Annotated in this window: 114 protein-coding genes, 1 tRNA gene and 2 pseudogenes; 63 read left to right on the top strand and 54 right to left on the bottom strand. The window is 63.0% G+C overall.

What is annotated here, in order from left to right; translation table 11 throughout:
* The coding region (locus E3374_RS08865; RefSeq protein WP_136688799.1) for an AAA family ATPase at nt 1-666 on the bottom strand (666 nt) is incomplete at its 3' end.
* Nucleotides 667-1,087: 421 nt separating this feature from the next.
* The gene (locus tag E3374_RS08855) at nt 1,088-1,837 is read right to left on the bottom strand and encodes a hypothetical protein (RefSeq protein ID WP_136688721.1); all 750 of its coding nucleotides are present in this window, start codon (nt 1,835-1,837) and stop codon (nt 1,088-1,090) included.
* A 179-nt stretch (nt 1,838-2,016) separates the two neighbouring features.
* On the opposite strand from E3374_RS08855, the gene E3374_RS08850 reads away from it, so the two are divergent.
* The 4 genes from E3374_RS08850 to E3374_RS08835 all read left to right on the top strand — a co-directional run bounded on the left by E3374_RS08850 (nt 2,017) and on the right by E3374_RS08835 (nt 5,631).
* Nucleotides 2,017-3,327: an RNB domain-containing ribonuclease gene (locus E3374_RS08850; RefSeq protein WP_136688720.1), complete on the top strand. Its 1,311-nt coding sequence runs from the start codon at nt 2,017-2,019 to the stop codon at nt 3,325-3,327.
* 391 nt (nt 3,328-3,718) lie between these two features.
* On the top strand, nt 3,719-3,958 hold the full coding sequence (locus tag E3374_RS08845) for a hypothetical protein (protein ID WP_136688719.1): 240 nt from the start codon (nt 3,719-3,721) through the stop codon (nt 3,956-3,958).
* 259 nt (nt 3,959-4,217) lie between these two features.
* On the top strand, nt 4,218-5,195 hold the full coding sequence (locus tag E3374_RS08840) for a phytoene/squalene synthase family protein (protein ID WP_136688718.1): 978 nt from the start codon (nt 4,218-4,220) through the stop codon (nt 5,193-5,195).
* Nucleotides 5,196-5,271: 76 nt separating this feature from the next.
* Complete coding sequence (locus tag E3374_RS08835) at nt 5,272-5,631, top strand: cell division protein SepF (protein ID WP_136688717.1); 360 nt, start codon at nt 5,272-5,274, stop codon at nt 5,629-5,631.
* A gap of 78 nt (nt 5,632-5,709) precedes the next feature.
* Here E3374_RS08835 and E3374_RS08830 read toward each other — a convergent pair whose 3' ends face one another.
* Nucleotides 5,710-6,105, bottom strand: coding sequence for a DUF5611 family protein (locus E3374_RS08830; protein ID WP_136688716.1), 396 nt, complete (start codon nt 6,103-6,105; stop codon nt 5,710-5,712).
* Between the two features lie 49 nt (nt 6,106-6,154).
* Complete coding sequence (locus E3374_RS08825; protein WP_136688715.1) at nt 6,155-7,057, bottom strand: DUF7093 family protein; 903 nt, start codon at nt 7,055-7,057, stop codon at nt 6,155-6,157.
* A gap of 100 nt (nt 7,058-7,157) precedes the next feature.
* Here E3374_RS08825 and E3374_RS08820 point away from each other — a divergent pair, with 100 nt between their 5' ends.
* Nucleotides 7,158-7,451 (top strand): DUF6432 family protein, encoded by a 294-nt coding sequence (locus E3374_RS08820; protein ID WP_136688714.1) that lies wholly within the window; start codon nt 7,158-7,160, stop codon nt 7,449-7,451.
* Here E3374_RS08820 and E3374_RS08815 read toward each other — a convergent pair whose 3' ends face one another.
* Both E3374_RS08815 and E3374_RS08810 read right to left on the bottom strand, forming a co-directional pair.
* A complete protein-coding gene (locus E3374_RS08815; protein ID WP_136688713.1) occupies nt 7,452-7,814 on the bottom strand; it encodes a hypothetical protein in 363 nt (120 codons plus the stop codon).
* A 99-nt stretch (nt 7,815-7,913) separates the two neighbouring features.
* On the bottom strand, nt 7,914-8,729 hold the full coding sequence (locus tag E3374_RS08810; RefSeq protein WP_136688712.1) for a HesA/MoeB/ThiF family protein: 816 nt from the start codon (nt 8,727-8,729) through the stop codon (nt 7,914-7,916).
* Nucleotides 8,730-8,815: 86 nt separating this feature from the next.
* Here E3374_RS08810 and E3374_RS08805 point away from each other — a divergent pair, with 86 nt between their 5' ends.
* Complete coding sequence (locus tag E3374_RS08805) at nt 8,816-9,418, top strand: YIP1 family protein (RefSeq protein ID WP_136688711.1); 603 nt, start codon at nt 8,816-8,818, stop codon at nt 9,416-9,418.
* Between the two features lie 134 nt (nt 9,419-9,552).
* Here E3374_RS08805 and E3374_RS08800 read toward each other — a convergent pair whose 3' ends face one another.
* From E3374_RS08800 to E3374_RS17595, 6 genes and pseudogenes are all read right to left on the bottom strand, one after another.
* Nucleotides 9,553-11,046, bottom strand: coding sequence for a carboxypeptidase M32 (locus tag E3374_RS08800; protein WP_136688710.1), 1,494 nt, complete (start codon nt 11,044-11,046; stop codon nt 9,553-9,555).
* Nucleotides 11,047-11,103: 57 nt separating this feature from the next.
* Complete coding sequence (locus tag E3374_RS08795; protein ID WP_136688709.1) at nt 11,104-12,207, bottom strand: M20 family metallopeptidase; 1,104 nt, start codon at nt 12,205-12,207, stop codon at nt 11,104-11,106.
* 38 nt (nt 12,208-12,245) lie between these two features.
* Nucleotides 12,246-13,052 (bottom strand): energy-coupling factor ABC transporter ATP-binding protein, encoded by an 807-nt coding sequence (locus E3374_RS08790; RefSeq protein ID WP_136688708.1) that lies wholly within the window; start codon nt 13,050-13,052, stop codon nt 12,246-12,248.
* Nucleotides 13,049-13,843 (bottom strand): cobalt ECF transporter T component CbiQ, encoded by a 795-nt coding sequence (gene cbiQ, locus E3374_RS08785; protein ID WP_136688707.1) that lies wholly within the window; start codon nt 13,841-13,843, stop codon nt 13,049-13,051. Before cbiQ ends, E3374_RS08790 begins: the two co-directional genes overlap by 4 nt.
* Complete coding sequence (locus E3374_RS17600; RefSeq protein ID WP_345890591.1) at nt 13,830-14,156, bottom strand: PDGLE domain-containing protein; 327 nt, start codon at nt 14,154-14,156, stop codon at nt 13,830-13,832. Before E3374_RS17600 ends, cbiQ begins: the two co-directional genes overlap by 14 nt.
* Nucleotides 14,154-14,762, bottom strand: a pseudogene (locus E3374_RS17595) (energy-coupling factor ABC transporter permease); the annotation flags it as partial. The gene E3374_RS17600 and the pseudogene E3374_RS17595, both read right to left, overlap by 3 nt.
* A gap of 106 nt (nt 14,763-14,868) precedes the next feature.
* On the opposite strand from E3374_RS17595, the gene nikR reads away from it, so the two are divergent.
* Complete coding sequence (gene nikR / locus E3374_RS08775) at nt 14,869-15,372, top strand: nickel-responsive transcriptional regulator NikR (protein ID WP_136688705.1); 504 nt, start codon at nt 14,869-14,871, stop codon at nt 15,370-15,372.
* 449 nt (nt 15,373-15,821) lie between these two features.
* Entirely contained in the window at nt 15,822-16,481 is a 660-nt protein-coding gene (locus E3374_RS08770) for a hypothetical protein (protein ID WP_136688704.1), read from the top strand.
* 6 nt (nt 16,482-16,487) lie between these two features.
* Here the strand turns inward: E3374_RS08770 and E3374_RS08765 are convergent, their stop codons facing one another.
* From E3374_RS08765 to nucS, 3 genes are all read right to left on the bottom strand, one after another.
* The gene (locus E3374_RS08765; protein WP_136688703.1) at nt 16,488-16,739 is read right to left on the bottom strand and encodes a hypothetical protein; all 252 of its coding nucleotides are present in this window, start codon (nt 16,737-16,739) and stop codon (nt 16,488-16,490) included.
* Nucleotides 16,740-16,782: 43 nt separating this feature from the next.
* On the bottom strand, nt 16,783-17,793 hold the full coding sequence (locus tag E3374_RS08760) for an NAD(P)/FAD-dependent oxidoreductase (protein ID WP_136688702.1): 1,011 nt from the start codon (nt 17,791-17,793) through the stop codon (nt 16,783-16,785).
* A 97-nt stretch (nt 17,794-17,890) separates the two neighbouring features.
* Nucleotides 17,891-18,601: an endonuclease NucS gene (gene nucS, locus E3374_RS08755; protein WP_136688798.1), complete on the bottom strand. Its 711-nt coding sequence runs from the start codon at nt 18,599-18,601 to the stop codon at nt 17,891-17,893.
* A gap of 462 nt (nt 18,602-19,063) precedes the next feature.
* On the opposite strand from nucS, the gene moaA reads away from it, so the two are divergent.
* Nucleotides 19,064-20,164 carry a GTP 3',8-cyclase MoaA gene (gene moaA, locus E3374_RS08750; protein WP_136688701.1) on the top strand — a complete coding sequence of 367 codons (1,101 nt, stop codon included), beginning with the start codon at nt 19,064-19,066 and terminating at the stop codon, nt 20,162-20,164.
* A 30-nt stretch (nt 20,165-20,194) separates the two neighbouring features.
* Here the strand turns inward: moaA and nasA are convergent, their stop codons facing one another.
* The 3 genes from nasA to E3374_RS08735 form a co-directional block, all read right to left on the bottom strand.
* On the bottom strand, nt 20,195-22,276 hold the full coding sequence (gene nasA, locus E3374_RS08745) for an assimilatory nitrate reductase NasA (RefSeq protein WP_136688700.1): 2,082 nt from the start codon (nt 22,274-22,276) through the stop codon (nt 20,195-20,197).
* A gap of 33 nt (nt 22,277-22,309) precedes the next feature.
* Entirely contained in the window at nt 22,310-24,124 is a 1,815-nt protein-coding gene (locus tag E3374_RS08740) for a nitrite/sulfite reductase (protein ID WP_136688699.1), read from the bottom strand.
* A 72-nt stretch (nt 24,125-24,196) separates the two neighbouring features.
* Nucleotides 24,197-25,501 (bottom strand): MFS transporter, encoded by a 1,305-nt coding sequence (locus E3374_RS08735; protein WP_345890590.1) that lies wholly within the window; start codon nt 25,499-25,501, stop codon nt 24,197-24,199.
* Between the two features lie 482 nt (nt 25,502-25,983).
* Here E3374_RS08735 and lysW point away from each other — a divergent pair, with 482 nt between their 5' ends.
* Nucleotides 25,984-26,148: a lysine biosynthesis protein LysW gene (lysW, locus tag E3374_RS08730; protein WP_135663665.1), complete on the top strand. Its 165-nt coding sequence runs from the start codon at nt 25,984-25,986 to the stop codon at nt 26,146-26,148.
* Nucleotides 26,149-26,185: 37 nt separating this feature from the next.
* On the opposite strand, the gene E3374_RS08725 is transcribed toward lysW, so the two are convergent.
* The 4 genes from E3374_RS08725 to E3374_RS08710 all read right to left on the bottom strand — a co-directional run bounded on the left by E3374_RS08725 (nt 26,186) and on the right by E3374_RS08710 (nt 28,749).
* Nucleotides 26,186-26,449: a DUF2249 domain-containing protein gene (locus E3374_RS08725; protein WP_136688697.1), complete on the bottom strand. Its 264-nt coding sequence runs from the start codon at nt 26,447-26,449 to the stop codon at nt 26,186-26,188.
* Nucleotides 26,446-26,958, bottom strand: a complete 513-nt coding sequence (locus E3374_RS08720; protein WP_136688696.1) for a hypothetical protein — start codon at nt 26,956-26,958, stop codon at nt 26,446-26,448. The genes E3374_RS08725 and E3374_RS08720 overlap by 4 nt, the downstream gene beginning before the upstream one ends.
* Nucleotides 26,959-27,020: 62 nt before the next feature.
* Nucleotides 27,021-28,358 (bottom strand): heme-copper oxidase family protein, encoded by a 1,338-nt coding sequence (locus E3374_RS08715; RefSeq protein WP_136688695.1) that lies wholly within the window; start codon nt 28,356-28,358, stop codon nt 27,021-27,023.
* A gap of 100 nt (nt 28,359-28,458) precedes the next feature.
* Nucleotides 28,459-28,749, bottom strand: coding sequence for a hypothetical protein (locus tag E3374_RS08710; protein WP_136688694.1), 291 nt, complete (start codon nt 28,747-28,749; stop codon nt 28,459-28,461).
* 202 nt (nt 28,750-28,951) lie between these two features.
* Between E3374_RS08710 and E3374_RS08705 the strand changes: the two genes are divergently transcribed.
* The 4 genes from E3374_RS08705 (at nt 28,952) to E3374_RS17155 (ending at nt 34,161) form a co-directional block, all read left to right on the top strand.
* Entirely contained in the window at nt 28,952-29,917 is a 966-nt protein-coding gene (locus E3374_RS08705; RefSeq protein WP_136688693.1) for a sensor histidine kinase, read from the top strand.
* Nucleotides 29,918-30,379: 462 nt separating this feature from the next.
* Complete coding sequence (locus tag E3374_RS08700; protein ID WP_136688692.1) at nt 30,380-32,752, top strand: rhodanese-like domain-containing protein; 2,373 nt, start codon at nt 30,380-30,382, stop codon at nt 32,750-32,752.
* On the top strand, nt 32,752-34,017 hold the full coding sequence (locus tag E3374_RS08695) for a Coenzyme F420 hydrogenase/dehydrogenase, beta subunit C-terminal domain (protein WP_136688691.1): 1,266 nt from the start codon (nt 32,752-32,754) through the stop codon (nt 34,015-34,017). Before E3374_RS08700 ends, E3374_RS08695 begins: the two co-directional genes overlap by 1 nt.
* On the top strand, nt 34,018-34,161 hold the full coding sequence (locus E3374_RS17155; protein ID WP_169051813.1) for a hypothetical protein: 144 nt from the start codon (nt 34,018-34,020) through the stop codon (nt 34,159-34,161).
* 36 nt (nt 34,162-34,197) lie between these two features.
* Here the strand turns inward: E3374_RS17155 and E3374_RS08690 are convergent, their stop codons facing one another.
* The 7 genes from E3374_RS08690 to E3374_RS08660 form a co-directional block, all read right to left on the bottom strand.
* A complete protein-coding gene (locus tag E3374_RS08690; RefSeq protein ID WP_248299428.1) occupies nt 34,198-34,494 on the bottom strand; it encodes a helix-turn-helix domain-containing protein in 297 nt (98 codons plus the stop codon).
* Nucleotides 34,491-36,680, bottom strand: a complete 2,190-nt coding sequence (gene purL, locus E3374_RS08685) for a phosphoribosylformylglycinamidine synthase subunit PurL (protein ID WP_136688690.1) — start codon at nt 36,678-36,680, stop codon at nt 34,491-34,493. Before purL ends, E3374_RS08690 begins: the two co-directional genes overlap by 4 nt.
* A gap of 67 nt (nt 36,681-36,747) precedes the next feature.
* Nucleotides 36,748-39,054: a methyl-accepting chemotaxis protein gene (locus E3374_RS08680; RefSeq protein ID WP_169051812.1), complete on the bottom strand. Its 2,307-nt coding sequence runs from the start codon at nt 39,052-39,054 to the stop codon at nt 36,748-36,750.
* Nucleotides 39,055-39,473: 419 nt separating this feature from the next.
* Complete coding sequence (locus E3374_RS08675) at nt 39,474-39,956, bottom strand: halocyanin domain-containing protein (protein ID WP_136688688.1); 483 nt, start codon at nt 39,954-39,956, stop codon at nt 39,474-39,476.
* Between the two features lie 96 nt (nt 39,957-40,052).
* Nucleotides 40,053-40,352 carry a DUF7521 family protein gene (locus E3374_RS08670; protein WP_136688687.1) on the bottom strand — a complete coding sequence of 100 codons (300 nt, stop codon included), beginning with the start codon at nt 40,350-40,352 and terminating at the stop codon, nt 40,053-40,055.
* Nucleotides 40,353-40,469: 117 nt separating this feature from the next.
* On the bottom strand, nt 40,470-40,751 hold the full coding sequence (locus E3374_RS08665; protein WP_136688686.1) for a DUF7521 family protein: 282 nt from the start codon (nt 40,749-40,751) through the stop codon (nt 40,470-40,472).
* Nucleotides 40,748-41,125 carry a winged helix-turn-helix domain-containing protein gene (locus E3374_RS08660; protein WP_136688685.1) on the bottom strand — a complete coding sequence of 126 codons (378 nt, stop codon included), beginning with the start codon at nt 41,123-41,125 and terminating at the stop codon, nt 40,748-40,750. The genes E3374_RS08665 and E3374_RS08660 overlap by 4 nt, the downstream gene beginning before the upstream one ends.
* A gap of 184 nt (nt 41,126-41,309) precedes the next feature.
* On the opposite strand from E3374_RS08660, the gene nirK reads away from it, so the two are divergent.
* The 9 genes from nirK to E3374_RS08615 all read left to right on the top strand — a co-directional run bounded on the left by nirK (nt 41,310) and on the right by E3374_RS08615 (nt 50,674).
* Nucleotides 41,310-42,425 (top strand): copper-containing nitrite reductase, encoded by a 1,116-nt coding sequence (gene nirK, locus E3374_RS08655; RefSeq protein WP_211194935.1) that lies wholly within the window; start codon nt 41,310-41,312, stop codon nt 42,423-42,425.
* A gap of 220 nt (nt 42,426-42,645) precedes the next feature.
* Nucleotides 42,646-42,900, top strand: a complete 255-nt coding sequence (locus E3374_RS08650) for an Htur_1727 family rSAM-partnered candidate RiPP (RefSeq protein ID WP_136688684.1) — start codon at nt 42,646-42,648, stop codon at nt 42,898-42,900.
* Nucleotides 42,897-44,054 (top strand): TIGR04347 family pseudo-SAM/SPASM protein, encoded by a 1,158-nt coding sequence (locus E3374_RS08645; protein ID WP_136688683.1) that lies wholly within the window; start codon nt 42,897-42,899, stop codon nt 44,052-44,054. The genes E3374_RS08650 and E3374_RS08645 overlap by 4 nt, the downstream gene beginning before the upstream one ends.
* A 112-nt stretch (nt 44,055-44,166) precedes the next feature.
* Entirely contained in the window at nt 44,167-44,853 is a 687-nt protein-coding gene (locus tag E3374_RS08640) for a PHP domain-containing protein (RefSeq protein WP_136688682.1), read from the top strand.
* A gap of 38 nt (nt 44,854-44,891) precedes the next feature.
* Nucleotides 44,892-45,965 carry an asparagine synthase C-terminal domain-containing protein gene (locus E3374_RS08635; protein WP_136688796.1) on the top strand — a complete coding sequence of 358 codons (1,074 nt, stop codon included), beginning with the start codon at nt 44,892-44,894 and terminating at the stop codon, nt 45,963-45,965.
* A gap of 116 nt (nt 45,966-46,081) precedes the next feature.
* On the top strand, nt 46,082-46,855 hold the full coding sequence (locus E3374_RS08630) for an SDR family NAD(P)-dependent oxidoreductase (RefSeq protein ID WP_136688681.1): 774 nt from the start codon (nt 46,082-46,084) through the stop codon (nt 46,853-46,855).
* A gap of 299 nt (nt 46,856-47,154) precedes the next feature.
* Entirely contained in the window at nt 47,155-48,936 is a 1,782-nt protein-coding gene (locus E3374_RS08625; protein WP_136688680.1) for a hybrid sensor histidine kinase/response regulator, read from the top strand.
* 136 nt (nt 48,937-49,072) lie between these two features.
* Entirely contained in the window at nt 49,073-50,302 is a 1,230-nt protein-coding gene (locus E3374_RS08620) for an MFS transporter (protein ID WP_136688679.1), read from the top strand.
* 99 nt (nt 50,303-50,401) lie between these two features.
* The gene (locus tag E3374_RS08615) at nt 50,402-50,674 is read left to right on the top strand and encodes a hypothetical protein (protein WP_136688678.1); all 273 of its coding nucleotides are present in this window, start codon (nt 50,402-50,404) and stop codon (nt 50,672-50,674) included.
* Between the two features lie 544 nt (nt 50,675-51,218).
* On the opposite strand, the gene E3374_RS08610 is transcribed toward E3374_RS08615, so the two are convergent.
* Nucleotides 51,219-52,226: a tyrosine-type recombinase/integrase gene (locus E3374_RS08610; RefSeq protein WP_136688795.1), complete on the bottom strand. Its 1,008-nt coding sequence runs from the start codon at nt 52,224-52,226 to the stop codon at nt 51,219-51,221.
* A 536-nt stretch (nt 52,227-52,762) separates the two neighbouring features.
* Between E3374_RS08610 and E3374_RS08600 the strand changes: the two are divergent.
* A pseudogene (locus tag E3374_RS08600) lies at nt 52,763-53,026 on the top strand (ArsR family transcriptional regulator); the annotation flags it as partial.
* A gap of 44 nt (nt 53,027-53,070) precedes the next feature.
* On the opposite strand, the gene E3374_RS08595 reads toward E3374_RS08600, so the two are convergent.
* Nucleotides 53,071-53,346, bottom strand: coding sequence for a hypothetical protein (locus E3374_RS08595; RefSeq protein ID WP_136688676.1), 276 nt, complete (start codon nt 53,344-53,346; stop codon nt 53,071-53,073).
* Nucleotides 53,347-53,619: 273 nt separating this feature from the next.
* On the opposite strand from E3374_RS08595, the gene E3374_RS08590 reads away from it, so the two are divergent.
* The 3 genes from E3374_RS08590 to E3374_RS08580 are packed head-to-tail and all read left to right on the top strand — an operon-like array spanning nt 53,620 to nt 54,759.
* On the top strand, nt 53,620-53,907 hold the full coding sequence (locus E3374_RS08590; protein ID WP_136688675.1) for a type II toxin-antitoxin system HicB family antitoxin: 288 nt from the start codon (nt 53,620-53,622) through the stop codon (nt 53,905-53,907).
* A 42-nt stretch (nt 53,908-53,949) separates the two neighbouring features.
* A complete protein-coding gene (locus E3374_RS08585; RefSeq protein WP_211194938.1) occupies nt 53,950-54,288 on the top strand; it encodes a toxin-antitoxin system TumE family protein in 339 nt (112 codons plus the stop codon).
* Nucleotides 54,289-54,309: 21 nt separating this feature from the next.
* Entirely contained in the window at nt 54,310-54,759 is a 450-nt protein-coding gene (locus tag E3374_RS08580) for an HVO_A0114 family putative DNA-binding protein (RefSeq protein ID WP_211194934.1), read from the top strand.
* Here the strand turns inward: E3374_RS08580 and E3374_RS08575 are convergent, their stop codons facing one another.
* Nucleotides 54,760-55,770 (bottom strand): Cdc6/Cdc18 family protein, encoded by a 1,011-nt coding sequence (locus E3374_RS08575; protein ID WP_136688673.1) that lies wholly within the window; start codon nt 55,768-55,770, stop codon nt 54,760-54,762.
* Nucleotides 55,771-55,979: 209 nt separating this feature from the next.
* On the opposite strand from E3374_RS08575, the gene E3374_RS18080 reads away from it, so the two are divergent.
* Both E3374_RS18080 and E3374_RS08565 read left to right on the top strand, forming a co-directional pair.
* Nucleotides 55,980-56,165, top strand: coding sequence for a DUF2188 domain-containing protein (locus tag E3374_RS18080; RefSeq protein ID WP_136688672.1), 186 nt, complete (start codon nt 55,980-55,982; stop codon nt 56,163-56,165).
* Nucleotides 56,166-56,168: 3 nt separating this feature from the next.
* Nucleotides 56,169-56,603, top strand: coding sequence for a hypothetical protein (locus E3374_RS08565; protein ID WP_136688671.1), 435 nt, complete (start codon nt 56,169-56,171; stop codon nt 56,601-56,603).
* Nucleotide 56,604: 1 nt separating this feature from the next.
* Here the strand turns inward: E3374_RS08565 and E3374_RS08560 are convergent, their stop codons facing one another.
* Both E3374_RS08560 and E3374_RS18075 read right to left on the bottom strand, forming a co-directional pair.
* Nucleotides 56,605-57,294: a hypothetical protein gene (locus E3374_RS08560; protein WP_136688670.1), complete on the bottom strand. Its 690-nt coding sequence runs from the start codon at nt 57,292-57,294 to the stop codon at nt 56,605-56,607.
* A complete protein-coding gene (locus E3374_RS18075; protein WP_169051810.1) occupies nt 57,291-57,455 on the bottom strand; it encodes an AbrB/MazE/SpoVT family DNA-binding domain-containing protein in 165 nt (54 codons plus the stop codon). The genes E3374_RS08560 and E3374_RS18075 overlap by 4 nt, the downstream gene beginning before the upstream one ends.
* A gap of 168 nt (nt 57,456-57,623) precedes the next feature.
* Between E3374_RS18075 and E3374_RS08550 the strand changes: the two genes are divergently transcribed.
* The 17 genes from E3374_RS08550 (at nt 57,624) to E3374_RS08475 (ending at nt 74,440) form a co-directional block, all read left to right on the top strand.
* Nucleotides 57,624-57,836: a hypothetical protein gene (locus E3374_RS08550; protein WP_211194932.1), complete on the top strand. Its 213-nt coding sequence runs from the start codon at nt 57,624-57,626 to the stop codon at nt 57,834-57,836.
* 142 nt (nt 57,837-57,978) lie between these two features.
* A complete protein-coding gene (locus tag E3374_RS08545) occupies nt 57,979-59,457 on the top strand; it encodes a hypothetical protein (RefSeq protein ID WP_136688667.1) in 1,479 nt (492 codons plus the stop codon).
* Nucleotides 59,458-59,463: 6 nt separating this feature from the next.
* Nucleotides 59,464-59,907, top strand: a complete 444-nt coding sequence (locus E3374_RS08540) for a hypothetical protein (protein ID WP_136688666.1) — start codon at nt 59,464-59,466, stop codon at nt 59,905-59,907.
* A 55-nt stretch (nt 59,908-59,962) separates the two neighbouring features.
* Nucleotides 59,963-60,349 carry a hypothetical protein gene (locus E3374_RS08535; protein WP_136688665.1) on the top strand — a complete coding sequence of 129 codons (387 nt, stop codon included), beginning with the start codon at nt 59,963-59,965 and terminating at the stop codon, nt 60,347-60,349.
* Between the two features lie 49 nt (nt 60,350-60,398).
* Nucleotides 60,399-60,992 (top strand): hypothetical protein, encoded by a 594-nt coding sequence (locus tag E3374_RS08530; RefSeq protein WP_136688664.1) that lies wholly within the window; start codon nt 60,399-60,401, stop codon nt 60,990-60,992.
* Nucleotides 60,989-61,282, top strand: a complete 294-nt coding sequence (locus E3374_RS08525; protein WP_136688663.1) for a hypothetical protein — start codon at nt 60,989-60,991, stop codon at nt 61,280-61,282. Before E3374_RS08530 ends, E3374_RS08525 begins: the two co-directional genes overlap by 4 nt.
* Before the next feature lie 69 nt (nt 61,283-61,351).
* Entirely contained in the window at nt 61,352-61,777 is a 426-nt protein-coding gene (locus E3374_RS08520) for a hypothetical protein (RefSeq protein WP_136688662.1), read from the top strand.
* A complete protein-coding gene (locus tag E3374_RS08515; RefSeq protein WP_136688661.1) occupies nt 61,770-62,252 on the top strand; it encodes a hypothetical protein in 483 nt (160 codons plus the stop codon). Before E3374_RS08520 ends, E3374_RS08515 begins: the two co-directional genes overlap by 8 nt.
* Before the next feature lies 1 nt (nt 62,253).
* The gene (locus E3374_RS17150) at nt 62,254-62,418 is read left to right on the top strand and encodes a hypothetical protein (protein ID WP_169051809.1); all 165 of its coding nucleotides are present in this window, start codon (nt 62,254-62,256) and stop codon (nt 62,416-62,418) included.
* Entirely contained in the window at nt 62,419-64,398 is a 1,980-nt protein-coding gene (locus tag E3374_RS08510; protein WP_136688660.1) for an MFS transporter, read from the top strand.
* Nucleotides 64,388-65,221, top strand: coding sequence for a hypothetical protein (locus E3374_RS08505; protein ID WP_136688659.1), 834 nt, complete (start codon nt 64,388-64,390; stop codon nt 65,219-65,221). Before E3374_RS08510 ends, E3374_RS08505 begins: the two co-directional genes overlap by 11 nt.
* Complete coding sequence (locus tag E3374_RS08500; protein ID WP_136688658.1) at nt 65,218-66,741, top strand: hypothetical protein; 1,524 nt, start codon at nt 65,218-65,220, stop codon at nt 66,739-66,741. Before E3374_RS08505 ends, E3374_RS08500 begins: the two co-directional genes overlap by 4 nt.
* Nucleotides 66,742-66,871: 130 nt before the next feature.
* On the top strand, nt 66,872-68,776 hold the full coding sequence (locus E3374_RS08495) for an ATP-binding protein (RefSeq protein WP_136688657.1): 1,905 nt from the start codon (nt 66,872-66,874) through the stop codon (nt 68,774-68,776).
* Nucleotides 68,773-69,084, top strand: a complete 312-nt coding sequence (locus E3374_RS08490; protein ID WP_136688656.1) for a hypothetical protein — start codon at nt 68,773-68,775, stop codon at nt 69,082-69,084. The genes E3374_RS08495 and E3374_RS08490 overlap by 4 nt, the downstream gene beginning before the upstream one ends.
* 2,479 nt (nt 69,085-71,563) lie before the next feature.
* The gene (locus E3374_RS08485; RefSeq protein ID WP_136688655.1) at nt 71,564-73,450 is read left to right on the top strand and encodes an FUSC family protein; all 1,887 of its coding nucleotides are present in this window, start codon (nt 71,564-71,566) and stop codon (nt 73,448-73,450) included.
* 2 nt (nt 73,451-73,452) lie between these two features.
* On the top strand, nt 73,453-73,725 hold the full coding sequence (locus tag E3374_RS08480; RefSeq protein ID WP_136688654.1) for a hypothetical protein: 273 nt from the start codon (nt 73,453-73,455) through the stop codon (nt 73,723-73,725).
* Between the two features lie 82 nt (nt 73,726-73,807).
* Nucleotides 73,808-74,440, top strand: a complete 633-nt coding sequence (locus E3374_RS08475) for a tyrosine-type recombinase/integrase (protein WP_136688653.1) — start codon at nt 73,808-73,810, stop codon at nt 74,438-74,440.
* A 569-nt stretch (nt 74,441-75,009) separates the two neighbouring features.
* Here the strand turns inward: E3374_RS08475 and E3374_RS08470 are convergent.
* The 9 genes from E3374_RS08470 to E3374_RS08430 form a co-directional block, all read right to left on the bottom strand.
* Nucleotides 75,010-76,770: a hypothetical protein gene (locus E3374_RS08470; protein ID WP_136688652.1), complete on the bottom strand. Its 1,761-nt coding sequence runs from the start codon at nt 76,768-76,770 to the stop codon at nt 75,010-75,012.
* Nucleotides 76,767-77,111 (bottom strand): hypothetical protein, encoded by a 345-nt coding sequence (locus E3374_RS08465; protein WP_136688651.1) that lies wholly within the window; start codon nt 77,109-77,111, stop codon nt 76,767-76,769. Before E3374_RS08465 ends, E3374_RS08470 begins: the two co-directional genes overlap by 4 nt.
* On the bottom strand, nt 77,108-77,407 hold the full coding sequence (locus E3374_RS08460; protein ID WP_136688650.1) for a hypothetical protein: 300 nt from the start codon (nt 77,405-77,407) through the stop codon (nt 77,108-77,110). The genes E3374_RS08465 and E3374_RS08460 overlap by 4 nt, the downstream gene beginning before the upstream one ends.
* The gene (locus tag E3374_RS08455; protein ID WP_136688649.1) at nt 77,404-77,904 is read right to left on the bottom strand and encodes a hypothetical protein; all 501 of its coding nucleotides are present in this window, start codon (nt 77,902-77,904) and stop codon (nt 77,404-77,406) included. The genes E3374_RS08460 and E3374_RS08455 overlap by 4 nt, the downstream gene beginning before the upstream one ends.
* Nucleotides 77,894-78,424 carry a hypothetical protein gene (locus E3374_RS08450; protein ID WP_136688648.1) on the bottom strand — a complete coding sequence of 177 codons (531 nt, stop codon included), beginning with the start codon at nt 78,422-78,424 and terminating at the stop codon, nt 77,894-77,896. Before E3374_RS08450 ends, E3374_RS08455 begins: the two co-directional genes overlap by 11 nt.
* Nucleotides 78,421-79,839, bottom strand: coding sequence for a DNA adenine methylase (locus E3374_RS08445; protein WP_136688647.1), 1,419 nt, complete (start codon nt 79,837-79,839; stop codon nt 78,421-78,423). Before E3374_RS08445 ends, E3374_RS08450 begins: the two co-directional genes overlap by 4 nt.
* Nucleotides 79,839-80,075, bottom strand: coding sequence for a hypothetical protein (locus E3374_RS08440; RefSeq protein WP_136688646.1), 237 nt, complete (start codon nt 80,073-80,075; stop codon nt 79,839-79,841). The genes E3374_RS08445 and E3374_RS08440 overlap by 1 nt, the downstream gene beginning before the upstream one ends.
* On the bottom strand, nt 80,075-80,416 hold the full coding sequence (locus tag E3374_RS08435; protein WP_136688645.1) for a hypothetical protein: 342 nt from the start codon (nt 80,414-80,416) through the stop codon (nt 80,075-80,077). The genes E3374_RS08440 and E3374_RS08435 overlap by 1 nt, the downstream gene beginning before the upstream one ends.
* Nucleotides 80,417-80,703: 287 nt before the next feature.
* Nucleotides 80,704-80,775: transfer RNA gene (locus tag E3374_RS08430), tRNA-Ala, on the bottom strand.
* A gap of 344 nt (nt 80,776-81,119) precedes the next feature.
* Here E3374_RS08430 and E3374_RS08425 point away from each other — a divergent pair.
* From E3374_RS08425 to E3374_RS08405, 6 genes are all read left to right on the top strand, one after another.
* Nucleotides 81,120-81,584, top strand: coding sequence for a 30S ribosomal protein S15 (locus E3374_RS08425; RefSeq protein ID WP_136688644.1), 465 nt, complete (start codon nt 81,120-81,122; stop codon nt 81,582-81,584).
* Nucleotides 81,585-82,703, top strand: coding sequence for a recombinase RecJ (locus tag E3374_RS08420; protein WP_136688643.1), 1,119 nt, complete (start codon nt 81,585-81,587; stop codon nt 82,701-82,703).
* Nucleotides 82,696-82,935, top strand: a complete 240-nt coding sequence (locus tag E3374_RS08415) for a KEOPS complex subunit Pcc1 (protein WP_136688642.1) — start codon at nt 82,696-82,698, stop codon at nt 82,933-82,935. The genes E3374_RS08420 and E3374_RS08415 overlap by 8 nt, the downstream gene beginning before the upstream one ends.
* Nucleotides 82,928-83,548 (top strand): 30S ribosomal protein S3ae, encoded by a 621-nt coding sequence (locus tag E3374_RS08410; RefSeq protein ID WP_136688641.1) that lies wholly within the window; start codon nt 82,928-82,930, stop codon nt 83,546-83,548. Before E3374_RS08415 ends, E3374_RS08410 begins: the two co-directional genes overlap by 8 nt.
* A 183-nt stretch (nt 83,549-83,731) precedes the next feature.
* Nucleotides 83,732-83,854: a hypothetical protein gene (locus tag E3374_RS17855; protein WP_282568459.1), complete on the top strand. Its 123-nt coding sequence runs from the start codon at nt 83,732-83,734 to the stop codon at nt 83,852-83,854.
* Between the two features lie 21 nt (nt 83,855-83,875).
* Nucleotides 83,876-84,280, top strand: coding sequence for an HVO_A0114 family putative DNA-binding protein (locus E3374_RS08405; RefSeq protein WP_136688640.1), 405 nt, complete (start codon nt 83,876-83,878; stop codon nt 84,278-84,280).
* A gap of 301 nt (nt 84,281-84,581) precedes the next feature.
* Here E3374_RS08405 and E3374_RS08400 read toward each other — a convergent pair whose 3' ends face one another.
* From E3374_RS08400 to E3374_RS08375, 6 genes are all read right to left on the bottom strand, one after another.
* Complete coding sequence (locus E3374_RS08400) at nt 84,582-85,595, bottom strand: hypothetical protein (protein WP_136688639.1); 1,014 nt, start codon at nt 85,593-85,595, stop codon at nt 84,582-84,584.
* 822 nt (nt 85,596-86,417) lie between these two features.
* Nucleotides 86,418-86,750 carry a hypothetical protein gene (locus tag E3374_RS08395; protein WP_136688638.1) on the bottom strand — a complete coding sequence of 111 codons (333 nt, stop codon included), beginning with the start codon at nt 86,748-86,750 and terminating at the stop codon, nt 86,418-86,420.
* Nucleotides 86,751-86,858: 108 nt separating this feature from the next.
* Nucleotides 86,859-87,524: a peptide-methionine (S)-S-oxide reductase MsrA gene (msrA, locus tag E3374_RS08390; RefSeq protein WP_136688637.1), complete on the bottom strand. Its 666-nt coding sequence runs from the start codon at nt 87,522-87,524 to the stop codon at nt 86,859-86,861.
* A 129-nt stretch (nt 87,525-87,653) separates the two neighbouring features.
* Nucleotides 87,654-87,950: a hypothetical protein gene (locus E3374_RS08385; protein ID WP_248299424.1), complete on the bottom strand. Its 297-nt coding sequence runs from the start codon at nt 87,948-87,950 to the stop codon at nt 87,654-87,656.
* Between the two features lie 81 nt (nt 87,951-88,031).
* Complete coding sequence (locus E3374_RS08380) at nt 88,032-88,649, bottom strand: class I SAM-dependent methyltransferase (protein ID WP_136688636.1); 618 nt, start codon at nt 88,647-88,649, stop codon at nt 88,032-88,034.
* Between the two features lie 162 nt (nt 88,650-88,811).
* On the bottom strand, nt 88,812-89,243 hold the full coding sequence (locus E3374_RS08375; RefSeq protein WP_136688635.1) for a plastocyanin/azurin family copper-binding protein: 432 nt from the start codon (nt 89,241-89,243) through the stop codon (nt 88,812-88,814).
* Nucleotides 89,244-89,373: 130 nt separating this feature from the next.
* On the opposite strand from E3374_RS08375, the gene E3374_RS08370 reads away from it, so the two are divergent.
* The 3 genes from E3374_RS08370 (at nt 89,374) to E3374_RS08360 (ending at nt 93,233) form a co-directional block, all read left to right on the top strand.
* Nucleotides 89,374-90,084 (top strand): protein sorting system archaetidylserine synthase, encoded by a 711-nt coding sequence (locus tag E3374_RS08370; RefSeq protein ID WP_136688634.1) that lies wholly within the window; start codon nt 89,374-89,376, stop codon nt 90,082-90,084.
* A gap of 103 nt (nt 90,085-90,187) precedes the next feature.
* Nucleotides 90,188-91,483 carry a HEAT repeat domain-containing protein gene (locus E3374_RS08365; RefSeq protein ID WP_136688633.1) on the top strand — a complete coding sequence of 432 codons (1,296 nt, stop codon included), beginning with the start codon at nt 90,188-90,190 and terminating at the stop codon, nt 91,481-91,483.
* Between the two features lie 97 nt (nt 91,484-91,580).
* Entirely contained in the window at nt 91,581-93,233 is a 1,653-nt protein-coding gene (locus tag E3374_RS08360) for a phospholipase D-like domain-containing protein (RefSeq protein WP_248299423.1), read from the top strand.
* Nucleotides 93,234-93,350: 117 nt separating this feature from the next.
* On the opposite strand, the gene E3374_RS08355 is transcribed toward E3374_RS08360, so the two are convergent.
* Nucleotides 93,351-95,270 carry a DHH family phosphoesterase gene (locus E3374_RS08355; protein WP_136688632.1) on the bottom strand — a complete coding sequence of 640 codons (1,920 nt, stop codon included), beginning with the start codon at nt 95,268-95,270 and terminating at the stop codon, nt 93,351-93,353.
* 124 nt (nt 95,271-95,394) lie between these two features.
* Between E3374_RS08355 and E3374_RS08350 the strand changes: the two genes are divergently transcribed.
* From E3374_RS08350 to E3374_RS08340, 3 genes are all read left to right on the top strand, one after another.
* Nucleotides 95,395-95,904 (top strand): Mov34/MPN/PAD-1 family protein, encoded by a 510-nt coding sequence (locus E3374_RS08350; RefSeq protein WP_136688631.1) that lies wholly within the window; start codon nt 95,395-95,397, stop codon nt 95,902-95,904.
* A gap of 137 nt (nt 95,905-96,041) precedes the next feature.
* Nucleotides 96,042-96,470, top strand: coding sequence for an adenylyltransferase/cytidyltransferase family protein (locus E3374_RS08345; protein WP_136688630.1), 429 nt, complete (start codon nt 96,042-96,044; stop codon nt 96,468-96,470).
* Between the two features lie 77 nt (nt 96,471-96,547).
* The gene (locus E3374_RS08340) at nt 96,548-97,003 is read left to right on the top strand and encodes a hypothetical protein (protein ID WP_136688629.1); all 456 of its coding nucleotides are present in this window, start codon (nt 96,548-96,550) and stop codon (nt 97,001-97,003) included.
* A 79-nt stretch (nt 97,004-97,082) separates the two neighbouring features.
* Here E3374_RS08340 and E3374_RS08335 read toward each other — a convergent pair whose 3' ends face one another.
* Genes E3374_RS08335 through E3374_RS08325 form a run of 3 tightly spaced genes read right to left on the bottom strand, consistent with a single transcriptional unit; the run spans nt 97,083 to nt 100,322 of the window.
* Nucleotides 97,083-98,399 (bottom strand): hypothetical protein, encoded by a 1,317-nt coding sequence (locus E3374_RS08335; protein WP_136688628.1) that lies wholly within the window; start codon nt 98,397-98,399, stop codon nt 97,083-97,085.
* On the bottom strand, nt 98,396-99,064 hold the full coding sequence (locus tag E3374_RS08330) for a hypothetical protein (RefSeq protein WP_136688627.1): 669 nt from the start codon (nt 99,062-99,064) through the stop codon (nt 98,396-98,398). The genes E3374_RS08335 and E3374_RS08330 overlap by 4 nt, the downstream gene beginning before the upstream one ends.
* A 58-nt stretch (nt 99,065-99,122) precedes the next feature.
* On the bottom strand, nt 99,123-100,322 hold the full coding sequence (locus tag E3374_RS08325) for a pyridoxal phosphate-dependent aminotransferase (protein WP_169051808.1): 1,200 nt from the start codon (nt 100,320-100,322) through the stop codon (nt 99,123-99,125).
* Between the two features lie 185 nt (nt 100,323-100,507).
* Between E3374_RS08325 and E3374_RS08320 the strand changes: the two genes are divergently transcribed.
* The 3 genes from E3374_RS08320 (at nt 100,508) to E3374_RS08310 (ending at nt 105,517) form a co-directional block, all read left to right on the top strand.
* Complete coding sequence (locus E3374_RS08320; protein WP_136688625.1) at nt 100,508-102,343, top strand: flippase activity-associated protein Agl23; 1,836 nt, start codon at nt 100,508-100,510, stop codon at nt 102,341-102,343.
* Between the two features lie 148 nt (nt 102,344-102,491).
* Nucleotides 102,492-103,682 carry a 5-(carboxyamino)imidazole ribonucleotide synthase gene (locus tag E3374_RS08315; protein WP_136688624.1) on the top strand — a complete coding sequence of 397 codons (1,191 nt, stop codon included), beginning with the start codon at nt 102,492-102,494 and terminating at the stop codon, nt 103,680-103,682.
* 713 nt (nt 103,683-104,395) lie between these two features.
* Entirely contained in the window at nt 104,396-105,517 is a 1,122-nt protein-coding gene (locus tag E3374_RS08310) for a PfkB family carbohydrate kinase (RefSeq protein WP_136688623.1), read from the top strand.
* Nucleotides 105,518-105,613: 96 nt separating this feature from the next.
* Here E3374_RS08310 and E3374_RS08305 read toward each other — a convergent pair whose 3' ends face one another.
* Nucleotides 105,614-106,384, bottom strand: coding sequence for an IclR family transcriptional regulator (locus E3374_RS08305; protein ID WP_136688622.1), 771 nt, complete (start codon nt 106,382-106,384; stop codon nt 105,614-105,616).
* Between the two features lie 1,902 nt (nt 106,385-108,286).
* Here E3374_RS08305 and E3374_RS08300 point away from each other — a divergent pair.
* Together E3374_RS08300 and E3374_RS08295 are read left to right on the top strand one after the other, a co-directional pair.
* Nucleotides 108,287-110,785: a glycoside hydrolase family 31 protein gene (locus E3374_RS08300; RefSeq protein WP_136688621.1), complete on the top strand. Its 2,499-nt coding sequence runs from the start codon at nt 108,287-108,289 to the stop codon at nt 110,783-110,785.
* A 152-nt stretch (nt 110,786-110,937) separates the two neighbouring features.
* Nucleotides 110,938-111,504 (top strand): hypothetical protein, encoded by a 567-nt coding sequence (locus E3374_RS08295; RefSeq protein WP_136688620.1) that lies wholly within the window; start codon nt 110,938-110,940, stop codon nt 111,502-111,504.
* Nucleotides 111,505-111,539: the final 35 nt, after the last annotated feature.

Here is a 111,539-nt window from a genome sequence, read left to right as displayed (position 1 = left end):
GACCAGCTCGGAGCCGGCCATCTTGATGAACGTCGCGTCGGTCTGGTTGGCGACCGCTTTGGCCAGCATCGTCTTGCCCGTCCCCGGCGGACCGTGCAGCAGGACCCCGCTCGGTGGGTCGATCCCGACCTCGCGGAACTGCTCGGCGTTGAGCAACGGTTCCTCGACAGCTTCACGCACTTCCCGGATCTGCTCTTTGAGGCCGCCGATATCGTCGTAGGTGACGTCCGGGCTCCCCTCGACCTGCATCGCCTGGGCGCGGGCGTCTGTCTCGGCTTCCAGAGTCGACTTCACGTTGAACGAGTCGTTGATCGCGACCCGCTCGCCGGGTTCGACTTCGTCGGCAAGCGATCCCGGCAAGTCCGTCAGGACCTCCTGGTTGTTGCCGTGTTGCTTGACGATGACGCCATCATCGGTCATTTCCTCGACGGTCCCGATGTACAGCGAGGAGGTCTTTAGCGCCTGGTTCTCGCGTTCGAGCGTGTCGACTTCCTCGGCGAGGGAACGTTTTCGTTCACGGACGGCCTCCAGCTGGGAGTGGAGTTCCTCGTTGACCCGAAGCACTTCCGCATAGTGTTCCTTGAGGGCTACGAGCCGTTCGGAAGGTGACATCTCGGGATCGAGGTCAAGCGTCGGGCGATCCGGCAACGAGGGACTGCGGGACATCTGACGGTCGGAACTACTCGGTCGGAGAAAAAGTGCCTTTGGGTCTGGTCGTGCCCGGGCCGGCAGGGACCGAACTGACGTTTCACTCCAAGATCACGACCGGGACGGCGTAGGACTATTCGCGACAGGTCGTCGTCGTCCTCAGCGTATTCGAGGCGGAGCCTCCGGCCGCAAGTCGAGCGGGACCGGCGGTCCCTCTGCCCATTCGAACGGGCGCGAAGCGCCGTGAGAAGAGCGAGGGATCGGGACCCTTCGGACCATGCGAACGGCGAAGCCGTGAGCAGATCGCGGGACGCTGAACGCGAACGGAGAGTATGAATCTCCTGCCGAAGATTCCGGCCAGAGCGGGAGTCCACGCGAAAGCCCCAGTGGAGGCTCACAGCCTCCACGTCGACAGGCCGAGCGAAGTAGGGTGGGTAGTTTATACCCGCTTCGAGACGGCCACCAGGTTGACGGCGAGCCCGATCAGTATCAGCGCTGCGCCGACGCCGAGATTCCCGGTCGAACTTGACAGCAGCGTCGCCGAACTCCCGGCAATCTCCGCGACAGCGTTGGCGGTACCGCCGACCAGCAGCGCGACACCGGCCAGCCCGAGTAACAGGTTCCCGGTCGTGCCAAGGTCAGACTCGTCGTCGTCCTCGTAGTGGACGATCGCCGACGAGACGGCTTCCTGGATCGTGTCACCGATCGTCTCCTCGATGTCGACGACCTGGTCACCGACGTAGTTCTGCAGGGTTCGCTCCCTGCGATCCAGTTCGTCTGCCCGTTCGGCGAGAGCCTCCTCCTGGTTGTCGATCCGTGCCTCGCGCTCGTCGAGTTCGTCCTCCCGCTCGGCGATGCGCTCCTCACGACCCTCCAGTTCGTCGCGGTACTCCTCAAGTTCCGTCGAGCGCTCCCTGAGTTTCTCCTCGCGCTCGTCGAGTTCCGTCGACCGTCGTTCCAGATCCTCGGCGCGCTTGTCCAGTCCGAGTTCCCGCTGATCGAGCCGTTCCTCGCGCCGCGTTAGTTCCGCGACTGGATCGGTCTCGGCGTCGGTCGCCTCCGTGTCGTCTTCGCCGTCGTCCGCGGTACTCCCCGCTGTCACTTCGGGTTCGGCGCGTTCGAATCCGTCGTCCCCGTCGTTCGCCCCGTCTCCCTCGGCCTCGTCGGATAGGTTCGTGTCATCACTCATATCACTTTGAGTGTCCAGTGGAATCGTTAAGAAACTTTCCAGAGGGTCGTTCGAGAGAGACCATACTGTATATGATAGATAGCGGGACGACAGCGACATTGGACGTGTCGACCGTCGGGTCCCACGGTTCGAACGGGGCTGTCGAAACGCCTACCTACCGGCTGACCCTACCGGTAGCCATGACCGCCCAAGAGGAGGAGCAGGCCGCCGCGGGGACGCCCGAGGGGCAAGGCCCCGTCGAGATCGACGAGGAACTGGCCCGCCACCTGGAGAACAAGCGCGAGGAACTCTTCGAGAAGTTCGAGATTCCCGATGCCTTTCCGCCCGAGGTACTGCAAGAGGCCGAGGAGCGGACCGAGGACGTGCGATCCGAAATCGAGGATGAAATCGACGAGCGACGGGATCTCAGGGACCTCACGACCTGGACGACCGACCCGATCGATGCCCAGGACTTCGACGACGCTATCTCAATCGAGCGTCGTGACGACGAGATCGTTCTCTGGGTGCATATCGCCGACGTGACTCACTACGTCACCCCTGACACCGCGATGTGGAATTCTGCGGTCGAACGGGCCAACACTGTCTATCTGCCGGGATACACCGTCCACATGTTGCCGCCGATCCTCGCCGAGACGGTCTGTTCGCTGGTCCCCAACGAGGATCGTCTCGCACACACCGTCGAGATGCACCTCGATCCCGAGAACCTCTCCTACGAGAACATCGAGATCTACAAGTCAGTCATCCGCAGCGACGCGCGGCTGACCTACACCGAAGCCGAGCGCCTGCTCGACGAACCCGAGACGGCCGCGGACGTCCTCGAAGACCAGTCGGTCGACCTCGCAGAGAAGACCCAGCAGGTGTGGGAACTGGCCGATCAGATGCACGACCAGCGCAAGGAGGATGGGAGCCTCGTCCTCAACCCGCGGCGCGATCGCGCCCATACGATCATCGAAGAGTGTATGCTCAAAGCCAACAAGGCCGTCACACACGTCCTCATGTGGGATCGCGGCCTCGAAGCGATGTATCGCGTCCATCCCCAGCCCAGTCCCGACGAGTGGAGCGAAGCCCTCCAGGAGATCCAGGACTTAGACGGCGTCTCGATCCCCGGCGAGGCCTGGGACGATCCCCGGATGGCCGTCAACGCCACCCTGGAGGACGCCCCCAAACGCCAGCTCGACAAGATCCAGTGGGCCGTGATGAAGGTGATGCCCCGTGCGAAATACATGAACGACCCCTTCGGCGGCCATCACGCGCTGAACTTCGAGATCTACGGCCACTTCACCTCGCCCATCCGCCGACTCTCCGATCTCATCAACCACTGGATCGTCCACACTAACGACGTGCCCGAGGACCTCGTGGCGCTGTGTGATCGGGCCAGCGACAAGCAACAGGACGCCGAACAGTGCGAGCGGGAATACAAGGGCTTTCTCGAAGAGGTCGGACTCGACCCCGCGGCGGTCAACAACCGCGGGATCGAAGTCGTCGACTGAGACGGTCCCGATCACAGTGGGAATTCTCTGCGGAGCAAGCGGCCACGGGGGGAACCGCGAGTCCGGACGTACTGGGCCGATTGCTCGGAAGTGCCCTGGTTACCCGGTGTATCGCCGAACGAAGTGAAGGGAGTCCCGTCAGAAACGACGTGACGGTGTCGACGTGGAACCGTCCCCCGTTGCTCCGCGAAACGCTCGAATGCGAAGATCCTGATGGACGGAAACTGGAACAGAGCCAAAGTCGATATCATACTCATATTATTTGTATATATTTGTGTGACATCGATGTGACCCTCATGGAACGTGGCAAAGCGTTTCGAGTATGTTTGTATAAAGTCTTACCGAATCTTTTAGTAGGTACAGAAAATAGCATTACGCGAGGTGAAAACAGATGGCTGTGAGAGACCGCTCCTGGCGAGGGATCGCCAGTCGAACGCCGCGTATTCGGCGCGTCTCCCGGTACGATTTATATCTCGTCACCCTCCCTCTCGTGTTCCTCACGGCCATCCTGATCGCGGTCGTCGCGCCAGTCTCCATCCAGGAGAGCGTCTTTGGGGCCTCGGTGGTCGGCGCGACGATCCTCGCCGACGGCCTATTTGTCAATCCGCCGGACGTCGGTGAGTCCAAGTGACGGCCGGCCGCTGCAGGCGCACGAGGGGGGCGGCGGTGTCCGAACGTTCGTCGATATCCGACCGACGAGTGATTCGTCCACCCGTCAGTCGTGTGGCCATGGGGTGATCCGTTCACTCGAGGTACCCAACTGATAGGGTATCTCGCTTATGAGGGGCGTTGCCCTAGCAGGATCAACAGCAGGACATGACGCGCATTGTGACTGTCGGTAGCCTTACAAACGACGAACGCTAATCTGATCACTGTCACGACCGATCTCGATGTCAGACGAACCCATCACCACGAGTAAAGCGATTCACCGACGTGCAGGGACAACGTTCTACGTCGCGACACGGGTTCTCCCCGAGCGGGTACGGGAGGCGACGTACGTCCTCTATGCGTTCTTCCGGATCGCCGACGAGGTCGTCGATCAACCGGACCCGCCGTCAGCGGCGATCCAACGGGAAAAGCTGGAAACGATCCGGAGCGCCGCCAAAGGAGGCGCGTACGACGAGGCGGTACTGTCGGCTGAGGATCGGGCAGTGCTGGATGGATTCCGGTCGTTGGCCGACCGGGAGTCGTTCGACCCGGCCGAGATCGACGTTTTCATCGACGCGATGGCACAGGACATCGAACAGACGCGCTACGAAACTCACGAAGAGTTGTCCGCGTACATGCGCGGATCGGCGGCCGCCGTCGGGAACATGATGCTGACCGTCATGGATCCCGCGGAACGCGAGGCGGCCGAACCGCACGCGCGGTCGCTGGCGGAAGCTTTCCAGCTCACCAACTTCATCCGTGACGTCAGAGAGGACATCCGTGACTACGATCGGGTTTACCTGCCCAAAGAGACTCTGGAACGGTTTGGTATCACCGAGCCCCAGCTACGACGCGGCGAAATGACCGATGATCTGCGGGCGGCGATCCGGACGGAGCTCCAGCGCACGGAGTCGCTTTACCGCCACGGCGTCGCAGGCATCAGATATCTCCCTGCAGACTGCCAGTTCGCCGTATTGTTATCGGCCGTCCTCTATGCGGAACATCACCGCCGGATCAGGGACCTCGGGTACGATGTCCTCGGGGAGGACACCTCACTGTCGACAACGCGTCGCCTGTGGCTGGTGCCCAAGACCTACTATCACTGGTGGCGCACGGGAGACCCGGAAACCGCCTTCTACGCCGCGAGTGCGATCTCCGAGGGCGACGGCGAAACGGACCGTCACGGGACCGTCGGCGCCACGCCGGAAGGTATCGTCTGACGGGGGGCCACCGAGGCGGGTCCAGGCGGTCGCGTCTGACGTAAAACCTATACCCGTCCCGGCCAGTCACACGCGTATGGGATTGATGAGCAAGATTCTGGGCGGAACGGGGTCCTCGCGGCGGACCGAGGACTACGTCGAACTCGACGCCGATGACGTGAATCTGGACGTCGAGGGCGCGGATACCCGGGTCCGTATCGCGCGGATCGGCGAGAAACAGGACGTCATCGAGATCAAGGACGCCGTCTACGACGGCGACATCGTCGTGGCCGACATCACGCGCCACACGACCCAGGATCGAGAGATGGAGCACATCAGCGACGAACTCAAACAGGTGGCCAACGAGGTCGGTGGGGACATCGTCCAGAAGGACGACGATCAACTCATTATCACTCCGTCCGACGTGGCTATCAGCCGAGAACGGCTCGGACAGTAATCCACTCCGTCGCCTGGGGGAGTTCCTATCGATCGTCGAGTGGGGTGGTTCTGGAGGCGATAATCGGACGCGGGAGCGTCAGGCGACGTCGTCGGGCGCGTCGGGATCGTCCTCGACCGACCGCTTCATCGAATCGCGGCGGGCTTTGGCGTCACGCCCGGTCGCTTCCTCGAGGAAGTCGTTCTTTATCGTGACGGCTTCCTCGGCGGCTTCGACGTGACCCTCTGCGATGACCTCTTCGGCGGGCCGTTCTTCGATGTCGAGCGCGAGTTTGTCCTTCTTGCCGTCGTAGGGCACGGTCCCGACGGTCACGTACTCGAAGACGGGATTGTCGGGGTCCTCGACGACGAACAACTCGGTGTCATTGTACGACTCGGTCCCGGAGATCGGGCCGAAGTAGTCCTCGACGGTGGCCTCCATGTCGGGGATCCGTTCTTCGAGATATTCGCCGCGACGCATCTTGTATTCACGCATGGGCGGCCGTTCGAGAAGGGGAGGTTTACCCTTTTCGCGTCGCCGTCGATCACCCCGATTCGTGGACGAGCGTGCCCTGGTGACACTCCGGACAGAAGTCGCCTTCCCGGAGTGACGACGAATCGACCGGCGTCGTGAACTCACACTCCGGACAGCGGAACTTCCCTTCGGGAACGGTCACCGTGGCCCCCGACCGGTCGGCGTCGAGGTCCGGGTCCGCTTTCGACCAGACCTCCGACTCGTCGGCGCGGTCGATCGGTCCCGCGTCGGACGCTTCGGCGTTGTCTCCCGCATCTGAGGGCACGTCTCCCGAGGGGTCGTCGGTCGAGGGCTGGCCCCGGCCGGTGGATTCCACCGCCTCGTCGCCGGACTTCGTCGAGGAGTCGTCGGTGAACCGTTCGATCCCGTCGGTCCTCGACGGCGTGTGCTCCCGATCGGACGCGTCGGCCTCCGTTTCCTCGGGCCACTCGCCTGGATCCCGGTCGGGTTCGTCGTCATCTTCGAGGATGACACCGTCGTCCTCGACAGGCGGCGGTGACTCGTCGCCGTTCCCCTCTCCGCTGGCCGGTGGCATCCTCTCGCTGGCGGGTCCGTCGGCTCCATCGGCGTCCGCGTCACTCGGTTCGTCAGTCGTGACTGCTTGTCCGTCTTCGGCGTCGACGATCTCGGCGCCGACGGACGTCTCCGTCGTCGGTGCACTCGGCCCCTCAGTGCTATCTTCGTCTCCCGGGGTCACAGCCGCTTCTTCGCTCCCTCCGGAGGGCGATACTTCCTCGGGAGTCTCGATGGTCGTCACTTCCTTGTTCTCGGAGACGACCCGCGTCTCCCCACAGCGCTGGCAGGTCTCAACCTCCCGGATCGTGATGATGACCTCACTCCCTTGCTCTTCGCGGTCGCGTTCGACGGCCGTCTCGCCGTAGGCGTGCCCGAACAGCGAACACTTGATACCCATTGCCATGAAGTCACCCCCTCCGAGTTATAAGCGTACTGCTTGGGAGAATCAGGTGGTTCCCGGGGACAAGCGTAAGACCCGGCCAGTCGAAAGTGACCGTATGGACGTCAAGCCGGAGTACCGCGATCGGGACGAGGCGGAGGTGGCAGTGCTCGACGCGCTCGCGGAACGGGCCGGGGAAGGAATGACTGTCTTCGAGATCCGTTCGCGGGCTGACGTCGACATCGACCGGCTGGAGACTGCACTGGCCGACCTCAAGGCCGACGACCTCATCGAAGTCACGGAGAGAGAAGAGCGGACGATCATCCGTCCCGACGAGGACGTCATCGGTCCGGAGACGGACGAGGACCCGGACTCGCTGGTCGACCGGATGCGCGAGAGATTTCCCTTCTGATCACAGCGTCGCGGCGACGACAGCGAGATTCTGGATGACCACGACCGTCCCCGCGGCGATCAGACTCAAGAACCAGAGCCGCCATCCGGGCACCGTCTCGACCACGTCCCGGCAGGCCACCAGCACGACGCCGACGTAAAGCGCCACAGCCCCCTTCAGAACGATCACCAGCAGCGGCTCGTGGGTCAACAGCGTCCGGATCCAGGGGTTGATCTCCGCGGCGGCCGACCCGGTGGCCGTCATCGCGACCACTGTCGAGAGCGTGTCGGCGAACCCCCAGACGATGACCAGCGAGAGGACCAACTCGACGTAGCCGGGCGTCTCGAGCCTGACGGGCCACTCGCGGGTCGCAAACCGGGGCATCTATACATTACATTCGATAGGGAATCGCAAAAGATCACGGTCCTGAGTATCGACGATGATAACAGCGGAGTGACGATTGCGGGTCGGAGGTGTCCTGCATCACTCCGGAAGGGTACAGTCGCCCCCGTAGTTCCCATCGGTGACGGTATCGATGGCCGGCTGGTCGCCACAGATCGGACAGTCGGGACGCGCCCGGAGCGGGACGGACTCGAAATCGACTGTCTGTGCGTCGTAGTGGAGGATCCGGCCAGCCAGTGGATCGCCGACATCGAGGAGGTGTTTGAGGACCTCGCTCGCCTGGATCGTTCCGATCGTCCCCGGCAGGACGCCCAGAACGCCAGCGGTCGCACAGTCCGGGATCGCCCCCTCCGGCGGGGCCTCGGGGAACAGACACCGGTAGCAGGGGCCCGATCCGTCGAAGGTGGCAACCTGTCCCTCGAAGCGGTAGACGGCGCCGTGGACGAACGGCGTCCCGGCGAGCGTACAGGCGTCGTTGACGAGAAAGCGCGCCGGGAAGTTGTCCGTCGCGTCGACGACAATGTCGTATTCGGCGATCAACGACTCGGCGCTCTCTGGCGTCAGATCGGTTTCGTGGGTCTCGACGGTGACGTCGGGGTTGAGATCGGTGACGAATTCGGCTGCGCTGGTGACTTTCGGTCGGCCGATGTCGTCGGTCCCGTGGATGACCTGCCGCTGGAGGTTCGAGCGTTCGACGCTGTCCCCGTCGGCGAGGCCGAGTCGGCCGACTCCGGCGGCCGCGAGGTACTGGACGATCGGCGAGCCGAGGCCGCCGATGCCGACGATCAGGACTGAACCGTCCAGCAGGGCACCCTGGCCGTCCGGGCCGATGTCCTCCATGACGATCTGGCGGGAGTACCGATCGAGTTGTTCCGGATCGAGCGCCGGCAGTGACATGGCGGACGTTTCGGATCAATCGGGATAAGCGGCGCGTTCGGCACACCGAAATGTTTATCGAGGTAGTACTGTCAGTTGAAAATACAATGCCGAAGACCCCCCTGGTGAATCCCCGCGAGTACTACGAGAGTTTCGAACGCCCTTCCCTTCCGTTCGCGGCCGGCATCGTCATCTTTGAGGCACTCGCCATGTCGGTCATCCTCTGGGTATTTCTGACCCGTCTTTTCGACCAGGTCGATATCTCACCGGCAGCACAGTCGGAAGCCGGTGGCATGATCGGCGGCGCTATCTTCGGGATCGCCGTCGGCGTCATCGTTGGGTGGCTCCTCCTCGCGGTCATCCTGCACGTGTTCGTGTGGTTCGCTGACGGCGAAGGCGGGTTCGGAACGACGCTTGCCGTCGTCGGCGAAGCCGAACTCGTCACCATCGCACTCCTCCCGATGACGGGGTTCGGTCTGTTCGCGGTGCTGGGAGACGTTCCTACCGATCCGGCAGCCGCCGCGGGGTTCATCGAAAACGCGACGACGACTGCATCGCCGATCACTCTCCTGACCAGCTTCGTCGGGTTCGTCTGGCAGGCGGTGATCCAGGGTATCGGCCTCGCTGTCGCCCACGATATCCCCGTGGGGAAGATGCTGACGCTCACGTTCGTCGTCGGGTTCCTCGGCTTTCTCTTCAGTCTGGTGTAGCTGACCGGCGACAGCATTCCCGGACTGATACTGTCGGCTATAACTTCGTAAAGATATTCGGCACCACGGAATGCCGAAATTCTTCAGGGGATTATAGCCGACAGTATGAGCGACGGCCGATGTGACCGTCCGTCTCAGAGATCGTACAGGTCGCCGTATTTCTCGGTTACGTACTCGATGAAGTACTCGGCGGTGTAGTCCTCGCCGGTCGCCTCGCGGACGAGGTCGTCGGTCGTGTAGCGCCGACCGTGGCTGTGGACGTTCTCGGTCATCCACGTCCGAAGATCATCGAATTCTCCCGCGCGGATGCCCTCCTCGATCGGGCCAATTTCCCCGTCGGCAGCGTCATAGAGTTGAGCCGCCAGGACACTCCCCAGCGAGTACGTCGGGAAGTACCCGAAGGTACCGTTCGTCCAGTGGATGTCCTGCAGACAGCCCTCGGCGTCGGTGTCGGGCCGGATCCCCAGATACTCCTCCATCCTGTCGTTCCAGACGGACGGCACCTCATCAACGTCGAGATCGCCCGCGATGAGGTCGCGCTCGATCTCGAAGCGGACGAGGATGTGCATGTGGTAGGTGAGCTCGTCCGCCTCGACCCGAATGAGATTGTCGTCGTAAACCCGATTGGCCGCGCCGTAGGCCGCCTCGGGTGTGGTCTCGACGCCGAAGTGTTCCTCGACAGTCGGCAGGAAGAACTCCCAGAACGCTCGCGAGCGACCGACGTGGTTCTCCCAGAGCCGGGACTGGGACTCGTGGACAGTCAGATCGCGGGCCTCACCCAGCGGCGTCCCGTATTCGTCGTCCGGCAGTCCCAGGGCGTAGGTCGCGTGGCCGAATTCGTGGATCGTCGAAGACAGCGAGTCCAGCGGTTTCTCCGGATCGAAACGCGTCGTGATCCGGGCATCGAACTGCGTCCCGGAGGTGAACGGATGGGCGGACGTGTCCAGTCGACCCCGATCCCAGTCGAACCCCAGTTCGTCCAGGGCTGCTCGGACCAGTTCTTCCTGATCGTCGACGTCGTAGGAACCATCGAACGGACGGGGCTGGGTCACGTCGCTTTCCGCGACGGCGTCGATCAGATCGGGCAGTTCCGCCCGGAGTTCTTCGAGGACGCGCTCGGCAGTGTCCAGCCCGAGATACGGCTCGAACTCCTCGAACAGCACTTCGTAGGGATCACGGTCAGGGTCGATCGCCTGTGCGTACTCCCGGCGGAGATCGACCAGTTCTTCGAGGACGGGAGCGTAGCTCTCGAAGTCGTCGTCCTCGCGGGCCTGTTCCCAGACCGGCAGCGCCTCGCTCGTCGCCTCGGAGATTCGCTCGACCAGATCGCGGGGCACCTTCCGGGCGCGTTCGTGTTCCCGTCGGACTTCCCGGACGACTGCCTGCTGTCCGGGATCGAGCGACGCCTCGTCGAGATCGTCGAGATAACCCGCCAACTCGTCGTCGGTCAGCAGGTCGTGATGGAGCGTCGAGAGTGCCGACTGCTGTTTCGACCGTGCCGGAGTGCCGCCCTCGGGCATCATCACCTGCTGGTCCCAGCGCAGCAGGCCGCCGGCGTCCTCGACGTAGGAGAGTTGCGTGACGTGTTCGAGCAGGTCGTCGTAAGCGCCTGACGTGGTACTCGACATATCTCCCGGTTCGGTCCCGGCTGGCAAAGGCCCGACGGTTCCGGACCTGGGTCGGCCTCAGGCAGACGTGACTGCTCCGAACTCGCCGACGAGGTCGCGATAGAGACGATCACAGCGTTCGACCACGGATAGCGAGACGCTCTCGGTGGCCGTGTGGGCCTCGCCCGGTTCGGCTGCGCCGACGACGACACACTCCGTCCCGGCCCGATCTGCGAGCCAGCCCGCGTCCGTGGCGTGGGGCTTGACGACGTGCTCGGGATCGCCGTCCTGGACACCCTCGGCGGCTCCTAATGCGACGTCGGCGAAGTCCTCGTCCCCACAGGCCATCGGCGGGAGGTCCTGCTCGACGGTCCAGGTGACGCCGTCGAGTTCCGCAACGCGCTCGATGGATGCACGTTCGCCAGGGACCGTCCGCTCGTCGACGATCACTGTACAGCGTTCGGGGATCACGTTCCAGGCCGACCCGCCTTCGATCTCCGTGACGGCGAGGCTTCCTTTGACGTCGTGATCCTGGACAGTCGTGGACGGGAACGTGATCTCGCGCAGGATATCGACGGCATCGGTCGCGCGGTAGATAGCGTTCTCGCCCGCGGCGACCTCGCTGGCGTGGGCTGACTCGCCCTCGGCGACGACCGTGCTCCCGCGTCGTCCCTTGTGAGCGATCGCAACGTCCGTGACGCCCGGCGCGGAGTATCCAGTCGATCCCTCGCCGACGACGGCGTACTCGGGAGCGAACCCGTCCGCGATCGCCGCCCGACATCCCTCTCCACCCTGTTCTTCCCCGGCGAAGGCTGCGAAGACGAGTTCGACATCGTCGGGCACGTCGGCGTCCCGGAAGGCACAGAGCATCGCGGCCAGCGACCCTTTCATGTCCGCCGTGCCGCGGCCGTAGAGTCGGCCGTCCTGCTCCTCTATGACGTACTCCCCGTCAGTGACCTGTTCGGCATCCGGCGGAACCACATCGTGGTGGCCGACCAGCGCGAACGTCGTCCCCTCGCCGCGGCGGGCGAATACGTTGCCGTGGTCGTCCCGCTCGACGGTCGCGTTCGTCCGTTCGTCGAGCCAGTCGGTGAGCCATTCGCCGGCTGCGGACTCGTCGCTCCCGGGGCCGCGGTGGCTCGGGATGGTGACGAGTTCGCGGGTCACTTCACTGGCATCCATGCCCGGGTCCAGGGGGCCAGGATTGACAGCCCTTTGGATCAGCAGTGGGAACCGTCCCGCAGTCGCTCGACCGCTTCCTCGACAGTGAGCGGCGGATCCTCGACGCCGGCCCGCTGGAAGGCTTCGACGAGTTGTGGTGGTGAAACACCCACCTCTCCCAGGAGCTCATCGTCAGTGAGCACCGCCCGGACCGGTCCGTCCCGGACGATCGAGCCCTCGTGGTCCAGCAGGACGACCCGATCAGCGACGTGGGCCACCAGATCGGCGTCGGGGGTCGAAACGACGATGGTCGTCCCGTCTTCGTTTCGTGCGTCAAGCGCGTCGAGAATCGTTTCGCGGTGGCCGGCGTCCACGTCGGCGACGGGTTCATCGAGCAGGAGGAGATCGGGTTCGACGGCGAGTGCGGCCGCCAGCGCGGCGCGGCGTTGCTCGCCCCCGCTCAGCCGGAAGGGGGGTTTCTCCAGCAGGGATTCGAGCTTGAACTCGGCGGCAAGTGCGTCGACCCGGTCCGCGGCCTCCCGGCGGTCGATCCCCAACTGTGCCGGGCCGTATTCGAGGTCTTCGCGGACGGTCGCGTTGAAGAGATAGTCCGCGGGCGCTTGCGGACAGTGGGCGATCCGGTCCCGGAGTTCGTCGGCCGGGTCGTCAGTCTCGAAGTACGACATCTCCCCGCCCGCTGGCTCGCGAAGGCCTGCCAGTAGCGACAGCAACGTGCTCTTGCCCGCGCCGTTGGGACCGAGGATCGCCACGCGCTCGCCCGCCTCGATCGTCAAGTCGAGTCCCTCGATCGCGGTCGTCCCGTCGGGATACGCGAAGCTGAGGTCGCGAGCAGCGAGGGCGTTCACGTCAGCAACACCCCTGCAGCGACAGCCGCGAAGACGACGGACGCAAACGCGGCGTCCGCGACGCCGATCGCCTGCCTGCGGACGTACGTCCGACCCGTCGTTCCGCCCCGCGAGCGGGCCGCGCGGCCGACGCGCTCGCCGCGATCCAGCGCCCGTAGCAGAAAGGTCCCCAGTAGCGCCCCGGCTTCCCGCCAGGACTCCCGAAGCGTCGCGGACCGGAGTCGCCGACTGCGGCGCGCGAGTACGAGCCGCGAGAGTTCCTCGAAGACGACCAGCAGGTACCGGTAGGTGATCGCGAGCATCGTGACGGCCGTTCGCGGCACGCGAAGCGATCGGAGTGCGCCGAGCAACGACGCGAACCGGGTCGTCGAGAGCAACAGTCCGAGCAACGAGACGCTCGCCCCGACCCGGAGGACGAACGTCGCCACATAGGACGCACCCGGTACGGTGATCGGTCCCGCCAGTGCCGACCCCGAGAAGACCACGGCCTGGGGCGCGACGATCACCAGCGAGACGGCCATGGGCACGCCCGTCCGGAGCGCGTGGGCCTTCGGTGGGAGACGGGAGAGACCGGCCAGTACGAGCGTCACCGCGAGCATGGCTGCCGGTGGCCCCGGGGCGTCGAAGGTGACAGTGACGACGATCAGCGCGAAGACACCGAGCAATTTCACTACCGGGTGGACGGCCTGGAGCCAACCCGGCCGTTCGGCGACGCGTTCGTCCCGGAGGAGTCCGCGCGCACGATCAGTCAGTGTGCCGGCCGACCGACTGACTGGATCAACGGGGCTCACGGTCTGGGTCCAGCGGACGTCCGGCGAGCCAGCCGATAGCGAGCACGAGCGCCGCCCCCACTACTCCGGAGACGAGCGTCCCGACGTAGGGATCGACCCCCGGGATCCCGTAGTCCGGCAGGATCCCCGGCAGCGTCGTCACGGCGTGGGCGGTCGCGCCGGTCGCCTCCGCGGCATGTTCCAGGGGTTCGGTATATCCGACCCGGCCGGCTGCCCAGGCGAACGCCGGTGAGAGGACGACCAGGCCACCGACGACAGCACTCCCACGACGGAAGAGCCGTCGGCGATCGATTGTCGACGTCCGGTCGGCCACCAGATCCGGACGCGTCTCGCGGACGAACTCGTAAGCGAGTAACGTGATCGCTCCCTCGGCGACGCCGAGCAGGCCGTGCCACCCGCCCATGATCGACAGCACAGTCCCCACGTCGTAGGCGAACGCTTGCGACACTCCCAGCATGACAGCACTCGTGAGGGCAGCGAGAGTAATACCTGTCCAGGCCGCCGCCACGACGGCGACGCGCTCGTGATACGGACGGAGTACCCGGAAGATGGCGTAGCCGACGTATACTTCGACGATAGCCATCGAGAGGACGTTCCCGCCGAGCACGACGATCCCGCCATCACCGAACACCAGCGCCTGGACCGCCACGACGGCGGTCATCGCCAGTGCTGCTAGATGCGGGCCGAGGAGAATGGCCGCGAACGCTCCACCGACGAAGTGAACGCTCGTTCCGCCCGGGATGGGGAGGTTCAACATCTGTGCGGCGAAGATCGCGGCCGCGGTCACGCCCAGAAGCGGCGCCCGCGGTCCGTCCAGTTCGCCCGCGGAGCGTCGGGCCGCGAACGCCAGGACCGCGATCGACGTCAGGGCGGCGACCGCGGCGACCCACAGATCGAGGTATCCGTCGAGGATGTGCATCGATGGACGTGGGTAAGCCGTCCCAGGTAATAATACGTTTCGGAGTTTGAGTAATACTGGGAACGGAAGCTGCAAGGCTGATATGGCCACCGGGCCAATCGGGCGTATGGCCGAGGATCTCGATCGCGTGAGTCTGACGTTGCCGCCCGACATGACCGACCAACTCGACGGGATCGTCGAGGACTGGGAGTACGCGAGTCGATCGGAGGCTGTCCGGGATGCCCTGCGGGACTTCTTCACGACCTACGAGTGGGAGCGCGGCGACGAGACCCGTCACTACGGGACGATCGTCATCGCTCACGAGCACGACCACGAGAGCGATGTCGCTGGTCGCCTCCAGACGATCCAACACGAGTACGCCGATGTCGTCACGTCCGTCCAGCACATCCACCTCTCTGAGGACCGCTGTATGGAGACGCTCGTGGTCGGCGGCACTGCCGGCGAGATCGACGAACTCGCCAACCGACTGCGGGCCATCGGCGGCGTCAAGCAGGTAAAAGTCGTCGTGGTTGGCGGGGCCGAGACCGAGCACAGTCACTCCCATGACCAAGAGCACGCCCACGAGCACGATCAGGATCACAGCCACGAGCGCACAGCCACTGGCGAGTAACGACACGACCGCGTCGACACCTGAAACGGACTGGTACCCGCATCGGTCCAGTGACCGCTATTCAAACCTCACACGGGGACGAAAGGCAGTTTCCCTGTTTCTCCTGTTCACCCTCCAGGTGTTTGCCACGAGTGACTGACGATGTTCGAAGCGGGGGAGTCCTGCGTCCGGCGTCTGCCGGACGAGATCGACGTCCGCTCTCTTTGACGTCATCCTCGAACCGTCGATCCACGGCGTTGGATCGCTTCACTGGCAGTTCCTCGGTCCCGTCGACGAGACCGCTTCGGACTGTGATCGGATCCGGTCGTAGCGTGTTCGAGGAAGACTTCCCGTTCATGTCCCTTGGACCACCACTTCGCCGGAAATACTCGTCAATGGGCATCGGAACGACGGGTATTGAGACGTCCAACCAATAGATTTAAAAATATATGGTGGTGATACGTACTGAAATGTCAAACAATGTTGATGACGACGGACGAGGGTACGAACGCCATCAAAAAGAGGTCTCGGAGGCGATCGATGGCGGCGGGTGTGCGGAGACGTGGGAGACACTTTCCGGGCAACGAGCGCGAAGGGACGACGCGGCTGACGATCGCCGTCCGGATATCGAGGGGACGCTGCTCGATATCGACTGTCTACAGTTCACCGGGGACGGCGAGGACTTCGAAGTGGTTCCGTCGTTTCGCAACGCCTGGCGGGCGGCGATCGACGAACTCGACGACGAGAACGTTGCGGCGGTACTCGCGGACGTCTTCGACGTCGACGGGACGGTTCGGATCGACAGCGACGAACGGGCTGTGTACGCCCGTCACGACGGACAGTCACTCGCACAGTGGGTCTCACGTTCCGCGATGGTCGCCGATCTCGCCGCCTGTCGCGTCTTCGAACGTCAGGACGACGACTGGGAGGAGCGGTCGCCCGTCGAGCGGAGCCGGTTGGCCGGGGGCGTCCGGTTGTATCTGGAGTTCTGCCCCGACTGTGGTGGACGGACGTCTTTCGACACGGAAACGGTGACTTCCTGCTGTAACGACTACGAGGTCGCGACCGTTTCCTGTGAGGACTGTGACGAAATCCTGCTCGAAATCCCCATCCCATCGGGTGGCGGGTAACGACGTTCACCGTCGGTAGTGATCGACCGTCCGGAAGCAGACGTACAGCACAGCGTTGAGAACGCCCGTCAGCCAGAAGATAGAGCCGACACTCAGACCGAACGCGCCGGGGCGGCTGGCTGCGATAACGTCGTCGAACAGCCAGCCGACTGCGACGGCGATGATGCCCCAGACGAGCAGAATCGAGGCGATCCGTGCGCCTTCTTCGATATAGTCGGTGATCGGGCCCGCATCGCCCGCTGTCGGGTCGAGTGACATACTCGCCCGTCCATCGTCTGGGAGATAAGTCTTCTTCCCTGCGTCAGAGCCGCCCTGCGAGACTGCGTCCGGCGTCCAGTCCGGTTTCGAGGGCCGCGTGGGTTCGACCGGTCCCTGCCAGCCAGTCGCCGGCAAGTCCGAGGTCGTGTCCGAGGGCGTACTCGAACAGCGCCGGATTGATCCCGTCGCCGGGCAGCGCGTGCGTAAAGTGCTCGTGATCCCACCAATCGGGATCCGCCAGGCGGTCGTCCCCGAGGAGCGCGGCCGCGTGTTCGGCTGCCGAGTCGGCCGCCTGCTCGGGCGTGGCGTCGGGTCGACCTGCGCTCCAGGCCGGACTCAGCTGGACGATCAGGATTTCTTCCCCGTCGGGAACGTGACCTGGTTTAGACGATTCCCGGGAGAGCCAGCCGACGGCGTGTTCCTTGTCGGTGTTGACCAATCCGTAGTAGGGTACGTCGACCTCGAAGGGGTAGTGCAATGCAACCGAGTCGATCGTCCGGTAGGACTGGCGCTGACGGGCGGCCACCAGCGTCTCTCGCACGTCGGCTTCCCAGTCCGCATCGGCGAAGAGATCCCACGTGGGCGGCGTTACGACGAGTGCGTCGTACTCGACCTCCTCTTTGCCAGCACTGACCCGCCAGCCGTCGGGCGTACGAGCGAGGTGTTCGACGTGGGTGTGTTCCCGGATCGTCGCCCCGCTGGCGTCGAGAAACGCCCGGACGATCCTGTCGATCCCGTTCCGACCGGTCAGTTTGGGGCCCTGGTTCGGTCGTCCTTCCTCGATCTCGCCGTCTCCATCGAAGATCCACACGTCGCCCGTCGTCTCGACGAGTTCCTCCCCGGCTACTGAACGAATGCGTTCCTCGACGCGTCCGTCAGGCGGGTCGACGTAGTTGGCCCCGTAATCGTAGACACAGCCGTTCCGGTGGCCCGAGATCATTCGCCCGCCGACCGTGTCGGTCTCGAAGACCGTCACGTCGGCCGACTCCCCGATCGCGTGGGCGGCTCCCGCCCCGGCGATCCCGGCGCCGACGACGCACACCTTCGGTTGCACGGGTACACGTTCGGTAGCCAGCGGCTAAAGGAGTGGGTTGACGCCCGGCAGTCAACGGCAAAAAGTGGCTGACGCCCGCAGCCAGCGGACGGCCGTCTCACTTCTCGGGCGTCGGATCGAGTGCCACGAACTCCAGGCCCTTCTCGGCCAGCAGTTCCCGCGCACGATCCGTCGCCGACGGGGCGACGAGAACGCCTCGGACTTCCCGGTCGGCGTGGAGGTCACGGGTCAATGCTCCCACGTATCGGTCGAGTTGTCCGACCGCGTCCGGCCCGACGCGTCGGCGCTTGAGTTCGACGACGACCGCCCGCCCGTCGGCGTCCTCGCCGTAGATGTCGATTGCACCCGCGGGCGTCGATCGCTCGGTCGCGAGCGGTTCGAACCCCGGTTCGACCAGGGCCGGTTCCGCGAGGACGCGTTCGCGGAGGTCCTCCTCGGTGCCCGACAACGACAGCTCTTCGGGATCGGACACGTCTACCGTCGTCACGTACGTGATCGACTCGAAGGTGACCTCGAGGTGCTCTTCCGGCCCCGTTCGGTGGCTCTCGATGCGGAGTTCGTCGTCCGCGATGTCGACCTCGTGGGTCGAACCCGGCGGTTGCCAGTTGACCGGCTGGTGGCCCTCGTCGGTGTGGACGAGGGTGGTCCCGTCGGGTTTGAGCACGACCAGTCGATCGCCGGGTCCGAGCGTACTGGCGGCGCGACCGTCGTACTCCACCGTACATCGACCGAAGACGGTCACCATGTCGCCCCGATCGACGGCTCGCGCCACGGCGTCGCGGGCGGCTGACGGGGACGGATCGATCATCGGCTCCGGAGTGTCCACGCCGGCAGCCTCGCGTCCGTCTCCCGTGTCGGTCACGTCCCTCGATAACCGGGCCGTTCACAAAAGGGTCGCGAGTCGTCGACACAGTCACTCGAGCGACGGTAGTCCCTTCGAAACGGGCGAAATCGAGGGCGTCGACGACATCTCGAAACGAGACGACGCGGGAGTTGCCCATCCCCCTTGGACGCCAGCCGTCTGCCGGTCGGGTGCGGTCGTCGTCCCAGGCCGTCTCTCCGTAGTGCCACCCCTTCCCCGAGGCGACTGCAACGAACGCGCGATCACTCATCGACGATCCCCCCGCTCGTCGAGACTCCTGTGTCACCCGACACGGCAACGGGGGTGGTCGCGCCCTCGTATTTGAAGGCTCGGGTCGGACGACTGGGCCGGTCGGGGGAACGGCGTTCGGCGTGGCCTATTTGACGTCGGACCCCGTGGTGAGGATAGATGCTGGAGGACGACTTCGGTCGTGAACTCGCCGGCCTGCGGGTTTCCCTGACCGACCGGTGCAATTTCGACTGCGTCTACTGTCACAACGAGGGATTGGGCGATACCCGCGGACCGATGGCCCCCGCGGAAGGAGAACTCTCGACGGACGCGGTCGTCCGCGTTCTCGAGGTCGCCGCCGACCACGGCGTCGAGGCGGTGAAGTTTACCGGCGGCGAGCCGATGCTCCGGGCCGACCTGGCGGAGATCGTCCGTCGAACGCCCGAGGAACTCGAGGTTTCGCTGACGACCAACGGTACGTTCCTGCCCGATCGGGCGGCGGATCTGGCGGATGCCGGTCTCGAACGGGTCAACGTCTCCCAGGATGCGCTGGATCCCGAGGATTTCGCAACGCTGACGCAGTCCGGTGCGTACGATCGCGTCCTCGAGGGCGTCGAGGCGGCCCTGGAGGCCGGTCTCGCGCCGGTGAAACTCAACATGGTCGTCTTCGAACACACCGCGGGGTACGTCCCCGAGATGGTCGAACACGTCGCCGAGAACGACGGCCTGCGCTTACAACTCATCGAGTACATGCCCGAACTCGCCGGCCGCCCGGAGTGGGCGGTCGATATCGACCGCGTCCACGATTGGCTGGCCGAACAGGCTGGCGACGTCACTGCCCGGGAGATGCACGACCGGACGCGCTACTGGATCGAGGGCACGCCCGAGGACGACAAGGGCGGCCTCGTCGAGGTGGTCGATCCCGTCGGCAACACGGACTTCTGTGAGAACTGTCACCGCGTCCGGGTCACCCACGACGGCTACCTCAAGGGCTGTCTCAACCGCAACGACGATCTCCGGTCGCTGGGCGACCGCTCGAAGGAAGCCATCGAGGATGCCCTGCGGGACACCGTTTCCCAGCGCGTTCCTTACTACGGGGAGTACATGATTCAGGACGAGGACGGCGGCTGGGTTCCCAATCCGGAATACGCGGACAGCGAGGGCGATCGCGCGCCCTACGAGTACAAGCGGGACGAGTCATCGGCGAGTGACGAGGCGACACCAGTGCAAGGAGAGGAGGCTGGAAAGGCGGCTCCCGACGGCGGTGAAGTCGAGGACTGATCGGCGTGAGTCACGCGGTTTTGTTCAGCGTCAGTCAGCCCGCCCGCTCTCGGCCAGCGCCGCGGCGGTCTCGACGGGTGCCAGCCGGACCGCACACTGCTTGAGGTTGGGTTCGTCCGAATCGGGATCGGTCGCCGGGATCGTGAGTTCGTTGACTGCCGGGTGGTGGATCGGCAGCCAGACGATCCCCGGCGGGATCGCCTCGTCGGCGTCGACCTCGGCGGTTACGGTCCCGCGCCGGGAGGCAACCCGCACCCGCTCGGTCCCGCCCGGGCCCGCGCAGTGGGTCTCGATGGTCTCGGGGTGGACCCGGGCCACAAGGAGGTCGGGCTCCTCGGGTGCCGACCGCGAGCGGACGCCCGTGTTGTAGCCGTCGGCCTCGCGGGCGGTCGTCAGCGTCAGCGGGTACGCCTCGTCGGGCGGCTCCGGTTGCTCACGACCGGTGCCGCCGGCGAAGCGGGCCCGACCCGACGGAGTCGGGAACTTCCACTCGCCGTCGTCGTGATAGCGATAGCCCGCGTCGCTCGTCTCGTCGGGTGCCGGCCAGCGGATCGCCAGTTCCTCGGCGAGGCGATCGTAGGAGATGCCCGAGCAGTCGGCGGCGGTGCCCGCAGTCAGGTCGGTGAACTCCTCGAAGACAGCCTGGGGGTCGCTAACGGGGAAGAGATTGTCCCGGAGGGCGTTGCCGATCGTCGCGATGACGTCCAGATCGCTCCGGACGCCCGGCGGGAGGTCCGAGGCCGCCCGCACGCGGGAGACCCGCCGTTCCATGTTCATCGTCGTGCCCTCGCTTTCGCCCCAGGTTGCAGCCGGCAGGATCACGTCGGCGTGCTCGACGGTCGCCGTCCGGAAGGCGTCCTGGACGACGAGGAAGGCATCGTCCAGCGCCTTTGAGACGAATTCGGCGTCGGGCGCACCGGCGGCCGGGTTGGTCGCCACGGCGTAGACCGCGTCGACCGGTCCGTCCTCGATGGCTTCGATGATCTCGACCGGGCCGGGCCCGGTCTCCTCGGGTAACCGATCCTGGGGAACGTCCCAAGCGTCGGCGACGACTTGCCGGTGGTGTGGGTCGTCGAACGCGCGGTGACCGGGCCAGGTGCCTTTCGAGGAGCAGACCCGCGTGCCCATGGAGTTGGCCTGGCCGGTCAGCGAGAACGGGCCGGTCCCTGACCCCATGTTTCCCGTGGCCAGACAGAGGTCGATCAGCGCGCCCGCGGTGTCGGTCCCCTGGACTGACTGGTTGACGCCCATTCCCCAGTAGATCAGCGTGTCCGATTCGAGCAGGTCGACCAGCCGATCGACCGCTTCCATGTCGACGCCCGCCCGGTCGGCGGCCGCCTCGGAATCGGGCAGCCCTTCGACCAGTTCTTCGAAGCCAGTGGTCGCTTCTTCGACGAAAGCCCGGTCGACGTTGCCGGTCCCGAGGAGTCGCGCGAGGACAGCGCGCGCGAGGTCGAGGTCGCCGCCGGGGTCGGGTGCGACGTGGCCGTCGGCGGCCTCGGCGGTCTCGCTGTGGACGGGATCGACGACTATCATGTCGCACCCCTCGTCATCGGCGCTGTCGGCGAGCCACCGGAACATGACTGGGTGAGCCACGCGGGGGTTGGCTCCCCAGACGAGGTGTGTTTCGGCGTCGGGGATGTCGTCGTAGGTCGGCGGCGGGGCGTCGCTGCCGAAGGCGTCGTAGTAGGCGGTGACGGCCGAGGCCATACACAGCGTCGTGTTTGCATCGTAATACTGTGTGCCGATGCCGCCGCGGGCGAGTTTTCCCAGCGCGTAGGCGGCCTCGTTGGTCTGCTGGCCGCTGCCCAACACAGCGATGCGGTCCGGGTCGTCGAGTCGATCCCGGAACTCGGCGACGATCCGGCCGATGGCGATGTCCCAGGTAGTGGCCTCGAGCTTGCCGTCCCGGCGGATCACCGGCTGGGTCAGCCAGTCGCCCTCGGGTTCAGCCGTCTCGCTGATCCCGCGCCCGCAGGCCAGTCCCTGGTTGACCGGGTGTGCGGAGTCCCCGCGGACGGTGTCGAGACCGTACCCCTCGTCGACGCCCATCTGGACGTGGCCACAGCCGACGGCACAGCGCATGCAGGTCGAGGAGACCCACTCGCTCACAGCCCGCCCCCCTCGACGAGTGTTTCGGCCATCTCAGTCACCCATCTCGATCGGCGTCCCGTCGGCGTCGGTCGGCGCGGGACTGGGTTCGGAGTCGAAGGGGTACCAGGACTGCTTGGCGTCGTGTAGGCAGGGGTCCTCGTAGCCGGAGACTTCCTCGGGTTCCGCGAGGTCGACGATAGCCTCGTGGCCGGTGGCGTCGACCCACTCCCGGAAGGTCTGGCCACCGACGGCTTCGCCGTCTCCGTTTCGGTGCCCGCCGCGGGCACCGCTCTCTTCCCGGAGTGCTGCATACGCCTCGACGAGGTTTCTGATCATCCCCGGGACCTCGTCGGCTGGGACCCGCTGTTGAACCCACTCGATGAAGCTGGGGTCCTCGCCGATCCCGCCCCCGACGCCGACATCTAAGGCCTCGACCATTTCGTCGTCCTTTCGGGCGCGCATCCCCTGGAGGCCGATGTCGGCGGTCATCGCCTGGCCGCAGTCGGCCGTACAGCCCGAGTAGTGGATCTTGATCCGCTGGACGTCGTCGGGGAGGTCGGTGTTCGCGCCGAGCCAGCGCAGCATGCGAGCCATCCGGGCCTTGGTCTCGGTCAGCGCCAGCGAGCAGAACTCCGTGCCGGTACAGGCCATCGCGCCCCGCTCGAAGGGGTTGGGCTCGGGCCGGTATTCTGAGAGCAGGGGTTCGTTGAGCAGGTTCGCGAGGTTGCCGTCGGGCACGTCCATGAGCAGGGGGTTCTGTCGGCGGGAGAGCCTGATCTCGCCGCTCCCGTAGGCGTCGGCCAGGTCGGCGAGTTCGATCGCGTCTTCGGCGGGCATCCGTCCCACCGGCACGGAGAGGCCGACGTAGTTCGTCCCGTCTTTCTGGTCGTAGACGCCGACGTGGTCGTGAGCGCCCCGTTCGATGGGCTTGCCAGCGTTGTACGTGTACTCGCCGCGGAAGTCCGTCCCGGCGGGTTCGGGATCGAAGGAGAGGCGCTCGACCATTTCCTCCCGTATTTTCTCAGTGCCCCACTCGTCGACAAAGAACCGGCCGCGGTTCTTCGAACGGTTCTCCCGGTTACCCTCCTCGTGGTAGAGTTCGACGAACTCCCGGACGGTCTCGTAGGCTTGCTCGGGCCGGACGAACATGTCCAGCGAGCGAGCCTTGCGGGGCTCGCGGCCGCCGAGGCCGCCGCCCGCGCGGACGTTGAAGCCCTTGAGTTCCTCCCCATCGACGATGGTGTGGGCCGCTTCGAGGCCGACGTCGTTGATCGCATCCTGGGCACACCCCTGCCGACAGCCCGTCACCGAGATGTTGAACTTCCGGGGCATGTTCGCCAGGGCGTTGTCACCCCGAATGCCGTCCTGGATTTCGTCGAGCAGTTCGCGGCTCTTGACGTACTCCTCGGCCTTGCCGGCGACCGGACAGCCCGAGATGTTGCGCATCGTGTCCCCGCCGGCCGACCGCGAGGAGACGCCGACGGCCTCGAGTTTCTCCCAGATCTCGGGGATGTCCTCGAGTTTGAGCCAGTGCAGTTGGATGGACTGACGGGTCGTGAAGTCGATCCAGCCGTTGCCGAACTCGGGGTTCTCGACGGGACCGGTGGCGTACTCACGGGCTACCTCGCCGATGGCCCGCAACTGGCCGGGTTCGAGAACGCCCCCGCAGTTGGTCAACCGCATCATGAAGTAGCTCTCCTGGCCGCCCCGATGGTGGAACACGCCCCAGAACTTGAACCGCGAGAACCACTGCTCGCGTTCCTCCTCGGGGATGGAATCCCAGCCCTTCTTGGCGAACTCCTCGATCTTTGCGCGCACTTCGTCGCCGTACATCTCCGCTTTCCAGTCTTCCTTCTTATGTGTCATTGTATCACATCCTCCGGTTGCAGTCATTCGGTCCGTCGTCCGATACGCCGCGAGTCCAGACAGTGCCCGTCATTAGTCGTCACCACCCGCCGCTGTCGGTGGGTCGCCCCTCTGGAGGAACCCGGCCTGATCGGCCACGCGGGCGATCTTCGGCTGGAACACCCAGGCCGTCAGCGCGACGATGGGCACCATCGACGCGGCGACCACGGTGTAGCCCATGTGGAGGTTCGGCATTGCCGTCGAGGAGTAAACCAGCGGGTAGACGATCCCGCCGACGGTCCCGACGCCGCCGACGACCCCCGCAACCGCCCCCGAACTGTTGGGGAACATCGCCGGGACCTGCGCGAAGATCGATCCCTCAGCAAACGCACAGGCCATCCCGACCATGAAGCCGGTCCCGACCGCGATCAGGACTTCGCCCGAGAGGCCCGCGAGCGTCATCCCGACCATCGTCACGACGACGAACGAGAGCGTGACGAACGTCCACTGCTCGCGGTATCGCCCCGCAAAGAACGGGATGATGTTCTTTTCCTTGCGGGCGAGGACGTCGCTGACGTAGCCGCCGATCGGCCGCAACAGCCCGGCCGCGACCGAGAACGTCGCCGCGAAGTAACTCGCCAGCGCGAGGTTCTGGGTGTTGAAGCCCTCGCGGTAGTAGGTCGCCAGCCAGCCGTTCATCGACAGTTCGAGGCCGAAGGTCATCACGTACGCCAGCGCGAGCACGACTGTCCCGTAGCGCGTGGCGGTGTGAATCCAGTCTTCGAAACTGGCCTGGTCGGCCGTTGCCTGGCGTTTCTCCTCGCTCTTTGCGGCCTCGCCCAGCAGGTAGTAGGCGATCCCGAGGACGATGGCGACGACCCCCGTGTAGAAGAAGGCTGCCCGCCAGCGCGTCTCGAAGATCGGGCCGCTCCAGCCCGCGTAGAACAGTGTCGGCAGGATCAACGCGCCGGCGGCCGCCCCGGCGTTGCCGATCCCGGCGTAGATCCCCTCGGCCATCCCCAGGTTCTCCTCCTCGAACCACTCCGAGACGTGCTGGATCCCGATGACGAAGGTGATCCCCGCTGTCGCGACGATCAGCCGTTCGACGAAGAAGACGGTGTAGCTCTGAGCGAACGCCGAGGCCATCGAGAACACGCCGACGTATCCCAGCACGATCGCGAACACCGTCGGCGCGCCGAACTTGTCCGAGAGCCACCCCGTCAGGATCCGTCCGAACGGGGCCAGCCAGATCGCCGCACTCGCCAGGATCCCTATCTCGGCCGTCGAGAGCCCGAATTCCTCGGCCATCGGGCCCGTGAAGGGGGCAAACGAGAACCAGATCAGGAACGAGAAGTTGAATCCGATCGTGGCGAGGAGCAACGTCCGCCACTTGGTCATCCTGATCAGGCCCATCCCGACACCTTCCCCGACAAACCGGCGTCGTTCGTTTCTCCCCGCTCAGCTATCCTCGCCGCGTCGGTGCCGCCCCTCCCACTCCTCACTTGACGAACGGTCGAATACGGGCTCGATTTATTTACCATTGTCCACCCGAAACCACTCTGGTACGATATCGTCAACTACCATTTGTGTCTGTCGATCAATCGGACACTTATATCCGTTATCGGCAAACACTCTAGGGACATGCCCGATCCCTCCTTTAGTAACCCCCAATATAAGGGGATATAACGGAACACGTTCGGTTTACGGACCGGAATATCGGCCGTCAGGAACACGTTCGTCTCGGTGGAAGAGTCTGGCGCACGATCGTCTCAGTGGAAGAGTCTGGCGCACGATCGTCTCAGTGAGCGTTCATATTTCGTCGCGGCGTCTGCGAGACGAATCACGCCCTTAAAGTCACCGGCGAGCATCCCTCCACGCGTATGAGTGACTGTCCGGAGTGCGGGGCGGAGGTCTCCCTGCATGACAACGTCGAAGTCGGAGAGATCGTCGATTGTGCAACCTGTGGCGCGGAACTGGAGGTCGTCGCCGTCGATCCGGCGACCCTCGAACCCGCCCCCGAACTCGAAGAGGACTGGGGCGAATAACGCCGCGGGATTCCTCCGGAAAAACAGCTGCGTAGCCTCAACTCTCGCGCCAGATCACCGTCACCGTCGCGTCGTCGGTCTCGACGGTGTCGTAGGTCAGGCCGCGATCCTCGAGTTTCGGGTAGAGGTGCTGGGGTTTCCTGTCGTTGTACTGGACGAGTACCTCGTCGTCCGCGAGATCGGCGGTCGCTTCCAGCGTTTCCTTGAGGGGTTTGGGCGGTCCGAGGGTCCGAACGTCGAGTTCTACCTGCGAGCGATCGGCGGGTGCCTCGCTCGCGGCGACGGGATCCCTGGAACTCACGCCGATCCCTCCCGCAGGGCGTCCGGTCCGGGAACCTCGCCGTCTTCCTCGAGAATTTGCTCCAGTTGCCGGAGGTCGTCGTTCAGCGAGGCACTCTCGTTGTGCATCTCGGCGACCCGGACCCGGACGAGGTCGTACTCGTGACGCTCGGGAAGGCCGTTCCAGGCGCGGAACGCCCCAATTGCGAGGGAATTACCCGCCGGACAGAACTCCGTGGTCGGGGTGAACTCTGCCCGGAGCACGCCTTCCTCGTCGGCGTCTTCGGCGTAGCGGAACCCGGCGTTCGGATGGCGCGTATCGAGGTTCAGTTTCGCCAGGTTGTACCCGAAGGTCATATCGTAAACGCCCCGCTCCTCGAAAATCTCCCACGTCGTCGCGTGGAACTCGGTGTGGTCCTCGTCGGTCAGCACGTCGTGACCGTCGAGAAACGCCCCCGGTTCGGGCAGGTGTTCGAGCACGAACGTCCCCTCGTCGTCGAACGTGTCGCCGGTGGATCCGAGCCGTTGCATACCCTATCGTACTGGTCTCGTCCCCCCAGCACTTTTCCCGAATATGTTCGACAGCGATCCCGTCAAGCGTCCTCAGATCGTTCGGTCGAGAGGGGCGGGATCAGGAGTCCGCGGGGAGAGAGCGGGCCGTGACGGGCGACGACCAACCCGAGGTTCACGGCGACGACGGCGAGGCCAAGCCCAACAGCGATTGGTCCAGCGAGTTCGACCGCGGCAGGGACTTCGATCGCACCTGCGACGGCACCCAGCAGTGTCCCCGCGAACAGCAGGAGGAGGTCCACACGGGCGAGACGAGTGTCGTAGAGATCCTCGACCATCGGGACGGACTCGTAGCCGATGCGATCGCTGTAGGTTTCGAGCCAGACGAGGAAGGGGACGATGTGATACAGCGTGCCGACGACCACAAACCCGAAGACGCCGACCAGCAGGATCGGCTCGCTGGCGACCGTCCCCAGCACCGTCAATCGGTTCGCGGGCTCGGCCAGCCAGGCCGGCAGCGTCACCGCCGCCCAGGCGACCATCGCGACCGCGACGACGGCGTACCTGACCAGAACCGTCGAGAGTTCGGTCCGCATGCGGTAGAGCTTTCGAGCGAGGTAGACGCCGACCAGCGCGACCGCACCAGTCACGAGAACGACGCCGACCCGTGCCGTCGTGGCGTGTCCGAGGAGACGACCCGTGGCAAGGGCGAGGACCCCGACGGGGTAGGCGAGAAGTTCGACGCGCTGGATCACGACATCGAGGCGGTCGTCGTCGGCCTGGGTGAACATCTCGCCGAGCTGGTAGAGCGCGCCGAAGACCGTCGTCACGAACGCGCCGAAGACCGCGACGGTGGCGTGAGCACTCGCGACCGCGGGCCGCGTGACCGAGACGCCCGTGAACAGCGGCTGGGTGAAATCCAGCGAGAGCAGGTACCCGAGGACCGTCAGCACGAGGAAGGCGGCCAGCGCGATCACGAAGTGCGCCTCGGTGACGTCCAGCGGCCGCGCCTGCCACAACGTTCGGGCGACGTTGTAGACGAACACCCAGATGCCCGCGACCAGTAGCGTCCCGGCGACGTGCAACAGTGTCAGTTCGGCGGCGACCATCGAGGCGACGAACCCAGCCAGCCCCGCGGCGACCAACCACGCCTCGAGGGCGGCCAATCGCTGGGAGTGTAAGGCAACCCCCGACCAGACGGGGACGAACTGCGTCATCGCACCCATGATCGTTATCCCAACGAACCCGGCCAGAAAGAGATGCGAGACCGCGATCCCCGAGAGACCGATCGGGTTCCCGACGGTTGCGGCCGCGAGTAACTGCCCGGCCAGCGCCAGCGCCACCGCGAGGAGAACGTGTTGGAGTGTTACCGCCAAGGGTGGTCCCCGGTCCGTGTCGACTTCCTGCGTGAGCGTTCGCATGCGTGGGCGTTCGATCGTTCTGCCCCTGCCATCGTCGCCGAACATGTTCGCCCGCCGGGCGGCGTGGGGGCAAGTAGGCAAATATCTGCAGGTACGATAGTCAGGCGTCCTCGTCGGATTCGGGAGCGTCGATGGCGACGGACGGTTCCTCGTTCTCGTTGTCGTCGCGACTTTCCAGCAACAGTCCCGTCAGGCCTGCGGCGATCAGTCCGACACCTGTGGCCCGCACCGCGGTGAGGTACCAGGGTTTCGGATCGAGTTCGTCGGCGTTCTCGAAGCCAGACAGCGAGAGTTTCGTCGAGAGTCCGACGACCTGTTTCGGCAGTGCAGCGGCGAGCAGTCCCTGTAGGGCGATCCAGCCGTAGCCAAGGCGGCGAAGCGTTCGGAGCATCAGGTGAGTTTGGGCCTGAGTTCACCTCAACCTGTGGGTCAGTCCCCGGTCGAGACAGCCGATTCCCGCGTTCGGTCGACAGGCGCGGTTCTTACTGTTAACTTATCTCATGCGGTGGCGATACCCGACGTCTCGAAGTCGAAAACCGGCAATCCACTACATTCCCATAGTTCATTTATATTTGTGAATATTAGGATGACACATGGACCAGTACGTCTCGCGGGCGAATAGCGCCCGGCCCGAGGGAGGTATCCTGAGCAGTCTCATTGACCCGCTGTCGCGGTGGGAACTGACTCCCGGGCGCATCGCCGCGGTGTACCTTCTCTTCGGGTTCGTCGGACTGTACGTCTCGGACGTCGTCTTCGCCCGTACCTTCAGTGAGCCACTCCAAAGCCAGGTCCAGGCAGCGAAAGGCGGTCTGGAAGTGCTGGTCACCGCCGGGTTCATCTTCGCCATCAGCGTCGCGAGTCGTCGACAACACCGACGGACGAACGAGCGACTACAACGACGCAACGAGGAGTTGCACGTCCTCCACCGGGTGTTGCGTCACAATCTCCGGAACGATCTCAACGTCATCGAGGGTCACGCCGAGTACGTCGAAGCCACCCTGGAGAACGACGACCTCGCCGACACTTGCGGGACGATCACCCGCAAGGCCGAAGCGATCGTCTCCTACATCGAACGGGCCGGTCAGATCAGGCGTCTGAGCGAGAGTCAGTCCGTCGAGACTTTCGACCTCGCCCGGATCGTCCCGATGATCGCCGATCGGCACGACGAACTGACCGACGCGGTGGACCTGACGGTTGACGTCCCGGACGTCGTCCCTGTCGCAGCCAATCACATGCTCTCGGCAGCACTAGAAGAACTGCTCACCAACGCCATGGTCCACGCCAACAGCGATACGCCCACGGTCTCGATCAGGGTCTCGACTATCGACGCCCCGCGGGGCATGACTCTCATCGAGATCGCGGACGACGGCCCGGGCATCCCCGAGGACGTCAGACGGATCATCGAGTCCGACGAACGCGATCAACTCGCCCATCTCAGCGGGCTGGGACTGTGGTTCGTCCACTGGACCGTGACCGATGTCGGTGGCTCACTGTCCTTCGACGTCGACGCAGATGGGACCACGGTCCGTATCCTCGTGCCGACCGCCGATGCGGACTGATCCGATCCCGTTTCTGTGACGGACTGGGATCGTGTCGACGATTGTTTGTGCTCTCGCTACCCCGTCTCGTCCCGGTTGTGAGTCTGCTCCCGCACTCCAAGGAAGCAGCAATAATTTCCGCCTATTTCGACGCCGCTTGTCGAAGGTCTGTCGGTGGTCCCAAATCCATAACGAACTATCGATGGCGTTACGGCGAGTGATCGCTGTCGGCTATTGCTTGTAATGGCCCCCAGTAAGAGGGGTACCCACTCATCACAAATTCCCCTATCCCGTCGGACTACCCCATCGGACTATCGTTATCACTCCGTCTGAAATGGATAAATCGAATATTTTCTTGCTTTCAGAGCTATATCCAACATTCTGAGAAGATATATCCACGTTTGTTTTGTCATTGAGTGCGGCAAGAGATGGAACGAGAGCGCGCGTTATGGGGGACGGTGCCTGAATGGCGGATACTCACACATGGATCTAATCGAGTTCCTTCCGCCGAGCGAACTCGGCGATCGTGACGCGGCGATCGTCGACGTACGCGATGCTTCGGCCTACACCGGTCTCGGTCACGTCCCCGGTGCGGTCAACGTTCCTGTCGATCACTTCCGGGACCCGACCGGGATCGCACGGGGAATGTTGCCCGCCCCCGAGGACCTGGCGGCGTGGCTCGGCGACGCCGGTATCGGTCCCGAGGACCCGGTGATCGCCTACGACGACGATCGAGGCGTCTACGCAGCGCGCTTTCTGGCGACGCTCGCCGCGTTCGGCCACGAGGGCGACCTCTACCTGCTGGATGGTGACTACAGCGTCTACGAGCGGGATCACGAGGTCACGACCGACCTCCCCGACGTAACCCCGGTCGAATACGAGTCGGGCGATCTCGATGACGAGCTGGTTGCCGATCGCGAGGACGTCGAGGCAGCCGTCGAGAGCAACGCCGCCGTGATCGACACGCGGACGGAACCGGAGTACGAGCAGGCTCACATCCCGGGGGCCGTCCAGATCGACTGGGGGGTCTTCGTCGACGGAGAGACCGGACGACGGCGTCCCGACGAGGAGATCGAATCGCTACTCGTCGAACACGGCCTCGAACCGGATCGCCCGATCGTCCTCTACTGTAACACGGCACGGCGACTGAGCTACGTCTTCGCCGTGCTGGCCGATCTCGGCTTCGAGAACGTCCGTTTCTACGAGGGGAGCCTGGAGGACTGGATCCGTACCGAGACCGACGACTGGGATCCGACCGAGATCAAGCGTCGCGTCCGCGAACACGCCAGTGAGGGACCCGAGGCAGTCAAAGAAGCTCTCGGGGAGGACGCCGCTGCGAAGCTCAAACTGGTCGGCCTCTACGAGCAAAAGCAGGGCGGGTACTTCATGTTCCGGACAAAGATCCCCGGTGGTATCCTGACCGCCGAGGCGGCCCGTGCGCTGGGAACTGTCGCCGAGGAGTACGCCACCTTGCCCGACGATCGCGACCCCGAGCGGTCACCGTTCGGCGATGGCTATCTCGACGTGACCACCCGCCAGGACGTCCAGTTCCACTGGATCAAGATGGAAGACGTCCCCGAGATCTGGGGCCTGCTGGATCCGGCCGGCGTCTCGACGTTCCAGACCGGTGGCAACTCCGTGCGTAACGTCGTCTCCTGTCCCGCGGCGGGCGTCGCCGCCGACGAGGTGCTGGACGCCCGGCCGGTTGCCGAGGCGATCACTGAGGCGTTCCTGGCCGATCGCCGGTACGCCAACCTGCCCCGGAAACTGAAAGTCAGTGTCAACGGCTGTGCCGGAGCCTGTGCTCAACCCGAGATCAACGACCTCGCCTTTACCCCCGCCCGGAAGGACGACCGCCTTGGCTTCAATCTCGCTGCTGGCGGCGGGCTCTCGGACAGTCCGCGGATTGCCAGCGACCTCGACGTGTTCGTCGAACCCGAGCAGGTCGTCGACGTGGTACGTGCGACGGCCGATCTGTTCATCGAACACGGGAGCTACCTCGACACCGCGGTCAACCGCCTGCGCTTCCTCGTCGAGGAGTGGGGTGCCGAGCAGTTCCGCGCGGAACTCCAGCATTGTGCCCCCTTCGAGTTCGAGTCGGCAGGCGAGGACCTTGTGACACATCACCACCCAGATCACGTCGGCGTCCACGACCAGGCCGACGGGACCAACTACGTCGGCCTCTCGATCCCGGTCGGTCGGATCGACGGGACGGACTTCCGGGCGATCGCCGACCTCGCGGAGGACTACGGAAGCGGCGAGATCCGGCTGACCACCCAGCAGAATCTCCTGCTGACCGACGTAACTGACGCCGATCTCACTGACTTGCGGGCGGAACCAATCCTCGAAGCTTACTCGCCCGATCCCGGGCCGTTCACGCGCGGCGTCGTTACCTGTACCGGCCGGGAGTTCTGTAACTACGCTCTCGTCGAGACGAAAGCCCGCGCGAAGCGCTGGGCGGCCGAGTTGGACGAGCGCGTCGAGATCGAGCAGGACCGCGTTGGACTACGTTTCAGTGGCTGTACGGCCTCCTGTGCCCAGCCACAGATCGACGATATCGGGATCCGTGGGGAGACTCGCCAGACCGATGCCGGGGTCGAGAGTGCCGCCGACATCGCCGTCGGTGGGAAACTCGATACCGACCCGCAGTTCGCCACCTGGGTCGCGCCACGCGTCCCGATCGGGGCGGTGCCGGCCGCGATCGAACGCCTGGCCGAGCTTTTCGAACGCGAGGGTCGCAACGACGAGCGACTCTACGAGTTCTGCCGCCGGGTCTCCGAGGACCGACTGGTAGACGTGCTCGCGCCAGCCGAGGCCGAGACAGCAACTGCAGTGCAACCGGGAGGGTCAGACTGATGGCACAACGACAGCCCCGCACCCCCGCCGTGGGCGACGATCCGCGGGAACCGACGACCGACGTATCGCCGCCGGACGGGAAGGTCCGCTTTCGCCACCTCGACGAGGCGGTCATCGAGGCCGACCGCTGTGTCCAGTGTGGGGCCTGCGTGGCGGCCTGTCCCTCCGATTCCATTGGGATCGCCGACAGCGACCGGCGGCCGACGCTGGTGAAGATGTGTACCGGCTGTTCGCGCTGCTGGGACACCTGTCCGCGGGCGGGTCTGCGTTACGAGCGCCTGCCCACACTCGAGGGCGCCGACCCGGAAGACGTCACCGAGGGGATCGGCCACGTCGAGGACGCCTACGCCGCGAGCGCCGCCGAGGACGTTCCCGACGCCCAGCACGGCGGGGTCGTGACCGCACTGCTGGCAGCACTCCTCGAAGCACCGGGCAGCATCGACGCCGCGGTCGTCGCCGATGAGGCCGCGGACGGTACCGGTCTCGCCACGCCGAAGCTGGCGACCACACCTGCCGAGGTCCGCGCGGGGGCGGGCACGCTGTTCACCCAGCCCCTGCAACTCGCCGAGCTGGGGGATCTGATCGCCGACGCCGACCTGCCGGCCGATCCCGACCTGGCGCTGGTGGGCACACCCTGTGTGATCGAGGGCGTCACCGCGCTCGATCGGAGCCCCTACCGCGAATCACGCTTCGACGAACCGCGCCCCCTCGATCACGTCGACCTGACGGTGGCGCTCACTTGCACGCAGGCCCTGGACGACGAGGGCCTCGAACACGTCCTCGCCCGGGAGTACGACCTCGATCCCGCGGACGTGACGGGTCTGGACCTCGTCGGACAAGGGATCCGGATCGACCTGGCAAACGGCGGCGAGGAGCGCGCGCCGCTTTCGGACTTCGAGGGTGCGATACTCGAGGGCTGTCTGGAGTGTGCCGACGCAACCGGACAGACGGCCGATATCACTGTCGGGACTGTCGGGAGCCGGCAGGGTGAGTCGACGCTGCTGGTCCGGACCGATCGCGGGCGGACGGCCTTCGACCGTGCCGAACCCACGCTCGATGCCCGACCGCTTGCGGATCTGACACCGGTCGAACAGCTCGCCGAGTGGAACGCCGACCGCGCCCGTGAGGCGATGGCTCGCGAGTACGATCCGGAAGGCGACCTGTGGATTCCGTATGCCGAACACCGTGAGGCCTACGACGGGACTGATCGGGCGCCGGTCGCGTTCAATCCTGCACGCGTCCACCAGTACGAGGAGTGGTGCTGAATGACTGACACAGACGGACAATCGACGACGGAGTACGACGAAACGGACGACGAACGGCCCGATGACCACCTCGACAGCGTCGAAGACGGGTGTGGCTGTGCCGAGGTGTGGGAACACCTCTCGGAAGAACGTGAGGAAGACTGAACACCTCTCGGAAGTCACCATCCCACGTTGACCGCCTCATCCCCAGCCCACGTTGACCGCTTCATCCCCAGCCGGGTCGGCGACCGGCCGCGGGGCGTAGCGGCGGCGACTGGCGTCCCGGAAGTTGACGCGTTCCTCGACGAGGCGTGCCTCGGTGAGGATCGAAAGTGCGCGTCTGACTGTCCGCTCGGGAAGCGGGATTTCTCGGCGATCGCCGCCGGTGTCAGCGGTAACTCTAGTTCCAGTACCTTCTAGACGAGTTTGGCGCTGGGCGATAGGTCCAGCAACCGATCGTAGCGCTCGGTAGGCGTCACGAATACGGTAGACTCTCACTCCAGTTCCTCGCCGATCACGGCGTGCAGATCGGCGATCGTCCCGGCGTCGTATGTCAGCGTGTCGTCGCCGATCGACAGCGAGAGCGTCCCCGATCCGTCGGCTTTGCCGATCGAGACGACCGGTGCAACGCCGTCGAAGGCGTCCCGGACGGCGTCCGGTTCGGCCGTCTCGATGACGGCTCGACCAGGCTGCTCGTGGTAGAGTGCGCCCGTGGGGTCGGTGACGTCGATCGAGACGTCCGCTCCCACCTCGTCGTGGACCATCTCGGCGAGGGCGACCGCCAGACCGCCGTGACTCACGTCGTGGACGGCCAGGGTCTCCTCGAAATCGGCGACGTCAGCCAGCGTCTCGATCAGCCCGGCGGGATCGTCGGGGAGTTCGGGGAATCGGTCGGTCCCGCCCTCGCTGGCGAGGAGTTGCGAGCCGCCGAGTCGCGGCTCGCTGTCACCGGCCAGTGCCAGATCGCCGACGAGTACGAGTGTCCCTTCGCCCGACAGCGACAGCGGCGGGGCGTCGTAGCCGTCCTTGGTGCCGACCATCGCCAGTGTCGGCGTCGGGGGGATCGGCCCCGTCGCGGAGTCGTTGTAAAGCGAGACGTTCCCGCCGACGACCGGGACCGAGAGGTCGGCACAGACGTCGGCCAGCCCATCCACGATGCCCTTGAACTCGCCGTAGACGTCGGGCTTCTCCGGATTACCGGCGTTCAGGCAGTCGACAGCGGCGAGCGGGGTAGCGCCCTTGGCCGCGATGTTGGTCGCGTTTTCTAGCCCTGCTGCTCGCGCTCCCTCGTAGGGAGCTGTCTCCGTCCAGGTCGGTTCCGCGCCGGCCGAGATCGCCAGCCCCGTCTCGCGGCTATCACCGCTCGACCGTTCCGCGGACCTCCGGTCCGCGCGCGCCTCCCGGATCGCAAGCAGGGCGGCGTCGTCACCCGGCGGGACCGCGGTCCGGACCTGGACTTCGTGGTCGTACTGGCGGTAGACCCAGCGCTTGCTCGCGGTGTTGGGATGGCCGACGACCGTTTCGAAGGCTACTTCGAGATCGATCTCGGGGCGATCGGGTTCGGGCTGGGTGGGTTCCTCGGCCGTCAGGTCCGCAAGCGGCGCGCCCTCGCCGACGAACTCGGCGGGGACGTCGACGACGACTTCGCCGTCCTTGGTGCAGACGTACCGGCCACCGGGAGTTACCTCGCCGATGACTGCCGACCCGAGGTCGTACCGTTCTGCGATCTCCTGCACGCGTTCGACGTTTTCCTCGCGAACCTCGTAGACGATCCGCTCCTGGGATTCCGACAACAGGAGCTCCGTCGCATTCAGGCCGGGCTCGCGCTGGTGGATCGCGTCGAGGTCGATCTCGGCGCCGAACCCGCCCTTGGCGACGAGTTCGCTGGAGGCCCCGCCCAGGCCGGCCGCACCGAGATCCCGGGCGGACTCGACGAGATCTTCCACGATCAACTGCTCGTTGGCCTCGATGAGTAGCTTCTCGCGGTAAGGGTTGCCGACCTGGACGGCGCCACGGTCTTCGGTCTCGGCGTCTTCCGCGATGTCCTCGCTGGCGAAGGAGGCCCCACCCAGGCCGTCCCGACCGGTCGAACTCCCGACGAGGACGAGTTTGTTCTCTGCCTCCTGGGCCTCGGCAGTGACGAGTCGATCGGCCGACAGCAGGCCGACACAGGCCACGTTCACCAGCGGGTTCTCCTCGTAATCCTCGTGAAAGGTGGTCGAACCCGCCACCGTGGGAACGCCGATGGAGTTGCCGTAATCCGAGATACCCTCGACGACGCCCTCCAGCAGGTACCGGGGATACTCCCGGTCGAAGTCACCGAAGTAAAGCGAGTCCGCCAGCGCGATCGGGAACGCGCCCATCGAGAGGATGTCCCGGACGATGCCGCCGACCCCCGTCGCCGCGCCGTCGTAGGGGTCGACGTAAGAGGGGTGGTTGTGACTCTCGATGCCCATCGCGAGGTAGGTATCTTCGGCCTCGGGGAGGGAGACGACACCGGCGTCGTCGCCCGGCGGGACGACGACGTGTTCGCCGTCGCTCTCGAAGGCGCCCAGAAGCGGGCGCGAAGAGCGATACGAACAGTGCTCGCTCCAGAGGTTCTCGAACAATGCCGCCTCCGGGGGCGTGGGATCGCGGCCGAGTTCCTCGATGACGACCGCGCGGTCCGAGTCCGATAGGGCCATTGGCGAGTCCTCGCCGCCCGGGCTGCTTATCGCTTACTATGCGCGCGTGACTGCTGTCGGCGCCCGGCTACGACACCGGATCGGTGCCGGTCGTGTCCGTCCCATCGTCGTCCTGTAGTTCGAACTGTTCGATGTACTCCCGGAGCTGGGCAGATTCCTGGGAGAGATTCCGGATCCGATTCGCGATTTCGGTGATCGCCGAGGCCTGCTGTTGGGCCGCCGCCGAGACGTTCTCCGCGATCTCGACTGTTTCCTGGCTCGATCCGCCGACCTCCTCGACCATGCTCACGACCTCTTCGGTGGAGGCGGCCTGTTCGTCGGTCGCGTCGTTGATCGATTGCACTCCATCGTTGGCGTCCTCGATCTGCTCGACGATCCGTTCGAACCGCTCGACTGTCGTCCGGACCGAGTCCCGTCCGTCCGTGATGTGGCCGTCCATCTCCCGGACATCCTCGACCGCGACGGCTGTCGTGTCCTGGACGCCCTCGATCAACTCCTCGATCTCCCGGGTCGCCGACTCCGTCTCGGCGGCGAGGCTCTTGATCTCGTCGGCGACGACGGCGAACCCCTCGCCGGCCTCGCCCGCCCGTGCAGCCTCGATGGAGGCGTTCAGCGCCAGCATATTGGTCTGCTCGGCGATTTCGTTGATCAGCGCGACGATCTCGCTGATCTCGACGACTTCCGACTCCAGTGCCTCGACCTCCTCGATGACGGCACTGGATTGGGTTTCGATCGCGTCCATCTCCTCGATCGTCCGCTCGGCGAGTTCGACGCCCTCCTCGCCGGCATCGACCGCCTCCGCCGACTGAGTGGCGACCGCCTCGGACGAGGAAGCGATCTCCTCGATGGTCGCCGAAAGGGACGTCATCTCGTCGACGACCTGCTGGATCGTGTCGTTCTGTTCGGTCGCGCGCTCGGAAATCCGCTGGACCGACGTACTCACGTCCTCGCTTGCCTCCGTGATCTCGGCGGCGCTCGTCTCGATCCCGGCGCTGGATTCGTCGACATCGTTCGCGAACGTTCGGATGCGGCGAAACGTCGATTCGAGGTCCTCGAGCAGGCGATTGAACTCCGCCGCGATCTCCGCCATCGCGTCCGCTTCGGTTTCCGCGTCGATCCGTTCGGTGAGGTCGCCGTTTGCAGCCGTCTCGACCGCGTTCCCGATCTCCTCAGCCTGTGAGGCGAGCGCCGTGGCCAACTGCTCGGCTTCCCGCCGGGACTGTTCGGCCTCCTCGCGGGCCTGCTCGACCTCTTCGACATAGTTCCGGAGATCAGTCCGCATCCTCTCGAGGGCGTCCCCGAGCTTTCCCGGGGTTTCCTCCTCGAAGACTGGGTCATCGAACTGCTGATCTGACAGCGCCTCGGCCTTCCTGGCGATTCCGTCCAGATAGGCCTTCGTCTCGACGAACGCGGCCCGCACCTGTCCCACTTCGTCGATGCGGTCGCCCCGCTCTATCTCGACGGAGAGGTCACCGTTAGCGATCGCGCTCGCCTGTGTTGCGAGTCGATTGAGCGATCGCATCGGGCCGTATCGTATCATCGCCCCGATCACGACGAGGCCGGCAAGGGCTGCCGCGATGAGGAAGACGATGTCGGTCTGGACGGCGTTCCGGACAGCGAGTGCCGCCGATTTGGGTGCCTCCTTCACGACGATCCAGTCCGCATTGGGCACCGCCGCGTACCCCACGACATTCGCGTCAGTCAGGAGCGTTCCGTTGACCGAGTCCTCCGCACCGACTGCGCGCTTTTCCAGCGTCGTATTCGTCTCCCCGCCGTAGGATGTCAGCAGATTCGAGGTGTTTTCGTCGAAAAGGACCATTCCGGTCGTCGCGCCGATGACGACTGTGTTCGTATCCCGGATCGAGCTACTGAACTGTTTTGCGTGGACGTTTGTCCGGATTACGGCGATGACGGCGTGTTCGCCGTCCGGCGTGGACGAAGCGAGCGCGACGGACGACCCGCTACCATCTTTATAAACATATGACTCGATCACGTCGCTGGTGTTCTCGAAGGCGAACCCGACGTTCGGATTCCACCAGATGTTCGTCGCGTTGAGCGAGGCGCCGGCGAGCGATCCGTTCGTGCTCGCGACGATGCGCTCGCTGTCCCGCTCGACGTAGTGCAACGCGACTGTCGCCGAGGACATCCGCTCGAGTTCCGCCCGCAACGTCTCCTGGGTCGCCTCCGGCGCGTCCGCATCGATCCCCCGATGGTTCGAGAGGACACGGACCTGATCTTTCTGTCCCTGTATCCACTGGCCGAGTGCCTTCGCCTCCAGCTGAGCGTTGGTTTCTACTGTCGCACGCTGCTGATCGGTGACTCGCTCCGAAACGCTTGCTTGCGTCGAGAACCCGATCCCTCCAACGAGGAGCATCACGAGCACGGCGACAAGCGCGATCTTTCTCGTATAACTCGTCCGTACAAAATCCGGTAAGAATTGTTCGATCATTATGTTTGATTACCCGACTAATTCAAATCCGTCTGAACCTGCTCGGGATTTCGCACATCCCTATAAAAACATAGGGACGTAATTATCGAACTTGAAAGGACAGTTCCGGAATCGCATATCGCTATTGGGGCCCAGATCCGTGGCGGATAATATAACGACGAGGGCGTCCCTAAGCGGGAATCGACGCACTTGAACCCACGGATCGGTCCTGTGATCCGCCCTCGGCAAAATTCGGCTCCGTTTCCCGAACGGAATCGGGGGGCAGTCACTGCTCGGCATCCGGTAGTCGCGGCTCTTCATGCTCTTCTATTGCAACTGGCGCAGCGACGAGCCCCGGTCGTGTTTCACTCGACGATGATCGCACCTTTCATCCCGTTGATGCGGTGGGGGATACAGACGTAGAGGTAGGCGCCCGGTTCTTCGAAGGTGTGCTCGTAGGTCTCGCTACTGCTGGTGATCGCAGTACCGCTGTCCAGCGGATCACGGTCGTCCTTCGAGACGACGTTGTGAGCGCCGCCGCGGCCGTTCCACTCCCAGACGACGGTCGTCCCCTGACTGACCGCGGCGACGGCGGGATCGAAGGCGTAGTTGGCGCCGTTGCCCTGCGCGCCGACCGTGACGGAGACCTCGTCGGCGTCGGTCCGGTCGACGCCCGTGCCGTCGAAGTTACTCGTATTCGAGAGGTACTCCTCGACCGACGCCGGGATGTCCGTATATTCGGGATATTGACTCTCGGTTTCGGTGCTCGAACCGCTCGAACAGCCGGCCAGAGAGCCTACTGCGAGGCCGGCCCCGAGCGTAGAGAGGAACTGCCGTCTGCGTTCCATAGTGGGGAGTCGGGACTCGTCGCTGAAAACCGCGTCGGGATGGGACGCTCCGGTCGTCGGCAGACGTCGCTGTTCCCCACGCGGAACCGCAAGCGATCAGGGTGAAAAACCCTCGCGGGCGTTGTCGGCGTACAGCGCGTAGAGGACGACCACGAATCCCAGCGCGGTGAAGGCACTGTCGATTCCGACGCTCGCGTCGAAGCTGAACGCGCCGAACTGGTGGAGCGCACCGCCGAGCAGGGAGCCCAGAGCGACCAGCGCCAGTCCGATCATGAGCGTGCACAGAGAGGGCGAGCCGGTCCGCCGGTAGGCCCGAAAGGCGAGATACGCGAGGATACCCGTACAGCCAAGGACGATCATCTCGGCCGCGGTGACGATGACGACACTGCTTTGCATTCTCTGGTTCTGTATGAACGTGTGAATGCAGTGGGGATATAATCGCCAGCGGATTTCCACGTCGTGGGAAACGATCACAAAACCGACGCCGCCGAAAACTGAGGTCCAGGGAGACGTTCAATCGCCGGTGTAAAGCGAGTAGACGATGACTGCGAAGCCACCAGCTGTCAACGTCGACTCCAGTAACAGTGTCTGTTGGATCGGTAATTCCACGATCAGATCGCTGATGCCCGCCAGTAATGCACCTAACGTCACGATGGCAAAGCCGAGCGCGAGGGCACCGAGCGACTGCGAGTGCGTTCGCCGGTAAGCCCGGTAGGCCAGGAACGTGATCAAGCCACCCAGCAGCAGGGTGAGCGTCTTCAGTGCGATGACCGTTATCGAGACGTGTGGACTCATGTTTCCTTGCGCACCTCCGACCACAGGTTCTCCAAGCGTTCGTCGGCTGTCCGGGCCCGACGGGCGATCTGGACCTCACACTCGCGGTCCTCCGAGAGGCCGATGATGACCTCCTCGAAAGCCACCTCGTACGTCGAGGCGTGCTGACCGTCAGGCCTGATCTCGACGCCTTCGGTCAGCAGCGACGCCTCGGTTAGCAGATCGAGTTTCCGGTAGGTCGTCGAGAGCGGGATGTCGCTCGCCTCCGAGATCTCCGACGCCGTCATGGGTTCGTCCAGTTCCTCGACGATCCGCCGACATTCCGGATCGTCCAGCGCGTCCAGTACGTCCTGGAGATCGGGCGCCTCGTCGGCGGCGAACGGATCGCGGACCATTTCATTCCGGCCCTCCCCGTCTCGGGGATCCGGCGATGGCGGTCTCACACGATCGTCGCGAGGGAAGCATATCTCCCTCTGGGCGCTTCTGTGGAATTTGTGTTTCGGTTTCCCCCGTGGCCCCGCCGCCCGTCCGAACACGTTCGCCAGTCGATTGATCGGGCTGTAGCCAAGGATTTTAGGTATGCCTAATTCAGACGGCATCCTGGCGACGACGCGGCGGCGACTGCTCGGCGCGATCGGTGCGGGCGGGGCGGCGTCGGTGGCTGGCTGTCTGGCCGCGCCGGACGCGGGTGAGGTAGCGGAAGAGACGACTACGACGCCCCGGCCCGCCCGCGAGACCGACGCCGAGAGCGTGGCGGCCGATCCGACCGACGTTCCTGACCCGATCGATCGGGACGAACCCACGACTCACGAGATCACGCTCGAAGTCGAGGAGGTCACCGCCGAGATCGAACCCGGGGTGACCTTCGATTACATGACCTTCGGTGGGCAGGTCCCGGGGCCGATGTATCGGGTCCGTCGCGGTGACACCGTCGAGTTCACGATGGAGAACCTGCCCGACAATGCCATGGTTCACAACGTGGACTTCCACGCGATCTACGGCACGGGCGGGGGTTCGGTCGCGACCAACGCCGCGCCGGGCGCGGAGAACAAGATGCGCTTCCGGGCGGAGTATCCGGGCGCGTACATCTATCACTGTGCCGTGCCGAACCTCGATTACCACATCAGTGCTGGCATGTTCGGACTGATCCTCGTCGAACCTGAGGATGGCCTCCCCGAGGTGGATCACGAGTTCTACTTCGGCCAGCATGACGTCTACACCGACCTGCCGACCGGCCAGAAGGGCCACCACGCCTTCGACATGGCGTCGATGGCCGCCGAGAACCCCTCTTACGTCCTGCTCAACGGCGAGAAGTACGCCTACGCCGCCGATCGCTACGGTCCCCTGGAGGTCGAGGTCGGGGACACCGCTCGCGTCTACATGGTCACCGGCGGGCCGAACCTCACCTCGAACTTCCACCCGATCGGCAACGTCTGGAGCGAGGCCTGGCCCAACGGCGCGGTCGCCTCCCGACCCGACGAGTTCGTCCAGACGATGGCGGTCCCGCCGGGCAGTTGTTTCGTCGGCACGATGAAGTTCCCCGTGCCCGAACGCGTGAAACTGGTCGATCACGCACTCTCGCGGGTCGCCCGCAAGGGCCTCATGGCCGAGATCGACGTTCTCGGCGAGGAACAACCCGACACGTTCGACCCCGGCTTCGACGGGACCGACCACGAAGATCCCCATTACGAGTGAATTGCTCGCGACTCCGACTGACTTACCTCGGTCGTGTTCCGCCACCCACATCGTTAAATAATTCTGATGGATACACCAACAACCGGAATATATTGCTGGTTCCTTCACTCCTGTTTCCGGGGTAGAAGGCGCCTATCGGCCGTGTCGACCGACCCGACCCGTTCCCAATCCTTGAGAATTCGCGGGAATCGTTTGTAGGTTTACGGAGAAGTGTGGGGCAATGACGGACGACGCGAACACGTTCGAGAAGGTTGAGCGGCCCCGCGGACGACAGTCCCGCGAGTGGGAAGTCTTCGCCCGCGAGTCGGCTGCGGAGCCGCTCAGACACGTCGGCAGCGTCACAGCTGACGATCGGGAGACAGCACACGAACAGGCCACGACGCTGTTCGAGGACCCTGTCGCACTGTGGCTCACCCCTGCGGAGGCGGTGGCCCGATACACCGATCCGGCACTGAGGCCGGGTGAGACGGCATGATCCCGGTCAGCACGCTCCTCGGGACCGAGAACGACGAGGCAACGACCGCGATCCCTCAGGAATCGACGCGCGGGGCGACCGTCGTCTGGCACGTCACCGGCGGAGACAACCTCGAGTGTGCCTACCGTGATGCGGCCGGTCCGGGGCGTGCCGAAGGCGAATTGACGACGGCCGAAGCAAAGGGATTCATCGACGATCTGGCCGATTACGGCGTCGAAGTCCTGCGGGTTGCCGGTGGGGAACCTCTTTTGCGTGAGGACTTGTCCGAACTGATCGCCTATGCGACCGATTTGGGACTGGAGGCCGTCATCGAAACGAACGGCACGCTGCTGACAGCAGAGAAGAGCGAGGCGCTCGCCGATGCCGGCCTCTCTTATGCCGCCGTCGCTGTCGACGGTCTCCCGGATCGCCACGACGAGATCTGGGGCCGGGAAGGTGCGTTCGACGACGCCCTCGCCGGCATTGAGGCTGCCCAGGCTGCGGACCTGCCGGTCGCGGTCCGATTTACCATCACCGACGCGAACGCGGCCGACATGGAGGAAGTTCTCGACATGCTGGCCCTCGAAGGCATCGAGCGCTTCGAGTTCGCTCACCTGGAATACGACGACAACGATGTCATGGATCTCGACGTCGATCACGACGCCCGTCGCCGGGCCGTCCGGCGGGTCTGTGAGCTAACGCTTGACGCCCACGAGCGCGGTCACGAAATCGAGACAGTGCTTTCGGGTAACTACGCCGACGCCGGCTACGTCTATCAGTACGCTCTGGACGAACTCGGCGAAGAACGGGCCGCGTCAGTCCGGGAGACCTTAGAGGACATCGGCGGGGATCAGGCTGGCGACGCGATCGCCGACGTCGACTATCAGGGCAACGTCCACCTCACGCCCCACTGGCAGCGCTACGCGCTGGGAAACGTCCGGGACCGCCCGTTCAGCGCCATCTGGGAGGACGAATCCAACCCGATCCTGCGGAAACTCCGCGATCGGGAGGATCACGTTCCCGACCGGTGTCCGGACTGCGATTACTACGCTATGTGTCGCGGCGGCTCGCGCCACCGCGCGCTCGCAGCGACGGGCGACCTCTGGGCGCGTGACCCACAGTGTTACCTGACCGACGAGGAGATCGGTCTCGAAGATCCGGCTTCGGCGGACTGAGCGGGAACGCGATCCCGGTCGCGGCGACCCTGTCCGGACCGTCGTGTTGGTCTTCCGGGGGGAATCGCCGGAGACCGGGGGCCTTTTTGTGCTGCCCGGTCAACCGGGAGTCGTGCTCTCCGTCGAGTTACACGCCCACTCGTCGCTGTCCTACGACGGCCGCGATCCCGTCGAGGATTTGCTCGCCCGGGCCAAGACAGCCGGACTCGACGCCCTGGCGGTGACCGACCACGACGAGATCGACGCGAGCCTCCGGGCGGCAGAACTCGCACCGGAGTACGGCCTGCTCGGCATTCCCGGCATGGAAGTGACCAGCGCAGCCGGTCACGTCCTCGCGCTCGGCGTCGAGGAGCGGATCCCCGAGGGGCTGCCCTTCGGCGAAACCCTCGACCGCGTTCACGATCTGGGGGGTATCGCCGTTGTTCCTCATCCATTTCAGGAATCCCGAAGCGGCGTCATGGCGAAGATATCGCGGGTCGAACTGGCGCGGGCGGACGCCATCGAGGTGTACAACTCCCGGCTGCTCACTGGGATGGCCAACCGCCAGGCCAGGACGTTCGCCCGCGAGCACGGTATCCCCCAGACCGCCGGCAGCGACGCCCACATCAGCGAGATGGTCGGGCGGGCCGTCACGCTGGTCGACGCCGACGAGCGGTCCGTGGATTCCATTCTTTCGGCCATCGTCGACGGCCGAACGCAAACCGACGGGCGACGGACACCCTGGCATATCAGCTTCCGACAGGCTGCCGGCGGAGCCAAACGCCGTATCCACAATCGCCTCGCCTCGTTTCTGGAGTGACAATGGTTCGTGGTCCGAGTGACGAATCGACGCCGACGTTGCGAGGAGGTGACCCCGACATCGTCCGACCGGCGATCGAGACAGGTGAGTCGCTTCCGGGGACACGCGGGTTCGCCGGCGAGATCGACGGCCGTCTCGTCCGGGACGTCCTCGGTCGCCAGCCGCTCTTTTTCGAGGGCGACGACCCCGACGAGTGGGCGTTCGACCGAACGAATCTGACCGATCCTACGCCGCTGCCCGCGGGTCACGTCGTCGATCCGGACGAGACCCGACGGGAAGTCTGGTCGCTTCCCGATCCTGTTCGTGGCGGATCGCCGGCGGTCGCGGAACTTGGCGAGGCGATCGACGCATCCCTCGGGAGTGTCGACACTGACGGGTTGGCAGTCGCGTTCTCCGGCGGCGTCGACTCGGCACTTCTGGCCGCCCGGCTGGACGTCCCGCTGTACGTCGCGGGATTTCCCGACAGTCACGACGTGAAAGCGGCACGGGAATCCGCCCGGCTACTCGATCGCGAGGTTCGCGTCGTCGAACTCGACCACGATACGCTCGTCGACGCCGTCCCGGCGGTCGTCCGGGCGACGGGCCGGACGAACGCCATGGACGTCGGGATCGCGTTGCCGCTCTATCTGATCGCCGAACGGGCGGTAGCCGACGGGTTCGAGCGGCTGGCGGTCGGCCAGGGCGCTGACGAGCTATTCGGCGGCTACGCGAAGGTGGCCGGGGCGCCCGAGGATCCCCGCGTCGAGGCCGACACGGTACGCGGTGCCCGCCGAGAGGTACTCTGCTCGTTACCTGCACAACTCGAACGGGATGTCCTCGCGCTACGTGACGCGGGCGTCGAACCCGTCGCGCCGTTGCTCGACGATCGGGTCGTGCGTGTGGCGCTGTCACTTCCCGGGACGCTACTGGTTTCGGATCGTGACGAGCGCAAGTACGCACTCCGACTGGCGGCTCGGGAGTGGCTGCCGGATCGAGTGGCTTTCCGGGAGAAGAAAGCCCTCCAGTACGGCAGTCTGGTCGCCCGCGAACTCGACCGGCTGGCGAGGCAGTCGGGGTTCAAACGGCGGATGGACGATCACGTCACGCAGTACGTCGAGTCGCTCGTCGGATGAACGTGCCGGGGAAAACAGCTTCCGGACGCCCATCTCTCATAAAGCGTGTCGGCAGTTATCGGATTACGGGAATCACTCACAGGGTCAAGTGCGGTCCATGGGTAGTTACGACCGCAATGGCAGACTACGATTTTGCGGGCAAGACCGCAGTGGTGACCGGCGCTGCGTCGGGTATCGGACGTGAGACGGCGATCCAGTTCGCCGAGGCCGGGGCGAACGTCGTCGTCACGGACGTTGATGACGAGCGCGGCGAAGACGTGGCGAGCGAGATCAACGAGGAGACGGACAGCGAGGCCGTTTTCGTCCACGTCGACGTCACCGACATGGACGACGTCGAGGTGATGGTCGAGACCGCAGTCGACGAGTTCGGAGGACTGGATATCGCGTTCAACAACGCTGGGATCGGTGGGCCAGAAGCCTACGCTGGTGACGTCGAGGAGGACGAGTGGCTGGCGACGATCGGCGTGAACCTGAACGGCGTCTGGCGGGCGCTGAAGGCCGAACTCGACGTCATGACCGACCAGGACGACGGTGGAGCGATCGTCAACATGTCTTCGGTCCTCGGGCAGGTCGGCTTCGAGGGATCCTCGGCGTACGTCGCCGCCAAACACGGCGTCCTCGGGCTGACAAAGACCGCGGCCTGGGAGTACGCTGGCGAAGACGTCCGCGTCAACGCGATCTGTCCCGGGTTCATCGAGACGCCGCTGCTCGACGAGGCCGGCATCACCACCAACGAAGACATGCACGATCAGATCGCCGGCATGCACTCCCAGCAGCGTCTGGGCAAGCCCGAGGAGATCGCCGACGCTGTGCTGTGGCTCTGCTCCGAGGGTGCGTCGTTCACCAACGGCGAGGCACTGACGGTCGACAGCGGCTTCACCGGTCGCTGACGGACGGTCGGGTTCAGTGTTCCCCGGGCCGCGACGTCTCGAATCACAGTCGAAACGACGTCGACGTCGCGTCGGGCTCGCGACCCGCACGGAACGGACAGCCTTCGAGAAAACCAGACTGGTCGAACCGTTCTCGGAGCTGACTGACTCGCGACCAGCGACGAAACTCCTTACAGGATATATAAATGGACTGATATTCGCGGGGGAAGCGGCCGTCCTGAGACGGTCCAGTCGGTCGTTGCTGTGGCGTTGGTCTTTATATATCTCGTGTGAGAATAGCAGACAGGGATTCATCAGTCATGAGTGTCCCGACCGACTCGATGGTCGTGCTCCACGTCGACGACGATGTCGAGTTCACGACGGTGGCCGCGGAACTGCTCGAGGACGAGTCGGATCGCCTCACCGTCGAGACGGTCAGTGACGCCGAGACCGGGTTGGCACAGCTCGACGGGGGTGATTTCGACTGCGTCGTCTCCGATTACGAGATGCCAGGTCGGGATGGGATCGCGTTCCTCGAAACCGTGCGCGAGGACTATCCCGATCTTCCGTTCATCCTCTTTACGGGCAAGGGTAGCGAGGAGATCGCGAGCGAGGCCATCTCCGCGGGCGTCACGGATTACCTCCAGAAGGGGGGCGGGGTCGATCAGTACGCGATTCTGGCCAACCGGATCGAGAACGCCGTCGAACGACGGCGTGCACGGGTCCGACAGCGACAGGCCGAGCGTCGCTTCCGAGCTATCTTCGACGATCCGGACAAACTCATCTCCGTGGTCACCCCGGACGGCCGAATTCGACAGATCAACGATACGACGATGACCTACGTCGACGCCGATCGCGAGGACGTGATCGACGAGCCCTTCTGGGAGACGCCGTGGTGGAGCGAGGTCGAACGCTCCGAGGCGAGGGAACTCACCCAGCGCGTGGCGGACGGCGAGTACGTCGAGTTCGAGATCGAACGATCGCCGCCGGGCCGGGACCGGTATGTCCTCTCGGGGACCGTCAGGCCGGTTACCGACGAGTCGGGGTCGGTCGTCGCGTTCGTCGCCTCAGCGCGGGACGTGACGGAAGAGGTGGAACGCAAACGTGAACTTCGGCGCTACGAGCGGATGGTCAACACCATGCAGGAGGCCGCCTGTATCTACGACGCGGACGGCCGTTTCGCGCTCGTCAACGAGTACCTGGCCGACTTTTACGGTACCACCCGCGAGAGACTAGAAGGGAGGGAGAGCAATCTCCTCCCGAAGGTGCGGGCACAGTACACGGACGATCCCTTCGCCGAACTGCTCGCGGGCGAACGCGAGGAGGTCCACGGGGAAGTCGACGGAGAGTTCCCCGGTCACGGCCACGAGGCCCTGGAGTACCGGCTGACGCCGTTCCGGATCGACGGCGAGATAGAGGGTGTCGTCGGCGTCACCCACGAGATCACCGAGTTGAAGGAGCGCGAGCGGACGCTACAGCGACAGAACGAGCGTCTCGATCAGTTTGCCAGCTTCGTCGCCCACGACCTCCGAAACCCCCTGAACGTCGCGACGGGACGGTTGACCCTGGCGGCCGAGGAATGTGACAGCGACCACCTCGCGAACGTCTCGGACGCGCTCGATCGTATGGAGGCACTGATCGAGGACCTCCTCACGTTCGCTCGGGAAGGCCAGCCGGTCGAGGCGGTAGAACCCGTCGCGCTCCGCCCTGTTTTCGAAGAACGCTGGCGAGTTCTCCCGACGGAAGAAGCGAACCTGCGGGTCGAGACGGACGTCACGATCCGGGCGGCCCCCGACCGACTCGCCCAATTACTCGAAAATCTGATCGACAACGCCGTCACACACGGCGGCTCGACCGTGACGATCACCGTCGGCGACGTCGACGAGGGAAGCGGCTTTTTCGTGGCCGACGACGGTCCCGGAATCGCGCCGGAGGACAGGGAGACTGTCTTCGAGGCCGGCTACTCGACGACCGACGAGGGGACAGGGTTCGGTCTCAGTATCGTCGCGGAGATCGCCGACGCCCACGGATGGGACGTGACCGTGACCGACAGCGAGTCCGGCGGCGCGCGATTCGAGTTCACTGACGTCAACGTGACCTGAGCCCCGCCATCCCAGTGAGACGGCACGTCGACGACGGTCAGGCGTCCGAAGAACGACCGTGACATCCGCGGACCGTCGACAATCGCCACTCCCGCGAGCGACGCCTATTTTCGGACCGATCACCAAAGATCGAGTGATGGCCGGCCTGGATCCTTTCCGCGATCGGCTCCACGTACCGTCACTTCACCCGGACCGGACCGTGTTGGCGCTCGTCATCTTCGTCGTACTGTTCGCGCAAGTTCTCCTCTATCCGGGCGTTGCTGACCTTGTCGAGCGACTCGGCGCAACGCGTGGGCTCGACGCAAGCACCTGGTTCTTGGCCGTCGAGTTCCTCGCGTTCGTCGTCTTTGCCGGGCTGTGGGGCGCTTTGAGTGACCGCGTCGGTCGTCGCGCCCCGTTCGTCGTCTTCGGGGCGATCGGTAGCGCGATCGGCTACGCAGCGATCGCCGTCCTGGGTGGCAACAGCCTGCTTTCTTTCGAGGGTGTCCTCGTTCTCCGGTTCCTCCAGGGAACACTGACAGTGGCTGCCTTTTCGCTGGCGATGACGATGTTGACGGATCTGGACGGGGGACACGGCCGGAACATGGGGGCGGCCGGGATCGCTATCGGCCTGGGGACGGCGCTTGGCGCGCCCGTCGGCGGTGGGCTGTCCGCCATCGGAACCGTCCTCCCACTGTGGGTGGCCAGTGGCGGCCTGTTGCTCGCAGGACTCCTCGCGCTGGGGCTCGAAGACCGGGGACCATCGGGTCACGAGTTGAGCTTGCGGTCGGTTGTCGAGCGAGTACGTGCCAGCCCGGCACTCGGGTATCCCTTCGCCTTCGGATTCGTCGACCGACTCACGGCGGGCTTTTTCGCGTTGATCGGGACGGCGTACTTCCGGGACACGTTCGGGCTAGACGCCCCTGCAGCGGGGATCATGCTTGGTCTCTTTTTCGCCCCCTTCGCCCTGCTGCAGTACCCCCTGGGTGTGTTTTCGGACACTGTGGGTCGGAAACGTCCGATCGTACTCGGGTCGTTCTCATATGGGATCGCCATCCTGGCGGTGTATTTTGCACCGACACCGCTGATGGCCGGCGGATTGATGGTTGTCCTCGGGATCTTCGGTGCACTCATCTCCCCGGCGACGATGGCGTTGGTGGGCGACTTGGCGGGGCCAACCGATCGCGGCGTCGCCATGGGCGGGTTCAACCTCTTTGGTAACCTGGGTTTTCTCGCCGGCATGGTCGTCGGGAGTGTCCTCACCACCGCGATCGGGTACGCCCCCGCGTTCCTGACTGTCGGTGTACTGGAAGCCGGGATCGTCGTCGTGGCTCTCCCGCGATTCCTGAAACTCGAACTGCCCGAGACGCAGGTCTTCGGCGGGTGACGGAAACGACCGATCTCGCTGTCTACGACGCGAACGGCGTTTCGGCGGCGTTCGTATATTGCGTCACGAATATACGGCTTGGTTGTGAGTTTCACTCATATGCGATCCGCGCGGTTCGTCACGCTCTGTTTCGTCTATAGCGGGCTGGTTCTCCTGGCCCAGTACGTGGTCGTCTCCCAGTTCCGACTGGACGTGACCGCGCTGGGCCAGTTGGGCGTCGCACTATCGATCCTGGCCGGCGGACTCGTTGGGGTACGATATCCGGAAGAAGGGACGCAAAACCCGGCGGAGTGGGGGCTTTTCACGTACGGAATGGCCGCGCTGTCCGTCGCGCTAACCGTGATATTTCTGGCACAGCTCGTTTCGTTGTGAGTGTCGTTTCGCAGTGTGGCAACCGTCTTTACTACTGGGAATGTGGCCCTGTGAACGGAGAGCGCCTTCCGAGCCTTCGTTCGACTCGTATTCGCGCGGCAATGTCGCGCGAATGGTTCGAGGGAGCAAGCTCCCTCGCTATTCACGAAGATAGCGGGACTGAGCGGCGACATTGTCGCCGCGAAGGTTGAGAGACGCAGAGCGTCCCTCAGGACTGAGCGAATCCGAAGGATTCGCGAGGGTCGCCGAGGGAACGAGACGAACGAAGTGGGTCGAGTGGACTCACCGGAAGACTCACTCCGTTCGTCTTCCGAGCCCTCGCTCGACTTGCTCGCGAGGACGGCGGGATTTGAACCACGTGAAGACGGTCGTCTCGCTACGCTCGACGCTGCGTCTTCTCTACTTCAAATCCCGCCTCGGACATTCAGAAGCGCGTCGCTCGCGATTTGCGAGCGACAGAACAATGGACTCGGCGGGGTGCGAATGCCCTTGTATTCGCTGCGGTCCGCATGTCGTTCGTGGGCGGGAATGAGTTGATCATGTTTCAGTTGTCAAGGAATTCGCGTCTCATTTCCATGCGCTCGCGCTCGGAACGCTGGTCGTAGTGCTGATCCAGAACGTCCGACGAGACGTTCATCCGATCGGTGACGACTTCCTCGGGGACGCCGTCACGAAGATGCTGAGTGATCGCCCCACGGCGCACACCGTGAGGGGATTGCGAACTGGGGCAACGGCTCGCCCTTGCGTTATCACGCATCCAGTCACAACTCTCTGGACTCTTGTCGTGGGGACAATCAGCGATCATGCAAGGGCGTGTCCAACGATACACAGTCAGTCGAATCGGGGCCTCAGTCAGCCGACCCTGTCGGCTCGCGATCAGCGGCTCCCGTCCAGACGACTCGACGACGTCGTACCGATGATGGTGGATATAGTCGTCAATCACCTGAGCGTAGTGCTCGCCGACAGCGATCTTCCGTTCCGCAGCTGTTCCATTCTTCAGCGGCGTACCAGTTTCCGGACGATGCCGGAGCTGAAGGTATTGCTCCTCGGCATCGAAGTCCTTGAGATCGAACGCTCGAAGGCTGCCCAGCCGAATCCCAGTATGCCAGAGGATCGCGATGATGACGTGATCCCGGCTGGCGTACTGGAATCGGTTGAGATACTCCAAGAGATTCTTCGCTTGGTCAGTCGACAGCTTCTCGTCGCTGGACTCGTCTTCCGGATCGATCTCGGGGATCAACACGCGTTCGCGAAGCCCCTGCTCGACGGCATCGACGCTGGCGCAAAACTCCAAGAACTTCCGTAGCGTCTGGAGAATGCCGACCAGTGTAACCGCGCTGACCTCCTCGTATCGGTCACTCTCTCCGTTCGCTCGCCAGACGCGGAACCGATGGAGATCGCGACCAGTGAGGTCGTTCAAGTTCCCGATATCCTCAGACTCACACCACTCGACGAAGCTCCGAAGCCGGTACATCTGGTTCTGGAGCGACTTCTCGGAGAGTTCGGGCTCACGAGCATCCAGATACAGTTCAACGGCCTCCTGGGGACCCATCGGTTGGAGGTCACTCACGCCCGATCGCCTCCGTCTCGCTGGAACGTTTGAGTTCGAAGTCGATACTCGGGTCGTCGTGCCGATCGCGGTCGTGATCGGACGAAATTGCAGTCATGACTGGTCGTTGAGCAGCAGTTGACTGGATCCGACGAGACACCCGCACGGCTGGGCCTCGTGAGTCGACGGGCCGCGCGTCGTGATCGCGACGAGCGGCGTCCCGCAGCGCGGGCACTCGGTCGGCTGGTTGACTGGCGACGCGTCCTGACGGCAGCGTTTTTGAGGTCGGGGTTCGTTGGCTTGCATAGGTCGTTGGTGACCGACGCGGCACCGTGCTGGATCCACGGTGTCGCACCCTGCTTTTCAGCCGGGTAGGGACACCCTTCGAGTGCCGCGTCGGTCTCGCCTAGCCGATGCTTACTCCAACCACAAATAGTTACCGCTGGTAACAGCCATACCATGCAACTTTTAGTAATTACCATCTCTTGTAAGAAGTATGAAGGACGGAGGCTGTGACTGTGACCGATAAGACCACAGACGTGAAGCTTCAGCGCCCTACTGATTTCCTCATCCTCGAATGCCTCCAAGACGGCCGAAACGTGGCCGTAAACATTGGGAAGGAAATCGACAAAAGCCGATCGCATGTGAACGTGAGACTGCCTCAGCTTGAGGACTACGACTTGGTTCGCAAAGTCGGGCCGGCCGAGAACTCGGGCCTCTATGAGATCACTGATCTCGGCCGACTTGCTGTTGAGTACCGGGATAAATACGATTCTGTCGACGATTTCGGCGAGTTTCTGGAAGACGAACTCTCGTCCTGAGATATTTTGGCGAGTGTTCGTGACGATCACGCCGATTCGACCCCCTGGATACCCATCTCAGCGAGCGATTGGGAGAGCCAATCGGGGATCTCCGGCTCGCCAGCAAGGTCATCTCTCTCGGTAGTCGATGAGAGGAGCGTCGCGACGCTCTCCTCGTCGATCCCGAACTGCCATTTCTCCTCGCGCTCGACCTCGATCCGGGCTTGATACTCGGGATCCGAGTGCCAGATCCGGAGTTTCGTCTTCTCGCCAGCGACTTTCTCGGTCTCGATACGGTCAGGTCGCTTCGTCGAGCGCTGCATACGCGGAGGGAGACAGCGTCTTGTAAAGGCGCTAATGCACCCCCGCGAACGGAAGTCAAAGACGGCCGATTTTGCGGTCAGAATCGACAGCGAGATCCGTCTGAAACTCTCGAAATCACCGAATGAACGGAAGACGAACGGAAGTGAACGGAAGTACTGCCGTCTGGCGGTTTTCTCGCGAACGGAAAGCGAACGGAAACGCGAATATCTGGGTTCGCGACGCGACGACGCAGGCGGACAAACCTTATGCGTCAACCAACTATTGGTTTAGCTATGAGTTCGGACGTCGATCGACGGGGTGGCAATCACAACACCCCCGTCGAGATCACGCTTCGCCGGGGTGAAGACGCGGACGTCTGGATCGCCGAAGAGGTCTCGACCGGCGTCACGTCGCAGGGCTCGACCCGAGAAGCAGCACTCGAAAACCTCGACGAAGCCTTGGCCGGGATCGACGGCGAGGGAACCCCTCCGAGCCAGGATGATCTCGAAGAGCTGGGCATCGACCCGGCGTCGAACGTCTCGACCGAACCGTCTGAGTTGTTTTCGCCGTTGGCTTACTGACCAATAGTATTATACCGTTGGCCCATAGACCAATAGATGAGGATGGTCTCGTGGACCGGCGATGATCTCGATGGTGTGAGCAAGGTGGAGAAGTATCCCGATGGAACGCTCGTCCGTGTGTTCTGCATGCGGACCGATCGGGACACGTACTCGTCCGGGTGGGCCTATAAGCTCCACTACGGTGCGACGGAGCCGGACCCACCCCGGACGCTCGCCGACGGCACGATCCGTCGGTACGACAACTCACACGAGGATACGAAAGGACACGAACTGCACGTCGCACCGGACCCTGATCCAGAGATCATCGAATTCCCCGGGATGGTCGAACTCTGGGAACGGTTCTGGAGCGAGATCCCGAAATCCGAGTTCGAGGTCGATTGAGACCACGATACGGTGATACCCATGAACGATACTACGCCGCCGTTGCACCCGATGGAACGCGAACAGCTTCGGGCGGAATCAACGCTCGTCGTGACTGTGAAATCGTCGAGTGAGTTCCATGATGACGTCACGGAGGATCTTGAGGCACTCGCCCAGGATGATGCGGTCGATTCCGCGCCGACTCTCTCGTTCACCAGCTACGACGATCTCCTGGAGACCCTGACCCCGCGCGTCCTGGATCTCATCGAAGCGATCCGTCGGGAAGAGCCAACCAGTATCAACGAAGCAGCTCGTGTCGTCGATCGAGACGTGAAGAACGTCCACGAGGAACTCACTCGACTCGCCCAGCTGGGTATCATCTTCTTCGAGGAAGACGGCCAGAGCAAGCGTCCAGTCGTCTGGTTCGATGAGCTTACTATCAACCTCCCGTTCGATCCAGAGGCTGGCGATACGGCGACCGCTGCGCCGTGATCACGCCGTCGTGGATGTCGCACAGTAGACCGTCCCGCGGCCGAATCCCTCGGATTCGATCAACCCGTAGCGTTGGAGGCTGGCGAGGTACTTCCGACGGGTACTCTTCGCTTTCGGGTGCTGGGCTTCCCGTTCGTACTCCTCGTGTAGCTCGCCACTCTTTATCTCGCCAGCGCTTTCGATGATCTCGAAGAGGATCCGCTGGTGGGTCCCAAGCGAGCGGACGCGACGCTCGCGCATGTCCATCTCGGCCTCGTCCACGATCGCGTCGACGACCGCGGGCGTGAGCGAGCGCATGTCCTGCTCTTCGACGTGCCGAGCTGCGCGTCGGAGCAACGCGATCCCGTGCCGAGCGTCGCCCGCGGCGAGATCGGCAATCCGTTCGATCGCCGAGTCGTCGACGCGAGATGAGATCAGCCCGTGTTCGACGCGACTCTCCAGGATGTCGACTAACTCGGTGAAACTGTACGACTCCAAGTGGACGGACTCTGCACTTTGGAAGCGCGATTCAGCGCGCGGGTCCAGCTCGGCCAGCCAGTCGGATTCGTCGATCGTGATCGTGATGATCGAGAGGTTCGGGATTTCGTATAGAGAGAGGAGCGTCTGGGAATCGTCGAGGACGTCCACCTCGTCCAAGACGGCGATGATTTGGTCATCGCTCTCGCGGATGCGATCGAGAGCAACACCGCTGTAAAACCCCTCGCGACGGAGATCAGCACCGAGTCCAAGCTCACGAGCGAGTTCGTACAGGACGGCCGCGCCACTGGTGTCGCCCATGCAGTTGACGTAGCCCCAGCGCACGCCGAGCGTCTCGGCCTCGAGAAGTCTGAGGACGAACTTCGCGATCGTCGTCTTGCCCGAGCCAGAAGGACCGTAGATACAGATGTCCTCGGCTCGCTCTCCGTAGGTGACCGGGTCAAGAATCGACGAGAGATGATCGATCTGACCGTCGCGATGGTGCAGGTCCTGAGGGACGAACTCCGGTCGTAAAGCACGAGCGTCTGTGATCACGATTTCTCGTCCATCGCCGGGATATAAAACCGTGAGTGAATACCAGCATGAAAGTGAAATTGGTCCCAGCGCGTAGCTAACACAGGCGGTACGGAACATATTGAATACCAAATAGTTCTAAACTGCCGTAATGGGCGGTGAATCCGAGGAATTCTACAAACTCAGTAAAACCTAGAACTTTATGTTGAATCCGGGTGAGATGGCCGGGTATGACGGAATACCATGTCGTTCCAAGTGGCAATCAGTGGCGACTCCAGAAGAAAGGGGGCTCAGTCATCTCGAATCACCGGAAGAAGAGTCCGGCCGTGTCTGCGGGGCAACGTGAGGCGGGCAGTGGTGACACGCTTGTCATCCACAAAGCTGACGGGACTGTTCAAGACCGTCGGAATTATTGATCGATGCCGAACGTCGAAGTCGATCTGACCGGCCTCCAGGAGGACATCCTGACGCTGGCGGTAGAAGACCCGGATTTAACGAACGAGGAGATCGCCGACCGCTTGGACTGTAGTCCACAGTACGTCAGCGATGTCCGCAACCAGTTCGAGCACAAAGTCGATGCCGACTCGCTGAATGGGGATCTCTCGTCAAGCGGTCAGAGTACAAGTAGCGGGAATTCAACGGAATTCACGCCTGCAAGTGCAGTCAATAGCCTCCCCTCCGCGACGAAAGTCGCTACGGGCTGGCCGTCCACAATCGGCTCTACAGGACCAATCGGCGCGTTGATCCTCATGCCGTTTCGATTTATGATTTGGCTTCTGATAGTCGGACTGAAGTTCTTGGTGTGGCTGATCGTACTGCCGTTCTATGTTCTCAAGAAGTTGCTGGGAAAGTGAATCACTGAGTCCAAAGTGCCTGCCATTTCCCGCCGTCAGCTTCTGACCACCACCATCCGATTGAACATGATTTCGGATCAACGTATTCCGGTACTGCCACCCATGACCAGGTTTTTGCTTTTTCCCCTTTGTCAAGTTCGTCAGCTATGGTCTGCTGTCGTTTCAATCCGGAACTATAGTAATCGACATTTGACACAGTGCCTTTTTTCTCATATTGAGCGTCTTCGTCACTAGGGAGTTTATTCTGCCATTTCTGACCATCATAAACCACACCGAAATAATTATTTGGAGGTTCAAAGTACCCAGAAACTAATCTTTTCACCACGTACTCTACAAGTATGAACTTCCCTTCTGCTTCATACCAGATGTCAATATCTTCCCGGGTCGTATTGAGTGGGATTTTTTTACGTTCATTCACTGATGTCACCCTTACCCCAACAGTACGTATTTGAGCCCATTCACCGAAATTAAGGACTGATCTTGCATTTGTCGCCGAGTTCGTAGGTTGAACTGTTGGTTCACCAGATCCAATTTGTTCGGTGTCTGATTCTGAGATATGGTTGGTTGTTTGAACTGGTGATCCTTTCGAAGAAGTTTGACTAGTTCTACTATTTGTGTTCTTATTTGTTTCGAGACATCCTGGGACAGAAATACCTACAAGAGACGTTGAGAGAAACGTTCGTCGGTTCATTCGAAAATCTCAAAGGTGATTCGTCCATCCTCCATCTCGGCGATCTTCAATTCGGAGTCTTCGTCGACGTCGTGATCTCGTGCCCACGCCTTCGGGAGAGTAATCGAGTAGCTGTCTCCTGAAGAGGACACGGATCGAGCAAGGGCGTTTTTATGTGGCATAGTGCATCCATCTGTAGCCTTGATATTAAGAATTGCCTGTGAACACCTATCCATATTGGTAGGAAATAGGTATACAATACCTATTCAATAACTATACAATAGGTATACAATAGCTATTTTTCTCGGATTTATTACCATCTGTCCGGCATGGCCTCGCGTCCGCGCATAATGCGCGGGGCAACAATGGGTCAATCGAGAACTGGCCTTCCAGGGCCGGACTACCCTGAAAACGGGCACGATATCGGTCGTATCGATGCTGACGAGATGTCCGCGAGCGAGTTGCGTGGCGTCTCCCGTGAGCCGCGATCAGAGGCGGGCCGCGCGACACTGATCACGATCGCGACGCTCGGCGACGGGATTCGGGAGTTGGTTCACTCGTGACTGGTCGATCTCGGGAGTCTCGGCAGTATCAAACACGGCATTCTCCAGCCGGCAAACGGGGATTTTCAGACAGTTCACCGATGTATTCCACAACTCACGAATCGCGTACTGAATCCACAACCACGCACAAGGGAGGCGATCGATGAGACGATCGTTCGTTGTTCTGGCGGCTGCTGTCGTCGTTCTCTCGTCGATGGCTGGCGCGGCAACAGCGGTCTTCGCTGCTGACTCCGGTGCGGCGAATCCGACGATCAACGAGGGGTCGTACACGATCCAGAAGTACAATCTCTCTTGGGACGATCCGCTGACGTACGAGGGGAACCAGGGGGATCTCTTGGCTCCGAACGCGGACGTCAACGAGTCGGTCGACAATCCGTATGGTGTAACGGCGACTGATCTCGCTGTCGATGACTTCAACAAGTTCCCGCGCAAGAGCGACGAAACGGAAAACTCGGCCTCGGCGCTCGATGGAAGCGAGTGGACGGTCAGCCAGCAACCGTCCGGAGTAACAGCATCCATCTCTGACTCGTCGACAGCATCGAACGTCGACGCAGTCGAGGTCTCGGCGACGGGCATGACCAGCGGGGACACGGCTATCTTCCGCTACTCGAATGTCTCGATCACGAGCGACGCTGAGAAACGGTACCTATCGATCGCGTCGGACGTGACGACAGCCGCCAGCGGGGCGAGTGCGGAGATACGCGTCGAAGACGCTGACGGCGATTACGTCGCTGTCGATCTACTGGATACGAGCAAGCAGGAGACGGACGATGGCGTTCTCGCGAACGCGACCGGAGAGGGGAACGTCCTCCAGGTCCAACTGGGTCAGCGGACTGTCGAGGGTAGCGGTGACGGGACGCTGAGCGAGATCCAGGCGCTGGAGGTCCGGATTAGTGACGGTGACGTCGTGACGCAGATGCCGTTGATCAACGCCGAAGCGATGTCACCGTACACGTTCGGTGAGAAACGGGTCGACTCAGACGATGATGACGAACTCGAAACCGAAGTCATCGAAGAGCCAACGGGACCGTACGACGTCCACTCGCTGTCGACGTTCGGGGATGCGTTCTCAAGCGCGATCGTGCATGGATTATCGATCCCGGTGCAGCACGAAGCGGCTGACCTCCCGGCAGAAGACATCGAGATCAACGCGACGGAGACGGACAAGTATCCCGGCTACGATGTCTCCGTGGATTACTGGTATCGGCTCGAAGTGCCGACGGCGTACGACCTCTCGCACGCTGATCTCGAGCTAACCCAGACCCAGCAGCACCCGAGCGACCGCTACGTGGCTGTCGAGTACATCGAGGGCGCGGGTGATACTGAGTTCGACAATCTAGGATCGATGGTCGGCCGGACTGCCCAGTTCGACAGTGAGGGACAGCGGGTCGTCCTCGACGATACGATCCAGCCCGGCCAGACGATCGTCGTTCACGAAGAGCATCGCTACACGCAGGACAAGTGGGACGAGATCAAAACGAACATGCAGGAGGCCGGTGGCGGTGGCGCGGTGATGCCCCAGCAGGACGGCGGCATCTCCGCGACGTTCGGGGCAATCATCGGTGGTATCGTCGGCGCGATCGGTATCGTGGTCACTCGTCTCCGTAATCTGGTGGGGTGACTCCTCATGTCCAGTAGTGGTGGCGACTGGAGCGACCAGAACACGAACGTGCCACAGACAAGCGCGTTCATCTCTAAAGCCCGGACTTACGGGTCGATCACGTCGTTCCTGGGTGCGATGGTCGGAAGCATCTATATCGCCCTCACGTACCTGCTCAATAATCCGATCCGTGCGCTCGGTGTCGGATTCGGGTACATCGTCTCGCAGGTCACATCGGCGATCGGGGATTTGCTGGCTGCCCTGCCCGCGGGCATTGCTGAGGTCGTTGATAGTGGCTTCCAGGCGTCAGCCGATGCAGTCGGCAATGAAGGGATCGCAGGCGCGATCATCGCGATCGCTCTGGTCTGGATCGCTTGGTACTTGTTCCAGCTGGGCCAGAACGTCACTGACTCTGACGCACCGTTCGTCGGTGACATCATCCCGTTCTGGGGTGGTGGGGAGGACGAGTAGCCATGCTGACGACCCCCAGCCAACGGCGCGCGTGCGGTACGGGGGTGCGTCAGCCATGGTAGACAGTGATGACCTCGTCAAAGACTGGGACGGCCTTGATAGCCTCGAAGAAAAGGACAACCCTCGCCCAGCCTTCGGGGATATGTTCAAGATCACGACGTTCGGCGGGATCGCCGCGGTCGTCACGGGGGTCCTCGGGTTCCTCCGCCGACAGGCAATAGCGTTCGCCGATCTCGTTGCCGCGCCATTGGACTGGATCGGTCTGTTCGTGTCGTTCTTCTCCGATGGAGATGGCTACGACATGGGCTCGATCTACGGGATCGCAGTCCACAACACGACCGCCTGGATGGCTGATCAGCCCGGATACGTCGCACTTGGGATGATGGCAGTCGTCTTCGTCGGCGGCTGGGCCGTCTGGTACGCGATCGGGGAGGTGCTCTGACGTGGCGAACACGTCTCCAGGAGATGGTGACCCAGGTTCGGATACTGGTGTGCCGTCTCCTCCAGATCCAAGTGGTGGCGGAGGCGGGACTAGCTGGTTCAGCATTTTCAACAAACCCGACTGGCTCTCGACGGCAGAGGCGTTCTTCAGGAACCCATCCGGCGCAGTCGCTGGGTTGTTCCTGAGCACGGCGGCAGGCTGGTTCCTCTCGGCGAACCGGATGCTGTTCGCGGCGATCATGATCATGGCGGGCTTCGAGTACACGCCTGACAGCGACGTACCACTGTTCGGCGGCCAGACGTGGGATTTGTTCTCGCTCGTGGATATCCCGGGGTATCTTGCGGGAGTGATCGTCGGCCCGCTCGCCTCGGTACCGGGCTCGAACGCCCCACAGGTCCCGGAGATGTCGCTGCTCAATGCGATCATGATCCCGATCTTGAGCCTCGTCGAGGGCTACCTGGCACTCACCCAGCAGGCGGCTGAGGCAGCCGGCCCACTCGGTCCGATCGTGGTTGTCCTCTTGTGGGCGGCCGCGATCTTCGCAGTGGGATACGGCCTGGTCATCACGATCGGGTCGCTGGCCCCGATGGCTCTCCGCTCGCTGGGGTCGCCGTTGTCGAAGATCAAGGGGTGGTTCGTGTGAGCACTGAGAGAGACGACTCGAAGAGCCTGCTGTGGCTGGCCGTCCACCCGTTCGCAGCCTTGTCGCTGGCGATGAGCTATCTCGGCGGAATCTGGGATCCGTTGATCGGGTACCTGTCCGCTTACGCGGGCAGTTGGTTCTCCTTGTCGAGCATTTTCGGTGCGACGATCGCGCCGAACGTGCCCTGGATTCCGACGCATATCGGCACGGCGGTCTTGGTCGGTGCAGCCACGCTGTACGGCGTCCTCCGGTTGAATCGATTGATAGACGGCGTCCAAGAGAGGTTATAACCATGACACATTCGATTTCGACGTACCGATCCGAGCAGTTGTATCGACTCCGAACGGGGGTGAGGAACCGTGCTTGAGGTCCCGACAACCCCCAGAACACTGATCATCGTCGGCGTCGTCGTGCTGTCGCTCCCGATACTGGCTTACTCGCTGTACGGTGCGCTACGGGACCGTCGTGAGGGAGAGTCAGTTGATCGGACGGCCGAACGCGCGGGCGATCGGGTTCAGGAGGTGTCCGGCGGGATCCTCTCGACGATGCGGGTGTTTGTCGTTGTCCTCTTGGGCATCGTCGTCCAGTTCATGGGCGAACTCGCCCAGCTCGGCGGCGAGGTCTGGGGTGGCTTAGTGACGGAAGCCCCGGTGTTGGCCAGTTCGTTCGTCGTCACGGGATTAGGCTATTTCGGGCTCTCCGGCCAACTGGCGGTGACGGCCTCGTCGTTCCTCGTGGGCGCGCTGATCGTCGTCGGCCTCGGAGTGGTGATCGAGTATGCCTGAATCGATCGAAGCCCCAGGAGAGTCGGCTGTCGACCGGCTGGCGTACGAGTCCCGCAAGGACGGAGGTATCTCCCTGCGAGATCTGTGGGACGTGAAAATGCCGATTCTGATCGGCGCATTAACCCTCGCGGGTGCGATATACACGCTCCGCCCTGGATACAGTGGGGAGTTCTCGCTGGTCCCGCGTGTCCTGATCTCTGTCTGGGTCGTCCTGTCGGGCCTCCCGTGGTGGCTTGACGGCCTCGAGCGAATCCATCCGAGCGTCCGGAGTCTCGAGGAGATCGACGACGAGATCCGATACCGGTCTGGGATCTCTCGGCATCTCATCCCCGGGATGGTCCCGCTGTGGGCGATGGCCTGGACTGGCCTCCTCTGCACGGCTTTGGCGTGGCCGCTATCGGTGTCGGATGTCGCCGGCATCGCTCTGGTCGTCGTCGTGATCCTGCTCATCGATCGACTCCCGGAGGTGCTCTGACGTGGCGATGTTCGTCAAGATCGACCCGGAAGCGATCGCGCTGTTGCTCCTCGCCAGCGCGGTGATCGCGCTCGCGGTGTTGCGGCCGGCCTTGATCTTGTCGGCTATCGATATCGTCGTCGAGGGAACGGCCGAGACGGCCGAGTCTCTGGGGGTGCCCATTTAGATGGACGAGCGTCGCATCCTCGTGGTTGCACTCGTCGGTCTGGCGGTCGCCGCGGTGATCGTGCCGGTCGCGAGCGGGCAGTCCCAGACCCAGACGGCGAATACGACGACGGGCCAGTACGATCTCGAGCAACTCCGATCGTACGGCGCCGCCCCGGAGTCGGATCAGACACCTGCATCGGTCCGTTCACTCGGCTGGGAGGGGCAGGTTGCGGTCCGGTACACGCCGGCCCATCCGTTCGAGACCAGCTGGCAGTACCTCGATCCGGGAGCCGAGCTACGGACGAATCAGATCGACTTGTATTCCGTCCGGTTCGGCCGTGATGTCGACACAGAGGAGGCGACGCTCAAGATCGTCTACTGGCAAGAGGGGTCACAACAGATACAGTCCGAGTCGGGCACTCGATCGGTCTCGGTGGCCGCCAACCAGTCAGTCCAGACGAAGACGATCGACCTACCGCGTGGCCGCGGTCTCACGGAGATCGACCTCAAGCCGCACTACAACGGTGACTGGGAGGCAACGATGTGGCTGGAGATCGACGGGCAGCGGGTCGACGGTGCCCAGTGGCGGTTCACTCACGACTCGTTGCCGGCGATGCAAGGGACGTCGATCGACTCTCTGGGCGACGCGTGGTGGTTTACGGCGCAAGCGGCGCTGATCCCGGGCTTGATCGTAATTCCGGCTGGACTGATCGGCGGGAAGAAAACGCTCGATCGGATCGGACGCGGGCCGCGATACCCGTGGGTGATCTGGGCGATCGTTCTCGGCATCGGCGGGCTGATCGTTCTCACGGCCTGGCTCAACTACATCGTCGTGATCCTCGCTCGTTTGCCGTGGATCATGGGCGCGTGGCTGGGCGTGCTTGCGTTCGTCGGTCGGATAGCAACCGCGAGCGGACGCGTGCAGTCGCTCGCGTTCACGAAGTACTACCTCTCGGACGCGGATCGCCTCCGGAACAGCGATTACAATCCGATCGGCGAGTGGGCGGCAGAAGATCTGGTGCCGGATGCTGACGATCTGCTGGTGGACCTGGGGGCCGACGGAGGGTCCCGTATCGGTGGCAACGGAGGCGCTGACGGGGAAGCAGATGATCCGAAGAGCGGACTGATCGAGACAGTTCGGTCGTCTGTCGCTCCGATCAAACCTTGGTCGGACAACGACATGCCGGCTGACGCGGAAGTTGAGGTCCGCAAGCACTCCTCGCCTCGTGGCGTCTTCAAGGACTTCCAGGAGTCGCTGTACCGGTACCAGAAGGTACTACCGATCGTCCGGGAGGGCGGCCGGTGGAAGATCGTCCCGCGGGGACTTCAGGCAGCGATTGCCCGGGTCTGGGCAGAGCCGGCGACGATTCCGGTCGACAAGATGCGGATGACGGAGAAGGGCAAGGACGGCAGTGATATCGATCTGTTTCTGGATCTGGATCCGGACAGCGAACAACTGGTCCACTTCCAGCCAGCGACTCTATCGTTCGACCCGCCGTTGACGACCGAGCCCGACGAAGACGCCCATCCGATTGTTCAGGCTCTGAAGACGCCGAACTGGCTGTTCTTCGCGAAGAGTGCGCTCGGGTTCGGTGTCTTGTTCGCGACCGTGATGGGGCTCGTTGGAATCCAGCCACTCGCAATCGGTCTGGGTTTGCTCCCAACGCTGCTCATGTCGATCCGTGCTCGCGACGCGGTCATTGACTTCGATGTCGCACCGAAGCACTGGTCCGATGTCGAGGGGATGCTGACGGCTCGCCAGGTCGGCTACGCGGACGCGATGGCGCTCGAGGAAGAGCGGCAGGCGAAGTACGACGAGCGGGCGAAGACGCAAAAGGAGATCCTCGATGCGGCCGAGAAGCGCGACGCGACGGTCACTGAGCGGATGAACGAACGGATCACGGGAGTCGATCGTGGGGCGTTCCGTGACGACCGTCGCGATGCCGGCGCTGATGTCGACAATCCGGACGTCGACGAGGGGGTAGGTCATGGCGACTGACACCCCACCCGCATCCGGGGGGTCCCCTCCCAGTCACGATCAGAAGGATGGCGATCGCGTCCGCCGGACGACTCGTGCGGCCTTGGACGTCCTCCAGTTCCAGCAGCGACAGCTGGTGTATCGTGGCGGGCACTCTCGGACGTTGCCCTCGGGATCGACCCAGCGCCTCCCAGCGCTGATCGAGGGGATCGAAACTCGGACGACGGCGGTGATGTGGTGGCAGGCGATCGCCGTCCGCACGTTCGGATACGTCGCTGAGGAGTGGCCGGCGATCGACTTGGAGCGAGACCGGACGCTCCTATCCGGACTGCTGGGCGATCTCGACAAGTCGCGAGCGTACCGCTCGCAGCTGGTCGATCATATCGTCGCGCCCGCCTGCCAGCGAGCGTACAACCATCTCCGAGATCGCGCGTCGGAGCGAGCCACTGGCCCGGCCGAGTCGGATCCGGACTGGCGCCAGATCGACCCGAAGCGAGAGGCGAACGTCGGGATGCGGCCGGCATTCGTGCGGCTGGATCTCGAGCAGGCGGATGCTCTCGGATCCCTGTTTGAGGGGTTCGGTTCTCGGACGGCGATCTCGCAGTGGTTACACTCGCTGAGTCCGGCGACGTACGGCGAACTCGAGGAGGACTACGCGGATGACATCATGAGCGACGAATACGCTGTCGGTCAGTTGGTCGGTGACGATCGGGACGCAGAGATGTACCGACTTCGGTTCGCGATCGCGGAGCTGCTGCCGACGTTCGCGACGGCCGCCAGGGAACTCCGCGCGGGTGAACTGAGCGATCAGGGCAGTCTCCAGGAGGCCACGCCAGGAACATGAGCAAATCGACCAATACAGAGCGTATCGAACGCGGGCCGCCCGACGGCTACGACTACGGAGAGCGGACGATCCAGGCGGAGCGGGTGCAGGGACAGCGTCCGCCCCAGTACTGGGGAACCGACGTTGAGGAGATCCGGGAGCGCTACGGGATCAGTCCCCTCGATCCGGACACGTTCCGCGATCGAGAGGGCTATCGGATGACCTATCCGGACATGCTCATCCACGAGCGGGACCCGGAGATCACGTCCTCGAGCAAGGGGGCGGACTGTCTCGTAGCCGGTCCGAAGGACTCAGGCAAGACGACACTCGCACTCAACATCTCTGCCGTCGAGATGGAACGCGGGGAAAAGGTCATCTGGCGCGGGTCTCGCGAGCGCTCTGGATGGCTCCCGTATCGTGACTGGACAACGCTGTTCCTCCCAGAGAACGCGGACGTCGATGCTGTCTGGATGAACGAGGAGGCGGACACGCTTCGGGAGGAGATCGAGGACCTCGAGGATGTTGTCCGAGACGTCAAGCGCTACGAGGACGTCCGCGATCTTTGCGACCAGCTGGGCGATCAGCCCGAGGGCTCGTTCAACGTCGTCTATCCCGATCCGAGTTTTAGCGGGTGCGAAGAGGAGACGCAACGGTCCAACCGGGTGCCGGGATCGCTCCCGTTCCGGTCGGAGTCGGACGTCGACGGTGGCGAGGTCTCGACCCCACAGACGCACTGGTGGTTCGCGTTCCTGCTCGCTCGGACCGAATACGGCCCCTTCGAGTGGTGGACGTTCATCTCCGACGAGTCGAACGACATCTTCCCGCGGGAGGCGAGCAACGACGCCGGCGATCGGTTACGCGACAAGATCAAACTCCTCCGTGGGCTGTGGGCGTCCTCGAGGAAGCGGCTCCTCTCGATGGTCTGGTTCGCTCATCACGAAGAGACGATCGCGCCGCGGATCCGGCGGCAGTTCGAGTGGCGGATCTGTATGCCTGGGCGGGCCAACCCCCGTCGGTCACGGGCCTCGTCGATCCCGCTCGGGTTCGGCACGGTCGGTATGAAGAGCGAGTTCATGTCCGACAAGGATCCCGGTCTCGGCCTCTGCTACCAGGACGGCAAGACCGACAGCTGGACGCGCTTCGGCTGGTCGGACATCGACGTCGACGGTGTCGATGACGAGCGCTGGCTCCGAGTGACGCTGGTCGAACCAGTCGAAACCGACGAGTCAAGCGACGAACCGACCCCGAGCGTCGAGTTCGATGACTCGATCTTCGGAGAGTGGCAAAATCAGTCGGATCATCGGCTGTTCGTCAAAGCGCCAGGCACTGGGAAGATCGACGTGACGCGAGCAGAGGTGATCGAGGACCTCGAATCTCCGGTTGAAGACCTGGAGTTCGTCGATGATCTCGCCGATCAGGGTAGGGTTCGAGTGGTGAAGATGCGGTCGACGACAGACCAGCGAGAGATCGAGGTCGCTCGAGTTCCCAAACCGGATCGGGGCTTTAAGTCAGAGGCGGAATCCGGGGGTGAGCCGGCGTGAGCCCGGAATCGGCCCGAAAATCTCGGAAAATCGAGGTCAGTTGTACGCGCGCGTATCTGACTCAGATTGCGAACGCTCCCCCGGCCGCCCGATCTGGGGGCGACCCCCGACTCGTCCGAGGTGATCGACGGTGAGCGTCGGTACTAATCCATCGACGCAGTGGCTCGATGCGATCGAGGAGATCGCCCACGATGAGGTGCAGGATCTCGCGGAGTCCTATCCGGACGAGCGAACGCTCGTGCTGGATCTCGACGCGCTGGACAAGGTTGCGCCAGGACTCGCAGAGAACGTCATCTCACGTCCGGATGACTCGACTGACGCGGCCGAAGAAGCGTTGGCAGCCTATCCTGAGCACGCCGACCTCAAGGCCGACGTCCGTCGACTCGGCATGGCGCGCGTCCGGTTCGTGAACGCGCCCGGCGAACACACGCACGTCGTCGGAACGTATAGCCCATCGCGGTACATCGGCCGATCTGTCGCGGTTCGCGGGCAAATCACCAAGCGGACAGAAGTCGAGCCACGACTGGATCGGGCAGCGTTCGAGTGTGTCCGTTGCGGGACGCTCACTCGACTCTCCCAACCCGACTACGGGTTGATCCGCGAGCCCCACGAGTGCCAGGGCTGCGAGATGAAAGGCCCGTTCCGGATCAACGAGACACAGTCCGAGTGGCAAGACTACCAGAAGATCCGGATCCAGCAACCGCCCGAGGAGGCAGCCGGCGAGACGAAGTACATCGACGCGCACGTCCACGATGACCTGCCGGGCCACGGTGCGATCGAAGGCGGCCGACGAGTGACGGTCGTCGGAGAACTCGTCCCGATCACCCGGAAGGGCAACGTTGTCCACGAGCGGATGCTCGTCGCCCACGGCATCGAGACTGAAGAGCGCGCGCTTGACGATCTCGATGTCGAGGGGTACGCGGAGACGATCCAGCGGATCAAAGAGCATCCGGATCCGCTGGGCCTGCTGGCAGACTCGCTTGCTCCCTCGGTTCAGGGCTATCCGCTGGTCAAGCGAGCGTTAGTCCTCCAGGTCATCGGATCGTTCCCTCGCACTGGTCCGGACGGGAACTACCACCGAGGCGACAGCCACGTCTATCTGATCGGCGATCCTGGCGTCGGCAAGACGCTACTCCTGGAGGCGATCAGTGACGTCGTTCCGCGCTCGGTCAAGACCGACGGTACTGGCTCGTCGGCGGCTGGTTTGACGGCGTCATTGACGAAAGACGACTTCTCCGATCAGCAATGGTCGATCGAGGCAGGGACGCTGGTCCGCGCTCACGAAGGGCTGGCGATCGTCGACGAGCTGGACAAGGGTGACACGGAGGACCTCGACGCACTCCACACGGCGCTCGAGTCTCAGCAAGTCCACGTCAGCAAAGCGGGGAAGAACGCAACACTCCCAGCCCAGGCGGCGCTGCTCGCGGCGGGGAATCCGGTCGGCGGTCACTTCGATCCGACGCGGGACTTCGTCGACGAGGTCGAACTCCAGTCGCCGCTCCTGTCACGGTTTGATCTGATCTTTACGATCAGGCAGGACCTCGACGAGTCCGAGCAACGTGAAGTCGCGGAGACGGTCGTCGAATCCCGACAGAACGCGGGCGCACTCGACCGCGGGGACGACGTCGACGCGCGCGATATAACGCGCGAGATCGACGCGGACGCGTTCGCGGCGTACCTCGCGGCCGCCCAGCAGCGCGTGCGGCCGGTCGCGTCCGAGGCTGCTCGCGAGCGGATGCAAGACTGGTACGTCGATCTGAAGACGGATCTGCCGAGTCGCTACTCCGACGCGATCGAACAGTCCGGCGACTACGAGGGACCGCCGTTGCCCGTGACGGCGCGGAAACTCGACGCTCTCCAGCGTCTCGCCGAAGCACACGCACGGGTCCGGTTTGCCTCGACGGTTACCATCGAGGACGTCGACGCAGTCACTCCCATGATCGAACGCTCACTCGCTGACATCGGTATCGAACCCAAATCGAACGCGGCGCTCGGCGATGCGTCCGGCGTCTCCGCAGAGGAGGTTGGTCTATGATCGACGCGATCCCGCACCAGACGCCGATCCGATTCGCCCTCGCGACCGCGATCGCGGTCTACCTCGTGCTGGTCGTCGCCTGGCGAATCCGGTCTGACGAGGACCCGAGCGTCCGGATGCAACAGTCATCCGGCGGTGGAACCGTCTCGATCCTCGTCTCTGGCGCGATGGTCACCGCGCTGGGGATGCTCGCGGTTATCGGACTGACGTGGCCGCTGGCCGTTCAGAACCCCGTGATCCTGGCCGGGATGGCCGTGGTAGTCGTCTTTCACTACTACCTCGAAAAGCGCGAGGTGAGCATGTCGTGATCCGGTTGGGAGCGCGCAGAGAGGCGCAGTCGCACGTGGACACGAGCGACCGCTCGACCGGCCGCGTGCCCGCTCGCCTCCGTTCGCTGGCGCGGCCGGCCGCGGTACTACACGCGTCCTGGCGATTGCGTTCGCGATCATGCTCGTGACGGGCGCGGTCGCTCCGTACGCGGTCGGGTCCGCACAGGCCGCGCCGGCGGGCATGGTCACGCTCGCGGACTCGCAGGTGAGCGCGGACGTTCCCTCCAACGAGTCGATCCCGCTGTCAGCTGACGAGCTATCTGGAGGTGTCCTTGCGAGCGATCACGCAGACTCGTTGGAAGTGATCCTCACGACGCGGTCGCAAGCGTCTGAAATCATGAGTGCAGACGGCGCCGTCCTCGAGGGCGATGGCATGGCGATCGTCCTGCGTGATCAGTCCCACGACGATGGGCGCCGAGTCGCGATCGACGCTGGCGAGTTGAAAGACGCACTGGGATATACTCCGCAGTCGATCCGCGGAACTCACGATGATGGCTCGTCTTGGACAGCCTCAGCGACTTACGTAGACGGCTATCTAGTTTTCGAGGTTCCGCACTTCTCGACGAACACCGTGACGTTCTCGGGAGAGGTGCGCGTGACTGGAACCTACGAAGACGATTCAACGGCCAGCTACGAGGTCGAATCCTATGATTCGGTCACAAACCCGGCCGCAAATGTGACTGGAACAGTGACTAGCGATACAGACACAGTCACAGGGACGACTGTTGGCCCAGGAGAGACAATCGACGCCGCCATCGCGGGGAACGTCGATCCGCCGTCGACGATGGTAGAGTTCTCTGGCGGCGTTTACACGGGTTTGAACCAAACGTTGACTGGCACAGGAGACCGATCGGTATCAATCACTGGCGATGAACCACCAGTCGGACCGTCCGCGAATAACGAGCCGACGATCTCGTTCACTGGACGAGGGTCGTCGACATCCCGATTGGTATCCCAGACTGATGGCGGATCGATTCAAGTCGATGTTGACGGGAATCTCGATCCGACGGGTCCCGCATCTGGGTCCCCGCAGGTGACCTTCACGGGACGCGAGGGAACGGGATCGCGATATACACCCTCTGGAACGGGAGACGGCTCGCTTACAGTGAACGGCCAACTCGCTCCATACGGACCGTCCTCGAACAACAAGCCGGAAATCACGTTCGAGGGCAACCGCGATGTCACGTCCCGAACAGAGACGGGTTCGACATCGAGCGATACGTCGATCTCCCTTACACAATCCGGGCATCTCTACGAGGGGCCGGTCTCGGGTAACCCAGAGATGTCGGTCACTGCGTCGAGAATATCACGATATAGTGACGGATTGTCCGCATCTGATTTCGGCGGAGGGAGTTATATGCTATTTGGATATTACAATGGCAACGTCTCGTCGGAAATCCGACTAAACAATCCTCCGGATACGATCGATAAATTATCGATCACAACTGACGGGGGGTCCGATTATTCAAACCCCTCAACAGCACAGATTTACATTGAAGGGGGCGATTCAACGGACAACGACGCGACAGACGGGACGATGGTGAAGAGCGGGGCTCAAATATCGCCAAGTGGAACGACAACAGTTGATATTCAGAAATTCGACGCGTCGGCATATAATCAAGTCACGATTCAGTTCGTTCCTGCGGACCCTCAAAATGATTTCTATAATCCTGGATATATCCGCCCGGCGACAACAGCGAGCGGGACAGGGCTGATAAACTATGACTATGACGGTTGGAGCAGCGCCTCTCAAACAGCCCAAATCAAAATGGTGGGAGCACCGCCGTCAACCGTATCTGTCTCAGATGGAAACGGAAACTCTCACAATTTCGGGAGTTTCACCGATGGGGAGTCCAAATCGACAGGTCTCCCGATTGATGCGTCAGCCTCATCGCTGTCGCTGTCTCTTGACGCAGGATCGGTCGACTACACCGTCGATTACGATGACGTCGAACTCACCGAGGACCCCAGTGTCGACGTCGACGGAGACGGGTCCGCGGATGCAACATACACAGGAACGCTCGACAACGGTCAGACAGCGACCAAAGAGATCGCGTCACTCCCAGTCGGATCAACGTCGATCGACACGTCGACAAACAAAGGGCCGCTTCCAGATTGGACGATCACGTACGACGCCCATCAGGCGACCAAAAACCCAGGTTTGGACGTCGATGGCGACGGCAACTCAGAAGCGAGTTATAGCGGAGTATTGAATAGCGGACAGTCGGTAACGCGATCTGTCTCGCTGTCACCAGGCTCGCGGACGATTTCTCCATCGACGGGCGGATACACTGTCGACTGGTCGCTTGAGTTCACTGAGCGGACAGCGACCCAGTCTCCGTCGGTGGATGTTAATGGTGATGGATCGACGGACGCATCGTATTCAGGTGTCCTTACTGATGGCCAGACGGTCACGCGAGAAATCTCGGCTTTGCCGGCTGGTTCGACAACGATCGACTTGTCAGTCGCAAGCGGGCCGCATCCGGACTGGACGGTCGAGTACACGGAGCGACTGTACTCTTCGGATCCGGCGCTGGATATCGATGGGGACGGATCCCCAGAAGCGTCGGTGAATGGAAAACTGGGCCCGTCCGAGTCAGTAACTCGTGATATCGATCCATCGCTGTCAGATGAGTCCTGGACGATCATGACGGCGAATGGGCCAATTGATATCAGCGCCACAATCGAGGAGCGGACTGTCCCGAACGATGTTTCTGTATCGGTCAATGGGAACACGCTGGGGACGACGGGGCAACTCAATGATGGGGAAACGACTCAACTGACTGGTGATAAAGCCTGGGTCACGAATGGCTCAAACTCGGTAACTGTCTCAACGGGATCGGTCTCGGCAGATGCGCCGGCGATGCGAGCCGATCTCGAGTACAGTCACCGCGCCTCGAATCAGGTGAGTGTCTCGTACAACACGACAGCCTTCGAAGAGCGATATAACCTGAGCTACACGTATGCAGATGCGACCGCTGACGCGGCCGTGACGATCCCATTCCAGTCTGACAGCGTAAGTGCAATCAAATCGGTTGTCTACCGCGTTGACGGTGGTGAATGGGGTTCGGTTGCGGCAGAGAATCTCCGGTTTAATGGGACGACAGTGGACGTGTACTTGTCGGATGAGTTCGGCGAAGAATTACCCAGCGGCGCAACGGTCGATGTCGAAGCAGTCGGCCGGAAGATTGAGGTCGCACATGGCGAGGTCACGATTACGGATCCGTCAAAACCAGGAGAATCTCTCGACACGGAACTTCGAATCGAAAACCGGACGAATGAGTTCCACGTGAACGTTGGAACGACGGCTGATGGGCGGCGCGTTCACTATGCGTATTCGGACGACTATCCGACGTCGGACTACGCGGTGATCGAGGCGGACGGAGATCAGAAGCTGTACCTCCCGGAGAGCAAAGATGGCGATACGTTCCGGGTCAAGTACCTGAAAACGATGGTCGAGCCGAAAACCGGCGATGTCCGAGTAGACGTCCTCAAACCCGGGACGAATCCGAAACTGGATATCGGACCAGGACCCGGTGGTCAGGGAGATCAGGTCGAAGTCCGGTACTACCGGGCACAGTCTGGCATCGAATATATCTTAAACTCGCTGTCGCGGGATGTCGTCCTCGATTCGGACACTGCCAATTCGCCAGCGACATTCGTCGACGACGACAGCGATGAGACGTGGCGGATCCTCGAGGATAACGCGCAAGTGTCTGATGACGGATCCGGTGGCGGGAACAGTATCGGCCCGGTCCCCGTTCCGAAAGAGGCCTCTGGGCTCCCGTGGCTCTGGATCGCGGCCGGCCTGGTCACTGTAGCGGGTCTCGGCATCGCGATCACCCGGATGCGTGGCGGGACAGCGTCGACATCGAGTTCTGGACTTGGAGGATCGGTCGCGGTCTGGATCGGCCGTACGAGCATGACAATCACAAAGACGAGCCTGTCGGTCGGCCGGTCGATCGCATCGAACCGAACAGCACTGGCCGGACTGGGAGCACTCGCAGTCGTTGGCGGGCTCATGACCGGCGTGATCCCGATCTCCTCGGACATCGTCGTGCTGATCGTTGCGGCAGCTGTCCCACTGGCGGCTTTCTGGGGGATGCGCCAGGTCGGGTTCTTCTCTTGGTCGATCTTCGCGGTCAGTATCGGCCTGTTCGGGATCGGCGTGATGGAAGTGCTGTCTCCAGGTGTGATCGACTCGCTGGTGTCCGCACTTCAGGACTATCTGGGCTTGGTGATCATCCTGGCAGGTGTCGGAGCGTACCTGTGGTACCGCCAGCGGAGCGGTCCCGACGAGGTGAACAAAATCGAGATCGAGGCTGGCGGGAACGATAGCCAGTAACGATGATCGCTGACATCCTGCACTGGTTGGGGCTGCCGGGGCAGGTCGTCGTTGCGGCGTCAGTCCTGATCGGTCTCTACCATCTGCGAGATGTGACTATGTTGCTGTCTCGAATTGGAACGATGGTCTGGATCGGCATCGTCGCAGTCGGGTTGTTCGTTGCGTTCATCTTCGCCGTCCCTGGGCTCGATCTGGTCGTCCAGATCGAGGGGCTGTCCGGAGCGATCTGGTCTGGGCTCCAATCCCTCGTCGAGCAGGTGTGGCGATCGCTGTGACTACGTGGACCCGCTCTATTGAATGTTCGAGTCTCCTATACAGAAACGAACATTCAAGCCCCTGGCGGTACCCCTTCTTTATATGTCGACTGGGGAGCGGACCACCGAATCAGTAGATTCGAACATTCACTTCCTGAAGCCAGATCAAGTCGAAGCGATGCGCGACGCAGCTCACGAAGGTCGTCACGGACACCGCGACGAGGCGATCGTGGCGCTACTCTACGACACGGGCCTCCGGCGCTCGGAACTCTCACGGGTCGATCGCGGGATGCTTGACCTCGAGGACGAGGTCCTCCGGCTCCCAGGCGGTCCCGCCGTCCAAAAGGACTACCCGACCGACGGCACACCCGATCCCGCGACGATCACGCTGGACCCCGAAGGCGATCTCCGGACGGTCCGGACGCTTCGTTCCTACCTGGCGACCCGCGATGACGACCAGGACGCGCTCGTGACGTCGCGGAAGGCCGACCGGATGACTGGGAAGGGCATCAACGACGTCGTCCAGCGTTGCGCTCGACGTGCTGAGGTTCGACCGCACTCCCATGCTGGTCAGGGTGATGTCGAAGACGTCAGTGCTCATACGCTACGCCACTCGGTTGCCTATCGGATGCTGACCGTCTACGATGGGTTCACACTCTACAACGTTCGGAACCGACTCCGCCACTCGCGGCTACAAACGACCGAGCAGAAGTACGATCACTTCGACGCCGTATGATTACAACCTGTCCCAGCTGTGGCGCTGAAAAGAAACAGGATCCTATCGCGGACGGTGAGATCCTCCGCGCGACGAACTGTCCGGAGTGTGGTGAGTGGTTCAGAGTCGACGAGGGATGACACTACCGTAAGGGCAGTCGGGACAGGATTGCCCTGATTGCTTAACACGCCGCATCCCCCGCTTTACCCTTTCTCCGTGGAGTTTCTGCCGATTACCCAAATTACGAGCGCGCCGAGCGGTATGCGAGGCGCGCAATTGGACCAGCCCCTTAGGGGCAATTACCGTAGGGGTACCTGGGGCGACCCGGCACCAGATACAGACCAAAATCTGCGGAAAGAAGTATTGAAGACAGTGAGAACACGCGGAGCAGGGTACTGGCGTGGAACGGAATCGAGCGGAAAACTGGCGATCGGCGCGAGGCGCGACGATATTTGCCCTACTAAAACATACGGAACAAGATACTATCGAGAATAATTAGAAATAGATGGGACAAGAACGACGAAAAACACCGAAAAAAGAGAGTGCTGCAGCTACCGAGCCCAGGTGGGCTCGAGGGCGAGCGCCGGAGGCTATTCCAGCCAGTTATAGGCGCTCGCGCGTATTTTGGCGTCGTCAGGCTCTATCTCGCCACTCTCAAGGTACCTGCCGATATCGGCGGCCGAGTATCGGAGGTCCTCGACGAGAACCCACTCGGGACGATCGTCGTCGACGTCCTCCTGGTCGGCGCAGGCGTCGTCGACGTCGTCGTTCTGGTCGTCAGTCTCCTCGCGTTGCTCGCGCTGCTCGCGACGGCGCTCGACTCGTTCCTCTGCGTCGGCGCAGATATCGTCGAGCGACCGATCCGGATGGATCTCCTCGAGGCGTTCGATCGAATTGAGCCGCAACTCCTCATTGTGGAAGACGACCAGCCGAGGGTACGTCGTTCGGCGGAGGACGTCTTCTTCCTCGAACTCGGCCACGATCTCCCGCACGTAGTCGCGGGAGAAGCCAGAGAGATCGACGAGCTGGTCATACTTAGCGCCGTCCAGCGTCCCGACAAGATACAGGATGTCCCAGCGGGCCTTCGTCAGCGAGGAGTAACAGACTCGGAGAATACTCTCCTCGCGCTCCTCGTTGGCCTCGCGCATCGCGCGTCGCCAGCCCTTCGGGACGATCGTGTCGATCATCTCGCGCTCATCGGGCTTGTAGTAGTCGTCCTCCTGAAGCGAGTAGTGCTCGATACCCGAGCGAATCGCAGTCGCGCTGACCAGCTGGCGGAGAGTCCCTCGCAACATACTCCAGTCGTCAACGTGGGGCAGTCTCGTATCGTCGTCAGTCCCGGCGAAGAAGGCTTCGAGCTTCGGTTCTTTCAGCCGGGAGTCTCGAGGGTTCCCTGTGATTCGATAGACCTTCTGGCCGAGCTGGATACCATCTTTAGCGGCGAAGCCGGCGAAGCCGATCCGGTCCCACATGTCACTAACGACTCGCTCCTCAACATTGGCTCCGTTCCGGTAGCGCCCGCCACCCTCGGCATCACCGGAGCCGCCGAACTCGATTAATGTTCGCATCGAACGGAGTTTCGCGACGACCGCGGACATCATGGTCTTCGGAATCCGATGATGGACCTCACCCTTCCAGAGCCGCCAGGACTCACGGTTCATCGTCTCCCAAGCTGGGCGGTCGATCTCGAGGGCGTCGAACGCGAGGGAGACTACGGCGATCGTCCGGGCGATCGCCTCGCCAGCCTCGGCGTAGGTAGTCTGGGTTCGGAACTTCGTCCCTTCACCGTACTGGCAGATGAGATTATCGCCGGACTGGTAGACCAGATCCTCGTTCTGTGGCTGGATCCAGCATTGGTACGAGACCGGAGTCCGGAGATTGTTGCGTGAGCGCTCGATCGTCTCTTTCGGGTCGTCAGCGTCGATCTCAGGATCGTAGCGCTCGACCTGCAGACTATACTCGTAGCGCTGTCCCTCGACACCGTCCTCACCGAGATCGGTTCCGACCTTCCAGCCCTTCGATTTGAGGACGAGATGGGCTGGGAAGTCGTCATCGAGCCACGAGAGACGCTCGTGGATATCCTCGATGAGGACATATGGCTCGTTGGACGGGTCACCGACAGCGTCGCGCCACGCGCGCCAGAGGCGGCGATACGCGAAGTCGTCTCGATCGTCGTCATCGAGATCGTTGATCACCGACTCGACACCGATCCCGTGCGTGATCGGATCGGGATAGTCAAGGGTTTCCCACTCGCCAGCGGCGTTGGCGTCATCATCGTCATCGAGATCGGGCTCGAGGCTGGGCGTCTGAGACTGGAAGTCCTGAACAGCGGCCGGAGTAGTCGTACTCATGCGTCGATCACCGGATTGGGGACGGCAACAGGCACTGCACCGTCTCGATCGTCAAGACGTGCGTCGACGCGTGTGTACGACTCTGGAGCCCGGTCGGTCGGTGCTGGGATAATCACGTCCTCGCGACGGTGGTTCTCACAGCGAAACCCGAACACGGGGATCTCCTGGCGATCGTCGTCGATGTCGGCCTCGAGGAAACGTCGAGGGACGAGCGGTGTCCCGACATCTTCGAGCGTCTGCCCACAGAGCGGACAGTGGATGATCCCGGTATGCGGATCGACATCGGGGCTGAGAACGGTTTCCCGAGGGAGATCCTGGGGTCTGGACTGCGATATCGTCACTCCAACCACCTCGCTTCCGGCCGGCGATCGTGACGAGCGCCGTACTCCCGGACTTCGATCGTCTCAACGGCACTCCAGTTGTCGCTGAACTTTTCAGTATCGTCGGATCGGACTTCGTGTCGGATATCAACGCCGATTTCGTGGATGTACTCGACGACAAGACGCTGTTCGACGGTCTCGTGACGGTGTCGATGACCGACAAACGGGGTATCCGACCATCGAGCGAGGACGATCTCGCGATCGTCGTACCACTCGCTGGCGTCGCCGTTAGAGTCGGCGGAGTACTTCGCCGTCACGGCGACTCACCCCCGTCTGTCGCGGCCCGCTTCTCCAGCTGCTCCATCGCAGTCAGCTGCTCATCGTCACTGTCACCGTCGTCGTCCTGGTGGTACCACTTGGGGGGACGGCGCGGTCCCTCGGGAAGACGATCGGGACGCTCGCCGATCTCTTCGAGTTCCGCGCGTCGCTGGTTGAGTTCGGCGACGACGGTTTTGCGGGGACCTCGATCGAGGCGCTGCGTTTCGACCTCGAGCCACGCGTCGATGACCTCGAGGCGATCGATACCCGAGATGATCGACTTCACGAACGCAGCGCCGGTCGAGCAGTATCGATCCGGCACTGTCCTGGCTTCGACGACTGACCCCGAGCTGTCTCGCTCGATCTCGAGACGCTGGTACTCCGACGTCATGAGGTCGTGATCGAGAAACCGGGCCGGATCGTGGCCGATCTCCTCAGCGATATCCGGGCACTCGATGCGATCCTGTGTCGACGAAGGGGAGTGTTTACTCGGCACCGGAACCACCCCCCACATCCGGGTTGACGTCGTCGCGAGCGATCAGCGTCGGCCAGCTGACCTTTGCGACGGTGTCCTCAGATCGCTCACAGTCGACCGAGTACCAGTGTTCGTCGAGGATCGTATCGAGCGTACTGGCGGCCGCCAGCAGCGCGCTCTCGACGCCGTGAAGAGGCTGATAGACTACCAGGAGGTACACGCCCCGTCGTGCGAGCAGGCGCTCGTGGGCGGCACGCTTGACGTACCAGCGGCCGGGCGTTGTGTGAGTGCCGTTGCTGGTCTCGATCTGCGCGCCTTTGATCTCGATGCGCGTCCCTCGCTCGATAACCGGGAGTCCAAGCGCGGGCAGCTGCTCGGATGGACTGATCGCGTCGACGGCGATCGCGTCGCACCACTCGACGACGTCGTCCGGGACGGCCTCGAGCCCGTCGACGGCGCCGATGACTTCCTCCTGGAGGGTCGTCCCTTGATCCTTCGGCGTGGACCGTGGAATCGACAAGCCCTCGATAGCGAGGCTCATCGATCTCCCTCCTGATCAGCAATTGTGCCTGCAGACGACGGTATCAGCAGCGTTGAGCCGTCATCTGTCGACTGATGAGAATCCTCGTCTGTACCTACAGGTAGCGTCTGTTGGCACGTGGTTTCATTGACGAACTTCGAAATCCGGTCCGGATCGAAGTTCATCACCAGCCGCTCTGTATTTTCTTGGTGCCAGTCACCCTGACCAGAGCGCATCGTCCCGCGTGCGGTCTTCTCAACAACCCTGTATTCGCTTTCGAGCCCTTTCGGGAGTTCTGTGTACGAGACGATCCAACTCCCTTCGATCGAATCGAGAATATCGGTGAAGCGTTCGTGATCGAAGGCGTTCTCATGTGAATATAGAGCGTCTCCAGCGTCGATATACGGAGGATCGAAATAGTAGAGAGTCTTCTCTCCATCAGTTCGATCGACAAGGTCTCCGTAATCACGATTTGCAATTTGAACGTCGCGGAGACGATCCGCGACGGCGTGGAGTTCCTCCGACCGGTTCTGATAAGAACTGGCGTGGTTCCGGCTCCGACTGAGCCTAAATCCGCTCACACCCGTGTATTTCTGTGCGAATTGGGTGTTTCGAAGATAGAACCACCTTCCAGCACGCTCGATATCATTATCTGGTCGAAACCCGGCGTAATACTGCCGAGAGTATTTCCGATGCAGATCCCGACTGAATGGCGTGTTCTCAAGCCACGCAATCAATTCATCTTCTCGGTCGCGAAGCACTTCGAAGAAATGAACAATATCACCATCTGTATCGTTGAGAACTTCTACTGAGCTCTCTGGCTTCTGGAGTAGAACTGCGGCACTTCCCCCGAACGGTTCGACGTAGCAGTTGTGAGAGGGGAAGTGATCAATGATCCAACTCGCGAGTTGCCCTTTCGAGCCAGGATATGGGAATGCACCTTTTTGATCAAACCCGTCAAGGGACGTGCCACCGTCGGCGATTGTCTTGGGCCGCAAGTGACTCTCCCAGACGGGGACCAGAGCGGGACTCGTTCCTTGGAGAAGATCGCGAACGCTCCGTTTGGAAGCACCCTCGATCGTGATGGGATCGTAGCCGCCGGTCCGCTCGCGAAGCCCGGAGTATGTCCAGATCTCGAAGGGACGACGACCCTCGTCGTCGGTCTGGAGCCCGATCTCAGTGATCGCGGCGGACGTCCAGGAGACGATCGCGAGCCGGCCGTCACTGTGCTCGAGGATCCGGGACCAGTCGCCGGTTCGCACGGCGCGAGCGGGCCGGTCCTCGCGAGCGTATTCCAGTACGCGACGCACGCTCACGCGCTCGTCGGGACCGCTTTCTTCGAGGATCTCGATCGCTCGATCGGTTGCCCGCTCGTCGATGTCGACGACCAGCTGCTCCTCGAGGTTCCAAGAGATGTCGTCGGCGATCGTCGACATCACCGATCCCCTCCGTTCGAAACGACATCGTCGAAGAGATCACGGAGATCTCGCCCGAGTTCGACCGTGTCAGAGACGGCAATCTCACCGACGTCGACGGCAGCGACGACACTCCCGTGCTCGAGTTCGGCGGCGATGAGCGTCTGCTCGGGAGAGTGTTCGATGTGGACCTCGACGCGATCGAGATTGTCGACGTGGTCCTGAGGGTCCGGGGTGTGATCGATGTCGGTCGACATCACGCGGACCCTCCGTTTTCGAGACGGCGGTCGAACTCCTCGACGGTCATCTCCTCGAGGAGCTGCTTGTAGGAGACGTAGTCGTCGTAGGGGCCGAAATTACACCGCTCGCCGTCGTACGACAGCGGTAGGTGGATCCCCTTGTCGTAGCGTCCGATCTTCAACAGGGTCTCGACGTCCTCCGGGATCTCGCCGTCGGGAAGGCAGTGATCACAGAGCCGGTCGGCGGTGACGCGCGGGTCGTCGACGTCGACGGGCTGGGGCTCTCTCTTCGACTGTGTGGGGCAGGCGAGCGTCCACTCCCGACCAGGGGCGTCGACGTCGGCGCTGTCGACGCTCATGGCTGGCACCTCCCATCATCGAGGGCGGAGCAGCGCTGATCTTCGTCGAGGATCGGCATTCCACAGAACTCGCAGATCTCGACAGCGTCGAGATCGACCTCGATCGAACTCACGCCGAACACCCCTGTTCCCTGGCGCGCATCGCCAGACGTGATGGGGCGCGTTCCGTCCCCGAACGAATCCCTCTCTCACAGGGGTGATATGTTTTTCTGGGATCGCCCCGGAGAGGTTCTAATGACGAGGATTCGTCGCTCTGACGGTCCCTTGGTACGGCAGTAAATTTCGGATGGACTCGGCGGGATTTGAACCCGCGGCCTTCCCCGTGCCAGGGGGATGATCTACCGCTGATCTACGAGCCCGCGATGCAACGAAGGATATCCGACGCGATTTCTTAAACCCATCGAAGCGAGGGTGACGGCGAGCGCCAGCCTCCACGTTCACTTCGAGCGGAGCTGTCGCTGTTCCGTCCACGACAATGCGATCCGGAGTAGAAACCGTTTAGTGCGCGAGTACCGACTGAACTGTTGGGAACACACGACCGCAAATCTGACTCGTCGCGCGGGCGTCCCGACCTGTCGGGGCTCCCCAGGCCTCTTTCGCCGTGCGCGACTTGGGATTGCGGACGTGTCCGGCCGTTCGGCGTCCGGTTTTCGGACCCGCGAGCGGCCACACGTAGCGGTCTGTGTCGTTCCAACCATCAACTATGGCACGAATGCACACACGCCGCCGCGGCTCGTCCGATTCGGACAAACCGGTGGCATCGGAACCGCCGGAGTGGAGTGACGTAGACAGTGACGCCGTCGAGGAGTACGTCGTCGAACTCGCCGAACAGGGCCACAGCCCGAGCGAGATCGGCATCAAGCTTCGCGACGAGGGCGTCCAGGGCACGCCAGTCCCGGATATCTCACTGGTCACCGGCAAGAAAGTGACCGAGATCTTAGAAGAGAACGACGCCGAGCCCGAGCTTCCGGAGGACCTCCGGAACCTGATGGAGCGGGCCGTGCGTCTTCGGGAGCACATGGACGAGAATCCCGGTGACCACCAGAACAAACGCGCCCTGCAGAACACGGAGGCGAAGATCCGCCGCCTCGTCGATTACTACCACGGCGACGAACTCGACGAGGACTTCACCTACAGCTACGACGTCGCCGTCGAGATCCTCGAATAGATGGCCGCGACCGGTCGCCAGACAGCCGCCCCCGACCTCGCCGCGGGCCTGCGAGAGGCCGGACTCGTCCGCCTCGCGCCGGCAGCGACGGGTGACGGCGTTGCGGCCGCTGGCGTCCTCGCGCGGAGCCTGAACGCGATCGACATCCCCTACCAGATCGGCGTCGAGACCGGTGAGGTCACGCGCGGCACGGAAGCCGACGTGACGCTCGCGCTGGATCGTGAGCGCCCCGATGTCGACGAGACGCTCGGCGGAGATCAACCTGCGAGCGCGGTGGCCTTCGAGGTCGCCCGATCGCTGGACGACCAGTCGGCGAACGCAGTCGTCGCCGCCGCAGGCGTCCTCGCAGCCGGCACGGAACCGACAGGACAACTCGCCGAGGTGATCGCCGACGCGGGCATCGAACGCCGACCTGGCGTGGCCGTCCCGACCGACGACCCGGTCGACGGACTGGCCCACTCGACGCGATTGTACGCGCCGTTCTCGGGCGATCCGGAGGCCGTCCGGAACGCGCTTGCCGACGCGACGGCCGAGCCACAAGACGACGAGGGGCGTCGTCGACTGGCCTCGCTGGTCGCCCTGCGGACCGTCGACGCCGAGGACGCGTCCGCACGGGCGGCCGAGTCCATTGCGGATGCACTTCGTCCCCATGCGGGTGGCCCACTGGCAACTCTCGAAGGATACGGCGACGTCCTCGATGCGGCCGTCCGGGAGGATCCCGGCACAGCCGTCGCGCTCGCGCTTGGCCACGACGCTCGCGAGGACGCCCTCGCGGCCTGGCGATCGCACGCCAGCAGCGCCCACGAGGCACTGCGAGCGGTGTCGATCCAGCGTCATTCGGGGCTCGTTGTCGCCGAGAGCGAGGGTCCGATCGAGACCGTCGCCCGCTTGCTTCGGGATTACCGATCACCAGAGCCACTGGCGCTCGTCGCCGGCGACGGCCGGGTCGCCCTGGCCGCAACCGAGAATCAGGCGGCTGCAGCCGTCCTCGAGACGGCGACGGAATCCTTCGACCTCTCGGGACGGGTCACAGGTGACGCCGATCTGGCGGTCCAGCCCTATCCGGGTGACGTTGATCGCCTCGTCGCGGCGATCCGTGAGGTGAGCCGCGATGCGTGAGGCGACGATCAGGACCGACCACGGCGACGGGGAACTGGCTGCGCGAATCGCCGCGGCACTGGCACCGGATAACACCGAGGAGATGGCGACGACGACCCACGGCGCGACCGTCGAGACGCGGATCGAGCGACAGACGACCGGCGGACTGGCCGCAACAGTAGATGATTATGTCGTCAACCTCGCGGTTGCCGCCGACCTTGCGACAGAGCAACACACCGATACCCATGAGTGAACGATCAGTATCACGACAGCGACAGGAGAAACAGTGGTACACCGTCCTCGCGCCCGAGGAGTTCGACCGGGCCGAGATCGGTGAGACACTGGCGGACGAACCACAGAAGGCGATCGACCGGACCATCGAGACGACCCTCGGTGACCTCCGGAACGACGCCGGCGAGAACAACACCAAGCTGACCTTCCGGATCACGGATATCGGCAGCGACACGGCCTACACGGAGTTCATCAAGCACGAACTCACGCGGGACTACCTGCGGAGTCTCGTGCGTCGTGGCTCCTCGAAAGTCGAGGCCTACGTGACGGTGCTGACCACGGACGACTACCGCGTCCAGATCCAGCCCGTCGCGCTGACGACGAAGAAGGCCGACGCGAGCCAGGAGCAGGCCATCCGCGAGCAGATGGTCGACATGATCGAGGAGGCCGCCGAGGAGCGCACATTCGAGGACCTCATCGACAGCATCGTTGAGGGACGCCTCTCGAGTGCGATCTACAACGAAGCGTCGACGATCTACCCGCTGCGCCGCGTCGAGATCCAGAAGGCGACGCTGGAAGCCCACCCCGAAGAAGTCGCCGAGGAAGAGGAGACCAGCGTCGAAGTCGACGAATAGACGCGCTCATTTCCTTTTGGACTCCGTGTCTTAGAAGCATCTATAGCTGATTTGCTGCGGTGCAATCCAGAGATGGAGACGAGAACGGGCCTGGAACGGTGTACTGCCTGAACAGGAGTTCCCAACCCCATGTTATTGAGTCCATAGGTTTATTTCTATGGAGCTAATACCATAGGATGACGGATGGCGTCCGACACGACCACCGAAGACTGGCAGGCTGTCGAAAACGGCTACGTCGTCGACGTGACCATCCGCCAGACGAAAGTTGAAAAGATGACGCCCGTCTCGTGGAACTGGTCGACGTAGGACGCCGCCAGGAGAGACACCATGTCCTCGCTCAAAGTCACCGTCGGCGACCGCGACCGCCTCGATCAGCACACGCGTAGCCGCATCAAGGCAGCCCAAGAGGGTGAAAATCTCGACGGCGCCCAGCCAGTGCTCAATCTCGACTCGTACGCTGAACTCAGCCGACTCCTCAGTCCGAAGAATCTGGAACTGCTTGAGACGATTTCCCAACACGACCCTGCGAGTATCAGCGAAGCCGCCGACCTGGTGGATCGAGACTACAAACAGGTCCATCGGAACCTCTCCGAACTCGAAGACATCGGTGTGATCGAATTCGACGGCGACGGAGCAGGACAGGCGAAGAAGCCGACGCTGGCCTACGACGGGCTCGAAATCGACATTCCCTTTGCGGGATCGAGTGGCAACGTCGACGCAGCCACGCCGTGATCTACCCCTACACAGGGTGGAATAGAACCGTTCACAGCCGGTTTGCAGCATTGCAACTCAGAGAAAAATGTCGATGTGGATATGATTACAGAAGGCAGTGCAAGATACAGAGACTCTATTCAGCACGGATTGGGTCGGTCAGATCACCAGAGAGGGAGTCACCGTAGCCCGATATAAATCGATTCCACCGATCGATTTGAGGGGAGTCAGTGACTCCCATCCCTGGTCGTGATCGACGTTCAGCCACCGGGGTATACGTTGCGGCGTGTTGCCTTTCTACCGACCGGATTTGAGTGGGCCTTCAGCTTCCGGACCACTTGTACTCGAAGTTGAACCACCAGGATTCACCGTCGACCTCGAGGACGTAGAACGCCTCTCGATGCCCGGAACCGCAGCGTTCGTTGCCATTGCGGACGCACCGGACGTTCTCCCACTGGCACTGGGGGAGGCGGATCGACTCGTCACTTTCCAGAATTTGGATCAGCCGCACCCACCGAGATTCAGATGCCGACCGGTGGGAGTAACTAGATGGATCGGACCTGGCCCACTCCGCGAGATATTCGGGTACGTCGGCACCGACGGTCGCGCTCTCCAGTCCCCGATATCGCTCTTCCTTGCCGTAGATGGTGACCTGAAACAACTCTTCACGGCTGCCCGTACAGGGTTCCGGCGTGCTCGCGTCCGATTCGAGCCACTTCTCGACCTGGCCAGGGACCACGACGAAGGATCTCCCCTGGTAGGTAGTATGATACCAGAAGTAGCGACCTATGTTGCCACCAAAATCGGCTTTCGACCCGTTGCACTTCACGCCCCTGTCGTCATTGCAAACGACGTAGGATCGCTCACAATCGGGAAGTGCGTCGACGTCGCCAATTTCGTGTCCCTCGAGATCGCTCATGAGGCGGTAGAACTCGTCCTCGCTAACCCACCCCAGATCTCGTTCCTCGACGATCGCTTGCTTGATCTGTCCCGGCAGCGCCTCGTAGTCGAGCGTACTGTGCGCCGTCTTGAACTGTTCGGCGTGCCCCTCTCGAAAGGTATCAGCCGGCTTCACCCCGACATCATGCTCTCGATGAACCGTCGGCTGCTCGATCCGTTCGTCGTACCACGGGTCATCTACTTCCAAGGCAGCCATCGATGGTGTAGGGATGGAATCCACCTGCATGCTCGCATGTTGGAGGCATTTCGCCCGCTGGAAGACCCACTCTCTTGGCGGCAGTCCGTCGTCGAGACGGAGACGACCGATCTTGGTCCAGTTATGGCCACCGTCCCCAGCGACGGATTTGAACGTCTCGGGACTCCTATCGACCGACACCGACGAATCGAACTCGCCTAGATACGCCAATATGTGGGCACCGCGGTCAGCGAAATAGCACGGATTCTCGGAAACATCCTCGAAAGACCCGGCGGTCGCAGTTACGATGAATGGAAATGCGTCGGATTCGACCCGGCGACGCTCAGTCGTTCCATGGTCCATCCGACCGACATCGGTCGACGCAATCTGCAAACGGTCGTGAGAGAATGCGTATATTGTCACGCCTTCATAGCGAGTGCCAAACGAATCCCGATTACTTTCGTCCGGTAAATCGTCGGGTCCCCGATGCGTAACTCGGAGTACGTACTGATGGGGCGGGCCGATCCGAACATCCTCGACGGCAACACGAAGCCGGTCGTCCCACGATCTGAAACTAGTCGCGCACGTGTGGCAACCGGCCAGTAAGGGCCCGAGGCCTGTCGCACCGGTTGCCAAGAGCTCCCGTCGCGTGACTCCACGATCCGCTGAATTACCCATATATAATGTTCAAATACCTAATAATAAAAATTCTTTATGATGGTACCAGGTGGATATAAAATCGAGGGATCAGCTTCGAAACTTCGGGAGCACAACGGTGTCCGTCGTCTACTAATATTGGACCGGACGAAGCCCTGTGTGAGATACGCGCCCTGTATCTTGCACGCGAGTCTTGAGACGACTTGGAGAGGTACACCGTCCGAAGCGTTCTATGACAGGCTCTTTCGACGGAAACGACTGAACGGGCAACGAGGGGTTCACCGACCGGGGAATACAGGGTCATTATCGAGATAATCATTATTTTGATGATGATCGACCGCGGCACTATCGAGTTCCAACGACAGCTCAGCTATACCGGGTCGCGACCCAATCGATAATCACACCGTAGGCCACGCCGGCGAAGAAACTCGGCCAGTCACGGAACTCGCTCGTGAACGTGATCGCCGCGGTCACGACAAGCCCCAAGACGAGCCCACGCACGACCACGTTGTATTTCGAATCGGCGAACTGGAGTCCGCCCGCCAGCCCGATCACGAGCCCCATGACGACGCGGTTGTACCACATCGAGAACAGAAACAGTTCGTTGCCGTCGAACCCGATCCGGAGCCCGACTCCGAAGATACAGAAAATCCCCAGGAAAGCCCCCATGAGGAGCCCGATAGCGAGTCGTCTGTTCATAGGCTGTCGTTGGGTGGATCGCGAATAAGCATTTGCCTCGTTGCTCGGCCTGGACTGGACAATCAGCCGTCGATGCCGACCCGATGGGTCGGCGTGACACGACAACTTTCAGAGTCGTCGTCGAACCTCGTCGATGACGGGTGGTGGCAGGTCGAGTGTCGCCAGTAGGTCATGCCGCTGGTCCTCAGTCCCGTAGCCGGCGGCGAAGCCGTTGAGGCGGGCGGCAACCGTCGAGGCAGTGAACGCATCGCCATACAGGTCTTCGAGTTCGTCGGCGACTACGGGCAGCGTCCGCAGTTCGTACTTCTGGTGGTAGGCTTCGGCGGGATAGAACCGCTCGAGTGTCTCAACCGTGGTGGCGACCGACTGTCCGGTTCGGTCCGCGAGCGCCGTGTGTGAGCGCTCGGCGATCTCCCGCTGTGTGTCGTCCTGGGCGAGGATCACACCGCGGTACTGGCGCTTCTGGGAGGTCGTCCAGTCGTGATTTGCCCACACAACGTCCAGCAGTTCGGCGTAGGTCCAGATCTCGGGATCGTATTCGAGCTGGACGACTTCGGTGTGATCGCTCAGGGCATAATAGGTCGGATCGTTCGCGGTGCCGCCGGCATAGCCCACTCGCGTCCGGACGATTCCATCCTTCGCTCCGAACAGGGCGTCAGGGCCCCAGAAACAGCCCATGCCAAACGTCGCCGTTTCCGTTTCCGCGGGCTCCAACGCTTCAGCATCACGGGCCAGCGTGGTCGACTGATCGGTGGGCAATGCGCTCCGTGACATAGTCGTTTCAGGAGATGGTGAGATATGGATTTGTCGACGTTTCAGGTCGGCAGTCGTGGCATGGCCGCTCCCGGGCCGCAGGGTGGCGGTAAACGAGCGTCGCGGTCTCGCGTCCATCTCCAACGGCGGTCAGTCTGCCTGGAGTCGATCAGCGAGGTCCGCTGCGGCCGCCACGTGGTCGTTCGCCGTCGGATCGTCGATATCGTCGACCTCCGCCAGTAGCGAAGCGATGTCGGCCGCCCGCTTGCGAACGAGGTCCGCGTCGTCCGGTGCTGTGCGGAGGTCGGCCGCGAGCGCCTGGGCCTCGCCGATCCATCGGTTCGCCGTCCGATCGAGGGGTCGTTCGGCTGTCGCGGCCAGGTGGTCGTGGAGTTCCTCGACGACCCGCCGCCGCTCGTCGTCAGTATCGATCGGAGAGGCTGTCACACTCTCAGACAGGGATCGGGGTCCCAAAAGCGGTGGGGCCGCGACGCTACACGTTCCTCGGGCGATAATTCGCAACCGATCTCACGGCGTTCCAAACGCACGGATCGTATCGGGCTTGCCGGGCTTACTGAGCACTTCCTCGAGCCCGAGATCGGTGAAGACGCGTCCCCAGTGGCGGCGATAGATCGGAAACTCGCCGTCGACGGAGTCGACCGTCCCGCTCGTCTCGCGCCCGTCTGGATCAGGGCCTTCGTTCTCGACGGTCACGAGCAGGTCTTCAGCGATCCTGACGAGTTCTCCGAACACCCACTCGTCGTCGGGGTGGACGTGCTGGAGTGTCTCGACCGCGTAGACGACATCGAAGGCGTCGTCCGGAAACTCGGGGACGAGGTTTTCGAGCGCACCCGTGTAGAACGTTCCCGCGTCGGCGAGGGTCGGATAGGCGTCGGCCATCACCGCGAAGGCGTCGTCATTGATGTCGATCCCCGTGAGATTTTCGAACCCGTTCGCCTGGAGATGCGCCAGGTGTCGCCCGGAGCTACAGCCGACTTCGAGGATCGACGCTTCCCGGTCGACGTAGTACTCGAGCAACGTCACGAGGCTGTTGCTCACCTTGTTGGGGCCGAGATCTGCGTAATACGCGGGCGAGAACTCGCCGGTCCGCTCGGCCCACTCTCGCCGGTTCCGCGACGGATCCATACGCCCGAAAGGTGGCCAGGACGGTAAACGCCGTCGCTACACCGATAGGTGACACGTGTCCCTCCTCTAGGACGCAGGCTCATACGGATTATTGTCGTGATGTACCGGTATCCGTCGACCCCCGGGTCGGCGTCATCCGGAAATAATCGACAATAATCCGTATCACTCCCCAGTCACTGTAGCACGTGATTCAACGACGATCACGCCGTCCATTCCGTCCGACTCGTGGGGAAGACAGACGTAGGGGTAGGTTCCGGGTTGCTCGAACGTGTGAGCGTAGGTCTCCCCGGAGTAAATCGCACCGCCGCCAGACTCGAACCAGGCGTCCCGTGCCGCGTCCTCGTCGTCGTAGCCACCGGAGGCGAAGTAGTCGGCCCCGTCCGGTAGGGAAGCGTCGTACGCCGTGACGGTGTGGGCGCGGGCACTCGTGTTCTTCCAGACGACCGTCGTCCCCGACGGGACGCGGTACTCCGCCGGGAGGAACCGCGAGTCCGACATCCCTACGTCGTAGTCCTCGTCCTTCCCGAAGGCGAGACAGCCGGACAGCCCGACAGTGAGCGCACCCGCACTCGCGAGGAACGCACGTCGATCCATCGTCCGGGTTTGGGCCGATGTCGACAAAGGTCCCCCGATTCCCGTCGGGATCGCCGGCTCGATCCGAGGGCTTTATCGAGGACACCTGTAGATCGAACGGACTAAGACTGGCCTCGCCGACGCCATGGATATGGACCTACGGCCGCGCTTCCTGGGTCGGCTGGGCCCCGCCGACATCGTGACGGTCGTCAACGCCCTCGTCGGGTTCGCGGCGGCCGTCCTCGCACCCTTCGAGCCCCGGCTGGCCGCCCGGTTGATCCTGCTGGCGGCGATCGCGGACGGGCTCGACGGACTCGTCGCGCGGCGGTACGGCTCGACGCCCGTCGGCGAGTTCGTCGACTCGCTGGCGGACGCCGTCTCCTTCGGTGTCGCTCCGGCGGCGATGGTGGTCGGTCTCGCCCGCCTCCAGTGGGGCAACGGGGGTGAACTCCTGGGGATCGCCGATTCGCTACACCTGACTGTGGCTGTCGGCATTCCGGCGCTGGTCGTCGCCGCGGCGGTCGTCCGCCTGGCGATGTACACCGCCTACGACATCGACACGCGGACGACCGAGGGCGTCCAGACAACGCTCGTCGCGACCGTCCTCGCGGCGGCGACGCTCGCGGGAAACCTCCGGGTTGCCTGGATTCTGCTGGCGAGTTTCGTCCTCGCGTACCTGATGGTCACACGCATCCCCTACCCCGATCTTCGGGCGAGAGACGCGCTCGCGATGGGGATCGTTCAGACCGGTGCTGTCGCCGTGCCGGCCGTTTTCCATCGTCTCTTCCCACGAGTGCTGCTGGTCGCTGCACTCGCGTATCTCCTGCTCGCGCCGTGGCTGTACCCCCGCGTCGAGTCGTAGCGCTCGTCGAGGGATCGCTCGAACGGCAACTGTTCGGTACCGATCGCGGTGATCCATTCATGGAAGGGAAACGCATTTGCCCGCGAGCGCCGCAGATCGGGGCATGAGCGACGAGGACAGCGAGGACGCCGAACCCGAACCCACTGCCGGAAACGGGGCCGATCCTGAGATCGAAGCCGAGCCGGGGACGGTCGCGTACTTCGAGGAACGCCTAAACGTCGCCGAGGGGGCACTCGAGGACGCCGACACCGAGGCCGACCTCGACGGGATCGAGTCAAACCTCGACGAGATCGAGACCCATGTCGCGGACGCTGCTCTGCCGGAACCCGAGGACGAAGACGAGGGCGACCCCAAGGAGGAACTAGAGTCGCGACTGTCCGATCTCCGTGACAGTATCGAGGACCAGCGCGGTCCCTACGTCGAGGACGTGGCCGAGGAAGTCCAGACGGGTGCGGGGACGGTCGCCGACACCCGCTGGACGGACGACGGGGAGGCCCAGGTACTGGATGCCGTCGCGACGTTCGGCGAAGCCGTCGCCGATCACGCCGACGTGGCCGGGGCCGACACTGTCGAGGGGGCGAGCGACGCACTCACCGAGGCGAGCGAGGCCATCGCCGAACTGGACCTCGATCCCGACGAGGATAGCGAGGCCATCACAACCCTGCTTGAGGCGGCGGGGACCCTAACCGACGACCTGGAAGCCGCCGAAGGATACGACGATCTCTCAGTCCGGCGGAAACTCGAATACGAGGGGTTCTACGAGGTCATCGAGGGCGAACACCGCAAGGACTACCCGCCGGAGTTGAACGCCGTCCTCGTCTGGGAGAAACGCTACAAGGAGAGTCGCGAGTCCGAAGACGTCGAGCCGATCCTGCTGGCGCTCGATCTCATGGACTCGGAGTTCATGGAGGAGAATATCCTCGACACATTCGAGCGGATCGCCCCGCCGGAGGCCTACGAGCCGGTCGCCCAGCGCGCGAGTCGTCGGGACAAACAGGCCGTCCGCGTGCTGGGGAAGATCGGCGACGAGCGAGCGATCGAGACCCTCGTCGACTTTATCGACGGCGACGGCGACCCCGCGCTCCAGCGTGTCACGCTGCAGGCGTTGGGTGAGATCGGTAGCCAGGAGGCGACGCAGGCGGTCGCGGACAGGCTGGCGGCCGACAACGACGGGGTCCGGTCGGCGGCCGCCCGGGCGCTCGGTCTGCTCGGTGACACCCGGGCGATCGACCCGCTCGCGGACGTCCTCGACGGGGACGAGGTCGACGAAGTCCGGGCCAGTGCGGCCTGGGCACTGCGGCAGATCGGCACCGAACGAGCGCTGCACATCGCCGGCGAATACGCCGACGATCGCTCCTACGTGGTACAGGTCGAGGCAGAGAAGGCGGCAGGCGTCTGAGTTCTCCTCGCTTCGTTCTCGCTCCGGGGCACCTCGGGTTCAAGTACGTGACCGCAGCACCTCGGGTTCAAGTACGTGACCGCACCCAGACACCCGTGTGCGTCGGATAGTCGTCGGCTTGCTGGTCGCTGGAGTCCTTGCTGGGGGTGTAGCGACCACTGTCGGCGTCCCGGGACCGGGGGAGACAGCAATCGTCGCCGTCTATCCCAATCCGGTCGCCGACGGTGACGCGGGCGAGTACGTGGCGCTGTCCGTTCCGAACGGGACGAACCTGGCGGGCTGGACGCTGGCCGACGACGATGCAACTGTCGCCCTGCCGAACGTGACCGTCTCGGGTCAGATCGTCTTCTCGACGGATCCCGACAGAGCGAGAAACATGACCGACGCGACAGTGTACGAACTCGACGGACACCTCGCGCTCGCAAACGGCGGCGAGAACCTAACAGTGGGCGACGGGAACCGCGTCGTCGCCCGTCTCGGGTACCGGGACGCCCCCGAGGGCGAGGTCGCACGCGTCAAGGACGGCGGGATCTCGTGGGAACTTCTCGGCGGGACTGACGTCCCCGTCCGGACTACCGGACCGGGACGGGTGCGGACGTTCGTGTTGCCCGATGCCGGTGGCCTGCCGAGCGACGTACTGGCGAGCGCGGACGACCGAATCCTACTGGCCGGATACACCTTTCGGTCACGGCGGGCAACTGAGACGTTGATCGCCGCCCGCGAGCGCGGTGTCGAGGTACGTGTCTTGCTGGAGGGCGGCCCAGTCGGCGGGATGAGCAGACGTCAGGCGGAACTGCTCGATCGACTCGTCGCGAACGGCGTCACCGTACGGGTCGTCGACGGACCGTACGCCCGATTCGATCACCATCACGCGAAGTACGCCGTCGTCGACGACCGGGCGCTGGTGCTCACGGAGAACTGGAAACCCGCGGGGACTGGGGGGACGTCAAGCCGTGGCTGGGGAGTCCTCCTCACCCAGCGGGAGCTAGTCGCTGATCTCGTCGCGACGTTCCGGGCGGACATCGGGTGGCGTGACGCCGTTCACTGGGAGCAGTTCCGCGACGGACGTGCGTTCAGCGAAGGGGGTCGGACGAATGGGAGTTTCCAGCGACGGTATCGGCCCCGGACCCACAGGGCAACTGGCGCGGCGCTGCTGGTGGCCCCGGACAACGCGGAGAGTGGCGTGATCGAACGGCTCGACGGCGCCGAGGAGTCGATCAGCGTCGTCCAGGTCGGCGTCGGCGGCCCAGAGCAGGCGTTCGTCAGGGCGCTGAAACGCGCTGCCGACCGTGGCGTCGATGTAAGACTCCTGCTGTCGCGAGCGTGGTACGCCGCGGAGGACAACCGTGCGGTGGCCGAGGAACTCGAACGCTGGGCCGACCGCGCCGACGCGTCGCTTTCGGTCAGGCTGGCCCGCCCTCGCGATCGATTCGGGAAGATCCACGCCAAGGGCGTCGTCATCGACGGGGATATCGTGCTTCTGGGGAGTCTCAACTGGAACGATCACTCCGCGCGGGAGAATCGGGAAGTCGTTGTGGTCCTGGAGGGCGAGGGGCCTGCGGGCTACTACGAGCGGGTATTCCGTGGCGACTGGCGGGCCGCAATCTGGCGGCTTTCGATCGGACTCGCCGCGGTCGTTCTCCTGACGGTCATGGGCGCGACGCTGGTCGGTCGACGGATCGAATTCGACGGAAGCGTCGGCGTTGACGCCGTCGAGAACGGGAGTACCGCTATCGAAGACAGATTCTGAGGTCACTGGCCCGATCGACGGGAGAATCTACGTTTCATACGGATTATTGTCGTGATGTACCGGTATCCGTCGACCCCCGGCTCGGCGTCATCCGGAAATAATCTACAATAATCCGTATCAGACGTCGTCGGCGAAGGCCGCCGAGCTGTGCAGTTCCTCGTCGATCTCGGCATCGGTCATCTTCTCGACGAGGGCGTCGATGACGTCTTCGCGCCGTCCCTCGACGAACTTGATGGAGCCGACGACGAGGTGGCCCCCGCCGCTGACGCCGCCGCCGGGGATTTCCTCGCGTAGCTCCTCGACCATCTCGGGGATGTCCAGCCGGACGCCGTCACTCCGAAGGACGGCGAAGTCCGGCCCGTAGCCGATCGTGATAACTGGGTCGCCGGTCTCTTCGACCTTCCGATCGTGGATGGTGCCCGTCGTCTTTCCCGGGGCGGGATAGGTGAACCGGCGGGCCGCGTTCTCGACATCTATCCGGTAGAGTTCGGCGCCGTTCTCTAAGGATTCGTGTTCGACGTGGTCCATTGCGGCGTCGAGTTGCTCCTCGACGTCGCGCTCGGCCCGACTCGCGAGGAAGTCGACGATCTCCTTGTGGCGATCGGGGTCGTCACAGTCGACGTTCAGCACGTCCCGGATCAGCGGTTCGCCGGCGTCGTAGCGCAGCCAGTGAGTGGCGTAGTCCAGCGCCTCGCCCACGTCCTCGAGATCGTCGCGGCCGTAGCCGGCATCCGCGGCGAGATCGAGGTATTCGACCATCGCCTCGGCTTCCGAGCGATCCGAGAGCCCGGCGACCGCCGGAACGTGTTCCAGATCGTCGGTGATCGACGGGTCGAGCATTCGGGCGAGTTCCACACAGAGCATCCCCGTCGTGATCCGGTAGTCCTCGCCCTGGAGGTAGGGATTGACGTGCTCGGCGACCAGTCCCTCGACGGCGTCGGGATCGGGGTGGTGGTGGTCGATGACGACGATCGGGACCTCGTAGTGTGCCAGGTTACGGTAAGCCGGGGTGTCCTCTTCGGTCGAACCGTTATCCAGCATGAGCAACAGCGGGAGTTTCTGCCCGTGGCGCTCGCGGCTTTCCAGAGCGTGATTGAGGTCGCGGGTGACGTCCTCCATCTCGTAGTACGGCGCCTTCGACGGAAGTCGCTTGACGTTGTGACGTGCGGCGTCGGCGTCGGCGTGGATCTCCTCGACGACGTTCTCCAGGGCGACCGAAAGCGGGACACTCGCACAGATACCGTCCCCGTCAGCGTGATGGCGCATCCGGATGGGACGCCCTTCGATGACCGCTTCCAGCAGTCGCCGGGCGACGCTTTCTAAGTCTTCCAGAAGGGGCTCCATCGCGTCCCACTCGACGAGCGGTTCGACGTCGTGTGGCTCGGCAGCCTCCCGCTTGGCGGATTCGAGACGGTCACGGACGTCCTCGGCGTGCTCGCCCTCGAGCACTTCGAGGGACTCGACTTCGATCTGGTACGCGTCCTCGCGCTCCTCGACGCGGCCACGGACTGTCACCAGATCCTCGACGTCGATGTCGGGATACGCCCTGACACCTGCCTTCTCGAAGGCCGCACAGGGAACGATCCGGGCGCCGTCCCGGACCTGGAAGACCGTCGGACCGCCGGTCTGGCGGATCTGGACGATTTCCCCTTCGAGGCTGACGGACTCGCCGATCGATTCCGCGAGGTCGTCGCCGTCAACGCTGTCGTCGTACTCGACGGCGACAGTCCGGTAATCGTCCGGACGGCGCTCGGCGAACGCGAGGTCTCCGTTATCACGGACGGACTCGAGTTCGACGATCAGTTTGTCGCCGGTCGAGTAGGAGGCCTGCAGGTTCGACTCGTGGACCAGTCCGGAGACCTCCTCCGAGAGGTCGACGAAGACGCCGTACTCGACGACGCCGTTGACCGTCGCGTGATACATCATGCCCTCCTCGACAGCCTCGAAGGGACAGCGCGGATCGAGGTCGTACACTACTGGACGGTCGTCGGCCGAACCCTCGGCCTCGCCGTCCTCGGAATCAGACGAAATCGACATTATAGCTCTCTTTCGGCGTCGTCGCGGTTTCAAGCTTTGGAAATGCCGGTAGACACCCGTACCCGATCTTGGGCAGTCTACACGCATCGGAACCCTTAGAAGGCGTCCGACCGGATCGTGGCCTATGCGGCTGTTTCGCTCCGAAGGCGTCATCGGCATCGCCGAGGCCGCTCTGTCGTTCGCGATGGCGGCGAGTCGGGACAGCCACCCCCACGAGTACATGGGCATGCTCCGCGGGGAGGACGCCCGATCGCTCGGTCTCGACCGCGATGGGACGGTCGTCACGGACGTGTTGGTCATCCCGGGTACCGAGTCCAACCCAGTCAGTGCGACCGTCAAGACGAGCATGATCCCGAACGACATCCAGAGTGTCGGCTCGATTCACTCCCACCCCAACGGCGTCCTCCAGCCCAGCGACGCCGATCTGGCCACCTTCCAGCGCGGCGATGTCCACATCATCGTCGGCGCCCCCTACGAACGCGACGACTGGCAAGCCTTCGACAGCCAGGGAGAGCCGATCGATCTGGATGTCTTCGACGTCGAGCCACCCGAGGAGTCCTTCTTCGACTTTACCCAGGAGGACATCGACCGGGAACTCCGCAAGGAGGGAGACAGCCGGGAGGGCTGGCGATGAGCGACTACGGGGAAGAGAAATGATGACGGCCGCTGGCAACGAGGAGGTACCGATGGCCGCTGACATTGAGGGGGATCGCCAATGACCGTTGGCAACGAGGAGGTACCGATGGCCGCTGGCAACGAGGAGGGTAGTCGATGACCGACGTACTCGCACAGGGCACCTTCGACCTGTTGCACCCCGGTCACCTCCACTACCTCCGGGAGGCGGCGACGATGGGCGATCGCCTGCACGTCATCGTCGCCCGTGGCGAGAACGTCACGCACAAGCAGTCGCCGATCCTTCCGGATCGCCAGCGTCGGGAGATGGTCGCCGCGCTGGACCCTGTCGACGAGGTTCATCTCGGCCACCCGGAGGACATCTTCGTCCCTGTCGAGCGAATCGACCCGGACGTGCTGGTGCTGGGCTACGACCAGCACCACGACCGGAAGGACATCGCCGACGCGCTCACCGAGCGTGGGATCGACTGTACGGTCCGCCGTGCGAGCGCGTACGAACCGAACTACGAGGGCGCGGTGCTCTCGACCGGCCGGATCGTCGAACGGATTCTCGCGACGCGCGAGTGAGTACGGATTCGCCACCACTCGAAGACCCAAACGCGGGCCACAACGTTTAGGTAGCGTGCTCGTGAAGCTATCTACACATGTCAATACAGTCAGGAGACGAACGTAGACGATTCGACGTCGGAACGGGGCTGATCGGCGTCGGTGCGCTGGCCGCGATCCTCGGGGCATTCCTCCCCTGGCTGACGATCACCGGCGACCTCGGCGACGGACGGAGCGCGAACGGCTTCGACATGATCTCGGACGCAGTGTTTCCACTTTTCAGCCCGATCCTGACGATCGGACTGGCAGTCGTCGCGGTCGTGTTGACCCTCGGCGTCCCGGACAACGACCTCGCTCGCATCGGTGAGGTCGTGGCCGGTGTCGTGATCGCGCTGATCGCGGTGATATTCGTCGTCTCGCCCGGCTCGGTCTTCGGCGGTGGAGTGGAAGGGGAACTCGTCGGCGCGTTCACGGACCCGGGTATCGGGATTATGGTGACGTTGGCCGCGGGAGTCGCCATCGCCGCCGGCGGGGTCGTGAAGTTGGCCGGCTGAGGGCGACCGACGGGACGACAGAACGAACAGCGTTCCTGAGCCGAATCGCCTGTGAGACCGGTCCCGCTCGAGGACGCCCTCACTCGAGGGCCGACGCGATCGTCTCCGTCGCGGCCGGCGTCGCATCGGCGACCAGCCGGGCCCAGACGTACTCGCCGTATACACTCGCGATCGTCCGCTTGTCGGAGTCCGAGTCCGTCAGCGCCTCGTCCGCTTCCGTGAGCGTTCGGGCGAGGCGCGAGGCGACGAACCGTTCCAGCGGCCGGTTCGATCCCGCGAGCACATCGACGGCGTCGGTCGCTTCACGTCGCACACTCCGGACAGCCGCGGCGTCGGAAGGGAACAGGTCCGCGCCGTCCTCGATGCGGGCGATCACCGTCTCGAGGGCGTCGAGGGCGGCGTACACCCAGTGGGTTTCGCGAAGTCGATAGGCCGGGTAGGATCGCTGTTCGGACCAGACGACTGTCCGCAGGTGGTAGTCAGGATACACTTCATCCAGCTTCTCCCCCAATAGCGCCATTCCCGGCTCGCCTCGCCGGACGTCCCGTTCGACGAGCGCGTCCCTGTCGGGTTGTCTGTACAGCATGTCGGCGGACTCGGACCGTCGGAACTCGACCAACCGTTCTCTGGTGGGTTCAGCCAGCGTGGCGACTGCGTCCTCGAGGGCGTCACCGAAGGGCTCGGGATCCGCCAGGCTCGATTCGTAGCGGGCCCGGACGAATGGGGCTGCGGTCGTCCACGCCCAGGCGCGCTCGTTGGTTGCGGCGTCCCGGCCGACGCGGAGGGGACTTCTGGTGCCCCCGGCGAGCCTGTGGTGGCTCGCCTCTGAGAGCCAGGACTCGAGGACGCCGTAGACGACGATCGCCGACTGGGCGTCGGCGGCCCGGCCCGGTAACGCCCTCTCAGCCCGTTGTACCCTCTCGTCCGCTTGGGCGTCCGTGAGAACGACGTCGGCCGGCGACCGATCGACGAGGACGGCCGCCCAGGCGGCCGCCGCTCGCCCGGCGTGTGCCGCCGCGTCGGCCGCCGCCTCGACTGTCTCCACCGTTGTGGACGCCGATCGCATCCTCCCGAGGGCCGACCGCGCCTCGGCCCGGTGGTCGACGATCGCCTCCCGAATCGTTCCGTTCGGGAGCACTTCGGCGGTGAGCGGGTCGGGAATCGTCGCCAGCCGGCTCTCGACGCGCTCGCGGAGGGTGCCACGCTGGGCCTCGGTCAGCGTGACCGGAATGACGGCGGGCCGATCCGGGACCGGTCGGTCGGTGACCGACTCGAGCCCGGAGCGGTCGAAAGCCGGCGGATCGTCCCAGAAACCGTTACCACGACCGAGACAGCCCGCAGTGGCCCCTGCGGCGGCGAGGGCGAGAAATCCTCTGCGCGTAGACAGTCGGGTCATCGGTCCTCACCCGCGGTGTCCTCGGTCGTCGTGGTACCCCCCACCGTCGCGTTGCTCTCGATGACAGCATAGTCAGTGGTGCTCCCCTCACACGGGAAGCGGCCACTCGAGCCGCCGGAGTGTACGTCCATGTCGACGACGGCCGGCAATCGAAAGCAAAGGGCCATGCCGACCCGGGTGTCGGCCACACACTGCTCGTCGGGCGACCGGAGTTCACGGCAGTACTCGTACTCGACGTCGCTGTACTGCCAGGTCACCGAGTGGATCCGGTACTGGTAGCAGGACCTGGGCCGGATGTGTGTGACGTAGACTGTCTCCTCCGTGAAGTCCGTCGCGGCCAGGAACTCCCGCGTCGCGGTCACGTCCGCCGACGGCACACCCGGCTGGAATCGCAGGGCCTCCGCCGTCTCTGTCGATCCGACCAGAAAGCCGACACCGTACTCGTCCTCGGGCGGGTCGAGGACGCGCCGCCCGTCGGGATTGCGGGGCTTCACGACCGACGGATCCGACACGCGTCCGCTGTCTTCGACGGCTGCACGGTCGTCCTCGCGACGGGAGGAATCGTCGTCTCCGTCGTTGTCGGGGCCGTCGCTGCTCACACACCCTGTCAGTCCGAGAACTGCCGGCACCGCTCCGCGGAGGACCTGGCGGCGCGTGGGGGACATACCCACCGTTGAAACGTCACGTAGTAAGTACTTTCCTATGAAACACCGAACAGGAGATCTACAGCAAGTCAGCGTCGGCCAGTCGCTCGACGGCCTCCCGGAGGCGTTCCTGGCTGGCCGCATACGAGAGCCGAACGTACCCTGGCGTGCCGAAAGGGCTGCCCGGGACCGTGGCGACGGCGGCCTCCTCGACAGCCTCCTCGGCCCAGGCCTGATCATCCTCCCGGACGGGCAACATCATGTAGAAGGCGCCTTCCGGTTCGGGTACGTCTTTGCCGTGCTCGGCAAAGAGGTCGACCAGCATGTCCCGCCGTCCTTCGAAGGCTGCCCGCATCTCCGCGATGCTGTCGTCGGTGTTCTCCAGCGCTTCGACGCCGGCGTGCTGGACGAAGTTGACCGCACACGTCACCGAGTGTGAATGGAGTTTTCCGGCCTGCTCGACGAGGTCCTCGGGGCCGGCGAAGTAGCCCAGCCGCCAGCCTGTCATGGCGTAGGCCTTCGAGAAGCCGTTGAGCGTGATCGTCCGGTCTGCCATCCCGTCGAGGGTACCTAGACTGGTCGCCTCGCGGCCGTCGTAGGTGATCTCTTTGTAGATCTCGTCCGAGATCACGGTGATGTCGTGCTCGACGGCCAGGTCACGGACGCCCTCCAGGGCAGCGTCGGAGTAGACCGACCCGTGGGGGTTGCCCGGGGAGTTGACGACAAGGAGTTCCGTATCGTCGGAAACGGTCGCCGCGAGGTCGTCGAGGGCCGGTTCGAGATCAAACCCGTGGGCAGCGGTGTCGACGCGAGCCAGCGAGCCGCCGGCGAGTTTGACCATCGCCTCGTAGGAGACCCACGCCGGATCGAGGAGGGCAACCTCGTCGCCAGAGCGGGACGAACTCCCGCTAGCTGACGGGCCACACCCGTCAGCACCGTCGATCAGCGTCTGGAACACCTCGTACAGCGCTTGCTTACCACCCGGCGTGACGAGGACGTTCTCGGTTCCGTACTGTGTGAGACCGTCGGCCTGCAGTTTCTCGACGATAGCGTCCTTGAGTTCGGGGATTCCGTCGGAGGGAGTGTAGCCCGTCGCTCCAGCGTCCATCGCTGCTTTGGCGGCGTCTTTGATGTTTTCGGGCGTGTCGAAATCGGGTTCGCCGACGCTCAAGTCGACGACGTCGACGCCCTCACTCTCGAGTTCGGCGGCGAGATTACTGATCGCGATGGTGGCGCTCGGTTCGACTCGCGTGACGCGTTCGGCGAAGTCCATATGCATAGTGTCTCCTTACGGATCGCCAGTCTATCGTGTGCGGACCGGCACATCCGCGGTCGTGATCTGTCCTGACTCCGCGGCGCTAATAGATGTACCGCTCCGGCGGGCGACCACGCCCCGAACGCGGTCGTTGCCAGCGAGACACGATACCAGAAGGATTCTAACCCCCCGGCACACAGCAAGCCAATATGTCCGAGGCTGCAGACGCTGCCGACTCCCCCTCCACTGGCGGCGCCGTCGGTCGGATCATTGCGTTTGTCCGCGCACATCCGGTCGTCGTCGCCGTCGTCGCGCTGACGATCGCCGGTCTGGTCGCCCGCTTTGCCTTCCTGGGGTTCCGCGTCGCCCACTGGGACGAGGCCCGCGTGGCGCACTGGGTCGATTACACCCGCGAGACCGGTCACTTCGCCTATCGGTACATCATTCATGGACCGTTCATCCAACACGCCGATCGCGTGCTTTTCGACCTTCTCGGGACGAATGACTTCGCCACGCGCGTCCCGGTTGCCATCGTCGGGGGCCTGCTACCGCTGGCCGCCTTGCTGTACCGCGACCATCTCGATGACGTCGAGACGGTCGTTCTGGCCGCGTTCCTCTCGGCCAACCCCGTCCTGCTTTACTACTCGCGGTTCATGCGCAGCGATCTGCTGGTCACGACGTTCATGTTCGCCACGTTCGGCTTCCTTCTGCGGTTTCACGCCTCCCGGAAGACACGGTACCTCTACGCGGCGACAGTTACCCTGGCATTCGGTGTCGCTTCGAAGGAAAACGCGATTCTGTACGTCTTGACGTGGCTCGGAGCGGGCGCATTGTTGCTGGACGCAACGATGTTCCGACCGCGGAACTACCGGAGTGGAATCGGATTCACGACGAGCAAGCTGGCGGCGGCACGCGAACGAGTCGCCGCCGTAAATCGATCGACTATGGGGCGATACGTCGGCCACGCCATCGCACTCGGGGCGGTCTTTGGCGGGCTGTTCGTGGTCTTCTTCGCACCGCGTGGTGCCGGACTCGACGGACTCACCTATCCGCCCGCGGATCCGAGTGCGAACGTCGGGCTCTGGGACGCCATCGGCAACCCGACGAAGTTCCCCGAACTGGTGGGTCACACGCTCACCTACGGCGTCACTGAGTACGTCTCCTGGGGCGGGGGTGTCGAGAAACTCACGGTCGGGGACTATCTGACGCGGATCGGCGGCATGGCCGAGGGCATGGCCCTCAAGGCAGGACCGCTCGTCGGGTTTGCGGTCGTCGGCTTCTTCCGGGAGCGATACGCCGTCGCCGAGAGCCGACCGCTGGTGTTGTTCATGTTTTACGCCGGTGTGGCGTCGATGGTCGGGTATCCCCTGGCACTGTCGATCGATACCGGTTGGGCGTGGGGGATGACTCACGTACTGGTTCCGCTTGCGATCGTGGCTGCTGCCGGTCTCGGGACGGTCTGTCGATGGGGACTCGACGCCTATCGAGCGAGGGATCGGATCGACGTCGGCCTATCAGTGGTCGTCGTCGGACTGGTTGGACTGGTGGTCGTCTCGACGGCGCTGACCACGGCCTACGCGCCGAACGACCGTGCCGACGACAATCCGATCGTCCAGTACGCCCAGCCGGGTGACAACCTCCGTCCAGTCCTGGATCAGATTCAGTCGATCGCACCCGCTCACGACGGGACTGACGTGCTGGTCTACGACGGGTCTACGGACGACGGCGGCTATCTCAGGGACGATCCGGGAAGCGCCGACTACAATTTCAGGCCGGTCTGTACGGAGTGGGGCAACACGCTCCCGCTGAACTGGTACTTCGTCGCCTACGATGCCGAGACCGATTGCATGAACGACACAGGAGTTCTCCTCGAGCGGACCAGTGGCGAGGATCCCGTCCCCGTCGTAATCACTCGCGACGCCGATCCCACCGTCCCGGCTGACGAGCTCGCGGAGGACTATCACCCACTCACCTACCAGCTCCGAACGCACGGCTCGGAAGCGACGTTTTACGTCCACGAGGACTTCTGGAACCGCGAGACCTGACACCGGACGCTCCTCTACCGTGGTTCGTCGTCGGTCGTATTCGGACGTCGCTTCGATGCGGCGTTCTCAGGGACGCTCTTTCGCCGTAGTTCGTCGTCGATCTCCAGGGCAACCCTTTTGACTACGACTGGGGAACCGCGAGGTACCCATGGCCAGAACGCTACCCGGCCCGACCGTCGGCGTCGTCGGCGGCGGGCAACTCGCCCGGATGCTCGGAGAGGCGGCAACACCGCTGGGGATGGACCTGCTCGTGGTCGACCCGACGCCCGAGGCACCGGCCTCGCCGGTCGTTCGCGAACAGATCGTCGCCGATTTCGACGATCGCGAGGCGTTGACGGAACTCGCCGAACGGTCGGACTACCTCACCTACGAGATCGAACTCGCCGGGACGGACGTCCTCGATTCCGTGAGCGAGGAGACAGGGACGCCGGTTCACCCGCATCCCGACACGCTCCGGACGATCGAGGACAAACTCGTCCAGAAGCGCCGCCTCGAAGACGCGGGAGTCCCGGTGCCACCGTTTCGCGGTGTCGACTCGGTCGACGAACTGGGGGACGCACTCGATGAGCTGGGCTATCCCGCGATGTTGAAGGCCCGCGAGGGCGGGTACGACGGTCGCGGGAACGTTCCGATCGAGTCACCGGAAGACCTAGAGGGCGCTTTCGAGACGATCGTCGAGGCCGCTCCCGGCGTGAACCTGGGGGATCCGTCCGGCGCGGCGATGGTCGAGGGGTTCGTCGACTTCGAGCGTGAACTCGCTGTCATGGGTGTGCAGGGTGACGACGAGCGCGATACGTTCCCCGTCACCGAGACGATCCACCGCGAGGAGATCCTCCGGGAGACAGTCTCACCGGCCCGGGCTGATCCCGCCGTTCGAGAACGCGCCCGTGAAGTCGCCATGGACGTCCTGGACGTGCTGGACGGACGGGGCGTCTTCGGGATCGAACTCTTCGAGACAGCGAACGGTGACATCCTGCTCAACGAGATCGCACCCCGGCCGCACAATTCCGGGCACTGGACGATCGAAGGCAGTCTGACCTCACAGTTCGAACAACACTTGCGGGCAGTCGCCGGCTGGCCGCTGGGAGCAACCGACCGCCGCTCACCGACGGTAACGACGAACATCCTTGGGGATGTCGACGGGCGACAACAGGCGACGCTTCGGAACGTCGATCGCGTTCTCGAAGCCGACGGCGCGTCGATGCATTACTACGGCAAGCGGGAGGTCTATCACCTGCGGAAGATGGGCCACGTCACGACCGTCGGGAACGACGATCGCGATCCAGCGGCGTTGCTCGAAGAGACTCGCGAGATTCGCGACGAATTGACGTTCCAGTGACTCCCTCGCAGGCCCCTCCACGCCACGTCGGCGGACCCGGAAACGTTCGGGACGGCTCGTCCTGTCGACCACGGTTCGTCTTTTCGTCCGCCCGTCTTCATCTCAGTTTTTGACTGTCTCCGGTTCGTCTGCGGTGTCATCCTACCGTGTGACATCGAAATCCGGGTTCGAAGCCATCCGATTCTGGTAAATAAAATTATATTTTCTTAGAGGTATAGGGTAATATATGATTTCGTCATCGATCGTTTCTTGTGGCGGCGTCCATGCCTCTCCTATTCAGATGACTCTGACGTCTCTGTGGAGATTCGTCGACGGTGATTATCTGAACGGGGGCTAAAGCGCCAGATACCGACGTTATACCGAATATCGACAGCAGTTTGCTTCGATAAGGATATCTGCGATCGAGACAGTCCATCTATAGATCCAAAGCCGACAAAAGGAGATCTGAACGGGAAATTGCTGGCCGTAACTTCGTCTACTCCGACTCGATCCGATAGTAACTGCAGACGACCAATCACTTCGTCCGTTCGAGCCGCGCTGGACTTACAGCGATAATTTTCCAGCAGACACATAATCTAAATATGTTGTATGTTATCTTGATGTATTGGTAGAGTGGGGATACTCTCGCCTCGGTCGGCCTGATATCCACCACAGACATCGATCACTCGCTCGGTGTACTAACATATACGTATCTAGAAGTGGAACAACGGGACATGTCTCATATGGACGGGCTTCGGGACTCCGATATAGCGAACATCCCGGCGGAGTTAGGGGGTGAGAAGGTCGTTCTCGGGTTCGACGGGTACGTCGATCGCATTCGGGAGATCGTCAATGACGGGCCTGATCAGGAGATCTCTCGTCGTGTCCATCATCTCGCCGAGCTCGGTGAGCAGATTTCGGCGGCAGCACGAGCAGAGCGGTCGCTACTCCTGAAGTGGACAACTCCAAACAGGAGAGTCGGCGGTCATACCTGTCACATTTCGCGCGTCCTCGAACAATTGGCGTACGATCCGGTAATGATCGGGATGTTCGGACAGCCGCCCAATGAGATTTTCCGCGAGGATTTTCGTGGGTCTGAACTCGAATCCCTCGGCGATCCGGCGTACACGGATGCGATCGAGTTCGACGACTGGAAGTTCATGCTGACGGAGGCAGGAGGGATGCAGTTTCTCGATTGGACGACACTCAGTGAGGAAGTCGGATTCGATCGACTCGCCACGCACTTAGACGGTGCCGCACTGCTCAGTATCGGCTACTGGGCCGAAATCAGTGACTTGCATTCGATACTCGAAGGATTACATGAAGAACTCCTCCCGTCACTCGATTCGCCGCCGAAACACGTCCTCGTCGACCCGGGGAACATCGGTAAGCGACCGAATTCGGTCGTTCAACGAGGTGGTGAGATGTTGTCTCGACTCGACGAGCAGGTCCCGGTCACCGTCTCGGCGAACCAGTTCGAGACTGAGGACATCGCGGCGCTGTCCGGTTCGACTGGAGGTGATCGATCACAGATGGAAACGGCGGCCAAAGCACGAGCGGAACTGGGTGTCACTCGCTTTGTCACCCATCGGGCGACCCGATCCGTGTTAGTAACCGATTCGGAGCAAGTCAGCATCGGTGTCCCCCAGACCGACAATCCGGTTTCGACTACCGGCGTTGGCGACTACTTCAACGCCGGAATCATCATGGGCCTGATCCTGGAACTCCCTCCCCACGAAACAGTTGCACTCGGGAACGCGATCGCCGGGTACTTCGTCCGGCAGGGAAGTATTCCGACCACCGAGGATCTCAATAGCTTCCTCCGTTCCTATTCCATCGAGAACTGGCGAACGTGACGTCGACGTATGGACTATCCGGACCGCTACGTGCCAGTTCGGCCGTTCCCTGTTCGCTCAAGACGTTGATCGGTTACTCTTTTCGCCCACTGTTTCTCATTCGGAAAACATGGAATTAATCTCGATCAGGTTGGCGGCCCGCTTGACCTGATCGGAGAGTTCGTTGTCGATTCGCTCGTCGTCGAACCTGGAGACGGGACCGAAGATGCCGATGGCACCGATCAGATCGTCGTCGTCCATAATGGGCGCCGCGACGCTACGCATCCCGTTGGCCAGTTCTTCGTCATCGGTCGCGAATTTCTGTGCCCGGATCCGTTCCAATTCCTCTAGGAGCTCGGCACGATCCGCGATCGTGTTCGGCGTCCGACGTTCGAGTCCGTGAGTGTCGATGATTTCCCCGACTCGTTCGTCGGACATGAATGCCAGGATGGCCTTCCCGAGAGCCGTACAGTGGAGTGGTTCCTCGACGTCCGGCCGATACGGCTGACTGACGTCCGCGTCGTTATCAGTACGATACAGGTAGACCAAGTTACCGAAGTCCTCGCTGCCGAAGTGTGCAGGCTCTCCTACTCTGGACGATAGTTCGTCGACGGCCTCTCGGACGATCGAGAAATCAGAGTGCTGTTTCTTCGCCTGCCGGGAGAGTCCCGCCAGTCGCAGACTGAGGCAGTACCCCCCATTGCGCTCGACGATCAACTCGTTCTCACCGAGCGTCGTCACGTGGTCGTGGATCGTGCTCTTCGAACGGCCGAGAGTTTCTGCCAATCTGGAGACGCCGATCGGCCCTTCTTCCGCGATCACGTCGATGATATCACAGGTGATGTCGACCGACTGGATCGGCGGACCTGCACCCGAACGATTGCCCATACCCCGCGTACACGTCGGCTTTTAATAACGGTATTCCCTTCTGGGGAACGTCGTTTCCAGCGACGCCAGTTTTCAATCGAGATCCGGATTCAGTAGGTTATTAATCGTTATGATATAGTATGGCATTCGAGCACATTAGACATGGTATAGGTGACGATTCTCGGACATGCACGCGCTCGTGGAGGTCTCAACCTGTTCCTTCAGGAGGAACGGACGTGAAGCCCTACGGAACTGTGTGTGGATCGGACGGACACATCGTCCGCCGCCACGGACCCGTACGTCTCGAACTTCGGAGGCCGGGAAATACCACGCCCAGGGTCGTCGAACGGGGCGGGAAACTCATTCCGCTCCGTTCCTTGACGGGACGACTCCATCTGTTTGACCAACTCTTTGCCGAGAGGGGTACGCTGGCATCGATCAGTGACTAGTCTTTCCCTCCTACTTATAAAATATGAATATATAAAATTAATCTGAGTGTTCTGGGGAACCCTTCGTGATAAAGGCGGGTAGATCGAGGAACCATCAGATAACCAATGAGTGGGGTTGGGAAGGTAACGGGTACGTTCCAGAGATCACTTGAAATAGCTCAAACACCAGTATTGGGGCCAATACTGTCTATATAGGAGGTACGACGACCGTCAATCGGTACGTGATACGATGTTCGAGACAATTTAGGGATTCAGACAGCACGCGCGGAAAATTGGAGATATCGTCCCAAAATCGCCCGAATTCAGTGGATTCGGACAGAGCGTAGCTAAACCAGCTCTCGGCCTGTCGAACAGCGAATGGGGATGACGGCAAAAATATAATTATTCTGTTGCAATTCTTTAACCAACAGAGATATTTAATATGTCTAGGGGGGACCCCAACAGTATCGTGGTTTCGAGGTTTCGGCCCTGGGTCCACCACCATAGCCGGATAGAGGACTGTCTCGGGACGAAACGATAACGACCGGACTTCGCGGTTCGATCCGAGTACGGAAGGGGAAACACCGCTGGGGAGTGCTTCGAGGAACGTCCCCAAAGTCGGTCGAGTCGATCGTAGTGGAGCCAGTCAACGAGTTCCAGTCTTCTGCGGAGCTGTCACAGATCCATAGGCCGGCGCGATCGGCGCCCCAGTATCGAGCCCAGTACTGTTCTCTTCGGATACCCCACGTGGTCGTTTTCGTACCCGAAGGCCCACAATCCCGAACGGGGGCTTCCTGATACGTGCAGTTCCTACATCCCATAACAGATGTACTGTCGTTATTATATTGGTGCTGTGGCCACTCACGACCCATCTTCCCACGTCGTTTTCTGTCTCGATCTACCGTCGCAACTGTACGTAGTTGCCATCGTACACGATCGAATTCGGCATTTCTGTACCTCTGTTCCTCTGTGGGGAACATATTTCACGTCCTGGGAGGGCGGAACACGGCCTCAAACGGTCCGTATTTCCCTCACTACACACCTCAAGAGGACTATCTATCCGTCCCGAGTGGGCTGAGGACAGCCCCCGTATAGTAGCGGAATCGACGTTTTCGGGTTATTTGGTATCGTGTGTCGGCGGTCGGTTCGGTAAACGTCGATAGGGAGGGACCTCAGCCCAAACGTCTGGATTCGGGGTCCGGGCACCCAAACGTTTACGACACCGTTCCTTTTTGAGGAACGCAGTCGAACTACTCGGGCTCGTTCATTTCCGAATCGGTTCTGACCATATTTGAGGGTGTGTCAGTAGCTCGTTCCAGCTATCTATCCTGGAGTGACACGTCGTCGAGGACGGAATTCGCGTTCCAGCGAAGATCACGCCGGTCCCGTGGTGTATGGTATCTCTCACAGCAGCGATCGTCTGTTGGCCACCGCCGGGGATGATTGAACAAGGTTTAATATGGTTTGTGGAGAACCCAACTACGTTGGTGCTTCAATGAGTATACAGACTGTGCGTACTGACTCGGACGGCGTCACGTTCGCGGTCGGTGCCGATTCGACAGCAGCCGAATCGACGGCTACTGTTCTGCGGGTCGAGCCTGTAACCGATTCTGTCTTCAGGGTCGTCTATACGGGCGAAACGGTGTCGCCCGCAGACGGGAGTTTCATTGTGGAATCACTTCCGGACGACGATGTCGATTGGACGGTTCGAACGGGAAGTGAGACCTGTTCCGTCTCGACGGACGAGGTGACGCTGGCGGTCGACCGTGAAACGGCGGCGTTCACCTGGCGAGATGCCGATGGAACCCGGTACGTCGGTGAGCCCACCAGCGGTGGCAAACACATCGCCGAAGTGTCCCCGGAGGAGAAGGCTGTCGGGGACGACGTCTCAGGGCCCGAACCGTCGTTATCCAGAACCGCTTACGAGACGAAAGTAGCGTTGGACTTCGCGGACGACGAGGCGATCTACGGCCTCGGACAACACGAGGAGGGCATCGACGATTACCGCGACCACATGCAGCACCTCTACCAGACGAACACGAAGGTCGCGATGCCGGCGATCGTCTCGACGCGAGGGTACGGTATCCTCTGGGACACTTACTCCCTCGCCGCGTTCCACGACGATCAACACGGTTCGTACTTCTGGTCGGAATGTGACGATCAGCTCGAGTTCTACTTCGTCGCCGGCCCCGACCTCGACGATGTCGTCGCCGGGTTCCGGGCCCTGACCGGTGATCCGACGCTGTTCCCGAAGTGGGCTTATGGGTTCGTCCAGTCGAAAGAACGCTACGAGACCCAGTCGGAACTGCTCTCGGTCGTCGAGGAGTACCGGAATCGGGAGATCCCCCTCGACGTGATCGTCCAGGACTGGCAGTACTGGCCATCTGAGGGCGAGACCAATTTCGCCCCGGACAACCAGCCGGACGCCGAGTGGGGCCAGTGGGGACAGAAGTCCTTCGACGCCGATCGCTTCCCCGATCCCGATCAATTGACTGCGGACCTCCACGATCTCGGCGTCAAGCTGATGATTTCCGTCTGGCCGAACATGCATTCCGGTCGGGACCGCAAGGAAATGGAGGACAACGGGTTCATCATGGACGAGACGGACATCGTCCCCGGACCGGAGAACGAACAGGGTTACTACGACGTCTTCGACCCGAACGCGCGGGCGCTGTACTGGAAGCACGCCGACGACGGGCTGTTCTCTCACGGGGTCGACGCCTGGTGGTGTGATTCGACTGAACCGTACGCCGCCGACTGGAGCCTCGATGATGAACTCCAGCCGTTCGAGCGCACGCGACACAATGCGAACGCGCTCAAGACGGTCATCGATCCCGAATACATCAACGCCTATTCCCTCCTGCATTCGAAGGGGATCTACGAGGGCCAACGCGAAACCACCGAAGACAAACGGGTCGTGAATCTCACACGTAGCGGCTATCCTGGCCAACACCGTTACGGTGCGATTACGTGGTCGGGCGACGTGGAGGCGACCTGGGACCGCCTCGAGAAACAGATCGCCGATGGGTTGCAATTCACCGCGACGGGGAATCCCAGGTGGACGCTGGATGTCGGCGGGTTCTTCGTCGATAGCGCACCGCAGTGGTTCATCGACGGCAACTACCCGGATGGCCACGAGGACGAGGGCTACCGGGAACTGTACACCCGGTGGTTCCAGTTCGGGACTTTCCTTCCGATGTTGCGCTCTCACGGGACCGACACGCCGCGGGAGGTCTGGCGCTTTGGCGAGCCGGGCGATCGAACCTACGACACGATCGTGAAATTCGACGAACTACGTTACCGATTGTTGCCGTACATCTACTCGCTGGCCGGGTGGGAAACCCACCGCGAGTACACGATGTTCCGCCATCTTTCCTTCGACTTCCGCGAGGACGAGGCAGTCCACGACATCGTCGATCAGTTCATGTTCGGCCCGTCGCTGATGGTCTGTCCTGTGACCGAACCGATGTACTATGGACCAGAGTCCGAACCGCTCGACGGCACAGTCCAAGCCCGCGAAGTGTACTTGCCGGAGGGGACGGACTGGTTCGACTTCTGGACCGGCCGGCGGTACGACGGTGGACAGACGATCCTGGCAGACGCACCTCTCGAAAAGGTACCAATCTTCGTCCCGGCTGGAAGCATCCTGCCGATGGGGCCGGTCAAGCAACACACCGAGGAGAACCCGGACGCGCCGTGGCAGATCCGGGTCTATCCCGGTGCTGACGCGTCCTTCGATGTCTACGAGGATCGGGGCGACGGGTACGACTACGAGGACGGCGAGTACGCCTGGACGACGCTTCGATGGGACGAGTCGACCGACACGCTCGTCGTCGAGGAACGCGACGGAGACTTCCCCAAACTCCGCGAGGAACGGATGATCGAAGCCTCCGTGGTCTCCGAAGGGAATGCAGTCGGTCACGAGCCGGCGACGGACCCGACGACGGCCGTCTACGACGGCTCCCACACCGAACGCGATCTGGACCGCCCCTGAACGGCGGCCGGGGTTCGGCCCGCTCGCTCACTGTCGAACTCGTCTCACACGTGACTTCGACCGATCCTGAACGGGGCGCCCGTCGGACGGTTCACGGTCCGCACCGGTCGCCGTCAGTAGATTTAAGGGGAGCTGAACCGACCCCGCTAGGGATGAGCGAAGACAGCACGTCGACCGGAGGGAACGAGACCGTCTCCATGGGGATCGCCGGGACGGAACCGGCCGAACGACGGGGGAGACGCATTCTCCAGATACTCCTCGAGAACGACGTTCTCCTCGGCGAGGCAGAGGTAACGGTTGCCGAGGAGTTCCACCGTGAGTGGCGCGACCGGATGGCGGCCCTCCGTGGTCGGACACTCAGTGCCGAGATCGAAGAGACCTATCCCGGCGTCGACGCGGAACGAACCGAGTATCGCGGAACGCCCTATTACGCACTCGAGGAACGGACGGGTGGCGTCGAAGCCGACAGGATGGTCTCTCACGTACTGGCGGTCGCGGATGTCGCCTCAGTCCGGACGCTGGAAGATACCGGTGTCCCATCGGAAACTGCCCGACTGGCCGCAAGATCACTCCGTCAGTTTCTCAGTTCGTGTCCCGTCTGTGCGAACGAACTGGTCACGATGAACGAGTCCTGCTGTGGGGGACACGGTCCCAGAGGGCCCACGAAAGTGCTGGCCTGCCAGCACTGTAAGGTCCCGATATACGTATTCGAGGAGTGAGCCCTCGAACCTGGAACTGATACTCGATAGAGGGA

It is taken from the genome of Halorhabdus amylolytica, assembly GCF_004944975.1.
Lineage (GTDB): Archaea > Halobacteriota > Halobacteria > Halobacteriales > Haloarculaceae > Halorhabdus > Halorhabdus amylolytica.
This window is presented reverse-complemented; position numbering and strand designations above follow the sequence as displayed.

What these genes read in the sequence shown, in the direction of transcription:
- purL (WP_136688690.1), bottom strand. Translation starts at nt 36,680, where the DNA reads ATGGCCCTATCGGACTCGGACCGCGCGGTCGTCATCGAGGAACTCGGC.
- E3374_RS08620 (WP_136688679.1), top strand. Translation starts at nt 49,073, where the DNA reads ATGGCCGGCCTGGATCCTTTCCGCGATCGGCTCCACGTACCGTCACTT.
- E3374_RS08645 (WP_136688683.1), top strand. Translation starts at nt 42,897, where the DNA reads ATGATCCCGGTCAGCACGCTCCTCGGGACCGAGAACGACGAGGCAACG.
- moaA (WP_136688701.1), top strand. Translation starts at nt 19,064, where the DNA reads ATGCTGGAGGACGACTTCGGTCGTGAACTCGCCGGCCTGCGGGTTTCC.
- E3374_RS08355 (WP_136688632.1), bottom strand. Translation starts at nt 95,270, where the DNA reads ATGTCGATTTCGTCTGATTCCGAGGACGGCGAGGCCGAGGGTTCGGCC.
- E3374_RS08315 (WP_136688624.1), top strand. Translation starts at nt 102,492, where the DNA reads ATGGCCAGAACGCTACCCGGCCCGACCGTCGGCGTCGTCGGCGGCGGG.
- E3374_RS08810 (WP_136688712.1), bottom strand. Translation starts at nt 8,729, where the DNA reads ATGTCACTGCCGGCGCTCGATCCGGAACAACTCGATCGGTACTCCCGC.
- msrA (WP_136688637.1), bottom strand. Translation starts at nt 87,524, where the DNA reads ATGTCACGGAGCGCATTGCCCACCGATCAGTCGACCACGCTGGCCCGT.
- E3374_RS08320 (WP_136688625.1), top strand. Translation starts at nt 100,508, where the DNA reads ATGTCCGAGGCTGCAGACGCTGCCGACTCCCCCTCCACTGGCGGCGCC.
- E3374_RS08335 (WP_136688628.1), bottom strand. Translation starts at nt 98,399, where the DNA reads ATGACCCGACTGTCTACGCGCAGAGGATTTCTCGCCCTCGCCGCCGCA.
- E3374_RS08535 (WP_136688665.1), top strand. Translation starts at nt 59,963, where the DNA reads ATGGTAGACAGTGATGACCTCGTCAAAGACTGGGACGGCCTTGATAGC.
- E3374_RS08305 (WP_136688622.1), bottom strand. Translation starts at nt 106,384, where the DNA reads ATGGGCAATCGTTCGGGTGCAGGTCCGCCGATCCAGTCGGTCGACATC.
- E3374_RS08515 (WP_136688661.1), top strand. Translation starts at nt 61,770, where the DNA reads ATGCCTGAATCGATCGAAGCCCCAGGAGAGTCGGCTGTCGACCGGCTG.
- E3374_RS08405 (WP_136688640.1), top strand. Translation starts at nt 83,876, where the DNA reads ATGTCCTCGCTCAAAGTCACCGTCGGCGACCGCGACCGCCTCGATCAG.
- E3374_RS08580 (WP_211194934.1), top strand. Translation starts at nt 54,310, where the DNA reads ATGAACGATACTACGCCGCCGTTGCACCCGATGGAACGCGAACAGCTT.
- E3374_RS17155 (WP_169051813.1), top strand. Translation starts at nt 34,018, where the DNA reads ATGACTGACACAGACGGACAATCGACGACGGAGTACGACGAAACGGAC.
- E3374_RS08595 (WP_136688676.1), bottom strand. Translation starts at nt 53,346, where the DNA reads ATGCAGCGCTCGACGAAGCGACCTGACCGTATCGAGACCGAGAAAGTC.
- E3374_RS08670 (WP_136688687.1), bottom strand. Translation starts at nt 40,352, where the DNA reads ATGCAAAGCAGTGTCGTCATCGTCACCGCGGCCGAGATGATCGTCCTT.
- E3374_RS08815 (WP_136688713.1), bottom strand. Translation starts at nt 7,814, where the DNA reads ATGCCCCGGTTTGCGACCCGCGAGTGGCCCGTCAGGCTCGAGACGCCC.
- E3374_RS08440 (WP_136688646.1), bottom strand. Translation starts at nt 80,075, where the DNA reads ATGTCGACCGACATCGATCACACCCCGGACCCTCAGGACCACGTCGAC.
- E3374_RS08510 (WP_136688660.1), top strand. Translation starts at nt 62,419, where the DNA reads ATGGACGAGCGTCGCATCCTCGTGGTTGCACTCGTCGGTCTGGCGGTC.
- E3374_RS08365 (WP_136688633.1), top strand. Translation starts at nt 90,188, where the DNA reads ATGAGCGACGAGGACAGCGAGGACGCCGAACCCGAACCCACTGCCGGA.
- E3374_RS08680 (WP_169051812.1), bottom strand. Translation starts at nt 39,054, where the DNA reads ATGCTCCTCGTTGGAGGGATCGGGTTCTCGACGCAAGCAAGCGTTTCG.
- E3374_RS08325 (WP_169051808.1), bottom strand. Translation starts at nt 100,322, where the DNA reads ATGCATATGGACTTCGCCGAACGCGTCACGCGAGTCGAACCGAGCGCC.
- E3374_RS08565 (WP_136688671.1), top strand. Translation starts at nt 56,169, where the DNA reads ATGCCGAACGTCGAAGTCGATCTGACCGGCCTCCAGGAGGACATCCTG.
- E3374_RS08470 (WP_136688652.1), bottom strand. Translation starts at nt 76,770, where the DNA reads ATGAGTACGACTACTCCGGCCGCTGTTCAGGACTTCCAGTCTCAGACG.
- E3374_RS08375 (WP_136688635.1), bottom strand. Translation starts at nt 89,243, where the DNA reads ATGGATCGACGTGCGTTCCTCGCGAGTGCGGGTGCGCTCACTGTCGGG.
- E3374_RS08795 (WP_136688709.1), bottom strand. Translation starts at nt 12,207, where the DNA reads ATGGATGCCAGTGAAGTGACCCGCGAACTCGTCACCATCCCGAGCCAC.
- E3374_RS18080 (WP_136688672.1), top strand. Translation starts at nt 55,980, where the DNA reads ATGACGGAATACCATGTCGTTCCAAGTGGCAATCAGTGGCGACTCCAG.
- E3374_RS08715 (WP_136688695.1), bottom strand. Translation starts at nt 28,358, where the DNA reads ATGCGAACGCTCACGCAGGAAGTCGACACGGACCGGGGACCACCCTTG.
- E3374_RS08500 (WP_136688658.1), top strand. Translation starts at nt 65,218, where the DNA reads ATGAGCAAATCGACCAATACAGAGCGTATCGAACGCGGGCCGCCCGAC.
- E3374_RS08475 (WP_136688653.1), top strand. Translation starts at nt 73,808, where the DNA reads ATGTCGACTGGGGAGCGGACCACCGAATCAGTAGATTCGAACATTCAC.
- E3374_RS08540 (WP_136688666.1), top strand. Translation starts at nt 59,464, where the DNA reads ATGTCCAGTAGTGGTGGCGACTGGAGCGACCAGAACACGAACGTGCCA.
- E3374_RS08295 (WP_136688620.1), top strand. Translation starts at nt 110,938, where the DNA reads ATGAGCGAAGACAGCACGTCGACCGGAGGGAACGAGACCGTCTCCATG.
- E3374_RS17855 (WP_282568459.1), top strand. Translation starts at nt 83,732, where the DNA reads ATGGCGTCCGACACGACCACCGAAGACTGGCAGGCTGTCGAAAACGGC.
- E3374_RS08380 (WP_136688636.1), bottom strand. Translation starts at nt 88,649, where the DNA reads ATGGATCCGTCGCGGAACCGGCGAGAGTGGGCCGAGCGGACCGGCGAG.
- E3374_RS08490 (WP_136688656.1), top strand. Translation starts at nt 68,773, where the DNA reads ATGATCGACGCGATCCCGCACCAGACGCCGATCCGATTCGCCCTCGCG.
- E3374_RS08300 (WP_136688621.1), top strand. Translation starts at nt 108,287, where the DNA reads ATGAGTATACAGACTGTGCGTACTGACTCGGACGGCGTCACGTTCGCG.
- E3374_RS08675 (WP_136688688.1), bottom strand. Translation starts at nt 39,956, where the DNA reads ATGGAACGCAGACGGCAGTTCCTCTCTACGCTCGGGGCCGGCCTCGCA.
- E3374_RS08825 (WP_136688715.1), bottom strand. Translation starts at nt 7,057, where the DNA reads ATGGGTATCAAGTGTTCGCTGTTCGGGCACGCCTACGGCGAGACGGCC.
- lysW (WP_135663665.1), top strand. Translation starts at nt 25,984, where the DNA reads ATGAGTGACTGTCCGGAGTGCGGGGCGGAGGTCTCCCTGCATGACAAC.
- E3374_RS08710 (WP_136688694.1), bottom strand. Translation starts at nt 28,749, where the DNA reads ATGCTCCGAACGCTTCGCCGCCTTGGCTACGGCTGGATCGCCCTACAG.
- E3374_RS08310 (WP_136688623.1), top strand. Translation starts at nt 104,396, where the DNA reads ATGTCTCATATGGACGGGCTTCGGGACTCCGATATAGCGAACATCCCG.
- E3374_RS08560 (WP_136688670.1), bottom strand. Translation starts at nt 57,294, where the DNA reads ATGAACCGACGAACGTTTCTCTCAACGTCTCTTGTAGGTATTTCTGTC.
- E3374_RS08855 (WP_136688721.1), bottom strand. Translation starts at nt 1,837, where the DNA reads ATGAGTGATGACACGAACCTATCCGACGAGGCCGAGGGAGACGGGGCG.
- E3374_RS08845 (WP_136688719.1), top strand. Translation starts at nt 3,719, where the DNA reads ATGGCTGTGAGAGACCGCTCCTGGCGAGGGATCGCCAGTCGAACGCCG.
- E3374_RS08395 (WP_136688638.1), bottom strand. Translation starts at nt 86,750, where the DNA reads ATGAACAGACGACTCGCTATCGGGCTCCTCATGGGGGCTTTCCTGGGG.
- E3374_RS08840 (WP_136688718.1), top strand. Translation starts at nt 4,218, where the DNA reads ATGTCAGACGAACCCATCACCACGAGTAAAGCGATTCACCGACGTGCA.
- E3374_RS08720 (WP_136688696.1), bottom strand. Translation starts at nt 26,958, where the DNA reads ATGCAACGGCTCGGATCCACCGGCGACACGTTCGACGACGAGGGGACG.
- E3374_RS08660 (WP_136688685.1), bottom strand. Translation starts at nt 41,125, where the DNA reads ATGGTCCGCGATCCGTTCGCCGCCGACGAGGCGCCCGATCTCCAGGAC.
- E3374_RS08435 (WP_136688645.1), bottom strand. Translation starts at nt 80,416, where the DNA reads ATGAGCGTCGACAGCGCCGACGTCGACGCCCCTGGTCGGGAGTGGACG.
- E3374_RS08450 (WP_136688648.1), bottom strand. Translation starts at nt 78,424, where the DNA reads ATGAGCCTCGCTATCGAGGGCTTGTCGATTCCACGGTCCACGCCGAAG.
- nucS (WP_136688798.1), bottom strand. Translation starts at nt 18,601, where the DNA reads ATGATCGATCCGTCCCCGTCAGCCGCCCGCGACGCCGTGGCGCGAGCC.
- E3374_RS08830 (WP_136688716.1), bottom strand. Translation starts at nt 6,105, where the DNA reads ATGCGTGAATACAAGATGCGTCGCGGCGAATATCTCGAAGAACGGATC.
- E3374_RS08770 (WP_136688704.1), top strand. Translation starts at nt 15,822, where the DNA reads ATGTCAAACAATGTTGATGACGACGGACGAGGGTACGAACGCCATCAA.
- E3374_RS18075 (WP_169051810.1), bottom strand. Translation starts at nt 57,455, where the DNA reads ATGCCACATAAAAACGCCCTTGCTCGATCCGTGTCCTCTTCAGGAGAC.
- E3374_RS08705 (WP_136688693.1), top strand. Translation starts at nt 28,952, where the DNA reads ATGGACCAGTACGTCTCGCGGGCGAATAGCGCCCGGCCCGAGGGAGGT.
- E3374_RS08505 (WP_136688659.1), top strand. Translation starts at nt 64,388, where the DNA reads ATGGCGACTGACACCCCACCCGCATCCGGGGGGTCCCCTCCCAGTCAC.
- E3374_RS08420 (WP_136688643.1), top strand. Translation starts at nt 81,585, where the DNA reads ATGGCCGCGACCGGTCGCCAGACAGCCGCCCCCGACCTCGCCGCGGGC.
- E3374_RS08350 (WP_136688631.1), top strand. Translation starts at nt 95,395, where the DNA reads ATGCGGCTGTTTCGCTCCGAAGGCGTCATCGGCATCGCCGAGGCCGCT.
- E3374_RS08480 (WP_136688654.1), top strand. Translation starts at nt 73,453, where the DNA reads ATGATCGCTGACATCCTGCACTGGTTGGGGCTGCCGGGGCAGGTCGTC.
- E3374_RS08850 (WP_136688720.1), top strand. Translation starts at nt 2,017, where the DNA reads ATGACCGCCCAAGAGGAGGAGCAGGCCGCCGCGGGGACGCCCGAGGGG.
- E3374_RS08805 (WP_136688711.1), top strand. Translation starts at nt 8,816, where the DNA reads ATGCCGAAGACCCCCCTGGTGAATCCCCGCGAGTACTACGAGAGTTTC.
- E3374_RS08425 (WP_136688644.1), top strand. Translation starts at nt 81,120, where the DNA reads ATGGCACGAATGCACACACGCCGCCGCGGCTCGTCCGATTCGGACAAA.
- E3374_RS08800 (WP_136688710.1), bottom strand. Translation starts at nt 11,046, where the DNA reads ATGTCGAGTACCACGTCAGGCGCTTACGACGACCTGCTCGAACACGTC.
- E3374_RS08610 (WP_136688795.1), bottom strand. Translation starts at nt 52,226, where the DNA reads ATGGGTCCCCAGGAGGCCGTTGAACTGTATCTGGATGCTCGTGAGCCC.
- E3374_RS08550 (WP_211194932.1), top strand. Translation starts at nt 57,624, where the DNA reads ATGCGCGGGGCAACAATGGGTCAATCGAGAACTGGCCTTCCAGGGCCG.
- E3374_RS08370 (WP_136688634.1), top strand. Translation starts at nt 89,374, where the DNA reads ATGGACCTACGGCCGCGCTTCCTGGGTCGGCTGGGCCCCGCCGACATC.
- E3374_RS08695 (WP_136688691.1), top strand. Translation starts at nt 32,752, where the DNA reads ATGGCACAACGACAGCCCCGCACCCCCGCCGTGGGCGACGATCCGCGG.
- E3374_RS08445 (WP_136688647.1), bottom strand. Translation starts at nt 79,839, where the DNA reads ATGTCGACGATCGCCGACGACATCTCTTGGAACCTCGAGGAGCAGCTG.
- E3374_RS08340 (WP_136688629.1), top strand. Translation starts at nt 96,548, where the DNA reads ATGTCAATACAGTCAGGAGACGAACGTAGACGATTCGACGTCGGAACG.
- E3374_RS08415 (WP_136688642.1), top strand. Translation starts at nt 82,696, where the DNA reads ATGCGTGAGGCGACGATCAGGACCGACCACGGCGACGGGGAACTGGCT.
- E3374_RS08835 (WP_136688717.1), top strand. Translation starts at nt 5,272, where the DNA reads ATGGGATTGATGAGCAAGATTCTGGGCGGAACGGGGTCCTCGCGGCGG.
- nikR (WP_136688705.1), top strand. Translation starts at nt 14,869, where the DNA reads ATGGCCGAGGATCTCGATCGCGTGAGTCTGACGTTGCCGCCCGACATG.
- E3374_RS08820 (WP_136688714.1), top strand. Translation starts at nt 7,158, where the DNA reads ATGGACGTCAAGCCGGAGTACCGCGATCGGGACGAGGCGGAGGTGGCA.
- E3374_RS08665 (WP_136688686.1), bottom strand. Translation starts at nt 40,751, where the DNA reads ATGAGTCCACACGTCTCGATAACGGTCATCGCACTGAAGACGCTCACC.
- E3374_RS08625 (WP_136688680.1), top strand. Translation starts at nt 47,155, where the DNA reads ATGAGTGTCCCGACCGACTCGATGGTCGTGCTCCACGTCGACGACGAT.
- E3374_RS08650 (WP_136688684.1), top strand. Translation starts at nt 42,646, where the DNA reads ATGACGGACGACGCGAACACGTTCGAGAAGGTTGAGCGGCCCCGCGGA.
- E3374_RS08590 (WP_136688675.1), top strand. Translation starts at nt 53,620, where the DNA reads ATGAGTTCGGACGTCGATCGACGGGGTGGCAATCACAACACCCCCGTC.
- E3374_RS08330 (WP_136688627.1), bottom strand. Translation starts at nt 99,064, where the DNA reads ATGTCCCCCACGCGCCGCCAGGTCCTCCGCGGAGCGGTGCCGGCAGTT.
- E3374_RS08735 (WP_345890590.1), bottom strand. Translation starts at nt 25,501, where the DNA reads ATGACCAAGTGGCGGACGTTGCTCCTCGCCACGATCGGATTCAACTTC.
- E3374_RS08345 (WP_136688630.1), top strand. Translation starts at nt 96,042, where the DNA reads ATGACCGACGTACTCGCACAGGGCACCTTCGACCTGTTGCACCCCGGT.
- E3374_RS08765 (WP_136688703.1), bottom strand. Translation starts at nt 16,739, where the DNA reads ATGTCACTCGACCCGACAGCGGGCGATGCGGGCCCGATCACCGACTAT.
- E3374_RS08630 (WP_136688681.1), top strand. Translation starts at nt 46,082, where the DNA reads ATGGCAGACTACGATTTTGCGGGCAAGACCGCAGTGGTGACCGGCGCT.
- E3374_RS08740 (WP_136688699.1), bottom strand. Translation starts at nt 24,124, where the DNA reads ATGACACATAAGAAGGAAGACTGGAAAGCGGAGATGTACGGCGACGAA.
- E3374_RS08585 (WP_211194938.1), top strand. Translation starts at nt 53,950, where the DNA reads ATGGTCTCGTGGACCGGCGATGATCTCGATGGTGTGAGCAAGGTGGAG.
- E3374_RS08545 (WP_136688667.1), top strand. Translation starts at nt 57,979, where the DNA reads ATGAGACGATCGTTCGTTGTTCTGGCGGCTGCTGTCGTCGTTCTCTCG.
- nirK (WP_211194935.1), top strand. Translation starts at nt 41,310, where the DNA reads ATGCCTAATTCAGACGGCATCCTGGCGACGACGCGGCGGCGACTGCTC.
- E3374_RS08410 (WP_136688641.1), top strand. Translation starts at nt 82,928, where the DNA reads ATGAGTGAACGATCAGTATCACGACAGCGACAGGAGAAACAGTGGTAC.
- E3374_RS08615 (WP_136688678.1), top strand. Translation starts at nt 50,402, where the DNA reads ATGCGATCCGCGCGGTTCGTCACGCTCTGTTTCGTCTATAGCGGGCTG.
- E3374_RS08700 (WP_136688692.1), top strand. Translation starts at nt 30,380, where the DNA reads ATGGATCTAATCGAGTTCCTTCCGCCGAGCGAACTCGGCGATCGTGAC.